This window comes from Pseudomonas sp. B21-015 (genome assembly GCF_024749285.1).
Taxonomy (GTDB): Bacteria; Pseudomonadota; Gammaproteobacteria; order Pseudomonadales; family Pseudomonadaceae; genus Aquipseudomonas.
Map to the genome: position 1 here is coordinate 6,354,513 of NZ_CP087196.1, position 114,324 is coordinate 6,468,836.

111 protein-coding genes and 22 pseudogenes (2 of these 133 running past the window's edge) are annotated in these 114,324 nt (G+C 56.1%); 89 read left to right on the plus strand and 44 right to left on the minus strand.

Annotated features, from left to right (window positions below; all coding sequences use genetic code 11):
• The 22 genes from LOY38_RS28980 to tagH form a co-directional block, all read right to left on the minus strand.
• On the minus strand, positions 1-305 hold the 5' portion of the coding sequence (locus LOY38_RS28980) for a hypothetical protein (protein WP_258700811.1). Its footprint begins 25 nt before the window's first position; 305 of the gene's 330 nt are visible here — the first part of the coding sequence; its start codon is at positions 303-305; its stop codon lies off the left edge, out of view.
• Positions 305-700, minus strand: a complete 396-nt coding sequence (locus LOY38_RS28985; protein WP_258698153.1) for a hypothetical protein — start codon at positions 698-700, stop codon at positions 305-307. The genes LOY38_RS28980 and LOY38_RS28985 overlap by 1 nt, the downstream gene beginning before the upstream one ends.
• Complete coding sequence (locus LOY38_RS28990; protein ID WP_258698154.1) at positions 693-1,070, minus strand: hypothetical protein; 378 nt, start codon at positions 1,068-1,070, stop codon at positions 693-695. Before LOY38_RS28990 ends, LOY38_RS28985 begins: the two co-directional genes overlap by 8 nt.
• Positions 1,071-1,185: 115 nt before the next feature.
• Entirely contained in the window at positions 1,186-1,596 is a 411-nt protein-coding gene (locus tag LOY38_RS28995) for a hypothetical protein (RefSeq protein ID WP_258698155.1), read from the minus strand.
• Positions 1,597-1,860: 264 nt separating this feature from the next.
• On the minus strand, positions 1,861-2,667 hold the full coding sequence (locus LOY38_RS29000) for a hypothetical protein (protein ID WP_258698156.1): 807 nt from the start codon (positions 2,665-2,667) through the stop codon (positions 1,861-1,863).
• Positions 2,664-3,176, minus strand: a complete 513-nt coding sequence (locus LOY38_RS29005; RefSeq protein ID WP_258698157.1) for a PAAR domain-containing protein — start codon at positions 3,174-3,176, stop codon at positions 2,664-2,666. The genes LOY38_RS29000 and LOY38_RS29005 overlap by 4 nt, the downstream gene beginning before the upstream one ends.
• Positions 3,177-3,186: 10 nt before the next feature.
• The gene (gene tssE / locus LOY38_RS29010) at positions 3,187-3,594 is read right to left on the minus strand and encodes a type VI secretion system baseplate subunit TssE (protein WP_007934529.1); all 408 of its coding nucleotides are present in this window, start codon (positions 3,592-3,594) and stop codon (positions 3,187-3,189) included.
• A 14-nt stretch (positions 3,595-3,608) separates the two neighbouring features.
• Positions 3,609-5,084 (minus strand): type VI secretion system contractile sheath large subunit, encoded by a 1,476-nt coding sequence (gene tssC / locus LOY38_RS29015; RefSeq protein ID WP_019580436.1) that lies wholly within the window; start codon positions 5,082-5,084, stop codon positions 3,609-3,611.
• Between the two features lie 25 nt (positions 5,085-5,109).
• A complete protein-coding gene (gene tssB / locus LOY38_RS29020; protein WP_253546010.1) occupies positions 5,110-5,613 on the minus strand; it encodes a type VI secretion system contractile sheath small subunit in 504 nt (167 codons plus the stop codon).
• A gap of 32 nt (positions 5,614-5,645) precedes the next feature.
• Entirely contained in the window at positions 5,646-7,202 is a 1,557-nt protein-coding gene (tssA, locus tag LOY38_RS29025) for a type VI secretion system protein TssA (protein ID WP_258698158.1), read from the minus strand.
• A gap of 715 nt (positions 7,203-7,917) precedes the next feature.
• Positions 7,918-8,847 carry a type VI secretion system-associated lipoprotein TagQ gene (tagQ, locus tag LOY38_RS29030; RefSeq protein WP_258698159.1) on the minus strand — a complete coding sequence of 310 codons (930 nt, stop codon included), beginning with the start codon at positions 8,845-8,847 and terminating at the stop codon, positions 7,918-7,920.
• 84 nt (positions 8,848-8,931) lie between these two features.
• A complete protein-coding gene (locus tag LOY38_RS29035; RefSeq protein WP_408980548.1) occupies positions 8,932-10,659 on the minus strand; it encodes a formylglycine-generating enzyme family protein in 1,728 nt (575 codons plus the stop codon).
• Positions 10,652-11,848: an ABC transporter permease gene (locus tag LOY38_RS29040; protein WP_258698160.1), complete on the minus strand. Its 1,197-nt coding sequence runs from the start codon at positions 11,846-11,848 to the stop codon at positions 10,652-10,654. Before LOY38_RS29040 ends, LOY38_RS29035 begins: the two co-directional genes overlap by 8 nt.
• Entirely contained in the window at positions 11,841-12,563 is a 723-nt protein-coding gene (locus LOY38_RS29045; RefSeq protein ID WP_258700813.1) for an ABC transporter ATP-binding protein, read from the minus strand. The genes LOY38_RS29040 and LOY38_RS29045 overlap by 8 nt, the downstream gene beginning before the upstream one ends.
• Complete coding sequence (locus LOY38_RS29050) at positions 12,563-15,604, minus strand: serine/threonine-protein kinase (RefSeq protein ID WP_309475863.1); 3,042 nt, start codon at positions 15,602-15,604, stop codon at positions 12,563-12,565. The genes LOY38_RS29045 and LOY38_RS29050 overlap by 1 nt, the downstream gene beginning before the upstream one ends.
• Positions 15,601-16,332: a PP2C family serine/threonine-protein phosphatase gene (locus tag LOY38_RS29055; RefSeq protein ID WP_258698161.1), complete on the minus strand. Its 732-nt coding sequence runs from the start codon at positions 16,330-16,332 to the stop codon at positions 15,601-15,603. Before LOY38_RS29055 ends, LOY38_RS29050 begins: the two co-directional genes overlap by 4 nt.
• Positions 16,333-16,983: a type VI secretion system-associated protein TagF gene (tagF, locus tag LOY38_RS29060; RefSeq protein ID WP_258698162.1), complete on the minus strand. Its 651-nt coding sequence runs from the start codon at positions 16,981-16,983 to the stop codon at positions 16,333-16,335.
• Positions 16,980-20,480: a type VI secretion system membrane subunit TssM gene (gene tssM, locus LOY38_RS29065; RefSeq protein ID WP_258698163.1), complete on the minus strand. Its 3,501-nt coding sequence runs from the start codon at positions 20,478-20,480 to the stop codon at positions 16,980-16,982. Before tssM ends, tagF begins: the two co-directional genes overlap by 4 nt.
• Positions 20,477-21,775: a DotU family type VI secretion system protein gene (locus LOY38_RS29070; RefSeq protein ID WP_258698164.1), complete on the minus strand. Its 1,299-nt coding sequence runs from the start codon at positions 21,773-21,775 to the stop codon at positions 20,477-20,479. The genes tssM and LOY38_RS29070 overlap by 4 nt, the downstream gene beginning before the upstream one ends.
• 6 nt (positions 21,776-21,781) lie before the next feature.
• The gene (tssK, locus tag LOY38_RS29075) at positions 21,782-23,116 is read right to left on the minus strand and encodes a type VI secretion system baseplate subunit TssK (protein ID WP_258698165.1); all 1,335 of its coding nucleotides are present in this window, start codon (positions 23,114-23,116) and stop codon (positions 21,782-21,784) included.
• A gap of 16 nt (positions 23,117-23,132) precedes the next feature.
• Positions 23,133-23,645 carry a type VI secretion system lipoprotein TssJ gene (gene tssJ / locus LOY38_RS29080; RefSeq protein WP_258698166.1) on the minus strand — a complete coding sequence of 171 codons (513 nt, stop codon included), beginning with the start codon at positions 23,643-23,645 and terminating at the stop codon, positions 23,133-23,135.
• 75 nt (positions 23,646-23,720) lie between these two features.
• Positions 23,721-25,118, minus strand: coding sequence for a type VI secretion system-associated FHA domain protein TagH (gene tagH / locus LOY38_RS29085; RefSeq protein WP_258698167.1), 1,398 nt, complete (start codon positions 25,116-25,118; stop codon positions 23,721-23,723).
• Positions 25,119-25,523: 405 nt separating this feature from the next.
• Between tagH and tssA (LOY38_RS29090) the strand changes: the two genes are divergently transcribed.
• From tssA (LOY38_RS29090) to tssH, 11 genes are all read left to right on the plus strand, one after another.
• The gene (tssA, locus tag LOY38_RS29090) at positions 25,524-26,546 is read left to right on the plus strand and encodes a type VI secretion system protein TssA (RefSeq protein WP_258698168.1); all 1,023 of its coding nucleotides are present in this window, start codon (positions 25,524-25,526) and stop codon (positions 26,544-26,546) included.
• 80 nt (positions 26,547-26,626) lie between these two features.
• Complete coding sequence (gene tssB / locus LOY38_RS29095) at positions 26,627-27,136, plus strand: type VI secretion system contractile sheath small subunit (protein WP_007894500.1); 510 nt, start codon at positions 26,627-26,629, stop codon at positions 27,134-27,136.
• 15 nt (positions 27,137-27,151) lie between these two features.
• Positions 27,152-28,645: a type VI secretion system contractile sheath large subunit gene (gene tssC, locus LOY38_RS29100; RefSeq protein ID WP_008007702.1), complete on the plus strand. Its 1,494-nt coding sequence runs from the start codon at positions 27,152-27,154 to the stop codon at positions 28,643-28,645.
• A gap of 158 nt (positions 28,646-28,803) precedes the next feature.
• Positions 28,804-29,292, plus strand: a complete 489-nt coding sequence (locus LOY38_RS29105) for a type VI secretion system tube protein Hcp (RefSeq protein ID WP_258698169.1) — start codon at positions 28,804-28,806, stop codon at positions 29,290-29,292.
• Between the two features lie 82 nt (positions 29,293-29,374).
• On the plus strand, positions 29,375-29,833 hold the full coding sequence (locus LOY38_RS29110; protein WP_258698170.1) for a type VI secretion system amidase effector protein Tae4: 459 nt from the start codon (positions 29,375-29,377) through the stop codon (positions 29,831-29,833).
• On the plus strand, positions 29,830-30,270 hold the full coding sequence (locus LOY38_RS29115; RefSeq protein WP_258698171.1) for a hypothetical protein: 441 nt from the start codon (positions 29,830-29,832) through the stop codon (positions 30,268-30,270). Before LOY38_RS29110 ends, LOY38_RS29115 begins: the two co-directional genes overlap by 4 nt.
• A gap of 68 nt (positions 30,271-30,338) precedes the next feature.
• Positions 30,339-30,776: a hypothetical protein gene (locus LOY38_RS29120; RefSeq protein WP_258698172.1), complete on the plus strand. Its 438-nt coding sequence runs from the start codon at positions 30,339-30,341 to the stop codon at positions 30,774-30,776.
• On the plus strand, positions 30,770-31,282 hold the full coding sequence (gene tssE, locus LOY38_RS29125; protein WP_258698173.1) for a type VI secretion system baseplate subunit TssE: 513 nt from the start codon (positions 30,770-30,772) through the stop codon (positions 31,280-31,282). The genes LOY38_RS29120 and tssE (LOY38_RS29125) overlap by 7 nt, the downstream gene beginning before the upstream one ends.
• A complete protein-coding gene (tssF, locus tag LOY38_RS29130) occupies positions 31,279-33,135 on the plus strand; it encodes a type VI secretion system baseplate subunit TssF (protein ID WP_258698174.1) in 1,857 nt (618 codons plus the stop codon). Before tssE (LOY38_RS29125) ends, tssF begins: the two co-directional genes overlap by 4 nt.
• Positions 33,099-34,151, plus strand: a complete 1,053-nt coding sequence (tssG, locus tag LOY38_RS29135) for a type VI secretion system baseplate subunit TssG (RefSeq protein ID WP_258698175.1) — start codon at positions 33,099-33,101, stop codon at positions 34,149-34,151. Before tssF ends, tssG begins: the two co-directional genes overlap by 37 nt.
• Positions 34,144-36,822: a type VI secretion system ATPase TssH gene (gene tssH, locus LOY38_RS29140; protein ID WP_258698176.1), complete on the plus strand. Its 2,679-nt coding sequence runs from the start codon at positions 34,144-34,146 to the stop codon at positions 36,820-36,822. The genes tssG and tssH overlap by 8 nt, the downstream gene beginning before the upstream one ends.
• 152 nt (positions 36,823-36,974) lie before the next feature.
• On the opposite strand, the gene LOY38_RS29145 is transcribed toward tssH, so the two are convergent.
• The 3 genes and pseudogenes from LOY38_RS29145 to LOY38_RS29155 all read right to left on the minus strand — a co-directional run.
• Complete coding sequence (locus LOY38_RS29145) at positions 36,975-37,238, minus strand: hypothetical protein (protein ID WP_258698177.1); 264 nt, start codon at positions 37,236-37,238, stop codon at positions 36,975-36,977.
• 88 nt (positions 37,239-37,326) lie between these two features.
• A complete protein-coding gene (locus LOY38_RS29150; protein WP_258698178.1) occupies positions 37,327-37,860 on the minus strand; it encodes a hypothetical protein in 534 nt (177 codons plus the stop codon).
• Positions 37,861-38,217: 357 nt separating this feature from the next.
• Positions 38,218-38,295 (minus strand): annotated as a pseudogene (locus tag LOY38_RS29155) (hypothetical protein); the annotation flags it as partial.
• 248 nt (positions 38,296-38,543) lie between these two features.
• On the opposite strand from LOY38_RS29155, the gene LOY38_RS29160 reads away from it, so the two are divergent.
• Entirely contained in the window at positions 38,544-40,490 is a 1,947-nt protein-coding gene (locus LOY38_RS29160; RefSeq protein WP_258698179.1) for a type VI secretion system tip protein VgrG, read from the plus strand.
• Between the two features lie 15 nt (positions 40,491-40,505).
• On the opposite strand, the gene LOY38_RS29165 is transcribed toward LOY38_RS29160, so the two are convergent.
• The 6 genes and pseudogenes from LOY38_RS29165 to LOY38_RS29185 all read right to left on the minus strand — a co-directional run bounded on the left by LOY38_RS29165 (position 40,506) and on the right by LOY38_RS29185 (position 43,660).
• Positions 40,506-41,039 (minus strand): hypothetical protein, encoded by a 534-nt coding sequence (locus LOY38_RS29165; protein ID WP_258698180.1) that lies wholly within the window; start codon positions 41,037-41,039, stop codon positions 40,506-40,508.
• Positions 41,036-41,227, minus strand: a complete 192-nt coding sequence (locus LOY38_RS29170) for a hypothetical protein (protein ID WP_258698181.1) — start codon at positions 41,225-41,227, stop codon at positions 41,036-41,038. Before LOY38_RS29170 ends, LOY38_RS29165 begins: the two co-directional genes overlap by 4 nt.
• 286 nt (positions 41,228-41,513) lie before the next feature.
• Positions 41,514-41,609: pseudogene (locus LOY38_RS30490) on the minus strand (hypothetical protein); the annotation flags it as partial.
• A 12-nt stretch (positions 41,610-41,621) separates the two neighbouring features.
• Positions 41,622-41,936 (minus strand): hypothetical protein, encoded by a 315-nt coding sequence (locus LOY38_RS29175; RefSeq protein ID WP_258698182.1) that lies wholly within the window; start codon positions 41,934-41,936, stop codon positions 41,622-41,624.
• A complete protein-coding gene (locus LOY38_RS30225; RefSeq protein ID WP_309475864.1) occupies positions 41,936-43,171 on the minus strand; it encodes a PAAR domain-containing protein in 1,236 nt (411 codons plus the stop codon). Before LOY38_RS30225 ends, LOY38_RS29175 begins: the two co-directional genes overlap by 1 nt.
• Before the next feature lie 54 nt (positions 43,172-43,225).
• On the minus strand, positions 43,226-43,660 hold the full coding sequence (locus tag LOY38_RS29185) for a DUF1795 domain-containing protein (protein WP_258698183.1): 435 nt from the start codon (positions 43,658-43,660) through the stop codon (positions 43,226-43,228).
• Between the two features lie 248 nt (positions 43,661-43,908).
• Here LOY38_RS29185 and LOY38_RS29190 point away from each other — a divergent pair, with 248 nt between their 5' ends.
• The 6 genes and pseudogenes from LOY38_RS29190 to LOY38_RS29220 all read left to right on the plus strand — a co-directional run bounded on the left by LOY38_RS29190 (position 43,909) and on the right by LOY38_RS29220 (position 53,827).
• On the plus strand, positions 43,909-45,846 hold the full coding sequence (locus tag LOY38_RS29190; protein WP_258698184.1) for a type VI secretion system Vgr family protein: 1,938 nt from the start codon (positions 43,909-43,911) through the stop codon (positions 45,844-45,846).
• 18 nt (positions 45,847-45,864) lie between these two features.
• Positions 45,865-46,299, plus strand: coding sequence for a DUF1795 domain-containing protein (locus LOY38_RS29195; RefSeq protein WP_258698185.1), 435 nt, complete (start codon positions 45,865-45,867; stop codon positions 46,297-46,299).
• A gap of 12 nt (positions 46,300-46,311) precedes the next feature.
• Positions 46,312-50,709 carry an RHS repeat-associated core domain-containing protein gene (locus tag LOY38_RS29200; protein ID WP_258698186.1) on the plus strand — a complete coding sequence of 1,466 codons (4,398 nt, stop codon included), beginning with the start codon at positions 46,312-46,314 and terminating at the stop codon, positions 50,707-50,709.
• Positions 50,706-51,470: a pentapeptide repeat-containing protein gene (locus tag LOY38_RS29205; RefSeq protein WP_258698187.1), complete on the plus strand. Its 765-nt coding sequence runs from the start codon at positions 50,706-50,708 to the stop codon at positions 51,468-51,470. Before LOY38_RS29200 ends, LOY38_RS29205 begins: the two co-directional genes overlap by 4 nt.
• Positions 51,471-51,849: 379 nt before the next feature.
• Positions 51,850-53,403: pseudogene (locus tag LOY38_RS29210) on the plus strand (RHS repeat-associated core domain-containing protein); the annotation flags it as partial.
• A 16-nt stretch (positions 53,404-53,419) separates the two neighbouring features.
• Positions 53,420-53,827 carry a hypothetical protein gene (locus LOY38_RS29220; RefSeq protein WP_258698188.1) on the plus strand — a complete coding sequence of 136 codons (408 nt, stop codon included), beginning with the start codon at positions 53,420-53,422 and terminating at the stop codon, positions 53,825-53,827.
• Between the two features lie 203 nt (positions 53,828-54,030).
• Here LOY38_RS29220 and LOY38_RS29225 read toward each other — a convergent pair.
• A pseudogene (locus tag LOY38_RS29225) lies at positions 54,031-54,252 on the minus strand (HU family DNA-binding protein); the annotation flags it as partial.
• An 11-nt stretch (positions 54,253-54,263) separates the two neighbouring features.
• Here LOY38_RS29225 and LOY38_RS29230 point away from each other — a divergent pair.
• From LOY38_RS29230 to LOY38_RS29475, 52 genes and pseudogenes are all read left to right on the plus strand, one after another.
• A pseudogene (locus LOY38_RS29230) lies at positions 54,264-55,106 on the plus strand (RHS repeat-associated core domain-containing protein); the annotation flags it as partial.
• An 8-nt stretch (positions 55,107-55,114) separates the two neighbouring features.
• Positions 55,115-55,984 (plus strand): tetratricopeptide repeat protein, encoded by an 870-nt coding sequence (locus LOY38_RS29235; protein ID WP_258698189.1) that lies wholly within the window; start codon positions 55,115-55,117, stop codon positions 55,982-55,984.
• A 44-nt stretch (positions 55,985-56,028) separates the two neighbouring features.
• A pseudogene (locus LOY38_RS29240) lies at positions 56,029-56,584 on the plus strand (RHS repeat-associated core domain-containing protein); the annotation flags it as partial.
• Between the two features lie 60 nt (positions 56,585-56,644).
• A pseudogene (locus tag LOY38_RS30495) lies at positions 56,645-56,881 on the plus strand (hypothetical protein); the annotation flags it as partial.
• Positions 56,882-56,892: 11 nt separating this feature from the next.
• Positions 56,893-57,300, plus strand: a complete 408-nt coding sequence (locus LOY38_RS29245) for a hypothetical protein (RefSeq protein WP_258698190.1) — start codon at positions 56,893-56,895, stop codon at positions 57,298-57,300.
• Between the two features lie 305 nt (positions 57,301-57,605).
• A pseudogene (locus LOY38_RS29250) lies at positions 57,606-58,406 on the plus strand (RHS repeat-associated core domain-containing protein); the annotation flags it as partial.
• Positions 58,407-59,168: 762 nt separating this feature from the next.
• Entirely contained in the window at positions 59,169-60,179 is a 1,011-nt protein-coding gene (locus LOY38_RS29255) for a hypothetical protein (RefSeq protein ID WP_258698191.1), read from the plus strand.
• Between the two features lie 78 nt (positions 60,180-60,257).
• Complete coding sequence (locus LOY38_RS29260; protein WP_258698192.1) at positions 60,258-60,539, plus strand: hypothetical protein; 282 nt, start codon at positions 60,258-60,260, stop codon at positions 60,537-60,539.
• A 95-nt stretch (positions 60,540-60,634) separates the two neighbouring features.
• Positions 60,635-60,775 (plus strand): hypothetical protein, encoded by a 141-nt coding sequence (locus LOY38_RS29265; protein ID WP_258698193.1) that lies wholly within the window; start codon positions 60,635-60,637, stop codon positions 60,773-60,775.
• A gap of 12 nt (positions 60,776-60,787) precedes the next feature.
• Complete coding sequence (locus LOY38_RS29270) at positions 60,788-61,261, plus strand: SMI1/KNR4 family protein (protein WP_054594730.1); 474 nt, start codon at positions 60,788-60,790, stop codon at positions 61,259-61,261.
• 155 nt (positions 61,262-61,416) lie between these two features.
• Positions 61,417-61,824, plus strand: a complete 408-nt coding sequence (locus LOY38_RS29275; protein ID WP_258698194.1) for an SMI1/KNR4 family protein — start codon at positions 61,417-61,419, stop codon at positions 61,822-61,824.
• A gap of 251 nt (positions 61,825-62,075) precedes the next feature.
• Positions 62,076-62,741 (plus strand): hypothetical protein, encoded by a 666-nt coding sequence (locus LOY38_RS29280; RefSeq protein ID WP_258698195.1) that lies wholly within the window; start codon positions 62,076-62,078, stop codon positions 62,739-62,741.
• A gap of 233 nt (positions 62,742-62,974) precedes the next feature.
• Positions 62,975-64,172, plus strand: a pseudogene (locus tag LOY38_RS29285) (RHS repeat-associated core domain-containing protein); the annotation flags it as partial.
• A gap of 397 nt (positions 64,173-64,569) precedes the next feature.
• Positions 64,570-65,718: an ankyrin repeat domain-containing protein gene (locus LOY38_RS29290; protein WP_258698196.1), complete on the plus strand. Its 1,149-nt coding sequence runs from the start codon at positions 64,570-64,572 to the stop codon at positions 65,716-65,718.
• 178 nt (positions 65,719-65,896) lie between these two features.
• Positions 65,897-66,064 (plus strand): hypothetical protein, encoded by a 168-nt coding sequence (locus LOY38_RS29295; protein ID WP_258698197.1) that lies wholly within the window; start codon positions 65,897-65,899, stop codon positions 66,062-66,064.
• A gap of 5 nt (positions 66,065-66,069) precedes the next feature.
• Positions 66,070-66,699, plus strand: coding sequence for a hypothetical protein (locus tag LOY38_RS29300; RefSeq protein ID WP_258698198.1), 630 nt, complete (start codon positions 66,070-66,072; stop codon positions 66,697-66,699).
• 124 nt (positions 66,700-66,823) lie between these two features.
• Positions 66,824-67,540: pseudogene (locus LOY38_RS29305) on the plus strand (RHS repeat-associated core domain-containing protein); the annotation flags it as partial.
• Between the two features lie 385 nt (positions 67,541-67,925).
• Positions 67,926-68,639 carry a hypothetical protein gene (locus LOY38_RS29310; protein ID WP_258698199.1) on the plus strand — a complete coding sequence of 238 codons (714 nt, stop codon included), beginning with the start codon at positions 67,926-67,928 and terminating at the stop codon, positions 68,637-68,639.
• Positions 68,640-69,042: 403 nt separating this feature from the next.
• A pseudogene (locus LOY38_RS29315) lies at positions 69,043-69,756 on the plus strand (RHS repeat-associated core domain-containing protein); the annotation flags it as partial.
• Between the two features lie 11 nt (positions 69,757-69,767).
• Positions 69,768-70,379: an imm11 family protein gene (locus tag LOY38_RS29320; RefSeq protein WP_258698200.1), complete on the plus strand. Its 612-nt coding sequence runs from the start codon at positions 69,768-69,770 to the stop codon at positions 70,377-70,379.
• A gap of 412 nt (positions 70,380-70,791) precedes the next feature.
• Positions 70,792-71,368, plus strand: a pseudogene (locus tag LOY38_RS29325) (RHS repeat-associated core domain-containing protein); the annotation flags it as partial.
• Positions 71,369-71,383: 15 nt separating this feature from the next.
• Entirely contained in the window at positions 71,384-71,737 is a 354-nt protein-coding gene (locus LOY38_RS29330) for a hypothetical protein (RefSeq protein WP_258700832.1), read from the plus strand.
• A gap of 13 nt (positions 71,738-71,750) precedes the next feature.
• Positions 71,751-72,413: a hypothetical protein gene (locus LOY38_RS29335; RefSeq protein ID WP_258698201.1), complete on the plus strand. Its 663-nt coding sequence runs from the start codon at positions 71,751-71,753 to the stop codon at positions 72,411-72,413.
• A 291-nt stretch (positions 72,414-72,704) separates the two neighbouring features.
• Positions 72,705-73,037 (plus strand): annotated as a pseudogene (locus tag LOY38_RS30500) (hypothetical protein); the annotation flags it as partial.
• Positions 73,038-73,040: 3 nt separating this feature from the next.
• Positions 73,041-73,298, plus strand: a pseudogene (locus LOY38_RS30505) (RHS repeat-associated core domain-containing protein); the annotation flags it as partial.
• Between the two features lie 365 nt (positions 73,299-73,663).
• Complete coding sequence (locus LOY38_RS29345) at positions 73,664-74,149, plus strand: contact-dependent growth inhibition system immunity protein (RefSeq protein WP_258698202.1); 486 nt, start codon at positions 73,664-73,666, stop codon at positions 74,147-74,149.
• A gap of 252 nt (positions 74,150-74,401) precedes the next feature.
• Positions 74,402-74,646: pseudogene (locus LOY38_RS29350) on the plus strand (RHS repeat-associated core domain-containing protein); the annotation flags it as partial.
• 397 nt (positions 74,647-75,043) lie between these two features.
• Positions 75,044-75,400, plus strand: a complete 357-nt coding sequence (locus LOY38_RS29360) for a hypothetical protein (RefSeq protein WP_258698203.1) — start codon at positions 75,044-75,046, stop codon at positions 75,398-75,400.
• Positions 75,401-75,539: 139 nt separating this feature from the next.
• Positions 75,540-75,866, plus strand: coding sequence for a hypothetical protein (locus LOY38_RS29365; RefSeq protein ID WP_258698204.1), 327 nt, complete (start codon positions 75,540-75,542; stop codon positions 75,864-75,866).
• Positions 75,833-76,029 (plus strand): annotated as a pseudogene (locus LOY38_RS29370) (RHS repeat-associated core domain-containing protein); the annotation flags it as partial. The gene LOY38_RS29365 and the pseudogene LOY38_RS29370, both read left to right, overlap by 34 nt.
• 34 nt (positions 76,030-76,063) lie before the next feature.
• Positions 76,064-76,579: an SMI1/KNR4 family protein gene (locus LOY38_RS29375; protein WP_258698205.1), complete on the plus strand. Its 516-nt coding sequence runs from the start codon at positions 76,064-76,066 to the stop codon at positions 76,577-76,579.
• Positions 76,580-76,622: 43 nt separating this feature from the next.
• Positions 76,623-77,780: an ankyrin repeat domain-containing protein gene (locus tag LOY38_RS29380; protein WP_258698206.1), complete on the plus strand. Its 1,158-nt coding sequence runs from the start codon at positions 76,623-76,625 to the stop codon at positions 77,778-77,780.
• Between the two features lie 105 nt (positions 77,781-77,885).
• Positions 77,886-78,257: a hypothetical protein gene (locus LOY38_RS29385; RefSeq protein ID WP_258698207.1), complete on the plus strand. Its 372-nt coding sequence runs from the start codon at positions 77,886-77,888 to the stop codon at positions 78,255-78,257.
• A gap of 24 nt (positions 78,258-78,281) precedes the next feature.
• Positions 78,282-78,885: pseudogene (locus LOY38_RS29390) on the plus strand (RHS repeat domain-containing protein); the annotation flags it as partial.
• Positions 78,886-79,053: 168 nt separating this feature from the next.
• On the plus strand, positions 79,054-79,242 hold the full coding sequence (locus tag LOY38_RS30510) for a ribonuclease domain-containing protein (protein ID WP_408980650.1): 189 nt from the start codon (positions 79,054-79,056) through the stop codon (positions 79,240-79,242).
• Positions 79,242-79,574, plus strand: a complete 333-nt coding sequence (locus LOY38_RS29395; RefSeq protein ID WP_258698208.1) for a barstar family protein — start codon at positions 79,242-79,244, stop codon at positions 79,572-79,574. The genes LOY38_RS30510 and LOY38_RS29395 overlap by 1 nt, the downstream gene beginning before the upstream one ends.
• Positions 79,575-80,245: 671 nt before the next feature.
• A pseudogene (locus LOY38_RS29400) lies at positions 80,246-80,599 on the plus strand (RHS repeat-associated core domain-containing protein); the annotation flags it as partial.
• A gap of 234 nt (positions 80,600-80,833) precedes the next feature.
• Positions 80,834-81,298 (plus strand): annotated as a pseudogene (locus LOY38_RS29405) (HNH endonuclease); the annotation flags it as partial.
• Positions 81,299-81,545: 247 nt separating this feature from the next.
• Positions 81,546-82,190 carry a hypothetical protein gene (locus LOY38_RS29410; protein WP_258698209.1) on the plus strand — a complete coding sequence of 215 codons (645 nt, stop codon included), beginning with the start codon at positions 81,546-81,548 and terminating at the stop codon, positions 82,188-82,190.
• A gap of 262 nt (positions 82,191-82,452) precedes the next feature.
• Positions 82,453-82,923, plus strand: a complete 471-nt coding sequence (locus tag LOY38_RS29415; protein WP_258698210.1) for a hypothetical protein — start codon at positions 82,453-82,455, stop codon at positions 82,921-82,923.
• Between the two features lie 10 nt (positions 82,924-82,933).
• On the plus strand, positions 82,934-83,278 hold the full coding sequence (locus tag LOY38_RS29420) for a hypothetical protein (RefSeq protein ID WP_258698211.1): 345 nt from the start codon (positions 82,934-82,936) through the stop codon (positions 83,276-83,278).
• A gap of 89 nt (positions 83,279-83,367) precedes the next feature.
• Entirely contained in the window at positions 83,368-84,015 is a 648-nt protein-coding gene (locus LOY38_RS29425) for a hypothetical protein (protein WP_258698212.1), read from the plus strand.
• 182 nt (positions 84,016-84,197) lie between these two features.
• Positions 84,198-85,034, plus strand: a complete 837-nt coding sequence (locus LOY38_RS29430; protein WP_258698213.1) for an SEL1-like repeat protein — start codon at positions 84,198-84,200, stop codon at positions 85,032-85,034.
• A gap of 75 nt (positions 85,035-85,109) precedes the next feature.
• Complete coding sequence (locus LOY38_RS29435) at positions 85,110-85,529, plus strand: hypothetical protein (protein WP_258698214.1); 420 nt, start codon at positions 85,110-85,112, stop codon at positions 85,527-85,529.
• A gap of 180 nt (positions 85,530-85,709) precedes the next feature.
• Positions 85,710-85,994 (plus strand): RES family NAD+ phosphorylase, encoded by a 285-nt coding sequence (locus LOY38_RS29440; protein WP_258698215.1) that lies wholly within the window; start codon positions 85,710-85,712, stop codon positions 85,992-85,994.
• A 1-nt stretch (position 85,995) separates the two neighbouring features.
• On the plus strand, positions 85,996-86,274 hold the full coding sequence (locus LOY38_RS29445) for a hypothetical protein (RefSeq protein ID WP_258698216.1): 279 nt from the start codon (positions 85,996-85,998) through the stop codon (positions 86,272-86,274).
• Positions 86,275-86,361: 87 nt separating this feature from the next.
• Positions 86,362-87,084 (plus strand): annotated as a pseudogene (locus LOY38_RS29450) (PAAR domain-containing protein); the annotation flags it as partial.
• 108 nt (positions 87,085-87,192) lie between these two features.
• Positions 87,193-87,426, plus strand: coding sequence for a hypothetical protein (locus LOY38_RS29455; RefSeq protein ID WP_258698217.1), 234 nt, complete (start codon positions 87,193-87,195; stop codon positions 87,424-87,426).
• Positions 87,380-87,805: an Imm43 family immunity protein gene (locus LOY38_RS29460; RefSeq protein WP_258698218.1), complete on the plus strand. Its 426-nt coding sequence runs from the start codon at positions 87,380-87,382 to the stop codon at positions 87,803-87,805. Before LOY38_RS29455 ends, LOY38_RS29460 begins: the two co-directional genes overlap by 47 nt.
• Before the next feature lie 215 nt (positions 87,806-88,020).
• On the plus strand, positions 88,021-88,308 hold the full coding sequence (locus LOY38_RS29465; RefSeq protein WP_258698219.1) for a hypothetical protein: 288 nt from the start codon (positions 88,021-88,023) through the stop codon (positions 88,306-88,308).
• 89 nt (positions 88,309-88,397) lie between these two features.
• Positions 88,398-88,877 carry a competence protein ComJ gene (comJ, locus tag LOY38_RS29470; protein WP_258698220.1) on the plus strand — a complete coding sequence of 160 codons (480 nt, stop codon included), beginning with the start codon at positions 88,398-88,400 and terminating at the stop codon, positions 88,875-88,877.
• A 72-nt stretch (positions 88,878-88,949) separates the two neighbouring features.
• Positions 88,950-89,327: an HNH endonuclease signature motif containing protein gene (locus LOY38_RS29475; protein ID WP_258698221.1), complete on the plus strand. Its 378-nt coding sequence runs from the start codon at positions 88,950-88,952 to the stop codon at positions 89,325-89,327.
• Here the strand turns inward: LOY38_RS29475 and LOY38_RS29480 are convergent.
• Entirely contained in the window at positions 89,320-89,508 is a 189-nt protein-coding gene (locus LOY38_RS29480; RefSeq protein WP_258698222.1) for a hypothetical protein, read from the minus strand. The two genes, LOY38_RS29475 and LOY38_RS29480, sit on opposite strands and share 8 nt — an antisense overlap.
• A gap of 39 nt (positions 89,509-89,547) precedes the next feature.
• On the opposite strand from LOY38_RS29480, the gene LOY38_RS29485 reads away from it, so the two are divergent.
• The 14 genes and pseudogenes from LOY38_RS29485 (at position 89,548) to LOY38_RS29545 (ending at position 97,340) form a co-directional block, all read left to right on the plus strand.
• Positions 89,548-89,790 (plus strand): hypothetical protein, encoded by a 243-nt coding sequence (locus LOY38_RS29485; RefSeq protein ID WP_258698223.1) that lies wholly within the window; start codon positions 89,548-89,550, stop codon positions 89,788-89,790.
• Between the two features lie 29 nt (positions 89,791-89,819).
• Positions 89,820-89,982: pseudogene (locus tag LOY38_RS30515) on the plus strand (RHS repeat-associated core domain-containing protein); the annotation flags it as partial.
• Positions 89,983-90,193: 211 nt separating this feature from the next.
• On the plus strand, positions 90,194-90,784 hold the full coding sequence (locus tag LOY38_RS29490; protein WP_258698224.1) for a hypothetical protein: 591 nt from the start codon (positions 90,194-90,196) through the stop codon (positions 90,782-90,784).
• Positions 90,785-91,244: 460 nt separating this feature from the next.
• Entirely contained in the window at positions 91,245-91,844 is a 600-nt protein-coding gene (locus LOY38_RS29495) for a hypothetical protein (protein ID WP_258698225.1), read from the plus strand.
• A gap of 41 nt (positions 91,845-91,885) precedes the next feature.
• Entirely contained in the window at positions 91,886-92,167 is a 282-nt protein-coding gene (locus LOY38_RS29500) for a hypothetical protein (RefSeq protein WP_258698226.1), read from the plus strand.
• A gap of 96 nt (positions 92,168-92,263) precedes the next feature.
• Positions 92,264-92,635 (plus strand): annotated as a pseudogene (locus LOY38_RS29505) (hypothetical protein); the annotation flags it as partial.
• A gap of 22 nt (positions 92,636-92,657) precedes the next feature.
• Positions 92,658-93,038: a hypothetical protein gene (locus LOY38_RS29510; protein ID WP_258698228.1), complete on the plus strand. Its 381-nt coding sequence runs from the start codon at positions 92,658-92,660 to the stop codon at positions 93,036-93,038.
• A gap of 165 nt (positions 93,039-93,203) precedes the next feature.
• Positions 93,204-93,815, plus strand: a complete 612-nt coding sequence (locus tag LOY38_RS29515) for an imm11 family protein (RefSeq protein ID WP_258698229.1) — start codon at positions 93,204-93,206, stop codon at positions 93,813-93,815.
• Between the two features lie 96 nt (positions 93,816-93,911).
• On the plus strand, positions 93,912-94,385 hold the full coding sequence (locus LOY38_RS29520) for an SMI1/KNR4 family protein (RefSeq protein ID WP_258698230.1): 474 nt from the start codon (positions 93,912-93,914) through the stop codon (positions 94,383-94,385).
• A 416-nt stretch (positions 94,386-94,801) separates the two neighbouring features.
• Positions 94,802-95,248 (plus strand): hypothetical protein, encoded by a 447-nt coding sequence (locus tag LOY38_RS29525; RefSeq protein ID WP_258698231.1) that lies wholly within the window; start codon positions 94,802-94,804, stop codon positions 95,246-95,248.
• A 75-nt stretch (positions 95,249-95,323) separates the two neighbouring features.
• Positions 95,324-95,758, plus strand: a complete 435-nt coding sequence (locus tag LOY38_RS29530) for a hypothetical protein (RefSeq protein ID WP_258698232.1) — start codon at positions 95,324-95,326, stop codon at positions 95,756-95,758.
• Positions 95,759-95,846: 88 nt separating this feature from the next.
• Entirely contained in the window at positions 95,847-96,146 is a 300-nt protein-coding gene (comJ, locus tag LOY38_RS29535; RefSeq protein WP_258700818.1) for a competence protein ComJ, read from the plus strand.
• Complete coding sequence (locus LOY38_RS29540; protein WP_258698233.1) at positions 96,094-96,333, plus strand: hypothetical protein; 240 nt, start codon at positions 96,094-96,096, stop codon at positions 96,331-96,333. The genes comJ (LOY38_RS29535) and LOY38_RS29540 overlap by 53 nt, the downstream gene beginning before the upstream one ends.
• Before the next feature lie 611 nt (positions 96,334-96,944).
• A complete protein-coding gene (locus LOY38_RS29545; protein ID WP_258698234.1) occupies positions 96,945-97,340 on the plus strand; it encodes a DUF6124 family protein in 396 nt (131 codons plus the stop codon).
• A gap of 455 nt (positions 97,341-97,795) precedes the next feature.
• Here the strand turns inward: LOY38_RS29545 and LOY38_RS29550 are convergent, their stop codons facing one another.
• From LOY38_RS29550 to LOY38_RS29565, 4 genes are all read right to left on the minus strand, one after another.
• Positions 97,796-99,070: a glycoside hydrolase family 68 protein gene (locus LOY38_RS29550; RefSeq protein WP_258698235.1), complete on the minus strand. Its 1,275-nt coding sequence runs from the start codon at positions 99,068-99,070 to the stop codon at positions 97,796-97,798.
• 425 nt (positions 99,071-99,495) lie between these two features.
• Positions 99,496-99,771: an HU family DNA-binding protein gene (locus LOY38_RS29555; RefSeq protein ID WP_003213368.1), complete on the minus strand. Its 276-nt coding sequence runs from the start codon at positions 99,769-99,771 to the stop codon at positions 99,496-99,498.
• A gap of 192 nt (positions 99,772-99,963) precedes the next feature.
• A complete protein-coding gene (locus tag LOY38_RS29560) occupies positions 99,964-101,112 on the minus strand; it encodes an NAD(P)/FAD-dependent oxidoreductase (protein WP_258698236.1) in 1,149 nt (382 codons plus the stop codon).
• Positions 101,113-101,133: 21 nt separating this feature from the next.
• Complete coding sequence (locus LOY38_RS29565; protein ID WP_237885215.1) at positions 101,134-101,301, minus strand: rubredoxin; 168 nt, start codon at positions 101,299-101,301, stop codon at positions 101,134-101,136.
• 199 nt (positions 101,302-101,500) lie between these two features.
• Here LOY38_RS29565 and LOY38_RS29570 point away from each other — a divergent pair, with 199 nt between their 5' ends.
• Positions 101,501-102,064, plus strand: a complete 564-nt coding sequence (locus LOY38_RS29570) for a chorismate lyase (protein WP_258698237.1) — start codon at positions 101,501-101,503, stop codon at positions 102,062-102,064.
• Entirely contained in the window at positions 102,064-102,954 is an 891-nt protein-coding gene (ubiA, locus tag LOY38_RS29575) for a 4-hydroxybenzoate octaprenyltransferase (protein ID WP_258698238.1), read from the plus strand. The genes LOY38_RS29570 and ubiA overlap by 1 nt, the downstream gene beginning before the upstream one ends.
• Positions 102,955-103,069: 115 nt before the next feature.
• Here the strand turns inward: ubiA and LOY38_RS29580 are convergent, their stop codons facing one another.
• Positions 103,070-103,447, minus strand: a complete 378-nt coding sequence (locus LOY38_RS29580) for a hypothetical protein (protein ID WP_258698239.1) — start codon at positions 103,445-103,447, stop codon at positions 103,070-103,072.
• A gap of 153 nt (positions 103,448-103,600) precedes the next feature.
• Here LOY38_RS29580 and phoB point away from each other — a divergent pair, with 153 nt between their 5' ends.
• The 3 genes from phoB (at position 103,601) to LOY38_RS29595 (ending at position 107,116) form a co-directional block, all read left to right on the plus strand.
• Positions 103,601-104,290 (plus strand): phosphate regulon transcriptional regulator PhoB, encoded by a 690-nt coding sequence (phoB, locus tag LOY38_RS29585; RefSeq protein ID WP_007896474.1) that lies wholly within the window; start codon positions 103,601-103,603, stop codon positions 104,288-104,290.
• A gap of 75 nt (positions 104,291-104,365) precedes the next feature.
• Positions 104,366-105,652, plus strand: a complete 1,287-nt coding sequence (phoR, locus tag LOY38_RS29590) for a phosphate regulon sensor histidine kinase PhoR (RefSeq protein ID WP_258700819.1) — start codon at positions 104,366-104,368, stop codon at positions 105,650-105,652.
• Positions 105,653-105,775: 123 nt separating this feature from the next.
• Complete coding sequence (locus tag LOY38_RS29595; RefSeq protein WP_258698240.1) at positions 105,776-107,116, plus strand: hemolysin family protein; 1,341 nt, start codon at positions 105,776-105,778, stop codon at positions 107,114-107,116.
• 114 nt (positions 107,117-107,230) lie between these two features.
• Here LOY38_RS29595 and LOY38_RS29600 read toward each other — a convergent pair whose 3' ends face one another.
• The 6 genes from LOY38_RS29600 to LOY38_RS29625 form a co-directional block, all read right to left on the minus strand.
• On the minus strand, positions 107,231-108,127 hold the full coding sequence (locus LOY38_RS29600) for a peptidoglycan DD-metalloendopeptidase family protein (RefSeq protein ID WP_258698241.1): 897 nt from the start codon (positions 108,125-108,127) through the stop codon (positions 107,231-107,233).
• A 206-nt stretch (positions 108,128-108,333) separates the two neighbouring features.
• Positions 108,334-109,287, minus strand: a complete 954-nt coding sequence (locus tag LOY38_RS29605) for a response regulator (RefSeq protein WP_258698242.1) — start codon at positions 109,285-109,287, stop codon at positions 108,334-108,336.
• Between the two features lie 195 nt (positions 109,288-109,482).
• Positions 109,483-110,244, minus strand: a complete 762-nt coding sequence (phoU, locus tag LOY38_RS29610) for a phosphate signaling complex protein PhoU (protein ID WP_007896483.1) — start codon at positions 110,242-110,244, stop codon at positions 109,483-109,485.
• Positions 110,245-110,315: 71 nt separating this feature from the next.
• A complete protein-coding gene (gene pstB / locus LOY38_RS29615) occupies positions 110,316-111,149 on the minus strand; it encodes a phosphate ABC transporter ATP-binding protein PstB (protein WP_007934504.1) in 834 nt (277 codons plus the stop codon).
• 146 nt (positions 111,150-111,295) lie between these two features.
• A complete protein-coding gene (gene pstA / locus LOY38_RS29620) occupies positions 111,296-112,966 on the minus strand; it encodes a phosphate ABC transporter permease PstA (protein WP_258698243.1) in 1,671 nt (556 codons plus the stop codon).
• Between the two features lie 15 nt (positions 112,967-112,981).
• A protein-coding gene (locus LOY38_RS29625; protein ID WP_258700820.1) for an ABC transporter permease subunit crosses the window boundary here: on the minus strand, positions 112,982-114,324 show its 3' portion. Its footprint extends 691 nt past the window's final position; only the last 1,343 of its 2,034 coding nucleotides appear in the window; the start codon falls outside the window, past its right edge; it ends in the stop codon at positions 112,982-112,984.

Here is a 114,324-nt window from a genome sequence, read left to right on the forward strand (position 1 = left end):
TCGCGCTTGTCGAAGCCCGCGCACTGATTGCTTTTGGCGATCACTCTGTAAGCGTTTTCGGGGGTGTAGGCAAAGTAGTAATAGTTGACCCGGTCCTCACCATAGAGCCAGTAAGACGAAGAGCCCTGGTTGATTTCGTAAGGCTCGAAAACCCTGATCGACGACTCTGCCGGGATGAAGTTGGCGCGGTCCATGAGCAACATCAAGGCGTTGGAAATCACCGGCGTGGCAAAGAGCACGAGCACGGCCGCGCCGATCAGGGACGCAATCAACGCAACGGGCGATATTGTTCGACGGTTGCGCATCACGACTGGGCCGCTCCCTGTTTCCCGCGCAAGCGGACAAAGGCTGCGTTCATGACATGGCTCAGCACAATCGCCAACATCGTCAAACCACCCGCCAACGCGCAATACGCCATAGCGCGAACGGGGTATTGCGGTAGCAGGTAAAACAGGATCGCCAGCATCATGAAGACCGTCACGCCAAACTTGATGGCCAGGCGATTGATTAAGACCAGAGCAACATTGAGGAAAACAAAAAAGTAAAAAACCAGGTACATGCCCATGCCGATGGCCACGCCACGTGAGGTCAGGCCGCCGACGAGCTGTTTGTAGATAGGCACTGCAAAGTTATTGAGCACGATGTAGAGCACGCAGGCCAGCGCATGCACGATCAGACTGATGACTCGACGGCTATTCATGCTCAGCCCCGGTCATGGCTCTATCGGCACTCAGAATCTGGCGTTGCTGAAGATAGATAACGCCCTCGCCGGCGAAGAACATCACGTTATCGACAGTGAATGGCTCAGTGTTTTCTTCTCCAGATTTCAGCCAACCTTGATCCCACAATGATCCATCATCATTTCTGATCTGAACGAAATAATAGGGCCGTTCAGATTTGGTGATTTCGACGAACTGGCCACCCTCAGCACCACCACGCCATTTCGCATTCGGGTACTCGCTCAACACGCGAGGCTGATCTTTCGAAAAGTCCATGTAGGAAACGATCACCACGAGCGCCACGCAGGCAAGCGCACCCATCGCCATGAGGGAGCGCTGTAGCCAGATCATTTCGACACAGTCCGGGCGAACGGATGCAATATTGGGGACAGTCCCCTTTTTTTTTCGATACAACCGACGAAAGATCGCTTAACCCACATTGGCGGTATCAGACTTGAAATCGACATTAATTGTCCATTATCTCGTAAGGGGTATTGCTAATAAAAAAATCCAGCCAGTGCCTTCTGGGATTGGAAAGTGCGAGCGTGAATTTTTTGCTCGCTTTATCAAGTTCTATGAATACAACGCCCACTGTTTGCGCATCTTCCTTTGCACGCATGTCCAGCGACAGCTCAGAGAACAACGGAGTGCGGTAAACCTGATCGGGATGGTCACGATCAGTGAAGCGCAAATACACGGCATCTCGAGGAGTCAGAAGCGAACTGGCAGGAACCGACTCGATAAGATACTGTCCAGACGGACTTTTCTTCGACACGTCAGAGCTGCGGGTCAAAACTCCATTTACGACAATAGCTATTGCAACAGCCAAGCTAACAACCAATGCAACAGCAAATATCATGTGTTTTTTCGTAATCAAACCGGCACTCCGTGTTTATCCATCTCAGCTTTGAGGAACAGTCCAACCTCCTCACTCGCCCTTAAATTCCTGAGCTCATCATGTAGTAAACGCCAATCACGAACATCACCGGCACAGCCATTACACATAAGAAATTCATTAGCCGGTGAAGCTTGTTCTCCCGAATTTTTGGGAACAACCCCAAAACCCCAACGACAAAACAAATAAGAGCCAAGTCACCAAAATAGTTATCATCGATCAAATCAAGAAAGTACCTTTCCATACTTACTCCTTGTTGAATTCCAGAAAATTCCAGCGATACAGTTCAAAAACGGCCAAATAGTCTTCTCTCTCCGCTCCCGTTCCTGGATTACGGTACGTCCAAGTTTCGCCTTTTTTCTCAAAATAGCCTTTTTCCACAGGCACTCCGGCATAAGCGATGCTCTGTGGATCGGCCATGTTCATACCAAAGGCAGATACAATCCAAGTACAGGGGCGAATGATAGGCAAGTCCGCGTTCCCTTGCCGGATATCGATCCTTTCGTTATCAACATCCACCGCCAACTGAATATGGTGTGCTATTCCTTTGTCCGTATCTCGCGCTTGAGCCAGAATATCGCCAGGATTCAATTCCGCTGGCGAAGCAACCACAATAGTATTCACGTCGACTTTTTGCATATCACGGGCGCCGTAGCTCTTCATGACCATTTCGGCAAATCCATAGTGATCCGACTTGTAACTTGAATGGTGAGCGGGGCTATATTTTTCCATATTCCTATAAGTTCTTACCCCGGTAGTTAGCTTTACCGGCAACCCATATTTACGGGCAAACTCGGCCAACACCCTGATAGCAAAGTCTTCACAAGTGAACTCGTTATCCTTGCTCTCGCCCGCCTCGTTTTTATATTGAGGACTCAATAATTGTTCAGCAATCGACGGCACTTCTTCGTGATAGCTGGCAATGTATGTTTCGTCCCAATGATCAGTTGTGGCCCAAAAAACTTTGAGAACGACTTCCTTTCCCGCTTGGTCCGCCTTTGGAGTAAGCGCCACCGATCTCATGGTCAGCATCGAAAGTACTTCTGCGCTCATTTTGAAAGCTCCTTGACTGCAGGATGAAAATCGAAACTTTCACCTTCCTTGCCACCCACCATTTGGCTTTTGCCCATTGCGTCGGTTCTGCCAGAAATAACTTCGCCTTTAGCGTTCCTGATGCAATAGGGAATGCCTTGCAGCGGATTACCGTCCTGGTCCTTCATCACCACATGCTGGCAATGAGAAAAAAGCATTAGTGGAGTCGGCGGAATAAACGGCACCGGCGTATGCGAATTCCCAATAATCACCGTCGAAGACCCAGCCGTAACCTTATTGCCGTGAGTACCGACGGAACCCACCGTTGCCGCCGACTTACCATTGATCAAAACGGTAGTCGCAAGGTCACCAACCAACGCACCACCACACGCCGAGGCATCGCCTTGGCTGGCGGCCGCGAGGCCGTCGAAGAACACGTCGCCGGAACCGGCGGCGATCGGATTGGTGCCGTGGCCGGGGAGCGGGCAAGCGGTGGGGTCGGTGACGCGTGCTGCTGGTTTGCCGGACATCGGAGTCTCCTTAGTTGACCTTCACTTGACCGCTGCCATCCAGGCGCGCGGCGAAACTGACCTGACGCTTGAAACCATCAACTTCCAGCAAGCCTTCGATGCTGAAGGACAGGCGAAGCTGATCGTTGTCACGCGGCAGGGAGATGACACGCACGTTGCTCAGGCGCGGTTCGTAGGCTTCGATGAAGCTTTCGATGGCCAGGCGGGCCTGACTCAGGGAGTCGTGCAGGCTCAGGCGCATGTCATTGAGATCGGGTAGCCCGTAATCGGACAGCGTTTGCACGCTGCCCGCACGGGTGCTGAGCATCTTGGCCAGATGGGCAGCCACCGACGCCATGGCGGAAACCTCGCGGCTCCAGCCGACGCGTTTGTCCGCGTCGCCACCCAGGCGTTCGAAAAGGCTGCCGTATCCAGTCATGAGTTAGGCTCCGCTTACTCTTTATCCAGCTTGCCAACCAGCGACAGGGTGAAATCGGCACCCATGTACTTGAAGTGCGGGCGCACGTTCAGGCTGACGCGGTACCAGCCCGGCTCGCCTTCAACATCGCTGACGATGATTTGGGCTGCGCGCAGTGGACGACGGCCACGGACTTCGGCGCTCGGGTTTTCCTGGTCGGCCACGTACTGGCGGATCCACTTGTTGAGTTCCAGCTCGAGGTCGGTACGTTCTTTCCACGAACCAAGTTGCTCGCGCTGCAGCACTTTCAAGTAGTGAGCCAGGCGGTTGACGATCATCATGTACGGCAGTTGGGTGCCGAGCTTGTAGTTCAGCTCTGCGGCCTTGCCTTCAGCGCTGATGCCGAAGAACTTCGGCTTCTGCACCGAGCTTGCGGAGAAGAACGCCGCGTTGTCGGAGCCTTTACGCATGGTCAGGGAGATGAAACCTTCCTCGGCCAGTTCGTATTCACGACGGTCGCTGACCAGTACTTCGGTCGGGATCTTGGTTTCGATTTCGCCCATGCTTTCGAAGTGGTGCAACGGCAGGTCTTCAACCGCGCCACCGCTTTGCGGGCCGATGATGTTCGGGCACCAGCGGAATTTGGCGAAGCTGTCGGTCAGCTTGGTGCCGAACGCGTAGGCAGTGTTGCCCCACAGGTAGTGTTCGTGGCTGTTGGCGACGGTTTCTTTGTACACGAACGACTTGACCGGGTTTTCTTCCGGGTCGTACGGGTTACGCAGCAGGAAACGCGGCACGGTCAGGCCAACGTAACGGGAGTCTTCCGACTGACGGAAGCTCTGCCATTTGGCGAATTGCGGGCCTTCGAAGTGATCTTTCAGATCTTTCAGGTCCGGCAGACCGGTGAAGCTTTCCAGGCCGAAGAATTTCGGGCCAGCCGCAGCAATGAACGGCGCGTGAGACATGCAGGCTACGCTGGACACGTACTGCATCAGTTTCACGTCCGGCGAGCTTGGGGACATGTAGTAGTTGGCGATGATCGCGCCAACCGGCTGACCACCGAACTGACCGTATTCAGCGGTGTAGATGTGCTTGTACAGGCCCGACTGCATCACTTCCGGCGAATCTTCGAAGTCGTCCAGCAGGTCGTCCTTGGAGACGTTGAGGATTTCGATCTTGATGTTTTCGCGGAAGTTGGTGCGGTCGACCAGCAACTGCAGGCCACGCCACGACGATTCCAGGGACTGGAAGTCCGGGTGGTGCAGGATTTCGTCCATCTGACGGCTGAGCTTGGCATCGATCTCGGCGATCATGCGGTCGACCATGGCCTTTTTGACCGGCTCGCCGTTGTTCTGCGGCTTGAGCAGCTCTTCGATGAACGCCGACACACCGCGTTTGGCGATGTCGTAGGCTTCGTCGTCCGGGGTCAGGCGGGTTTCGGCGATGATGCTGTCGAGAATGCTGTATTCGCCGTTCTCGTTGCTCTTTTGCTGTGCTGCGCTAGTGCTCATTGTGGCTTCCTTGGCTGATAGGGGCTCAGGCGTCCTGGGCTGCGGCGTTCAAGCCCAGCTCACCCAGTACGCGACCGCGGGATTCGTCGTCGGCGAGCACGCCTTCGATGGCTTTGCGGAACGCAGGCGCGTTACCCAGCGGGCCTTTGAGGGCCACCAGCGCGTCGCGCAGTTCCATCAGTTTTTTCAGCTCAGGCACTTGCTCGACCAGCGAGGCCGGGTTGAAGTCCTTCATCGAGTTGACGCGCAGTTGCACGGCCAGCTCTTCAGTGTCGCCTTCTTCCTGAAGACGGTTCGGCACGCTCAGCGTCAGGCTCAGCTCTTGCTTGGCCAGCACTTCGTCGAAGGTCATTTTGTCAATGCTGATCGGCTTGCGATCTTCGACTTTGCGTTCGTCCTTGCGGTGGGTGTAGTCACCGATTGCCAGTAGCTTCAGCGGCAGTTCAATCTCTTCCTGAGCACCGCCGGTGGCGGGTTTGAAGGTGACGTTGATGCGTTCCTTGGGGGCTACCGAGCCTTCTTTGGCCATGGCTTTTCTCCTTGCGGTTGTGGCCCTGGGGCCTATTCGAGTACCACTTCGAGATCGAGGTGGCACAGCCTGCGATAAATCTCTTCCTTGCGTTCACGCACTGCATGGTTCTGCGGTAACAACTCGCAGCAGCTATGCAGCAAATGCAGTACTTCCAGCGCAAGATCGGGCTCCCAGGCGTGCAGGCCTGAGTCCTGTAATGTTTGGTCGAGGGTCTCGAGTTGGGTCTTGGCCAGTTCGTATTTCTTGGCCATGAAGCACAACCGCGCGAGGGCGAACTGCCAGAAGAATCGAACCCGCCCGCCGTGGGCGCTTTGCAGGCCCTGCTTGAGGATTTGCACGGCGGCCTTGAGGCCGTCCTTGCGCAGAATCGGCATGACTTCTTCCAGGGCCACTTCCCAGGCCGGCTGGGTATCGGCGACTTCGACCTTGCGCGGCGCACTGGCGCTTTGCAGGTGCGGCATGACGTGGGCGCCGATCCAGGCGCGTGTGGCCGGATCGGCGAACGGCGCGCCGTCGTGGAAACGCAATTCGATGATGCCGGGCAGGCGCTGAACCAAAAGCGCGAAGTGGATTTCCACTTCGCGCATTGCCATCTCGGCGTTCAGCCCCTGGAGGCATTCCCAGACCATTCGCTGGCCATCGAACCAGAACGGCGCCTTCGCCAGGCTCGCCTCCAGCTCTACCAGCAGATCAGCGTATTTCCCCTGGTCGTAGCGGTCCTGATAGGCCTTGAGTTTGTCCGCCGGCACGCCACGCAGAGCGGTGATCTGTTCGGCGTTGCGCTCGGGCACCGCGTCGATGGGCAACCACAGCAACGTGCGATTGAGGCGCAGGGCGCGCAGGTCGGTGGCTTTCTGTTTGAGCCACCAGGCACACAGCGGACGGGCGTTTTCCTGCTGGGCGCGCAGGGCCTTGTGGGCTTCTTTCTCGTTGTCGATCGGCGCGCCGGGGGTGAGCAGCTGGGTCGCGGCCTGCTTGACCTGGGCCACCGCGGCGCCCACCACACCGGGCTCCGGCTGGTTGTCGGCGGCGCGTTGAACCATGTTTTTCAAGCGACGGGAAATCGGCAGCAGCAACGGCGCGTCGTCGCCCAAATGCTCGGTGCACGCGGCGTCGAGGCCTTCCAGATGCTCGACCAGACGGCGGAACATCGGCAGTTGCTCTTTGATCGCGACGTTTTCGTTCAGCACCTGCTCAAGACGCGGCACCAACCAGCTGATGGCAGCGGAGCGAGTGCGGGCCTTGTTCGGGTGAACCTCGGCCCAGTGGTTTTCACAGAGGTGGTGCAACAAACCGAGGCCGGCCAGCAGCCCCTGGAAGGATTCGCGCTGGTACAGCGCCCAGGTCAGCCACGCTCCGACACGCAAATCCTTGGATTGAGTGCGCAGCAGGTTTTCACTGTTTTCGCGGATTTTCAGCCAGTCGATCTGACCGCTTTCGTGCATGGACGAGGCTTTGCCCAGCTCGCTTTCCAACGCCTCATATTCGCTCGAAAAGCGAACGTCCTCGCCCGCGAAATTCTCTTTGGAAACAGAGGCTTTTGCGAGTTCAAGGTAATGGGCGGAAAGTTTGCTTGAGTAGGACATCCATGGCCTTTAATTAGGATTACGGTCATACGGCTCATTGGAGTTGAAATGGAGCCGGACAGTATCAAAGAGCTGCGATGAATCTCATCCAATTGAGTTCATGCTCTTTCAAGGCGCGCATCCTAATCACAATGATGGCCATTAGCAAGCAACCAATAAAACAATAGAACTACGTCTTCGTTATTGCTGTAGGAGATCACCCTATATGCCACAGGGGATCCCCTGACGCCGGCTTTGACCTCCCCAGCTTCGACGCATCGCCCCCGCAACCATTGAGCCAGAGCGGTTCATCAACCCCACCAATCATCACAGGACATTCACGCCCTGAAACGGAACCCAGCATGACAAAAATAAAACATGAAAAATGTAGGAGCTTTCCGAAAAGTTACAGTCATCCATGGACAAGGCGATGACTGAAAATAAGCATAAAAAGTGCCATCATAATGATGGCACTTTTATATTTCAGCAAACTCTACATACATGGAGTTACATAGACCAGCCCATTACCGTGGGCTATTAAGAATCATCTGCCATCCGTTGAGTCACAAAATGCCGGTTCTAGATTAAGTAGTACGAATTAAATCCAAAACACGCAGGCCATCCAGTTTCCACGCATTCGCTTGCTCCGATCAAAGTCAGCCAGTACAGATCGTTCCCATGCTCTGCGTTCCGACTACGCAGAGCGTGAGAATGATCAAGACCTACAGAAACTCAATCAAGCATTCGGGCAAGGCACCGGCGCCCAGTCGCCCAGGTCCGGGTTCTTGCACATGCTGTTGACCTGAGTGGTGCCTGCGCTGGCGACTTGCTTGCTTTCCGCCTGTTTGGCTTGTGCGGTCTGCAAGGTTTTCTCGGTGGTGACCGCTTCTTTCGGCACGGTTGGCAGCACCGGTTTCTTCGCCGGTTTCACCGCTTTTTTGCTCTTGGTCGGCGTCACGACCGGGGTGGTTTCTGCGGACGCCACGGTGACCACGTCGGTGCGCTGCACGCCTACTTGCTGCAGGTCTTTTTCGTAGGCCTGGGTGTAGTTGTTCAGGTCTTCGCTGGCTTTACCGTTAACCGCGACGATCAGGTCGTTGGACTCTTTGAGGCCCGCGACGATTTCTGCCAGACGCTTGCGGCCCTCGGTGTCGTTGACGGTCTTGGCCTTGCGGTCGGTGACCAGTTCGGTAAACGCATTCTGGTAGCACTGCTGCGAAGCCTTGGCGTACGCGGTGCTGCGGTCGATGTCGGCGGAACTTTTGTTGACGTCGGAGGCGTAGGACGCGATGCGCTGGTTGTCATCGGCGATCTGCTTCTGACGCTCGTTGTAATAACCGACCGCGCCGCCTGCCAGGGCACCGCCCGCTGCACCGATGGCGGCGTTGCGGCCACGGTTCTCGGAATCGACCAAGGCACCCAGCAGTGCACCGCCGACAGCGCCGACGGCCGCGCCGGTGACAACTGACTTGGTCATGTTCGAATCGGTGGCACGCAGGTGCTGTACCGGCTCGTAGCAGTTGGGGTAGTACTCGACCTTGGTGCTCGAGGCGACCTTGGAGGTCGGCGACGTGGCGCAACCGGTCAGTACGGTGCTGAAGCCGACGGCCATCAGCAACAAGTGACGCTTGGAAAGCGAAGCAAAAGATTTACGGGAGGAAAGCATAGTTGTGTTCTCTTTTAAGTTTGACCAGCTCAGCACGACCCACCGCCGCCTGAGTCCCTTCCAAGCTCGCTATACAACGAACGATCATGACCGCTGGGCGTTCGATGCGAGCAATTCCTTCAATATCGCCGCCGGATCGGCTCGTCGTTGCTGACGATAGTCACCGACATGGCGAACGAACAACGTTGCGCGCGTGACCAGGCTCTTGCCCAGTACCGGCTTGCGCTCCAACTCTTCCTTGATGCGTTGAAACTGCGCCTGGATCACGGCATCGGTGTAGCGCGTGCCGGTCGCCAGGTTGTCGATGTAGATCGCCACCGCGCCGTCCAGCGCGCTGCGGCCATTGTCGATGGCGGTAGCGAACAGCTTGGCGCTGACCTCGTCCTTGGCGTCCACGGCCTGCTGGCGACTCTTCTGCAAATTGGTCAGGCGAATGTTGTAGTTGTTGACGGTCTCGGCCACCAGGGCCGCCGACTGGATCAGGTTGCCGGCCGCTTCCTCGCGCTGCTGGGCGATGAGCGAGACGTTGCGCTTGAGCTCTTCGTTGACCAGCCCCAGCTCGGCTTGCAAGCGCGGATCGACGCTGGCAGCAATGATGCTGTCCAGGCGTTTGGTCGGGTCCTGGGCGCCGTCGATCGCATCGGTCAGCGAAGCCAGCCGACCTTCTTTCTGCCATTGGGCAAACAGTTCCTTGTAGCGCGAACGTGGCGCCGACAACGCGCCAATCGCGACCCGGAACCCGGTGGTTTCGTTGTTTTGCTCGGTGCCGTCGGCGGCGAACAGCGGGTACTCGCGGCGCATCCCGGTGAACAAGGTGCCCTCGCCTTCCAGGTAATTGCCGCCCTTGACCACAAAGCCCCCGTAGGTGCCCTGGCGGCGTCCGGCGTGCACGAGCTGGAAGGACTCCTGGACCATCTCGGCGGCATTGCCGATCACGTCGAACAGGCCGATGGGGTTTGCCAGCTTGGTACCGATCGGCATCAGCCGCGCGGCCTGGCCGGTGCCGCCGGCGACCTGATTGAAGACTGCCCAGTCCGCCAGTGGCCCATCGCTTTCGCTGCCCTCCAGACGCCGGGGAAACAGGCGCCCTTCCAGGTCCTGACGGCTGACGGCCTGCCCGCCACGGGCAGCAAATTCCCATTCGACCTCGGTCGGCAAACGCACAAAACCCAGCCCGCCCTCTTCCGCCGAGGTGCCGCGACCGCTCACCGGTAGCAGGTCCTTGTGGTATTTCATCAGCCAGGCGCTGTACACCGCCGAGAAGCGTTCGGCCTCGAATCGCGACAACTTCACCTTGGGCAAACGCCCGGCCATGCCTTGCGGCGCCTCGGCTTGCAATGCCTCGCAGGCCGGCGCCGGCTCGCCGCTGCCCAACGATTGAGCCTGGGCCATGACCTGGGCGTATTGGCGGGCGGTAACTTCGTATTTGCCGATGAAATAGAGCATCGGTTTGAGTGGTGTCTTGGTGTCTGTCTTGGGCATCAACGGCGTGATGGTCTTGCCCCAATCCTTGGGCAGATCCTTGAGGGTGAACTGGCCATTGATGAAGTCCCGGCGATAACCTGAAATGAACGACTGTTGATAACCGGCCTCGCCTTCGCTGAACGGGTAACCGAGGCTGATCTCGCGGTCGTCCAGAGCGCCCTGGGCCAGGATGTAGACGTAACGGAACACCATCTGCCCTTCGCACGGCAGCGGCAGGCTGACGTCGTCGGGCAACGGCTTGGGGTTGTCCAGTTTGTCGGTGCTTTCATCAGCCCAGACCATGCCGGCCAGGCTCAGCGCCACGGCGGCGCCCAGTAACTTATACATCTCGGATTCCTTCAAACGCCTGGATACGCGCCACTCGCCAGCCACCACAGACCGCCGCCACGGCGCTGACGCCGAGCACGGCCACCAGGGCCAACGCGTAGTGACGCGCCAGCAGATGACTGGCGTACTCGCCCGGCATCTGCGCAAATAAATGGTTCAGACCTGATTGCGCCAGGCCATACAGCCCGGCACTCAACAGGGCGGCAAGGCAGGCGCTGTACAGCGCCTGCACCACCACAAACAAAAGCAACGCCGCCGTGGAAAACCCCAGCAGGCGCAACACCGACAACGCTCGACGCTTGCGCTCGACCGCCGCCAGCGCGCCGGCAAAAATCGCCGCGAACGCTCCCGCCACGGCCAATCCGGCAATGATCCAGAACACGATGGACAGGTTGCGGCTCAGTGATTGCACCTGGGCGATGGTCTGGGCCTGGGTCGAGACCAGCAGATTCTGCGCAGCGAAGTACTGACGCAGTGGCTCGACATCCTTGAGGCTGCGGGCGTAAAGACGAAACGCCGGATACACCCGTTGCTCCGTCACGCCCACCGCATCACCTGGCCAACCGAACGCCGGCACGGCGCGGCCGTCCCGGTAATCTTCAGCCGCTTCCAGTAACGTCAATGAGGCGAACAATCCGTCCCGGGCGAAGGCCTCCAGCGGCAGAACGTGCAGCACCTGGACGCGAGTGCGCTGCGCCTCGCCGCGACCGGCCACCTGCCGGCCGAAACTGGCCTGCAGCCAATCACCGGCCTTGGCCCCGAGTTTTTCGGCGGCGGTCTGGCTGAGCAGCACCTGATCCAGCCCTGGGGGCACCGGCAGATTGCCGAGCAAGGGGTCGTTGGCGGCGGTGGGGATCATTTCGACGGTCACCGTCGAAGCGCCAGCGGTCAGATCCGTCGTCGCGGCAATCTGCCGGGTGCGCGGCAAAGCGAAAGCCACGTCGCTGCGCCGGCTCAATTGTTCGATAAACGCGGCACTGAATCGGCCGCCGCCCAAGGGAATGATTTCCCGGGTGGCCGGGTCGTTTTCCAGGCGCTCGGTCAAACTGCTGACCAGGCCGAATTTCAAGCCGAACAGCACCAGCAGCGGTGCGACCACCGCCACCAGCGCCAGTACCGAACAGGCCGACAGCCATGCATCGTTGCGGTAATCCTGCCAGGCCAGGGAAATCACCAGAGCGTTACGCATCAGCAGCCTCCCCGAGGGTGGCGGTGACACCGCCATCGACGTCGCGATGACAACTGATGCGCCGCACCTGCAAACCGCTGGCGCGGGCCAGTGACTCGTCGTGAGTGGCGACGACGCAGCACACGCCGTGTTCGCGGGCCTGGGTCACCAGTAACTGCATCACGCGCTCCGCGTTCAGCGGATCGAGGGCGGCGGTCGGTTCATCGGCCAACAGCAGACGCGGCCCATGGGCCAGGGCCCGGGCGCAACTCACCCGTTGTCGTTGGCCGACAGACAAGTCGCCCGGCCTTTTGCCCAGTTGATCAGCGATATCCAGTGCCCCGGCCAGGCGATCCACGCTACCGTCGTCTTTCAAGCCAAGCAGTTTTCGCGACAGGTCAATGTTGCCGCGCACGTCCAGAAAATCCAGCAGGCCACCGGTTTGCAGCACGTAGCCCAAGTGCCGGCTGCGCAAGTCCGCCAAGGCACTTTGCGCATCTGCGCGCCACAGCCCGGTAATGTCTGTCCTGGTTTGGCCGGGCGCAAAATCAAACTGTCCGGCCTGATCCGGAGCCAGCACCAGCGCCAGCAAATCCAGCAACGTGCTTTTGCCACAGCCACTGGGACCGACCACCGCCAATTGTTCACCGGCACGCAGTTGCAGCCGTGGAATCACCAGGCTGTAGCGCTGGCTGCCGGCGCCTCGGCTTTTGTGCACTGCGCTCATGTTCAGCATCACGGCAGCGTCGACAATGGAACGCGGTACAAGGCATCACCCGGTTCGGCGTCGCCGAAACGCACCCAGTTAGCCAGGTCGTTGTGGAAGGTTTCGTAGAGGCGGATCTTCGAGTCCAGCTCGTCGATAAAGTCCTCCTGCTCGGCCACGCTCAGCGAAAGCCACAAGTCCTGAGTCATGTTCAGCGACTTGCTGCGATAGGGCAGCCCTTCCAGGTACTCACCCAGAACCCCGCCATCGGCCAGATTGCCGCCCTTGCGCAAGGCCGAAGGGTCGCGGCTCATGTAGGCACTGGCGCTGGCGATTTCCTGGAAGAAATTCTTCGGCGAGGTCTGGGTCTTGCGGGCGGCATCGACGATCAGCTTCAGCGATTGCTGCAAGTCGTTGAGCTGCAACTTGGTCAACATCACGCACACCTGGAACGCCGGCAGTGTCGGGTTGGTCAGGTCGCGGTCGGCGGTCCAGGCGCTGACCAGTTGCGGCGCCTGGCTGGCGGCTTTACGCCCCAGGAAGTCCATGTGCATCGCGTAGCCGACAGCCGCCGACTTGTCGGTCAGGCTCGGTGCGGCGCTCAGCAGCGGCACGGTTTGCGGCTTGCCGCTGCGCACCTGATGCACCAGGTCGGCAAACACCGAACCGATCTCATCCACCCGCTCACCGAACTTGCGCACATCGGCGCCCGGCACCGGAATGTACAGGTCGCCGATCTGCGGGTTGGCGTCGGCGGTCAGGGTGCGGTACTGGCTTTGCGCACCGTCATGGGTTTTCTTGCCGGCATCGCTAAGCAAGTGCAAGGCGTAGATCTTGATCTGCTTGCCCAGCGCGGCCTGGCGCACTTCGGCCTCGTTCATTTGCGTGGCGGCATATGGGTCGTTCTTGCGCAAGGCACCGGCATCGGTGACCAACAGAATCAGGCGCCCGCCATAGCCGGACCAGTCCATGCCCTCGACCGCTTCCATCACGCCGGCAAACGCATCTTCGTTGAACGAATGGCTCGAGACCGTGGACGCCTTGACCTGCCGCGCCAGGTCCATGAAGCGCTGCGGGTCGCGGCCCTGTTCCAGGGTGATCAAGGTTTTGGCGACGTATTCCAGGCCCGGGGTTTTCTGGATGCTGCTGCGAAACCCCACCAGGCCAAAGCTGACACTGTCCAGCTCGCCCCGCTCGGCGATGCGGGTTTGCAGTTGGTGTACGACGTCGCGGACCTGATCGATGTAGGGCTGCATGGACACGGTGGTGTCAACGACCAACACCACGGCGGTGCGGAACGCGTCGGCGTTAGCAGTAGTGATTGGTGTGTTGTTGGCAGCGGCCTTCGGAGCATTACCGGGGTCGATGGACGCCACGTTCAGCAACTGCACCGGCTGGCCGTTTTCGTCGAAACTCTCGCGCGAATCGAAGATCGGCAACAGGTAAAACTGATTCTGCGGCACCGCACTGGCGGCCGGTTCCAGGGCCAGCACCCGCTGGTTGTCTTCGCTATTCTGCTGGGCCTTGAGCAACAGGTTTTTGGCGGACGACGGATCGGCCAGCAGCTTCTCCACTTCGCCGGGCTGACGCAGGAACATCACCGGCGCACGGCCGGAGCGTTCGGTGAACTTGAGCACCAGGCTTTGCTTCCAGTCGCTGACTTGTGCGGCCGGCAACCAGCCGTCACTGCGCCCGTCGGTGGCGACGCCAACACGCAGCCACGGGTTGCCATCAACCTCTTTGCGCTCATAGACGTAAAGCACGGAAAACGCCGGCAAGGCCTTGCCAGGTGTGGCCCCCGGGTCGCTGGCGTATTTCGCCCCCGGCTTGCTGAGTACCCGCTGGAACAAGGTTTTTTTGCCGGCCATCAACAGCGGACGCTGACCGCCATCGACCTCCGTCGCCACCGGGGGATTGACGGGTGGCGCCACGGCCGGCGGCGGACTGACCGGCGGCGCTGAAACCACCGGCACCTTGGCGTCGGTTTCGACGTCACCGGACAGCCACCAATAACCCGCGCCGCCCAAGGCCAGCGCCACGACCACCGCGACGGCGGCGAGTGCGAACACCGGCCCCTTGCGCTGCTCCGAGACCATGGACGGCGGCGGCTGCACAGTCGGCGGAACAGGCTTGGGTCGAGGTTGTGGCTGCGCGGGGCCGGTCGGTATATCGATGGACACCGGCGTCAGCCCCGCCAGGTCATTGCTCACCGCAATCGGCAATACCGGTATTGGCAATGGCCGGATCGTGGTCGCTTCAACCGATTCCCGAGGCAGATTATCCAGCGCCTGCAACAGCGCCGCTGCATTCGGGAAACGGTCGGCCGGATCCTTGGCCAGCAGCTTGCGCAGCACCTCTTGATAGCGGCCGTGGTGCACCGGCAGCTCCGGCAACGGTTCGGTCAAATGCGCCAGGGCCGTGGAGAGCGCGTCGTTGCCGGTATACGGCAGTTTGCCGACGAGGATTTCGTAGAGCACCACGCCCAAGGCATAAAGATCGGCCCGGCCGTCAATATCCTGGCCACGCGCCTGTTCCGGGCTCATGTAGCTGGGGGTACCGACGGCGAAACCGGCCTGGGTGAACTGGGTGCGGTCGTCCATGGACTTGGCGATACCGAAGTCCGAGAGCACCGCCGTGCCATCGGCACGGAACAGAATGTTCGCCGGTTTGACGTCGCGATGAACCAGCCCCAGCCCATGGGCATAGCCCAGGGCCGAAGCGATCTGGCGGATGTAGATCAGGCCCTGTTCTGGCGTCAGGCCGGCGGCGATGCGCTCCTTGAGCGTGCCGTTGGGCAGGTATTCCATGGCCATGTAATACAGCTCACCGACATGGCCGATGTCATGGATGGTGACCGTATGCGGGTGCGACAGGCGCGCCAGGGTTTTGCCTTCGCGCAGGAAGCGCTCGCAGAAACTCGGGTCGGCCGCCAGCGCGGCGGCCATGACCTTCAGCGCCACCTTGCGCTCCAGCGAGCGCTGGGTCGCCAGGTAAACGCTGGCCATGGCGCCTTCGCCGATCTCGCCGTCGATGTCGTAGCCGGGGATCAGAATGTTCAGGGTGGAATTCATGACGGCACCTTCACGACGATGACGGTGATGTTGTCCGGAGCGCCGCGCATCAGGCCCAGAGACACCAGGCTGCTGGCGATTTCCCCGGGCTCGTCGTGGCTCAGCACCTCGCGGATCTCATGATCTTCAACCGTTTTGTTCAGCCCGTCGCTGCACAACAGGTAACTGTCGCCGGGCCTCAATAGCAGCTCGACCATCGCCAGCTCCAGTTGTGCCTCGACCCCGATGGCGCGGGTGACAATATTGGCCCGTGGATGCACCCGGGCTTCAGCTTCGCTGAGCAGGCCGCTGTCCTGCAGATCCTGAACGTAACTGTGGTCCCGCGAGATGCGTTTGAGCCGGCCGTCACGCAGGCGATACAAGCGACTGTCACCCGCCCACAGGCATACCCCGCGCAAGTCACGCGCCGCCATCACCACCACAGTGCTGCCCATCATGGTCACGCCGCGGTTGGCGGTCTCTTCACGCACAGCGGCGTTGACCCGCAGCAGGTCGGTTTTCAGCGCGGCGGCGTATTCATCCAGCGAGCGGCCCACGGCAATGCTACGCAGACTGTCGACGATCAGACTGCTGACGTAGTCGCCCGCCGCGTGCCCGCCCATGCCATCGGCGACCACCCACAGGCCGTTTTCCGGCCGGTCCAGGCAAGCATCTTCGTTAACCTGGCGGACCATACCGACATGGCTCTTGCTTGCAGATTTGAACGTCTTTCCAACGCTTGAACACATCTACACAACACCTTCTTGGCCGAGCAAAAATTGCGCAAAATCAGCGGCGGCCGGCAGGCCCTGGCACCGTAATAAAGCGGGAGCGATACGCTCCGAACCCTGGCCCCACCACAGGCTTGCGCCTTCGCAGGCCAGTTCGGCTAGCGCGGTCATTCGCGCCTTCGGGTTAGTGGCATCAAAGCAATGCAGGCCGGCAAAACGGCTGCTTGGCGCGCGACGCAGATACGCCGGGCTGCCCAGCGCTTCCAGTCCTGCACCGAAAGCTTCGAAGCTCGCCTCCACGCTCAACGTGCTCAACATCAATTGCTCAACCTGCTCAAACCAGGCATCCGAGCCGCCCACCACCGATGCCGGATCAGCGTCGTGATCCAGCAGCACCGCGACGGTCAGCGGAAAATACCGGCCAACCCGATCGATGCTCGGCATCACCACCCCAACGGCGGCCTGCGGCCCACATACACCGGGCCCGACCATAAAGCGCCACAGCGGACTGACCAGATAGGCGTCCAGCCAACGGTCCCCGAGGCTCTGGCTGGCGAGCAGGCCCGCCGCCAGCCACGAATCCCAGGGGCCGATAAAACTCTGCGGCAAGCCACGGCTGACAAAGTCCCCGCGACTGGCCAGTTTTCCATAGAAGCCCGGCGTGCTCATAAACGCTCCGGCAGGCTGAAACCGCTGAGCACACGGCTCTTGAACGGGTTGAAGGCGCTGTTGGCCCGCAACTCATAAGAGACGCTGGCGCCGTCGACCCGCAGCCGCAGGTTGAAGCGATCCGGCGAGTTGCCGGCGGTCAGGTCCGATTGCTCCAGCAGGCGGAACCAGGCCCAGGGCCCGTCCAGGGTGATGCCCGAACGACCGCTGGCTGAAGGCGGCATGATCGAGATCCGCACCACGCCGATGCTGCCGGGGTTGGGCCATTGCATGGAGGTGGGGCGGCTCGGGCCGTGGTCGTAGCTCAACTGCTGGCCATCGAGGTCGAGCAAAAACTGGGTAATGGTGGCGTCCATCGCCACTGGCTTGAGTTCGAAGCGCACCATCGGCTGGGTGCCGCCGGAACGGAAAAACGCATCCCGGATGGTCGCTGCCCGCTGGAAGGTTTGCAGTACGCCAGGGGCAATGCCGAGCTTCTGTGCGGCGCCCGGTTGCCAGCGCCAGGCCTGGGTCGAGGTATCCACGTACGGCTGCAGGTATTTGCGGAAGTAGTTGTCCATCACCCCGCCCACGCCGAAGAACTGGCCGAAGTCGTCCAGGGTTGCGTCTCGCGCACTGCCCGGCGACATCGGATAACGCCCGGCCAGGGACTGGCGATAGATGTTCACCACTTCGCTGGTCCAGGCCGCGTTCAGTTGATTGCGTACCCCGCCCATCATGCTGTTAGTGGTGGAGTTGACCACCGACTTGACCAGCCCCTGCACCAGCGGCGGCTGACGTTCGGCGTTGAGGCTGACCCGTGTCGCGGCCGCTGCGGCCTGGTTCTTGGCTTCGCCGAGCAAGGCCTCGCCGCTGGCGCCGACCATGGCGCTGACCTGCACATACAGGGCGTTCATGTCGGCCAGCAGGCCGTCGATGACCGCCGGCTCGCCTTCGTTTTTGCTGACGATGCTGTTGAGTTCGGCAAAATGCGCGGTGACTGGATCGTCACTGGCATCCGGTGTGTTTTGCGTCGCCTGCTCCTGGCCGAGCAAGGTGCCCAAGCGCTCCTTGAGCTTGTCGACCCCACCCTCGACCGGAGCGCCCTTGGCGGCCAGCAGGCGTTCTTCCTGTTGCAGATCGGTTTCCTTCGCCACGGCCACCAGCAGTTTTTTCAACGGCGAGGTCGGGCCGGAAATCACCCGCAGCACATCGGCGGCCTGGGCCACGCTGGTGATCGGCACGAAGTCGATATCAGCCAGCAAGGCGTCCCACTGGCGCTGGTAATCCTGGAAATACAGGCGGCGCACGTCGGCGGCCAGGCTGACGACGTTCTGTTGTTCTGCCTGGTCGCGACCGAGCACCCACTGCTCCTCGGCCAGGGTGCCGGTCTGGTTCAGGCTGGTCAGCAAAAACCCTTGGCGGTAACCCTTGGCCGTGAAGAAGCCGCTCAAGGGTTCGCCCAGGGGCTTGCCGCTCTTGCGGCTGAACACCAGCGCGGCATCACGCCCGGCCGCTTCGTTGATACGAAAGTCCGGGATGCCGTCCGGCAGTTTCTGCCGCTTGACCCGGTCATAGACACGCTGGGCCACCGGCAGTTGCTGCAACTGCCGACGCAGGTCGTCGATCAGGCGCGGGTCCAGACGTGCGGTGGGCGGATGGCGTTCGAACAGTGCCAGCAAGTGCTCCTCCAGGGCCAGACGCTGCTCGGCCGGCAGGTCACGCGGCAGGCTGCGATCCCAGTCCAGGGCGATCCACGCCTTGATGAAGTCGGCATCGTAATGCTCGCTGTCGGCGAGCATCAGGTAGGCCTTCAAGCCTTCGTAAAGGAAGTCCGAATTGCCGCCGCCGTGCAGTTGCTCTTCGATGCGCGTGAGCAAGCGTGGCGCGAAGACCGCGATCAACAGCTTGCGATAGACGCTGCCAGACTCGGCTTCAAGCATGTTGCCCTGATACAGGCCCAGGCCTTCGGCCCAGCTCGGCGCATCGTCGGCCAAGTGCTTGACCGCGTTGAGCAAAGGCAACACCGCGAGCACGTCCCGTTGTGCCGGGCTGAGGTTCTGCACGGCCTGGCCCAGGGGCGCGACTTTCTGATCGACTTGCGCGATATACGCCTGGTTGGCGCGGTAGCTGACCCACCACAAGGTCCCGACCACCAGCACCAGGGCCACGGTCGAGGCCAGAACACCCCGGGCGATCCACTTGCGCCGACGTTCGACTTTCGGGTTGACCCCCACCAGCCCACGCTCGGCAAAAGCCACGGCGCTGAAGAGTTTTTCGATGAAGTAACTGCGCCCGGTGCCGTTCTGGCGCGCAAGGTGCTGGCGGTCCAGGTTCATGCTCTGGGCCATGGAGCCAATCAGCCGGTCAATCGGGCTGCCTTCCTGGGTGCCGCTGGTGAAATACACCCCGCGCAACAGCACCCGCTCTTCAAAGGCGTTGGGTTTGAATACGCCCTCAAGGAAGCTTTGCAGGCAATCTTTCAACGCGCCGAACTGTTGCGGGAAGCCGTAGATCAGATCGCGCCGCGCCGGGTCGCGTTCCTGTTGCAAACGCTCCACCAAACGATCGTTGAGGCGCTGTTCCAGGCCGGCGAATTCGCTTTGCAGATGGGCCAGCGGGCTGTCATTGTTTTTACCGTCGTCCAGGGCAAAGGTCATACCCCAGACCTGAGCCCGTTCTTCCTTGCTCAGGGTATCGAAATACTCCATGAACCCTGGCACCAGATCGAGTTTGGTCAACATCAGGTAGATCGGAAAGCGCACGCCGAGTTGCGCGTACAACTCCTGGATACGCTGGCGGATCGCGGCGGCATGGGCAGCGCGCTCGGCGTCACTGCTCAGAAGCAGGTCGGAGAGGCTGATGGCGATAAACGCACCGTCGATCGGACGCCGGGCCCGCTGTTTTTTCAACAGGCCGAGAAAACCCAGCCACGCGGCTTTATCGACTGTCGCATGGCTGTCCTGGGTGGTGTAGCGCCCGGCGGTGTCGAGCAGCACGGCCTGATCGGTAAACCACCAATCGCAATTGCGCGTGCCACCGACGCCGCGTACCGCTCCGGCGCCCAATTGCGCCGCCAATGGAAAATGCAGCCCGGAATTGACCAGCGCCGTGGTCTTGCCCGAACCTGGCGGGCCGATGATCACGTACCACGGCAACTCGTAGAGATTGCGCCGCTCGTCACCGCCCAGCTTGGCTTTCTTCAACAGTGCCAAGGCTTCGTCCATGCGCTGGCGCAGGGTTTCGAGTTCCTCAAAGGTGGCGACGCTGGTCGGGTCCGGCGGGGTTTGCGCCGCCAGGCTGCGCATCACTTCGGCGGCCTGACGGCGCGCCTGGATGATGCGAAACAGCCGATAGGCGATCCACACCGCGAACACCAGAATGATCAGCGTCCAGCGCCGGCCTTCGGGCACCAGGAATTCGAGCAGCGGCCCGACAAACCAGATGATCAGGCTCAGGGCGATCAGCCCCAGCAACGGAATGACCCAGCGGATGATAAAACTGAAAAACGCCTTCACTCGACCCCCTCCGCCAACACTGTGATTTCGACCCGACGATTACGCGCGCGGCCCTCTGTTGTAGCGTTCGAGACCAACGGTTCGGTGTCGCTGCGGCCTTCGGCGCTGAAGCGCTCGGGCTGGCCGGTTTTGGCCGAGAGGATTTGCAGCACCGAAGTGGCACGCGCCTCGGACAAGGCCCAGTTCGATGGAAACCGCAGGGTGGCAATCGGGCGATTGTCGCTGTGGCCGGTCACCCGGACCTGACCCTTGACCTTGCGAATGGCATCGGCGATGCGCAGCATCAGCGGCTGGAAATTGTCGACGATGCTGGCGCTGCCCGAAGCGAATAGCTCATCGCCACGGATGGTCACCACTGAACGGTCAACGGCATCTTCCACGGCCACCCGGCCGGCCTTGATTTCATCGGCGAGGAAGCCCGCCAGGCGGGGACGTTCGATCAGTTTCGGTTGCACCACCGGACGGTCGATGGCCTGCACCGGGATCTCACCCAGTGCATGGATATTTTTAAACACCGGCTCGGCATCGGCGGCCAGTTTCAAGCGCAGGCCGAACAGCAGTGCCAACAGCAACGCCACGCCGATGGCCACGGCGATCCATGGCGGCATGAATTGCGCCAGCCGGTCGCGGGCCACGGTGACGCCGCGCCAATGGGGCGACAGTTCACGCTCATATTCACCACGGGCGCTGCGGATGACCGCACTGGTGCGTTCACGCAAGGCTTCCAGTTGGCTGCGACCGTCGTTGATGACCCGATAGCGCCCTTCGAAACCCAGGCACATGCACAGGTACAACAGCTCCAGCAGATACAAACGTTCGCGGGGGCTTTGCAGGCAATGTTCCAAGAGCAGGAACACCTTCTCGCCGCCCCAGGCTTCGTTGTGCACGGTGATCAGCAGGCTCTGTTTGCCCCAGTCGCTGGCGCCACCCCACGGCGTACTCAACACCGCTTCATCCAGGGCGGTGCACAAGGCGTAACGGGCCAGCAACACATCGTTGCGCACCACACCGGCAGCCTCGGCGCGCTCCTCGAACTGGCGCAGGTAGGCCAGTAATTGCGCCCGTAGGCTCGCCGGCGCCGGGTGGGCAATGGTGTTACGCAAGCGGGTCAGCAAAGCCAGCAACGGGCCAGCGGCGCTCTCCAGAGGGTTGAGACCTTCGGCTTTGCCGATCAAAAGCGGCGCGGCCGGCATCGAAAGCGGCGCGGCCTGGGCGCGACCGGCATCCGGGCGGGCCGGATCGGCGCCACGGCCACCGGGTGTCGGCATGAATTGGGTACGATCGTCGTTGCTCATTGCGGTTTATCCTCGGATCGCCCAGAAAGCCAGGTTCAGCCCCGGGAATTGCCCCGCGATGTAGAACGCAAAACCGCCGGAGTTGGCCAGTTGCTGCCAATGCTCGCTGCCCCGGTCCAGTTCGTAATAGGTGGAGCCGGCGTGATACGGGATTTGCCGTGGCGCCACCGGCAGCGGCAGCAGGCCGATGCCCGGTAATTGCAGGTTGACCAGGTTGCGGATGTGCTCCACCGAGCCGACCTTGCTCTGTTGGCCAAAGTGGCTGCGCAGGGTTTCGGCGGGCACGTCGGCGCGCACCACCAGGATGAAGCTGGCGCTGTCGAGCAGGGCCTTGTCAGCCAGCATCGCCACATGGACGCCGTAGGCTTTTTCGACGATCGGAATCGGCGTGGCCTTGCTGTCGATCAGCATCGACAGCGCCTCTCGCAGGGCTTGCATCACCGGCGCGAAACTCAGCGCCAAGTCATCGTGCTGGTACTGCGGGTATTCCTGGGGGCGCCGACCGGACGCGGTAAAGGTCGAGAACTCCCCGGCCAGGCTCACCAGCTCGCTGTAGAACCGCTCGGGGTGCAACGGGCTCAACTGGCTCAAGTGCTGGATCAGCGGCTGGGCACGGTTGACCAGTTGCAGCAGCATGAAATCGGCAATTTCCGAGGCACCGCCGGCACCGGACGCCACCACCCGCCCGGCGAGGGCTTCGCCGCGTTGATGAAGCAGGCCCAGCAATTCGCTGCGAAACGCGGCCAGGGGGTTGGAGGCGACCACATCCAGCAACGGCGGGATGTAGGTGTCGTCGAGTACCAAGGCGCGGTCGGCGCGTTTCTCCTTGATTCGTACCAGGCCGATGGCGGCGTAGTCGCTGATGCCATCCTGGGCTACCAACAATCGCAGCGCCCTCGACCCCACGGCCACCGGGGCCTGGTTTTCGAACGGTGCGTTGTCGTCCCGTACTTCGCGCACCTGGCTCACGTAGCGCGCAGCGCCCAGGGCTTCGCCTTCGTCGACCGTATCACGCGCACCGGCGCGCTTGAGCGGCAAGGCCAGGTACACCAAGCCATCGCGCAGGTTGTCATCGACATTCAGCGGGCTCGGTGCCAGGTCATCCTGGGGAATGTTGAATGGCGTGCCGTCCGGCAACAGGCCCCGCGCCGAGATGATCGCCAGTTTGCCCTGGGCCAGCAGGCCCTGGTCGATCAGCAATTCGGAGAAACCCCAGGCGCCGGCCGACAACGGGCGGCTCCGGGCGTCGATGAGGTTCTCCAGGTAACGGTCATGCTGCTGGAAGTGCTGCGTTCCAATGAACATGCCTTCCGACCAGACCACACGATTGTTCCAGGACATGGGGAGCTCCGATTGCTTATTGGGCAGGGCTGGATGGGGAAACCACGACGGCGCTGCGCACGGCGCGCACGTCGAGGCTGATCTGGTATTCGGTGTATTGGCGCGGCGGGACATTCATTACCGTGCGCCACAACGACTGATCCAGCTCGCGATACCCCACCAGTACGCCGATATGGCGGGTGGCCGGGTCGAGGTCGCGCTGCAGGCTCAACTGCTGGCCGGGCTGGATCAGCACTTCGTCCTGGTCGATCAGATCTGCGCCGAGCGTCGCCTGGGCCCGTTCGGCCAATGCGAAATAATCGGAACGGCCGAAGGTGGCAGCATTTTTCAATTCGAAAATGCGCACTCGAACCGGAGCTGGCTGGCCAGTGGCGCCGGGGTTGAGCCCGGCAATGGCGTGAAAGTGCAACTCGACCGCGGCAGTGTCGGCCTCGGCCTCGGCCTCAACGGCCTCGGGTTTGGCCGTGTCCTTGGCACATGCGCTCAGCAGAAGCGCGGTGGCTACTGCGAGTAAAAACCTGGGAATCATCCTGCGTCCTCAATGACGTTTCAGCTATCCGTTGTTCCGTTCTTTGCTATGCATGACGTTATGCGACGGCGACGCTCAGTGGCGGCGCTGCCTTGTGCTGTGCTCTTCGTAGGCGCGGCTGAATTCCCGACCGAACAGGTCCTGGAAATCCTCTTGGGCCTCGCGGGAAATATTGCTGTAGAGCTCGGTGAACTGGTGCCAGTACTGGGCCTGTCGCGAGCCAGTGAAAATGCCCGACAGACCACCGGGCTTGCCCATGCGCTCTTCCAGTTGCGCCGGCTCGAAGCGCGTCAGCAGGTGTTTGATCGCAGCTTCTACACCGGCCATCACCGCCAATTGGTGGGCACGCAAGTCGTCGAAACTGTCGCGCACAGCCTGGTCCGGCGCCATGAACGCCTGATTGCTGTGGCGCAACAACAACAGCAATGCTTCATCGACGTTGGGAGCGAATTTCAGCGGGTTGTTTTCCACCGGTTGAATCATTGTCTGTTGTATGCGGAACTCGCCCTTGAGGCTGCTGCGGGCGCGCAAGACATCGATCAGGCCTTCGACCATCAGCCGATAACTGCGCCCGATGCTTTCCATTTGCGCCTCGGCCTGAGCCTTGTCCAGGCGCACTTGATCCAGACCGGCGCCGCGCAGGAAGGCTTGCAACAGGTCGGGTTGAGCATTGTCGGCCGGGCCGACCGGGCGTTCGACGATGGCCACGGGTGGTTCACGCAGTGGCACAGGCTCGATCGGTACGCTGATTTGCGGTACGGGTGGCGGCGTAACCTCTGCAACAGGCAAGGGGACGATAGCCACCGGCGCAGGCTTGTCGCTGAACAGGTCCCAATCTTCCGGAATCACCTGGGCCGACACCAGCGGTGCAGGTCCGGCCACGGGTGTTGGGTGGGGGATCGGGGTCGGCGGGCGGAAGTCGTGCTGCTCGGCCGGGACATGGTCGGGCTGGGTAGCCGGCGGGACGCTGGTCGGTGTCAGAAAATCGAACAGGTCCGGCATCGTGTCCATGGCCGATACGCCCTGAAAATGTGCAGGTGGCGTCACGGGCAACGATGTCGGCGTATTCACGACGGCGCCCTGACGCCCCATCAGGGCCTCGAAGCTGCTGGACGAATCGGCGAAAGGGTTGTTGTCGGTCGCCGGCAGACTGAAACTGATTCGTGCCTGGATTTCATAATCACCAATACGGATTACTTCTCCATCTTGCAACGGCTCGCTGTTTCCTTTGCGCAGACGAATGCCGGCCTTGACCAATTCCACACCGTTAGTGCTGTTATCGGTTAAGTAATACCGGCCATCTTTATATTGAATAACGCAATGTTTGCCGGAAACCAGACGCTCAGGGTCGGGCAATACCCAGTCATTATCAGAGTTGCGGCCTATTGCCAGCACGCCCTGATCCATGGATTTTTCAGGGCATTGGCCAGGGGTAATTTTGTGATAACTAGTGATAGTCAAACACAGCGACATCTTGCCTCCTTGCTGAACACTTTGCGCGCGGGCGAATCGGGATTCACTCCCGCCAGACTCGGTCCGACAACCTTGCAAACAACCTCGAAAACCGCTTTTTGCCAGCATGATTGCTGATCTTAACCGGCTAGCGTGACAAAAAACCTGCATCAGTGCCCGCCTCGACCAAGCGGTCGCGCGGGTTGACAAGCACCTCACATCTGTCACACAAGGGAAATAGCTTACCTTGACAAGCCATAAGTACTACACCAAAAATGCATAACTTCTTGAATATAAATGATGGCACTTTAAGATCATCGCGCATCCAAAGATGCCAATACACGCAAGGAAACATGTGAAGTTCCACCTGGAACTAACGTGTGAAATGCCCGACTCTGTCAGCGGGCGATAGGGAGATCAAATTCAGTGGAAGTGCCTTTGCTGCTCGCCGCCGTTTCCGCGACTTCGCCTTGCGGTGAAGATCTGGAATATGACGCGGATTTTTTGCGCCTGGAACGCGATTCCCTGGGCCAGCCCGAGCGCAGCATGGGCGATTCGATATTGCCTGCCTCCCCCCCTGAATGGCGCAGCATCCAGCAGCAAAGCCTGGATTTGTTGCAACGCAGCAAAGACCTGCGCATCACCCATTTCCTTTTGCAAAGTTCCCTTGCCCTCGAAGGCGTCACCGGCCTGGCCCGTGTCCTGACGCTGATCAGCGAACTGCTCAAGCAATACTGGGCCGACCTGCATCCGCGCCTGGATGCCGAAGACGACAACGACCCCACCGTGCGCATCAATGCCCTCGCCGGCCTGACGTCCGATGCCACCATTCGCCTGCTGCGTGAAAGCATCTTGGCCCGTTCGCGAACCTTTGGCGCTGTCAGCCTGCGCGCCGCCGCCAATGCCAGCGGCCTGCAAAGCTTCCCTGACGAAAGCCTCGGCGCCGAGCAGCTCGCCGGGGCGTTCCTCGACAGCGATCCCGAACAGTTGGAAATCACCCGCGCAGCTTTGCACGAGGCCCGCAGCGTCGCCGAGGCCATCGAGCAACAGATCAGCGAGCAAGTCGGTTCCGCCCAGGGCGTTGACCTTGGCCCGTTGAAGCAACCGCTAAAAATGGCCTTGCAGATTCTCGGCCAGTTCGCCCCGCAGAGCGGCGACAACCCCCTTCCCGACTCCGTCAGCGACGACAGTGCCGCGCCAGTTGAATACCTGCCCACCGCACCGAGCGCACCGCGCAGCACTGGCGAAATCAACAACCGTGACGACGTACTGCGCAGCCTGGACCGGATTCTTGCGTATTACACCCGACATGAGCCCTCCAGCCCACTGCCGGTGCTGTTGAACCGGGCGAAGAATCTGGTGCATGCCGACTTTGCGGCCATCGTGCGCAACCTGATTCCCGACGGCATGAGCCAATTTGAAAACCTGCGCGGACCAGACAGCGAATAAAAGCGAACGGATCACGCAGTCACGTCACCGGTACCACCGATGACGCCAACACCGTCGCTTGAGCGACCAGGAGCAGCAACGTGGCGAAGCAAAGTTCTCAGAAATTCATCGCGCGCAACCGTGCGCCTCGAGTGCAGATCGAGTACGACGTCGAGCTCTACGGCGCCGAGAAAAAGGTCCAGTTGCCCTTCGTCATGGGCGTCATGGCGGACCTCGCCGGCAAGCCCGCCGAGCCTCTGGCACCTGTGGCCGATCGCAAGTTCCTCGAGGTGGATGTCGACAACTTCGACTCGCGCCTCAAGGCCATGCAGCCACGCGTCGCGTTCCACGTGCCCAACGAGCTGACCGGCGAAGGCAACCTGAGCCTGGACATCACCTTTGAAAGCATGGACGACTTCAGCCCGGCCGCCGTGGCGCGCAAGGTCGATTCGCTGAACAAGCTGCTCGAAGCGCGGACCCAACTGGCCAACCTGCTGACCTACATGGACGGCAAGACCGGTGCCGAAGAAATCATCATGAAGGCCATCAAGGATCCGGCGCTGCTCCAGGCGCTCGCCAGTGCGCCGAAGCCAGCCGAGCCTCAGGCTTAATCAGGACGAATGATCATGACCGATTCAGTACGTGCAGACGCCCAGACACTGGGCACCACCGAAGAAGCCAGCGAGTTCGCCTCCCTGCTGCTGCAAGAATTCAAACCCAAGACCGACCGCGCCCGCGAAGCCGTCGAGACCGCCGTGCGCACCCTGGCCGAACAGGCCCTGGCGCAGACCGACCTGGTGTCCAACGACGCCATCAAGTCGATCGAATCAATCATCGCCGCCATCGACGCCAAGCTCACTGCCCAGGTCAATCAGGTCATCCACCACCCCGATTTCCAGCAACTGGAAAGCGCCTGGCGTGGCCTGCATTATCTGGTCAACAACACCGAGAGCGATGAGCAGCTGAAGATTCGCGTGCTCAACATCTCCAAGACCGACCTGCACAAGACCCTGAAGAAATTCAAGGGCACCGCGTGGGACCAAAGCCCGATCTTCAAGAAGATGTACGAAGAAGAATACGGCCAGTTCGGCGGCGAACCTTACGGTTGCCTGGTGGGCGATTACTACTTCGACCAGTCGCCGCCGGATGTCGAGTTGCTGGGCGAGTTGTCGAAAGTCTGCGCCGCCATGCACTCGCCGTTCATCGCAGCCGCATCGCCGACCGTGATGGGCATGGGCTCGTGGCAGGAACTGTCGAACCCACGCGATCTGACCAAGATCTTCACCACCCCGGAATACGCCGGCTGGCGCTCGCTACGCGAATCGGAAGACTCGCGCTACATCGGCTTGACCATGCCGCGCTTCCTCGCGCGTCTGCCGTATGGCGCCAAGACCGATCCGGTGGAAGCCTTCGCCTTCGAAGAAAACACCGATGGCGCCGACAGTTCCAAGTACACGTGGGCCAACGCCGCTTACGCGATGGCGGTGAACATCAACCGCTCGTTCAAGCACTTCGGCTGGTGCTCGCGCATTCGTGGCGTGGAGTCTGGCGGTGAAGTGGAAAACCTGCCGGCGCACACCTTCCCGACTGACGATGGCGGCGTGGACATGAAGTGCCCGACCGAAATCGCCATTTCGGATCGCCGTGAAGCGGAACTGGCGAAGAACGGTTTCATGCCGTTGCTGCACAAGAAAAACACCGACTTCGCCGCGTTCATCGGCGCCCAGTCGTTGCAGAAACCGGCCGAATACGACGACCCGGACGCCACCGCCAACGCCAACCTGGCCGCGCGCCTGCCGTACCTGTTCGCCACCTGCCGTTTCGCCCATTACTTGAAGTGCATCGTGCGCGACAAGATCGGCTCCTTCAAAGAGAAGGACGAAATGCAGCGTTGGTTGCAGGACTGGATCCTCAACTACGTCGACGGTGACCCGGCGCACTCCACCGAAACCACCAAGGCCCAGCACCCATTGGCTGCGGCCGAAGTGATCGTCGAGGACGTGGAAGGCAACCCGGGGTACTACAACTCCAGGTTCTACCTGCGCCCGCACTATCAGCTCGAAGGTCTGACCGTGTCGCTGCGACTGGTATCCAAGCTGCCTTCGGCCAAAGGCGCGTAACACCGACCTTGATGTGATCGTTCCCACGCTCTGCGTGGGAATGCCGCCCGGGACGCTCCGCGTCCCAGTGACGCGGAGCGTCCCCAGATGCGTTACCACGCAGAGCGTGGGAACGATCAACAAAACACAATGTGGTAGAGACCACACAGGGAGAAAACATGGCTGTTGATATTTTCATCAAGATCGGCGACATCAAGGGCGAGTCCATGGACAAGGCCCACAAGGACGAAATCGACGTCTTGAACTGGAGCTGGGGCATGTCTCAGTCCGGCAACATGCACGTGGGCAGCGGTGGTGGTGCAGGCAAGGTGAACATCCAGGACCTGTCGCTGACCAAGTACGTCGACAAGGCCACACCGAACCTGATGATGCACTGCGCCAGCGGCAAGCACATCGACAAGGTCAAGCTGACCGTGCGCAAGGCCGGCGGCGAAAGCCAGGTCGAGTACATGATCATCAACCTGGAAGAAGTGCTGGTCACTTCCCTGAGCACCGGCGGCTCGGGCAGTGATGATCGCCTGACCGAAAACCTGACCCTGAACTTCGCCAAGGTGCTGGTGGACTACCAGCCGCAAAAAGCCGATGGCACCAAGGAAGGCGGGCCGGTCAAGTTCGGCTGGAACATCCGTCAGAACGTCAAGGTGTAATCGAAGATGCCCCCGGCGTTATACGCCGGGGGTGTTTTGGTGCTTGCTCGAATCCAATCCTTTCCCATCCGGTGTCTGAGTCATGGCCAAGCCTTCGTTTATCAATTTGTGGAAAGCCTATTCCGATCTCCTGGTTAAGTACCCTGACGCAAAGCCCTGTGAAGGGCCTTGGGAAAATCAGTGTGCTATCCGCATGAGCATGACGCTCAATGCAGAGCTGACCATCAAGGTCAACAAATCCACCTATACCGAACCCAAATGTGCACATGAGCATGCCAGGGGTGCCGAGTCGCTGGCGAACTGGTTGTGGAAGCATCATCTGGGGCGGCCACTGATTCTCGGTGGAAGTGCCGAAGAACGCCGCAAGTTGCAAGACAAGACCGGGCTCATCTTTTTCAAGGATTGTTTCCAGCAGTCAGGGGAGTCTGCTGACAATCGCACCGGCGATCATATCGACCTATGGAATCGTGGCTTGACCATTGGCCGCTACAACGACCCTGCCTACCGATCAAAAGCCATCTGGTTCTGGGAGCTGACATGATCAGATCCAGCCGAAACCTGGCGGCCCTGTGCTGCGTGCTGTCGAGCCTGTGGGCGTGCGCCGGCCAACAGGCTGCCCCTGCTTCCGAGGATCAGGTTGTCACCCTGGGCGAGCAACGACTGACGCTGGGGAACGATCAGCAGCAATGCGTGTTGCGTAAACCGGATCAGAGCGTGCTGCCACTCGAGATGCCATGGCCGTGCCAGTTTGCGGTCGACCGGCAGGGCAAACCTCACGTCGAATACTTCAACAACGTACCGATCGTGATCGTGCTGCATATGAGCGTTGATCCTGCGAACAGTCGCGAATGCCGGTCCGAGTACCGTGCCGTACGCCAGGTCAAAGGCCAGCTCGAACCTTCGGTGGTCGCGCGCAGTGCCAGTTGCCTGCGAGGCGCAGGCGATCAGAAAGATTACACAGCTCTTTTCCTTTGGTAACCGACCTCATATGCGATCGTCCACGACTCTGCGCATCGCTCAAGACAGATTGGGCTTTGAAGGTTGAAATGATTAAACGAATCCTGTTGATACTGCTGTCGGGCGGCCTGCCGAGCCTCAATGCCTGGGCCGAACAGCAACCATCCGCTGCACCCGGCAATCAGGTAGTTGTCGCCGGACAAACACTGACCCTGGAAAGCCACGATCAGCAATGCGCCTTGCGCAAACAGGACCAAAGCCTCTTGAAACTGGACATGCCGTGGCCTTGTTTCCTGAGTGTCGACCGAAAAGGTCAACCACGGGTCGAGACCTTCAACAACGCCCAAATCATTATCGTGGAGCACTCCACGCCCGAGCCCCCTCCGAGCCGTGATTGTGACGCTCGGTATCAGGCCATCCGCCAAATCAAAGGCCAGCCCATGGAAGTGTCGAAGGTCGCCCATAGTGCTGGCTGCATGACCGGCGTCATGGACCAGAAAAATTTCGTGGCGCATTTCTCGTGGTAACCGAAATCGCCACCCGCGATCGCCTGCAACCGTCCCTGCTGGACCGGTTGACCGACGACGACCCGAGCAACGTCAAGGAAAGCGCCGACAAGCGCGTGCTATCCCTGAGCCAACTCAAAGCCTCCGTACTGCGTGACCTGGCGTGGTTGCTCAACACCACTTCATTGCTCAGCGCCGATGCGACGTTGCACACCCCGGCCGGCACGTCGGTGGTCAACTTCGGGCTGCCAGCCCTGGCCGGCAACAGTGCGTCGAACGTCGATATCGCAGCGCTTGAAGCGCTGATCCACCAGGCCATCGCCACGTTCGAACCGCGGATTCTGCGTAACACCCTGCGCGTGCGGGCCCGGGCGTCCGCCGAGATGAACCACAACGCCCTGAGCTTCGAGATCGAAGGCGATCTCTGGGCCCAGCCGGTGCCACTGCGCCTGATGCTGCAAACCGACCTGGACCTGGAATCCGGCCATGTGCGAGTGATCAACGCCGACCAGCGGAGACGCTCATGAATCCGCGCCTGCTGGAACTGTACAACCAGGAATTGCACCACGTGCGCGAAAGCGCGGCGGAGTTCGCTCAGGAATACCCGAAAATCGCCAGTCGGCTGACGTTGTCCGGCATGGACTGCGCCGACCCGTATGTCGAGCGCTTGCTGGAAGGGTTCGCTTACCTGACGGCGCGGGTACAGCTCAAGCTCGATGCCGAATATCCGACTTTCACTCATAACCTGCTGGAAATCGCTTATCCCCATTACCTGGCGCCGACACCGTCGATGACTGTGGTGCAATTGCAGGCCGACCCCGATGAAGGCTCGCTGAGCAGCGGCTTCCCCCTGCCCCGGGACACGGTCCTGCGCGCCGCCCTGGGCCGCGAAACCCAAACCTGCTGTGAGTACCGCACCGCCCACGCGGTGATGTTATGGCCATTGCAGGTCAGCCAGGCCGAGTACTTCGGCAACCCGTCCGCCATGCTCGGGCGCTTGGCCGCCAGTGAACCCAAGGCCAAGGCCGGCCTGCGCCTGACCCTGCGCACGGGCGCCGAACTGCCATTCAGCAGTCTGGCTCTGGACAACCTGCCGTTGTACCTCAGTGGCGCAGACGAGCAGCCCTTCCGCCTCTATGAACAGCTGCTGGGCAATGTCTGCGCCGTGTTCGCCCGTCAGCCCGGCGGCGCTTGGGTGGAACGCCTGCCGCAGGACGCACTGCGTTCCCAGGGATTCGACGATACCGACGCCGCGCTGCCCGTGGTCCCGCGGGCCTTCCAGGGCTATCGCCTGTTGCAGGAATACTTCGCCCTGCCCCACCGTTTTCTGTTTGTCGACTTCACACAGTTGAGCCGGGCGGTCAAACGCTGCGACGGCCAGGAACTGGAATTGATCGTGCTGTTCGACCGTCACGATCCGAGCCTGGAAGGCATCGGAGCCGCGCAGTTCCTGCCGTTCTGCACCCCGGCCATCAACTTGTTTCCCAAGCGCCTGGACCGCATCCACTTGTCGGAACGGGTCAATGAACACCATGTGATCGCCGACCGCACCCGGCCAATGGATTTCGAGATTCATTCCCTGACCGCCCTCACCGGCCACGGCACCGGGTCGGAGCAGCCTTTTTTGCCGTTCTATGCGGTACGCGATCCGTCTCGTTACGGCCGCGATCAGGCCTGGTACACGGTGCGGCGCGAACCTCGCATGCTGTCCAGCGGCCAGCGGCGTAACGGCCCGCGCTCGACTTACATCGGCAGCGAAACCTTCGTCAGCCTGGTGGACAGCCAGCAGGCGCCTTATCGCCACGACCTGCGCCAACTGGGCGTAACGGCGTTGTGCACCAACCGCGACCTGCCGCTGTTCATGAGCGTGGGCAATAGCAAGACCGACTTCACCCTGGCCGACAGCGCACCTGTAGCGGCGGTGCGCTGCGTGGCAGGCCCGAGCCGCCCACGCGCCAGCCATGCCCACGACGCCAAGGCCTGGCGGTTGATCAGCCAGCTTTCGCTGAATTACTTGTCCCTCAGCGAGCAAGGCCAGGGCGCCGCCGCCCTGCGCGAATTGCTGCGCCTGTACGGCGACAGCAACGATGCGGCGTTGCAATTGCAGATCGAAGGCCTGCGCGAAGTCAGCAGCAAGGCCTGCACCCGACGCTTGCCGATGCCGGGCCCGATCGTGTTTGGTCGTGGCCTGGAGATCACCCTGGAATTCGATGAAAACGCGTTTCGCGGCACTGGAGTCTTCTTGCTCGGTGCAGTGTTCGAGCGCTTCCTGGCACGCTACGTGTCGATCAACAGTTTTACCGAGACGGTGATCCGTACCACCGAACGCGGCGAGATCATGCGATGGAAAGCCAAGCCCGGACGCCGTCCGACCCTGTGAGTACCCTGGACGCGATGCACCAGGAGCCCTGGGAATATGACTTCTTCCAGGCGTTGCGCCGCATCGAGTGCGAATCGCCTGAACTGCCGCGCCTGGGCCATTCGTTGCGCCTGGCCGATGATCCGTTGCGCCTTGGGCAACAGGCCGATTGCACCTTCGCCCCGTCGACCCTGGCTTCGGTACAGCCGGGCGTCGACGGTTCGCCGGCGCGCCTGGAGCAGTTCTTTTTCGGCCTCGGCGGCCCCAACGGTCCATTGCCGCTGCACATCACCGAATATGTGCGCGAACGCCAGCGCAACAACGCCGACAGCACCAGTAAACGCTTCCTGGATGTGTTCCATCACCGCCTGCTGAGCCTGTTTTACCGGGCCTGGGCCGAAGCGCGGCCGACGGTCAGCCATGATCGCCCGGACGATGACTACTGGTCGGCACGCCTGGCTGCACTGAGCGGTCGGGGCATGCCGAGCCTGCTCAAACAAGGGCTGATCCCCGACACGGCGAAGCTGCATTACAGCGGTCATCTGTCGGCACAAACCCGCTACCCGGACGGCTTGAAGGCCATTCTCAGCGAGTACTTCGGCCTGCCGGTGGAGATCGAAGAGTACGTCGGCCAATGGCTGGAGCTGCCGGAGCGCAGCCGCGTGGGCGCCAGCGCCCATCAATTGGGCGTGGATTTTTGCCTGGGCCGTTACGTCTGGGATCGCCAGCACAAATTCCGCATTCGCCTGGGGCCACTCAAGCTGGATGACTACATGGGCATGCTGCCCGGTAGCCAACCCTTCAATGAACTGGTGGCCTGGGTGGCCGAATACCTGGGCCATGAACTGGACTGGGATCTGAACCTGGTTCTGAAACAGCCCGAAGTACCGGCACTGCAACTCAATCGCCGCTTCCGTCTGGGGTTCAATACCTGGCTGGGCCGGCCCGAAAAAGATGCCAAGGATTTAATACTGGCCCGGCACTACGCCGAGCAGGCCAACACCTCACAGATCTCAAGGAGCCATGAGCATGGGTGAAATCAGTCGCGCCGCGTTGTTCGGCAAACTCAACAGCGTCGCCTACAAAGCCATCGAAGCCGCCACCGTGTTCTGCAAGTTGCGCGGTAACCCTTACGTGGAACTGGTCCACTGGTTTCATCAGTTGCTGCAATTGCAGGACTCGGACCTGCACCGCATCATCCGTCAGTTCAATATCGAGCCGGCGCGCCTGGCCCGGGACCTGACCGAAGCCCTGGACCGTTTGCCACGGGGCTCGACTTCAATCACTGACTTGTCTTCCCATGTGGAAGAAGCCGTGGAACGTGGCTGGGTCTATGGCAGCCTGATGTTCGGCGAAAGCCAGGTGCGTACCGGTTACCTGGTGTTGGGCATCCTCAAGACTCCGAGCCTGCGCCATGGGCTACTGGGGCTATCGGCAGAGTTTGACAAGATCAAGGTCGAGGCCCTGAGCGAGCGTTTTGACGAATACGTCGGTGACTCGCCGGAAAATGCGCTCAGCGCCAGCGATGGTTTCAACGCAGGCAGCGTGCCCGGTGAAGCCAGCGGTGCCATGGCCCCAAGCGCCATGGGCAAGCAGGAAGCGCTCAAGCGTTTTACCGTCGACCTCACCGAGCAGGCCCGCAGCGGCAAGCTAGATCCGATTGTCGGGCGTGACGAAGAAATCCGCCAACTGGTGGATATCCTCATGCGCCGTCGGCAGAACAACCCGATTCTGACCGGTGAAGCCGGCGTCGGTAAAACCGCCGTGGTCGAAGGTTTTGCCCTGCGCATCGTCGCCGGTGACGTGCCGCCGGCGCTCAAGGACGTGGAACTGCGCAGCCTCGACGTCGGCCTGTTGCAGGCCGGCGCGAGCATGAAAGGTGAATTCGAACAGCGCCTGCGCCAGGTCATCGAAGACGTCCAGGCCTCGCCAAAACCGATCATCCTGTTTATCGACGAAGCCCACACGCTGGTAGGTGCCGGTGGCGCCGCCGGCACCGGGGACGCGGCCAACCTGCTCAAACCGGCCCTGGCCCGGGGCACCCTGCGCACCGTGGCCGCCACGACCTGGGCCGAGTACAAGAAGCATATCGAGAAAGACCCGGCCCTGACCCGCCGCTTCCAGGTGGTGCAAGTCGCCGAGCCGTCCGAAGACAAGGCGCTGCTGATGATGCGCGGCGTGGCCTCGACCATGGAGAAACACCACCAGGTGCAGATCCTCGACGAAGCCCTGGAAGCCTCGGTCAAGCTGTCCCATCGCTACATCCCGGCGCGCCAGTTGCCGGACAAATCCGTGAGCCTGCTGGATACCGCCTGCGCCCGCGTCGCCATCAGCCTGCACGCCGTGCCGGCGGAAGTGGACGACAGCCGTCGTCGCATCGAGGCGCTGGAAACCGAACTGCAAATCATCGCCCGCGAGCATGCCATCGGCATCGTCATCGGCGCCCGCCAGAGCAACAGTGAAAACCTGCTGGCCGCCGAGCGCGAACGCCTGGCCGAACTCGAAAGCCGCTGGGCTGAAGAGAAAACCCTGGTGGACGAACTGCTCGCCACCCGCGCCACCCTGCGCGAAAGCGTCGGTGTGGTAGACAGCGACGTTGGCAGTGAAGACAGCCACGCCCTGCGCGAGAAACTGGTGGACCTGCAACAGCGTCTCAGTGCGCTACAAGGGGAAACCCCGCTGATTCTGCCGACGGTCGATTACCAGGCCGTGGCCTCGGTGGTCGCCGACTGGACCGGCATTCCGGTAGGCCGCATGGCCCGTAACGAACTGGAAACCGTGCTCAACCTCGACCAGCACCTGAAGAAACGCATCATCGGCCAGGACCACGCCTTGCAGATGATCGCCAAACGCATCCAGACCTCCCGCGCGGGCCTCGACAACCCGAGCAAGCCGATTGGCGTGTTCATGCTCGCGGGCACCTCCGGCGTGGGCAAGACCGAAACGGCCCTGGCCCTGGCCGAAGCCATGTACGGCGGTGAGCAGAACGTCATCACCATCAACATGAGCGAATTCCAGGAAGCTCACACCGTGTCCACCCTCAAGGGCGCGCCACCGGGCTACATCGGCTATGGCGAAGGCGGCGTGCTGACCGAAGCCGTGCGGCGCAAACCCTACAGCGTGGTGCTGCTGGACGAAGTGGAAAAAGCCCACCCGGACGTGCATGAGATCTTCTTCCAGGTCTTCGACAAAGGCGTGATGGAGGACGGCGAAGGACGGGTGATCGACTTCAAGAACACCTTGATCCTGCTGACCACCAACGCTGGCACCGAGTTGATTGCCCGTGTCTGCAAAGACCCGCAAAACGTGCCTGAGCCCGAAGAGATCGCCAAGGCCCTGCGCCAGCCGCTGCTGGAGATTTTCCCGCCGGCATTGCTGGGCCGCCTGGTGACCATTCCGTACTACCCGCTCAGCGACGAGATGCTCAAGGCCATTACCCGTCTGCAACTCAACCGCATCAAGAAGCGCGTGCAGAACACCCATAAAGTGGCGTTCGATTACGACGACGCGGTGATCGACCTGATCGTCTCCCGCTGCACCGAAACCGAAAGCGGTGGGCGGATGATCGACACCATCCTGACCAACAGCCTGCTACCGGACATGAGCCGCGAGTTCCTCACCCGCATGCTCGAAGGCAAAGCGCTGGCAGGCGTGCGGATCAGCGCCCGGGATAACGAATTGCACTACGACTTCAGCGACGCAGCCTGACCTGACCAGAACACGGTTAGTGTGGGAGCGGGCTTGCTCGCGAAGGCGTTGTGTCAGCCAACATCAATGTCGCTGACAGATTGCATTCGCGAGCAAGCCTGCTCCCACACTTGATCCGGTTCCGGCAGGTGAAAAATGGCGCGTGCCCATCATCAGATGGCGGTGCCACGGTTGGTACCCGGCTGGACAATCAACAGTTCGTCCAGTTCACGCTTCCTGCAACGCATAACAAACCGCAGTGCAGCATCCGGGTCGCGCTTAAAAAGATCAAAGGTCGCGCGATCAACTTCATAGTATTCCTCGTAGTCGACCATGCCGTTGCTGACCGGTATAGATACGTAAAATCGGCCCGAGTCTTGTTCGAAGCCCACGGAGAACATGTGTTCACGACTTACCAAAATATCTTGAAATTTCACGGTCATCTCTAAAACGCTAATACCGTTCAACTGAGGTCGTTTAGTGAAATGCTTCCGGCATCGATTACATCCAGCGATCTATAACTCATCAGATATTGGCAGGCACGTAGTCCGGCCCTCCAAGTTTGTCCCTGACGTTCAGGGCGGTACGCATCAACGGCTCCCATAAACCGTTCTCGCTGTTCCAACTGCCACCAGCCCAACGTGTATCCAGGATAAGCGCTGCCTTATTGATCTCAAGCTGCCTTCGAAGGGCTAAGGCCACGGACCCCATGTCGATTTCGAACAGCTCGGCATAGAGCCCCTCGGGCTCCTCGCGCTTTTGGTTCAGGCAATATCGGTAATACCTAAGCCAGCCCGCTGCGGCATAGATCGCCCGATTACGATCGGGGTAGGTCGCGAGAAGCTTGAGAAAAGCCGCCACGAAGCGTGCGGGGAAGTTGGCGTCGCGGGTCTGCAGCCAGTAACGCAACACCAGCAAATCGAAGGCCACGACGATATTCTGCGGTTCATCGTAGTCGTTTTTGGCTTCTTGAAAGTAGAACGGCTCGCCTACGAGGAATTTATCCAATTCGTCATAGGCCAGGGCAAGCAGCAATACATTGTCTAGATTGGTACTCATTGAAAACTCTCCCCTTGTTGCCATGGCTCAAGCGTCCGCAAGAAGGTATTGGCCGGGCTGCGTCCACGAGACTCTCAAATACTTACCGCTCAGCAAACCCATGTCCCGAAAGTATTCAAAGACTTCAGACGGACACCATTCCTTACCCGCCGAAAAGGCCACTCCCAGTAAACGTAGAGCATCCAATACCTTGGCCTTCTGCGTGCCGTCCGGGACATCCAAAAAATAAACATCATTCTCTGCCGTCTTCGAAAACCCGATTGCACGCAAAGCGGAGTCCAGCGTGCGATCAATAATTCGAACGCGAATTGAGTCAGCGTCTGCTTTTTCCACGTACGCCCTTAGCGCTTCACCAGGCTCAAAAATATTGATGCTCTGGTCCTGCCAGGTATCGGGGATTTCAAGATCGGCTTCTTGAATGCGGTAAGAGGTCACAGTAATCGCCTTCCATGGACGTGAGGTGACGCGCGGAGGAGCAGATATTCAGGTAATGCCTGGCAACAATCAAGAACCTGGTTCCTCTCCCTCAACTAACGAACTACATTATGCCTTCAGCGTAACCGCCCCAGGCGATCACGCTCCTCTGTACGAGCTGCCGAAGGCTGCGATCTCTTGATATTTAAAGTCAAAAGGCTGCAATCTTGCGCAGCGTCAAAAGGATTGCGGCAGCGATAAGGACAACCATGTTATTCAACCAAGCCTCACGCCTGGCAAAGATCACCAGCCCTCTGGGACCTGAGGTGCTGTTGCTCAAGGATATGGGCGGCGGCGAAGAGTTGGGGCGGCTGTTCAACTATGAGCTGCAGCTGCACTCGCTGGACAATGCCATCGACCTCAACCAGTTGCTCGGCAAACCCATGTGCCTGAGCCTGCAACTGGACGACGGTGGCGAGCGCCATTTCCATGGCATCGTTGCCCGTTGCAGCCAGAACGTCGATCAGGGCCAGTTCGCCAGCTACCAGGCCACGCTGCGGCCCTGGCTTTGGCTGCTGACCCGCACCTCCGATTGCCGGATTTTCCAGAACCTGACCATCCCGCAGATCATCAAGCAGGTGTTTCGCGACCTGGGTTTTTCCGATTTCGAAGATGCCCTGAGCCGGCCCTATCGCGAGTGGGAATACTGCGTGCAGTATCGCGAAACCAGTTTCGATTTCGTCAGCCGCCTGATGGAGCAGGAAGGGATCTACTACTTCTTCCGCCATGAACAGGGTCGTCATGTGCTGGTGCTGGCCGATGCCTACGGCGCCCACACCAGCGCGCCCGGCTACGCTTCAGTGCCGTATTACCCCAAGAATGAACAACAGCGCGAACGCGATCACATCCACGATTGGCACCTGGCCCAGGAAGTCCAGCCGGGCTCGCTGGAACTCAACGACTATGACTTCCAGCGCCCCAGCGCGCGAATTGACGTGCGCTCGGCCATGCCCCGTCCGCACACCGCCAGCGACTATCCGCTGTACGACTACCCCGGCACCTATGTGCAAAGCGCAGACGGCGAACATTACGCCCGTACCCGCATCGAAGCCTTGCAGACCCTGCACGAACAGGTCGAGCTCTCAGGCAACGCCCGGGGCTTGGGCTCGGGTCATTTGTTCAGCCTCACCGGCTTCAGCCGCCAGGACCAGAACCGCGAATACCTGATCGTCGGCACCCGCTACTCCATTTCCCAGGAAAGCGGGGAAACCGGCATTGGCGCCGCCTCGGCGCAGTTCGAAAGCAGCCTGACCTGCATCGACGCACAACAAAGCTACCGGCCCCTTCCCAATACCCACCGCCCCATCGTCAAAGGCCCGCAGACGGCATTGGTGGTCGGCCCCAAGGGCGAGGAAATCTGGACCGACCAGTTCGGTCGGGTGAAGGTGCATTTCTATTGGGACCGCCACGACCAGTCCAACGAAAACAGTTCGTGCTGGATTCGCGTGTCGCAATCCTGGGCCGGTAAAAACTGGGGCTCGATGCAGATCCCACGGATCGGCCAAGAAGTGATCGTCAGCTTCCTCGAAGGCGACCCAGACCGACCGATCATCACCGGTCGCGTCTACAATGCCGAACAGACCGTGCCCTACGACTTGCCGGAAAACGCCACCCAGAGCGGCATGAAAAGCCGTTCGAGCAAGGGCGGCTCACCGGCGAACTTCAACGAAATCCGCATGGAAGACAAGAAAGGCGCCGAGCAGTTGTACATCCATGCCGAGCGCAATCAGGACATCGTGGTGGAAGTGGATGAAAGCCACTCGGTGGGTCACGACCGCAACAAGAGCATTGGGCATAACGAGACGGTGCGCATCGGTGAAGACCGCCTGCGGGCGGTGCAGTGCAACGATGCCTTGCATGTCGGAGGAACCAAGAGCGACAGCGTCAGCACCCAATACCTCATGGAGGCGGGATCGCAAATTCGACTGGTCTGTGGCCAAAGCGTGTTGGAGTTCAACGCCAGTGGCGAGATCAACATCTCGGGCACGGCGTTCAATATCTACGCCAGTGGCAATGGCAATGGCAATATCGATACCGGTGGCCGCCTGGACCTCAACGCCGGTAATGCAGGCGCTGTGGACCCCAAAGGCAAGGGCATCAAGGGTGTTATTGATGCGGCGGTGAAAGCGTTGTTTCCGGTAAGGGCCAAGGGCTGATTGAAGTCTCGAACTTCAGGGATTGGCAGGCACGAAGTCCGGTCCTCCAAGCTTGTCCCTGACGTCCAGGGCGATGCGCATCAACGGCTCCCATAAACCGTCCTCGCTGTTCCAAGTGCCACCCGCCCAACGTGTATCCAGGATCAGCGCTGCCTTATTGATCTCAAGCTGCCTTCGAAGGGCCAAGGCCACGGACCCCATGTCGATTTCGAACAGCTCGCCATAGAGCCCCTCGGGCTCTTCGCGCTTTTGGCTCAGGCAAAATCGGTAATTCCAAACCCAGCCCGCTGCGGCATAGATCGCCCGATTACGATCGGGGTAGGTCGCGAGAACCTTGAGAAAAGCCGCCACGAAGCGTGCGGGGAAGTTGGCGTCGCGGGTCTGCTGCCAGTAACGCAACACCAGCAAATCGAAGGCCTCGTCGATATTCTGCGGTTCCTCGTAGTCGTTTTTGGCTTCTTGAAAGTAGAACGGCTCGCCTACGAGGAATTTATCCAATTCGTCATAGGCCAGGGCAAGCAGCAATACATTGTCTAGATGGGTACTCATTGAATTCTCACTACATCAGGGTTCGCGAGCAGAAAATTGATATCGTTGTGGTGTGGAATTTCCACCTTATCCAATACCGTCTCGCGCATGCCCCCCGGATGGGTCAGGCCGCCAGGACGCCATAACGAGTTCGCTCCCCGCTCGTTGCCGCTTGGCATGACCACCTTGGGATTGTCCAGGTCCATCATGTAAATTTCCTTGCCGGTAAGAGTGCCCGGGTCAGAGCCTAGGGCAGACTCCAAAAGTGAAAGATCGCCGGGCCAACGTCAACACTGGAGCCGTACTGGGTGATGGTCTGATTACGGTGGCTAGGGCCGGCCTCGTTGCTGTCAACTTGCTCGGCGCAGGCGATGTTGACATCTCGACCGGCGCTGATCATGGTGTCGGCGCCGCTTTCAGCACGCCACCGGTGCTGTTGATATCGCGTCCGGCGTTGTTCATCAGGTACTTGAACATGCTGTCATCAGAGGTCTAGCCGTCGAGAAAGCGCTGGCCGGTGCGGGCGATCACCGCCTGTTGGATCATCCGCTGTTCGTAGAAACCGTCACCCAGGCGCTTGGCGGTGAGGTCCGTTTATTCCACTTACCTAAACCGTTCTATCAAGTCAGCCTCTATCTGCTCCAGTAAAGCCTGTTCATTTACTCCATCCTCTCTGACAAAATAATTCCCGATTTGACTATCGTGATAAATGGCTATTGACACACCCCCACTCCTTAGTAACCAACGACGAGAATACACATTGTCGTCCTTTTGAATGGGGACGGCGTGCCAGTATTTCTCTAAATACTTAACAAGAGAATCAAAACCCTCCCAATCAGAAGCGAAGCCGATGTGATACTCAACTTGCCCCTTTTCATTTTTTCGTCTCGTTACTGCCGGCAAAGAATTGTTCATCATTATTCCACTCCTAGGCGCTTATTGACTTCCACTCTCGTTCTTTGTGAGCTTTCCAGAATACTCTGGTAGATCTCATCACCCGACAAGCCTTGGCTTTTCCGATAATCAATCATTTGCGGCCACGTCATATTCGGTTCTTCACGTGTCAGGCGATCCGCGCTAATACGATCTGACATAAATTCTCTAGCTTGGGTACGGTTTGCATTTCGCATTTCAAACGCTTGCCGCGCCTGAACTTCAAGAGGCGCAAATGTATCAATGCGATTTAGAATTTTAGCATCTTCAGCCAAATACCACTGACGAGCTTCAAGGTTTGACTTTGTTCCCCTTAATGGATTGTCTCCATAGAGGCGGTAAAACTCCGCACTTCTTAGGTTAACAACGTCCGGGTTTGCGGCTGCTCCTTCGAGAGTCGGCGTTCCGCCAGAAAACGGAAGGGATTTGTTCGGAGCAACACTCTCGGGCGCAGCACCGATTTTTGCTATTTTCGGTCCCAGGCCCAAAAGCACCAACCCAGCGACACCCTGCAGCAGATCCCGATAACCGGGCCCCAAGCGATCACCCATATCTCCTAGCAACGCCATGCCAGCCATCATCGTGCCGCCAATCACCACGAAACCGGCTAACGCGGCAAGGCCCGCCATGGCCGCGAGTATTGCAGCCCCCCCCATGGCCAGCAATCCCAGTGCTTCCAACCCGGTATGCATCCATCCCTCAATATCCAGGACAAACGCCACCGAAACCGTCGGGCCGCCGATAAACGTATTGGGGCTGCCGCTCTTGATATGAGCACCGCAAACCATTTTGCTGTGCAAGCGTGCTGCCGGTTTGCCATTGATGAACACCGTGGCGCTGCCTTCAGCGATCAGCACTGGAAAGGGCCATATCGGATGATTCATCGGCAGCCCGGAGCAGCTAGAAGCGACGTCCTCTCCCGCCCTCATGGCATTGAAGCCGTTGATATAGACATTGAAACTGCCCATCTGCAATTTGCCCGTGGTGGGCTCGGGCAAATTGAAGATGGTAGAAAGCCCCTTGACGATCTGGAACATCGACAAGCCGCCGGCCGCGATCGAGCCCGCAAAAATGGCCACCGCCACCCCGCCGGTGGCTACGGTCGCAGCGATGGCCGCAGCACCGATCAAGGCGCCGGCTACGGCACCGGCGACCATCGCTGCGACCCCAAATCCATGGGCTATTTCGTCACCCAGACGTGCTGCAGCCTGTGCATCCATTGCGGGCATCTACCTTGCTGATTCGTATTACTGCACCGTCACGCGCACGATGGGTCAGACGATCGAGGTCTGTGGCTTGAGCGAATGCATGACCCGTTTCCAGGCCTGCTCGTGATGGGCAAGATCGCTCGGTGTTGTGGTCAAGGTAGTGATCAGCACAGAAGGCTTACGCTCAATGAAAACCTGACGCAACATCAACTCGCGCCCCTCACGTTGCCAGGTGTAATCCAGCAGTGTGGCAGTGTGACCATGGAGCACCATGTCCCAACGCTGAACCAGTTTGAAGCTCGGCAATTGCTGCTCTGCACTTTTCAGTTGTCGGTCGACGTACTCCGCGAATGTAGAGTCGCCTTGGGTGGCGTCGCGACTGATCACGAAACTGGCTTCTTTAGCTTTACCTACTGCGGGCAACTTAAAAATATTGATGCTCTGGTCCTGCCAGGTATCGGGGATGTCAAGATCAGCTTCTTGAATGCGGTAAGAGGTCACAGTAATCGCTTTCCATGGACATGAAGTGACGCGGAGGGGCGCAGATATTCAAGTAATGCCTGGCAACAATCAAGAACCTGGTTCCTCTCCCCCAAGTAACGAACTACATTATGCCTTCAGCGTAACCGCCCCAGGCGATCACGCTCCTCTGTACGAGCTGCCGAAGGCTGCGATCTCTTGATATTTAAAGTCAAAAGGCTGCAATCTTGCGCAGCGTCAAAAGGATTGCGGCAGCGATAAGGACAACCATGTTATTCAACCAAGCCTCACGCCTGGCAAAGATCACCAGCCCTCTGGGACCTGAGGTGCTGTTGCTCAAGGATATGGGCGGCGGCGAAGAGTTGGGGCGGCTGTTCAACTATGAGCTGCAGCTGCACTCGCTGGACAATGCCATCGACCTCAACCAGTTGCTCGGCAAACCCATGTGCCTGAGCCTGCAACTGGACGACGGTGGCGAGCGCCATTTCCATGGCATCGTTGCCCGTTGCAGCCAGAACGTCGATCAGGGCCAGTTCGCCAGCTACCAGGCCACGCTGCGGCCCTGGCTTTGGCTGCTGACCCGCACCTCCGATTGCCGGATTTTCCAGAACCTGACCATCCCGCAGATCATCAAGCAGGTGTTTCGCGACCTGGGTTTTTCCGATTTCGAAGATGCCCTGAGCCGGCCCTATCGCGAGTGGGAATACTGCGTGCAGTATCGCGAAACCAGTTTCGATTTCGTCAGCCGCCTGATGGAGCAGGAAGGGATCTACTACTTCTTCCGCCATGAACAGGGTCGTCATGTGCTGGTGCTGGCCGATGCCTACGGCGCCCACACCAGCGCGCCCGGCTACGCTTCAGTGCCGTATTACCCCAAGAATGAACAACAGCGCGAACGCGATCACATCCACGATTGGCACCTGGCCCAGGAAGTCCAGCCAGGCTCGCTGGAACTCAACGACTATGACTTCCAGCGCCCCAGCGCGCGAATTGACGTGCGCTCGGCCATGCCCCGTCCGCACACCGCCGGCGATTATCCGCTGTACGACTACCCCGGCACCTATGTGCAAAGCGCAGACGGTGAACATTACGCCCGTACCCGCATCGAAGCCTTGCAGACCCTGCACGAACAGGTCGAGCTCTCAGGCAACGCCCGGGGCTTGGGCTCGGGTCATTTGTTCAGCCTCACCGGCTTCAGCCGCCAGGACCAGAACCGCGAGTACCTGATCGTCGGCACCCGCTACTCCATTTCCCAGGAAAGCGGGGAAACCGGCATTGGCGCCGCCTCGGCGCAGTTCGAAAGCAGCCTGACCTGCATCGACGCACAACAAAGCTACCGGCCCCTTCCCAACACCCACCGCCCCATCGTCAAAGGCCCGCAGACGGCATTGGTGGTCGGCCCCAAGGGCGAGGAAATCTGGACCGACCAGTTCGGTCGGGTGAAGGTGCATTTCTATTGGGACCGCCACGACCAGTCCAACGAAAACAGTTCGTGCTGGATTCGCGTGTCGCAATCCTGGGCCGGTAAAAACTGGGGCTCGATGCAGACCCCACGGATCGGCCAGGAAGTGATCGTCAGCTTCCTCGAAGGCGACCCGGACCGACCGATCATCACCGGTCGCGTCTACAACGCCGAACAGACCGTGCCCTACGACTTGCCGGAAAACGCCACCCAGAGTGGCATGAAAAGCCGTTCGAGCAAGGGCGGCTCACCGGCCAATTTCAACGAAATCCGCATGGAAGACAAGAAAGGCGCGGAGCAGTTGTACATCCATGCCGAGCGCAATCAGGACATCGTGGTGGAAGTGGATGAAAGCCACTCGGTGGGCCACGACCGTAACAAGAGCATCGGGCATAACGAGACGGTGACCATCGGCAACAACCGCCTGCGTATCGTCAAACAGGAAGACATTCTGTCGGTGGGCCAGCGCAAGACCGACAGCATCAGCCAGAGCTACGTCATTGAAGTGGGTGAGAACCTGCGGCTGGTCTGTGGTGAAAGCATCCTGGAGCTCAATGCCAGCGGCCAGATCAACCTGACCGGCGTGCAAATCAGCTTCTATGCCAGCGGCGATGCCGAGATCAACACCGGCGGCGTGCTGCACCTGAACAACGGCGGCGGCCCTGGCGCCACGCCTGACGGCCAGGGCGTCAAGGCCAGCATCGACGCCAACATCAATGCCGCGTTCCCCAAGCCCAAGGGCTAATCACGAGATCTGTGTTCCATGACTTACCGAATCAATGAATTCCAGTTCCAACTGCCAGCAGGCGAACTGCAAGACGCGTCGATCAACATCCTCAAGTTCCCTGAACTGGGCACTTCGCTGATTGTCAGCCGCAGCTTGCTGGCCGAGGGCGAAACCCTGCAAAGCAACTTCGACGACCAGCTCAAGCGCCTGGAAAAACAAGTGCAAGACTTGCGTTTTCAACCGGGCGTCGCCGTGCGCCTGGGCGCCAGCCAGGAAGTCGAAGGCATCGAATTGCGCAGCCAGTTCAACAAGGGCAACGACAAAGTCTTCCAGTATCAGTTGGCGCTGGTATTGCCCGGCACCCGCAAAATGCTCGCCCTGAGCTACGTGAAGGCCGAAAAACTCGGCGATGCCGAAGCCGCGCATTGGGCGACCATCAAGAATTCACTGTTGTTCGACGTTCCGGCCTGATGAGCACCCTGCATGTCTGACGCGCTCTGGGCCGCCCGGCTGGGCGATGCACTCAACCACACCTCGATGATGGCCGACATCCTCGGCGGTGTGCTCGAGGTCGCGGCCAACATCGCGATTACTGCGCTGGCGACGGCTGCCGTGGTGGCGGCCACGGGCATCACCGTCGCCACCGGCGGGCTCGGGTGTTTCCTGCTTGGCGCGGTGGTGGGCACGATCGTCGGCCTTGCCATGAGCAAGACCGGCGCCGACAAGGGTTTAAGCAACCTGTGCGAGAGTTTCAGCAACGCGCTGTTTCCACCCACGGTGCAGGCGAACATTCTCACCGGTTCCACCAACACCCTGATCAACAGCATTCCCGCCGCCCGCGCCGCCGGGGCGATTCCGTCCCATGTCGCGCCGGCCGGCACTGAGCTGGAGGCACCCGAGCCCGAAGCCGAGCCCAGCTATCTGGACATGGCCGAGAGCTTCTTCTCCCAGATGTGGCGCCCCACCGTCGCCACCCCGGCACCCGGCGCCGTACCCAAGCCGCTGGACCTGCTCGTCTGCATGAAGCATCCGCCGATGCCGCCGCAGTTCATGGCCGAGGGTTCGGACAAGGTCACCATCAACGGCCAGCCCGCCGTGCGCAGTGGCGACCGCAGCACCTGCGATGCCAAGGTAGTGGGTTCCGGGCTGATCTCATCAAACGTGACCATCGGTGGCGGTTCGGTGGTGGTGCGCGAGATCCGCAGCGGCAAAACCCCGGGCGTGGGGCTGGCGGTCACCGCGCTGCTGATGCTCAAGGGCGGCAAGGGCAAATTCTTCAGCAAATTGCCGTGCATGCTGATCGGTGGCGCGACGTCGATGGCCGTCAGCAGCGCGATGGGCGCCATGGCCAACGCCGCCATGGGCTCCTCGAACCCGGTGCATGCCGCCACCGGGGCCAAGGTGCTGGGGGGCGATGAAGAGCTGGATTTCGTGTTGCCCGGGGTCTTGCCGATGGATTGGCAGCGCTTCTACAACAGCCGTGACGAGCGTCGCGACGGGTTGTTTGGCGCGGGTTGGAGTGTGTCCTATGAGGTGCGGGTTGAAATCCTGCCTCACCCGGAGGGCGGCGAAACGTTGGTCTACACCGATGAACAGGGCCGGCGCATCGACATGGGTTCGATCCCCTTGGGCGGCGCGGTGTTCAGCCCGGGTGAAGGGCTTAGTGTTCGACGTCACGTTGATGGGCAGTTGTTGATTGAAAGCGATGACGGGCTGTACCGGCTATTTGACGTCACACCCGGCAACCCGTCTTTGTTGCGTCTGAATCAGCTCGGTGATCGCAACGACAACCGCATTTACCTCGACTACGACGACGCCGGACGGTTGGCGCGCCTGCGCGACACCTTCGATCTGGTGCAGGTCGAGCTGATTCGCGAACGCGACCGCGTGACCCACATCGAACGCCTGTACCCCGATCTACGTCGCGAAGCCCTCGTCAGTTATGGCTACGACGCAGCCGGCAACCTGACCGAAGTGCGCGACGCCACCGGCCAGGTGCAACGGCGTTTCACCTACGACGCCGGACAGCGGATGGTCGAGCACCAGTTGCCCACGGGGCTGCGGTGTTTCTATGAATGGGCGTTGATCGAAGACCGTGAATGGCGCGTGGTCCGACACTGGACCGACGAAGGCGATGCTTACCAGTTCGACTATGACCTCATCGCCGGTGTCACGCGCATCACCGATGGCTTGCAGCGCGTCAGCACACGGCGCTGGAACACCCAGCACCAGATCACCCAGTACACCGACAACCTCGGCCACACCTGGCAGTTCGAGTGGAACGACGAACGCCAATTGCTCAACGCCACCGACCCGCAGGGCGGGCACTACGAATACAGCTACGACGACGCCGGCAACCTGATCGGCGAAACCGACCCGCTGGGCCGCAGCGACTCGACCTTGTGGCTGGAGCTTTGGGCCTTGCCGCTGGTGGAAACCGACGCCGCCGGCAACAGCTGGCAATATCGCTACGATCAGCGCGGCAACTGCATCGCCGAAACCGATCCGTTGGGCCACATCACCCGTTACCGCTACGACACTCACGGCCAGGTCGTCGAGATCATCGACGCCACCGGCAAAAGCAAAAAACTGCGCTGGAACCCGTTCGGCCAACTGGTCGAACACATCGATTGCTCGGGTTATCCGACGCGGTTCAGCTATGACAACCGGGGCTATCTGCAAACCATCACCGATGCCCTCGGTGAGCGTACCCAGTTCAGCTACGACGCCCAGGGGCGATTGCTCAGCAGCCAATTGCCGGACGGGCGCACTGAGCACTATCAGCGCGACGTCAGCGGCCAGTTGACCGGTTATACCGACCCGGCCGGGCACACCACGCTCTATCAACACAACCGGCGCGGCCAGGTGCGTCAGCGCACCGACGCCCAGGGCCGGCAGGTGCAGTTCGGCTATGACAGCTACGGGCGGCTGCAAGCGCTGACCAACGAGAACGGCGAAAGCTACCGGTTTGCCTGGGATGCTGGCGATCGGTTGACCGAGCAACAAGACCTGGATGGCAGCGCCAAGCGCTACGACTACGACCGCCTCGACAACGTCGCGGCGGTGACGGCGATGCCTGCGCCGTACGGCACGGGCCTGGCGCTCATTCCCGAAACACCGCCGGCACCCATCGTCCATCGCCTGGAACGCGACGCCGTGGGCCGGCTGATCGCCAAAGTCACCGACGATGGCCGCACCGACTACACCTACGACCCGCTGGACCAACTCACCGCCGTCACCTTCACCGACCTGCAGGGCAACGCCCAGACCCTGAGCTTCGCCTACGATGCCACCGGCCAGTTGCTCGCCGAAAACAGCGCCGCCGGCAACCTGCAACACCACTACGACGAACTCGGCAACCTGATCCAGACCCAACTGCCCGACGGCCGCTGGCTCAATCGTCTGTACTACGGCAGCGGCCACCTGCACCAGATCAACCTCGACGGCCAGGTCATCAGCGACTTCGAACGCGACCGCCTGCACCGCGAAGTGCTGCGCACCCAAGGCCAGATCAGCACCCGTAGCGACTACGACCGCAGCGGCCGCCTGCGCTCACGCCAACGCCGACACACCAGCCAGCCCTCGCTGATGCCGGCCGCCGTGCAAAAGCATTTCGAGTACGACCCCGCCGACAACCTGATCGGCAAACTCGACCAGCAACCCGCCACGCAACACCGCCAACTGCTGCACTACGACGCCACCGGCCGCATCATCGCCAGCCAGGACAGCCTGCACGGCCAGCGCGAAACCTTCGCCTACGACGCCGCCGCCAACCTGTTGGACGGCCCACAACCCGGCGCCGGGCTGGTGGTGCACAACAAACTGCTGACCTATCAGGACAAGCGTTATCGCTACGACGCGTTTGGCCGGATGATCGAAAAGCGCAGCGCTAAACGGGGGCTGCAACGCTTCGGTTACGACGCCGAAAGTCGGTTAGTTGAAGTGCGCAGTGAAAACGGCAGCGTGCTCAAGATGACCTACGACCCATTGGGCCGACGCATCGCCAAGACCGAACACGACAGCAAGGGTTATCCACTGGGAGAAACCCGCTTCACCTGGGACGGCCTGCGCCTGTCGCAGGAGCATCGCCATCAGCAGACCAGCCTCTACCTCTACGAAGACGAAGGTTACGAACCCCTGGCCCGGGTGGACGGCACCGGCCCGCTGCAAAAAATCCGCTACTACCACAACGACCTCAACGGCCTGCCCGAGCAACTCACCGAAGCCGACGGCCACAACGTCTGGCAGGCGACTTATCGGGTGTGGGGCAACACGCTAGAAGAGGTGCGCGAACCGTACTACATCGAAGAGCAGAACCTGCGGTTTCAGGGGCAGTATCTGGACCGGGAGACGGGGCTGCACTTCAATACGTTCAGGTTTTATGATCCCGATGTGGGGCGGTTTACTACGCCGGATCCGATTGGGTTGGCGGGTGGAGCGAACCTCTATCAATATGCCCCTAACCCATTGGGATGGATCGATCCATGGGGATGGGCACCATGCGGCTCAACGACTAAAAAGCTACAGGCTCACGCCAACGCAGCGAAAAAAGCCGTGTACCGTAACCCTCAACGCTCATTGACTTTAAAACAACGAGCGGCGGTCAAACGCGCCTATGACAGAGGCGACTTCGGACAGGCACGCTCTCGCTACCGTCGCTATGTAGGTCAAAGGATCGATGCCGAATTCAAACGTAGGGTGTTGGCAGATCCGTCGCTTGCACATCTGAATGTCGCGAAATCAGGACAACGCCTGCCCGATGTGTATGATCCGAAAAGCAAGTCCTGGTGGGACCTGACGACGAAGGCTGATTGGAAAAAAGGCACCCATCAACGGCGTTATGGCGATTGGGGCAATGGTTATGAAGGAGTATTGTGGTGAGTGACAGAATCCCATCAAAAACATTATCTGGCATTGAGCAGGACGGCCTCGTCCTGCCTGAGAAAACGCTTTTCAAAAATGAGTTCATTGGTGCCACCAAATTAAAGAACTCAACACTTTCCTACCCGATTTTTGACAGCTGTCTTTTGGAAAATTGCGAATTCGAGAAAACCGACTTCTCCAACTCAAGATTTTTCAACACAACAACCGTAGTCCAATGCACATTCAGCAATGTCGACTTTCGGGCAACAGGTCTAAGTGACAGCAGATTTGAAAACTGCACCTTCCTGAAGTGCGATTTTCGACAAACCGCACTGGTCGATTGCCACTTCAGCAACTGCACATTCAGCCAATGCAAAATCATTGACAACTCGCTCAACGCAAAAAAAATGACCCATGTTAAGTTCGCTGGAAAGCTCCAAGAAGTGAGCTTCATATCCGACCAGCCGAACACCCCACTGCTTGTCGATTTTGAGCTTTGCAAACTGGATTACGTCACCTTTCAAAACTGCGACCTTGAGAGCATCGTCCCACCTACTGATGCCCAACACATTTTCTTCAAGGACGTGTCAGCACGTGCGCAAAAGGCGCTCGATCACCTATCGTCTCAACCAGACAGCCCGATCAATAAGCTACTGAAGCGACGCTTGCAAAAGCTCACAACACAACGAGGGGCCCTCTTCAATATCAAAAATCTGGAAAGCTATGAAGGCTTGGAGTTTTCATCGCTTTTTATCTCCTTTCTCAAGGGCTCTGAATAGCGCTCGCGACGTTTCAGACTCCCCATTGGTCAGGCTAATGTCCTGGAAGTTCTTACCCACGAGCCCGTGAAGCGATTGCCTCACGAGGCTCGCTCAGGCCTACGTTGAGTATGGGAGTTCACGAGGACGTTACGAACCCACAGCCATCAAAAAGATGCCGGCCGAGGTGCTCGTTGGAAAATCGAGCATTGGGAGCGAAGAAACGCGAATCCCGTGGCGAGGGAGCTTGCTCCCGCTGGGCGGCGAAGCCGCCCCAAAACAGGCTGACGCATTCTCCAGATAAACCGCATCAGCCGGCTTACGACGGCTGCGCCCCCGAGCGGGAGCAAGCTCCCTCCCACGGATCGCCTACACCTCAAAAGCAGGCATGTAACCCGCCTTCACCGACCTGCAAGGCAACGCCCAGACCCTGAGCTTCGCCTACGATGCCCTCGGCCAGTTGCTCGAAGAACAAAGCGCGGCCGGCAGCCTGCACCACCACTACGACGAACTCGGCAACCTGATCCAGACCCAACTGCCCGACGGCCGCTGGCTCAATCGCCTGTACTACGGCAGCGGCCACCTGCACCAGATCAACCTCGACGGCCAGGTCATCAGCGACTTCGAACGCGACCGCCTGCACCGCGAAGTGCTGCGCACCCAAGGCCAGATCAGCACCCGCAGCGAATACGACCGCAGCGGGCGCCTGCGCTCACGCCAACGCCGACACACCAGCCAGCCCTCGCTGATGCCGGCCGCCGTGCAGAAACATTTCGAGTACGACCCCGCCGACAACCTGATCGGCAAACTCGACCAGCAACCCGCCACGCAACACCGCCAACTGCTGCACTACGACGCCACCGGCCGCATCATCGCCAGCCAGGACAGCCTGCACGGCCAGCGCGAAACCTTCGCCTACGACGCCGCCGCCAACCTGCTGGACGGCCCGCAACCCGGCGCCGGGCTGGTGGTGCACAACAAGCTGCTGACCTACCAGGACAAGCGTTACCGCTACGACGCATTTGGCCGGATGATCGAAAAACGCAGCGCTAAACGGGGCCTGCAGCGCTTCGGTTACGACGCCGAAAGTCGGTTAGTTGAAGTGCGCAGTGAAAACGGCAGCGTGCTCAGGATGACCTACGACCCGCTGGGTCGGCGCATCGAAAAAACCGAGCACGACGGCAAGGGTTATCCACTGGGAGAAACTCACTTCACCTGGGACGGCCTGCGCCTGTTGCAGGAACATCGCCATCAGCAGACCAGCCTCTACCTCTACGAAGACGAAGGTTACGAACCCCTGGCCCGGGTCGACGGCACCGGGCCGCTGCAAAAAATCCGCTACTACCACAACGACCTCAACGGCCTGCCGGAACAACTCACCGAGACGGACGGCCACAACGTCTGGCAGGCGACTTATCGGGTGTGGGGTAATGCGTTAGAAGAGGTGCGCGAGCCGTACTACATTGAAGAGCAGAACCTGAGGTTTCAGGGGCAGTACCTGGATCGGGAGACCGGGCTGCATTTCAATACGTTCAGGTTTTATGATCCGGATGTGGGACGGTTTACGACGCCGGATCCGATTGGGCTGGAAGGCGGTTTAAATATCTACCAATACGCCTCAAACCCAATATCCTGGATTGACCCATGGGGCCTGGCGCCCGAGCTGTACTATTTAATTGCGACTAAAAATGGCCTCTATGATGAGATGGCGTGGGGTCATAAAAAACCAGTGAGGCAGGTATACCTATATAAAGGCGATGTCTGGAAAGTTGGCGAAACTATTAATCCAAACAGACGCTACACAGCGAAGTGGTTAAGGTCCAAAAACCTGGCCTACAAGCGCGTCATGGCGTCACCTACCAAAGGCAACATGCAAATTTGGGAGAGACTCAAAATCGGAAAGTATTTCAGACGCCGAGGAAAGCTTCCCCCCGGAAACAAATGCAGACATTAAACATGAGGTAGCCTCTATGCTAATAGGTACAACAACGGATTCTCCGAGCTGGACGAAAGTCAACGAAATAAGTGACGAACTGACAGCTCTAAGTGCAGTTGTAGAAAAAAAATACCCGTCACTCGATTGGGAGCTCGTGGTATGTTTACGCTGCCTCCCGAGCGATGTAGAAAGAAAATCTTTCTGCCGTTACTACACCAAAGAAAAAATGTTCATTTTAGATATATCTATAAATGAAGAGCTTTTCACTCCTCATAAAAAGAACAAAAATGCCCAACGCGAAATTATTGGCAAGGCCTTTTTTGAGTTTTTTGAAGCCAGCATTAAAAAGTACGAAAAAAAACTACCAAATCTTTTAGACACCTCTGAAAAATTTATTTCTGATGTGCGGCAATGGTGCATTGATAACAAATGGATTAATTAGATCCGATACCTGTTCGAGGCGGACCCGCGCGCGAGCCGTGCCTGGAAAATTGCATCCCTGCTGAGAAGTTCAAGGTCGAGCTTGGCCTTGAAAAAACAGGACAATAATTCAGTTACCGGAAAAGCAAAAAAATGGGCACCCGATTCAATCGACATGCCCATTTTCAATACGGTTCTCCCCGTTTTTCAGGGAGTTCGCCGCAACTATGGATTAACGCTGTCCTTCAACGACTTGCCCGGCTTGAAAGCAACAGTGTTGCTGGCTTTGATTTTGACTGGCTCACCGGTCTACGGTTTTTTGCCCGTACGGGCACCGCGATGGCGTTGCAGGAAGGTCCCGAAGCCCACCAGCGTGACGCTATCCTTGCGATGCAGAGCGCCGGTGATTTCTTCGAGAACGGCGTTGAGAACGCGGTTGGCCTGCTGATCGAAAAACGCACGACACCAACGGCTACCCTCTCGGTGAAACCCGCTTCACCTGGGACGGCCTGCGCCTGTTGCAGGAACATCGCCATCAGCAGACCAGCCTCTACCTCTACGAAGACGAAGGTTACGAACCCCTGGCCCGGGTCGACGGCACCGGGCCGCTGCAAAAAATCCGCTACTACCACAACGACCTCAACGGCCTGCCCGAGCAACTCACCGAAGCCGACGGCCACAACGTCTGGCAGGCGACTTATCGGGTGTGGGGCAACACGTTAGAAGAGGTCCGCGAGCCGTACTACATTGAACAGCAGAACCTGCGGTTTCAGGGGCAGTACCTGGACCGGGAGACGGGGCTGCATTTTAATACGTTCAGGTTTTATGATCCGGATGTGGGGCGGTTTACTACGCCGGATCCGATTGGGTTGGATGGGGAGCTCAACCTATACCAATACGCGCCGAACCCGATTGCTTGGGTGGATCCATGGGGATGGAAAACCTGTGGGGCAGCAAACGGAAACTCTAGGCAAAATAACAAAGCGAACCACGTCTACATCATCCGGAACAAAAAAACTGGTCAGGTTTACAAGTACGGCATCAGCGGTGGGAAAATTTCAAAAAAAGGGAAGTCCTACCGAGCTGAATCTCAGGTACGCAAACTTAACAAGCAACCCGGCTCTGATAAATACGAGTCCGCCATCATAAGAAAAAATGTAACGAGATCCAAGGCACTAAAAGTTGAGCAAGGTAGAGTCAATAGTTACTCGGTAGCCGCTCAAAGGGCCGGTCAAACGCCTTCGTTTCCAAAGGTTGGTATTAATCCAGTGGGCAACTCACTGCCAAACGCGACGAGATAGAAATTCTGATGAGTAAATATTTATCGACACTTGAAATCGACTCCCCTACGGAGCGCCTCCAGGCTCACAGCATTCGAGAGGCAGCCGTACTCTACGTTTATCTCCTTGCTACTAAGTGCAAGCTACCTGCTGGCGGTATTTCCAAAATAGTTCTTCAGCAAGCTCCAGTCGAAGCAGAGAAAACGCTTCTAGATGTTTGCACCTACTCTCATCCGTTCAAGCACCTCGATAAGCTACCAGCGAACGCTACTGACAGCGCCATTCGCCAGTCGTTAATCGAGGACATTAACGATGCGCTTTTGTCGCTGGCAGCGCTCAAAGGGTGGGATACCGACCCGATACATAAGCTCCAAGCAGAAATCATCAAACGTGACTATCGATTCTCAGGCACCTCGGGACGCTCACTAAAAAACCCGTCCAAAACGCTCACTGCAACGGCTGCTTGGCGCACGGATCAATACATCAACATCGGCGTCCTGGTGCAGGGTTCAAAAAACACGCCTGAAGCATTTTTCACAGCCACGCGAATCAGCGTCGCGCTGGGTCTTTTTGAGTCGTTACTAGGGCCTGTTGAATGGGTGGACGATCAAACCGTTCGGCTATTTCAGGTAAACAAGCGCGATTATTGGGAGATTGATACAACATCCCAAACGGTGGAATTTCACTTTCCCCGAGCCGAATCCGGTGATGCCCACGGTCAATATGACTTGGCGAAAATGTACATTGATGGATGGATAGTCGAGCAGGACTTTGAACAAGCCAGGCGGTGGCTGGAGCGCTCAGTCGCTCAAGGTTTTTCGCGTGCAGTTAAGCTTTTGCAGCGAATGAATGATGGCGATGAAAACCTCGCCGATCCGGTGATGAACAGCAAGAAATAATCCAGAGGGCGTTGCTTCAAGCGCCCTCTGCTGCTCCTGACTGGATTGAAGTGCGCAATGAAAACGGCAGCGTGGTCAGGATGACCTACGACCCGTTGGGCCGGCGCATTGAAAGACCGAGCACGACACCAACGGCTACCCACTCGGCGAAACCCGTTTCACCTGGGCCTGCGCCTGTTGCAGGAACATCGCCATCAGCAGACCAGCCTCTACCTCTACGAAGAGGAAGGTTACGAACCCCTGGCCCGCGTCGACGGCACCGGCCCGCTGCAAAAAGTCCGCTATTACCACAACGACCTCAACGGCCTGCCGGAACAGCTCACCGAGGCGGACGGCCACAACGTCAGGCAGGCGACTTATCGGGTGTGGGGCAACACGCTAGAGGAGGTGCGCAAGCCGTACTACATCGAAGAGCAGAACCTGCGGTTTCAGGGGCAGTACCTGGACCGGGAGACGGGGCTGCACTTCAATACGTTCAGGTTTTATGATCCGGATGTGGGGCGGTTTACTACGCCGGATCCGATTGGTCTTGCTGGCGGCTTCAATACCTATCAATACGCTCCGAATCCCATCTCCTGGATTGACCCATGGGGGCTCGCGCCTGAACTGTATTATCTGCTGGCGACACAGGACGGTTTCTATGACGAAATGGAGTGGGGCAAGCGTAATCCTGTTGGGAAGGTCTTTCTGAAAGAAGGGGAAGTCTGGAAAGTAGGTGAGACGATTCATCCTAAAAGGCGTTATACCTTCAAATGGCTGAAATCGAAAAACCTTGAGTACAAGAAGGTCATGGCCGCGCCTACCAAGGTCAATATGCAGCTTTGGGAAAAGCTGAAGATAGGCAAATACCTTAAACGTCGAGGTAAGTTACCCCCGGGTAACAAATGTAGACACTAGGAGAAAAAAACATGTTGATCGGTATCACAACAGATTCGCCAGGCTGGAGCAAGGTCAGTGAAATCAGCAAAGAGCTACGGGACCTTGGCACCTTGTTAAAAGAAAAATATCCTTCTCTTGATTGGGAGTTGGTGGTCTGCCTGCGATGCCTGCCGAAGGACTTGCAGAGAAAAACATTTTGCCGTTATTACGCCAAAGACAAAATGTTCGGTCTGGACATTGCCATGGACGAGGAAGATTTCGTTCCATTAAAAAAAGACAAGGCCGCTCAACGCAAATTAATCGGTGCCGCCTTTATCACTTTTTTTGTAGAGAGCATTAAAAAATACGAAAAAAAACTTCCCAATCTTGAACCCGTTTCCGCAGAGCTTATTGCGGATGTGCAGCAATGGTGCGCCGAAAAAGAATGGACCGCCTGAAACTCCACGTTGCTATTACGACCACCTGGGATTTTATAACTCATGAAAACAGGCAATCGACCGAGTCGGCGCGCCTGTTTTTTCCGTCTATTTATATCGCTTGAACCGGCAGTTTATTCAGCATCTTCCGTATCGGCTTCTACGTTCTTTATCAGTCTCTTGAGCATTCAGTTCATATGCAAGTAGCGCTGCTCAATGACCTCCATGCGAGACTTGTCAGTCGGTGCTTCGGAGGACGCCGGCTTGATATACGCGTCGTGTTCAAGACCGTAAGGTTTAGCGTTAACCTTCATCTGGGCTTCTACAGCGTCCAGGGCCAGAACGAGACCTTCGCCTACGACGGCGCCAACCTGCTCTACAGCCCGCCACCCGGCGCCGGGCTGGTGGTGCGCAACAAACTGCTGACCTATCAGGACAAGCGTTACCGCTATGACACGTTTGGTCGGATGATCGAAAAGCGCAGCGCTAAACGGGGCCTGCAACGCTTCGGTTACGACGCCGAAAGTCGGTTAGTTGAAGTGCGCAGTGAAAACGGCAGCGTGCTCAAGATGACCTACGACCCATTGGGCCGACGCATCGCCAAGACCGAACACGACAGCAAGGGTTATCCACTGGGAGAAACCCGTTTCACCTGGGACGGCCTGCGCCTGTTGCAGGAGCATCGCCATCAGCAGACCAGCCTCTACCTCTACGAAGACGAAGGTTACGAACCCTTGGCCCGCGTCGACGGCACCGGCCCGCTGCAGAAGATCCGCTACTACCACAACGACCTCAACGGCCTGCCGGAGCAGCTCACCGAAGCCGACGGCCACAACGTCTGGCAGGCGACTTATCGGGTGTGGGGCAACACGCTGGAAGAGGTGCGCGAACCGTATTACATTGAAGAGCAGAACCTGAGGTTTCAGGGGCAGTACCTGGACCGGGAAACCGGGCTGCATTTCAATACGTTCAGGTTTTATGATCCGGACGTGGGGCGGTTTACTACACCGGATCCGATTGGGTTGGTGGGGGGATTTAATCTCTATGTTTACGCACCTAACCCCTTTACTTGGATAGACCCGTTGGGGCTAGCCTGTGGTCCAGCTACCAGGCAGAACTCAAAAGGGAGATGGATCGATGCCAAGGGCAAATTTGCGAATAAACCTAATGTCTCCAAACTTCCGTCGCTGAAAGGAAAATCCGTGCCGCAGGTGGAGAAAATCTCTCCGACAAAACGGCTACACCAGAACAAATCCTGCAAACACAAGGAACCAGCGCTGGGTACACTCTGATGGTTCAGAAGTCCAGATTCATGCCTATGGGAATACGAACCCCACACCATTCAAAGGATCGAACAATGCTCACAGTCACAAATCATTGGGTAAACATGGGAACCCAGGCACCGCTGAATTAGCTAATGACGGAAAAACAGCCGTCAGTACTCATTCCGCGGAAGCGCACATCGGAATGAAAAACCCGCCAGATTACCCAACGGTATCGGGCAGACCTCACGGAAGCTAGGAGCTAACAATAATGTCAGCGGAATTCATATTGTCTTTTAAGGATACGAACTGGTACCCGATTAATCTCAAAGAGATAGTGCGAAAAATCACAAGCCTTAGAACTTTTTCTAAGGGCTTTCAGGAAAAGGAATTCCGATTGATAGGCACCGAGCCCAGGAGCCCAGGAGATTGGGACTATGACGTACGTCTTTTTCTAGAAAATGAACGTATTTTTTTGGAGATTAGTGCTCACCCATCCAGCATAGAAAATGATCTGTCTGCTTTTTTCGAGTGGATCAGATCCCATACTGAAATTACTATTGATGATGAGGATGGAGTGCCATCAAACTGGTAGTAGATCAGGAGAAATAGTAGGTAAAAACCAACATGGACATATTCAAACTCTTTTCATACAAGCTGGAAAATCTCCTGAACATCCGTCCATGCCCGAAAGAGCTGGGCGCTGTTTTTTACCAAGAAGACGAGCCTTCACTGCTGTCTGTCGCTGCCAGAAAACACAACGGTTCGACCTTCTACATAAGCCGCTGGCATGATTTGTTTTCCATAAGCGCCTTCGAAAAAGCCATGTCAAAAAACGGTTTCACGGAGTCGGACTGCTATGCCCTTCTCTTGGTCCTGTCCCGCTTTGGCTATCTGCTTGAAATCGACAACCGTCAACGAACAAACAAAGATTATTTTATTTTCTTCTACCTGATTCAACTAATCAGCTTGAAGAACTGTCCTCTCGACGCGGATGCACAGCTCAGAAACTACATGCTCAGGTTCCTGCTTTTCGAATTGAGTATCGACGACGAAGCGTATCGACGGTTCAGCATCAAGGATAATCAGCTGATAATGGCTACCGACTCTCTGGGGCCTATAGCTTTTTTGGATGTTATCGACTTTGTTTACAAAGCGATCAAGTTTGATAGCAGAAAAGAACATGAACTGCTAAGCACACTGAAGAACTATCAAACAAATATCGTCACATTACTGACCGAGCCCGACGACACAAATTACCGTTTCAGGCTAAATGATCGCCATAGCGAATACATGTATCCCGATGTATTTTTGCAGGCATACGCTAAAAACAAGAGACAGATATTTCATATTTTGATCGACACGATCAACCCCCTTCAATCAACGGAAAACCTGTTTGTCTCCAATATTATTTTAATGAATTACTCCTTTCACATTCTGAAAAGCAAGCCTCGCGAAATTCTAAAACTGAAAAAATACGTCAATGATGAGATGCTGTTCAGAAAACTGCTGGAGGCAATAATCACTCGTCGAATGGCAATCAGTAAATCATTATTCGAAAAGATATCCATCGACCAGGATCTATCCTTGACAAAAGACAATCCAACCTCGTTCTACAATATTTTGTATAGTCTATAGGCGTCCTCACAGACAGCCCCCCAAACCGTGCAGTGAAGCTCATTTGCAGCGAATGAATGCGAGCGATAAGAACTGAAGATGGAACAACTGGAAGACGAATACTCCGGCGATGCCGATTGGCAGGATTTCGTGGATTTGTATAACAACGTCTATCTCGACGACGACGCCCGCACGCTGGCGAAAGCCTTGGATGGCAACCTCGATATGGCGGTCGTCCTCAACGGTAAAAGAGGGCTTGAGGAAGGGTTGTGGTGGATCGAACAGCAAGTGCCTGCCCTGGATAACATACGGCCAGCCGATTGCCTCAAGAATCCCAAGCTGATCAAACGCTTGAGGACTGCGCTAATGCGCATGCCGTAACGACAAGGATAGAAGTGCAATGGAAGGCATCGAATTGCGCCACAAGCGCAACGATTACGCAGCCGTCAGACGCTTACGTCGGATGACCATCCCGCATGTCTGACGCACTTTGGGCCGCCCGACTGGGCGACGCACTCAACCATACCTCGATGATGGCCGACATTCTTGGCGGCGTGCTGGAGGTGGCGGCCAACAAGATTCCCAACACCAAAGTCAAACCTGGGCGCTGCTCATGATTGGAGATTTCGATGCTTGAAAACAAATTCTCAGATTACGAAAAGGCCATTACCCCAGCGAATCTGGACCAGCTGGAGTCCGTCATCGGCAAGAAGCTACCGGCTCCCTTTCGAAACCATTACCTCAAGTACAACGGCGGCATGCCGGAACGAGCTTATTGGGTCAGCGAAGACTTTTTCGACCCCATCGAAGTCGCCTCTTTCAGGCCGATTACCTATGGTGAACCCACGCTGCTGTCCACCTATCAGTTGATGCTGAAGAAACAAGTTCTTCCTGCACATCTCCTTCCTTTCGCAGACGACCTGGGCGGCAATTTCTTTTGCTTGAACCTTGATTCGGGAGCCATCAGTTATTTCACGACTGACACGTTTGATAGTGACCTTAGCCCGGAAGAGAACCAGGCTGAATCCGAGAAGCCTATTTGCTCGAACTTCCTCCGCTTCGTTCAAGGACTGATCGATGAGGATGATGTGGACGAGGAATAAATGAGCGAACGCCACAGGGCTTGCTTCGAAACGCAAATCCTGTGGCGAGGGAACTTGCTCCCGCTGGGCGGCGAAGCCGCCCCAAAAGGAACGTCATATTGAAGGCTTGGCGAAAAGTCAGAACACTTCAATAGCTGAAAAAAAGGAGCATCCAAATGCGGTTGACCCTCGAAGGATCCGAACGCGCCCTCTCTGTGCAAGAACTGAATGAGTTCCAAGAAAAATTCAATGTGGAATTACCGACAGTCTTTAGAGAATTTTATCTAAAGCACAACGGCGGCGATTTGTCTGAGAGCAGTAGCGAGAATGATTTTTTGCTGGGCGGATTCACTCCGATCAAATACGGACAAGCCTCTATCGAAACGGTCTATCGCGACTCGGACGACGTTCCGTCGCTAAAACAGATGATCCCCTTTGCGTACGATCACGGTGGTAATTCCTTCCTCTTATCCGTTAAGGAAGCTGACTTCGGGAATATTTACCTGTACTTGATGGATGAAGAGGATCTGGCGTTCGTATGCGAATCATTTGAAGAATTCCTCGCTGAACTCACAGGCCAATAGAGCCATGCGTCATCGCTGGACAGGCTTACCATGCTGTCTGAAAATAACCTACCCACGAGCCTGTGAAGCGATTGCCTCACGAGGCTCGCTCAGGTCTACGTATGAGTATTGGATTTCAAGAGGACGTTACGAATCCAGAGTCATCAAAAAAGAGCCGGCCGGCCCAGTTGCTCGTTGGAAAGTCGAGATTTTGAGCGAAGAAACGCGAATCGACGCAGGCGGGAACTAGACCCAGCGAGGCATTCAAGACCATGAGCTTAAAAGAAATCTACCTGTACCCCGACCTGGGCGAATTCAGCGACGAAATTATTCATCCGTTTCGCGACCAAAGCCGATCGATTTGCAATTTTCTTGAGCGCCGCCTGGGTGCAGAAAAATTCGAAACGCCGAACTTCAAGAAAATCTGCTTTGTCGGCACCCGCAAAGCCGTCGATGAGTCCTATGTAAACTCCAGCGGCGCGCTCATCGTCAATGTCAGTCTGGATACCGAACAGTATAAAAAATGCACATCGGTCAACGAGTTCAATGAGTTCTTTATACAACTGTTGCTGGAAGGCCTGGAAAAATGCCGCCCACATATGACCTTGCCTGACGATCTGCTGAAAAACGCAATGGATGAGTTCCGCCGCAACCACTATAAAAACGAGTGGACCTTCAAGCAGAAAAAAATAAAGGGGTCGGACTATGTCTGCGCCCTTGAGTGCCAGTTAACCATCGACTGCTTCCTCATGAACCTTAAGGTCTTGAGGAAAAACACACCGGTACTCGACAAAGAAATTCTGCGGACCGTGCCAGACGAAATAGCGTTCGGTCCGTACCTCAAAGACCTCAAGGAAGAAGGCGGCAGAATAAAGGTCATCGACAAGTCGGGCGTGGTCTTCTACACCACCACGGTGTCTAGCCTGGACAAGTTTTGACAGCTTTCCAAAGGGCGAAATGCCGATCGAGCCAACACCATAGGGCCTGATCCGAAACACAAATCCCGTGGCGAGGGAGCTTGCTCCCGCTGGGCGGCGAAGCCGCCCCAAAACAGGCTGACGCATTCTCCAGATAAATCGCATCAGCCGGCTTACGACGGCTGCGCCCACGAGCGGGAGCAAGCTCCCTCCCACGGATCGCCTACACCTCAAAAGCAGGCATGTAACCCGCCTTCACCGACCTGCAAGGCAACGCCCAGACCCTGAGCTTCGCCTACGATGCCACCGGCCAGTTGCTCGCCGAAAACAGCGCCGCCGGCAGCCTGCAACACCACTACGACGAACTCGGCAACCTGATCCAGAGCCAACTGTCCGACGGCCGCTGGCTCAATCGCCTGTACTACGGCAGCGGCCACCTGCACCAGATCAACCTCGACGGCCATGTCATCAGCGACTTCGAACGCGACCGCCTGCACCGCGAAGTGCTGCGCACCCAAGGCCAGATCAGCACCCGCAGCGAATACGACCGCAGCGGGCGCCTGCGCTCACGCCAACGCCGACACACCAGCCAGCCCTCGCTGATGCCGGCCGCCGTGCAGAAACATTTCGAGTACGACCCCGCCGACAACCTGATCGGCAAACTCGACCAGCAACCCGCCGCGCAACACCGCCAACTGCTGCACTACGACGCCACCGGCCGCATCATCGCCAGCCAGGACAGCCTGCACGGCCAGCGCGAAACCTTCGCCTACGACGCCGCCGCCAACCTGCTGGACGGTCCGCAACCCGGCGCCGGGCTGGTGGTGCACAACAAACTGCTGACCTATCAGGACAAGCGTTACCGCTATGACGCGTTTGGCCGGATGATCGAAAAGCGCAGCGCTAAACGGGGGCTGCAACGCTTCGCCTATGACGCCGAAAGCCGATTGATTGAAGTGCACAACGCAAACGGCAGTGTGGTCAGGATGACCTACGACCCACTGGGCCAGCGCATCGAAAAAACCGAACACGACAGCAATGGTTACCCGCTTGGGGGAAACCCGCTTCACTTGGGATGGCCTGCGCCTGTTGCAGGAACACCGCCACCAGCAAACCAGCCTGTACCTCTATGAAGACCCTGGCCCGCGCGACGGCAGCGGCCCACTGCAAAAGATCCGCTACTACCACAACGACCTCAACGGCCTGCCGGAACAACTCACCGAAGTCGACGGGCGCAACGTTTGGCAGGCCACGTATCGGGTGTGGGGTAACACGCTGGAGGAAGTGCGCGAGCCGTATTACATCGAGGAGCAGAATTTGCGGTTTCAGGGGCAGTACCTGGACCGGGAGACGGGGCTGCATTTCAATACGTTCAGGTTTTATGATCCGGATGTGGGGCGGTTTACTACGCCGGATCCGATTGGGTTGGCCAGGGGAATAAATTTTTATCAGTAATCGCCAAACCCCATCGGATGGACCGATCCGTTGGGCTGGGAAACATGCAGACTGTCTAAAGCAGATAAAAAAGCAATGGGGACAAACCCACTACTGACGTCATGACGAGCCCGCATCGCCATCATACTGTGCGCAAAAAAGGAACCCAAGAATTGGACAGACAGCAATCGTCGATATGTGGCCCATGTACAGGGTGTCCTGAAGAGATTTGGTATCGGCTTGAATGACAGCCCTCATAACTTCGTATGGGCACCCAATGGCAGTGGGAATCACACAATCGCTAGAGCCCGCAAAGTGTCACGAACACTTGCAGAGGCCCGAAAAGGCGGAAAAAGCAAAGTGATTGAGGCGCTGAATGCGATGGGCGAGAAAATGAGAAATGGTGAGTTTTTAGATGACTAGCCTGGAAAAAACATACGGAACAAATGCCCCTCTTGTCCGAGAACTTTATGCTCATATAGAGACGGGGAATGTTGAGTTTTTACGTGCCCAGCTAGACGCTCATCCAGAGCTGCTGGTCCCCCCTCGTTATGATCTTTTGAGCTATCCAGGACTTCTGCATCATGCCGCAGAGAGAAACCAGGTTGCAGTGTGTACATTGCTAGTTGATTTGGGCATTGACCTCGACCAACCCACTGCTGGCTCTGGCAATACTACGGCGCTTGCACTGGCAGCAAAAAATGGACATTTAGAAACAGTGCGCTGGCTTCTGGAGGCAGGAGCTGATGTTAATGGCTCTCCTCTCTCGGTTGCATCTCCGCTGATAACCGCCGTCACTTTCGGGCAAAAAGAAACAGTCGAATTTCTGCTCAAGTACCATCCGGACGTCAATAGGTTACATGCCAAGCTCAATCGGACGGCCCTCGATTTAGCTCAGAGCTGGAGCTTCCCTGAAATTTTCAACTGCTTGAAAGCACAAGGCGCTATCTCGGCCGTTGAAAAGGCGCCTGATGAAGAAACACTGCCTGGAGCAGGGATTATCGATTTTGTGTGTAGGACCGCTGGCTGGGTATTACCTAAAGAACTAATCCCTCAATCCGGATCATTGGAAGTAAATTTCAGAGTCAGCTGCATCGCGAACAAAAACGACTTTAAACTCTTGTTTACAGTCGGTCTTTTTGTTGAAAAACCACGCACAGAACTTTTTATCTGTCTTCCCGGAAGCTGGCGCCTACCCAAAAAAGGCTTTGCCATCGATAGCCCCTGGATGTTCCCTCAGGCGGTACTGACTGTGTTGTCTGAAAACACCCTCAAAGACTCGCCTTTAACCGAGGGTCAGGTGATTTTACGAACGGATAAAGCCTTTAGTCAGCTGGGCTGGCCAGCGGATATTGAGGCGCTCATTGTCGTGGATAAAATTTGGAACACTACCGGCGATGCAGAAATTGAAGATCATGAGGATTCGGTAAAACTCTACGTTCTGACTCCTCTAAAACTGACAAAAAAGGGCCCCCCTGAAGGCGATGCCTTAGCCTCGCTCTTGGAGAAAAAACGTAAGGCAAGCTGGAAGAGCGTCGCTCTGACTTCACCTCTGCAAAATTGACGACACTCTCAACAGGATCTGAAGACAGCGCCAAGCGCTACGCCTATGACCTGTTGGATAACGTCTCGGCGGTCACGGCTGTTCCGGCGCCTTATGGCAGCGGCCTGGCCGTCGTCCCCGAGACGCCCCTGGCACCGGGAAGTTGCCCCCCAACCAAACCGACTCCAAAGTCTTCGACATGACTAAGCCGGCCAACACCTCACAACATCTGGGAGGGGGTACGATAAAACCTTCAGCCGGCACGCAGGGTACATTCAAGGTTGATACCAAAGGAAAGCCGGGGGTGCCGCTGGGTGGGAAAGGCGCACAGCACAATGCAACCTTCAATCTTTTAATCTACAAGTGAATATAATGAGCATAGAAATTCGTAAAAGTTTGGAAGCGGAATTACTGGCGGCGCTAAAGAAGACAACGTCATCCCACTTGGACCTGAAAGCAAGCAAAAACAAACTTGGCCTACTTATCTCCAAGGAAAAGCTTGGGGAAATTTATATACAACACTTGACCAAGGCCGATGGCTACTATGCGGGCCTGGAGGTTTATACATGCGAGGCATTTAGCTTCTGCATAAACCAATCACCGCCCTATCAGAGCCGACTGTTGAACTCAACTTTTTTGTCGAAAAGTTCATTATCGGAAGAGACAAAACAGTTTGGTGACGAGCTGGGCGGTATTATTAGAACCCCATCGCCTGATGAAATAAGCGCAACAGGCAAAAAAATAAACGAACGACTGATAAAATTTTACTTGTCTAAGGCAGAGGACTGCATCCTTGGCACGCCCTCATTAATTGAAGACGTATTGACCGAACCTGACAACTATGCGTACCCCTTTCTAACCGCATTATTTGCAGCACAAAAAAATGACCTGAGCCTGGACTCAGACGTCTTCAAAAAAGTCCTCGCAACCAAATCAATATTCGGAAACAAACAATTTGATTTGGCTTTGGCAAATAAAATTCTGGGGGTAGGTAATAAGTAGGCCCCCAAAGGACTGTTCACCGAGATCGACGGTACCTGTCGGACGGTCCTTGGCAGGGTGAAAAAGCTGCTGGGCTGCGCCGCCGAGCGGGAGCAAACTCCCTCGCCACGAACTGCAGGGCAGCCCGAAGCATGGCGCCGGGCTGGTGGTGCACAACAAACTGCTGACCTACCAGAACAAGCGTTACCGCTACGGCGCGTTTGGCCGGATGATCGAAAAACGCAGCGCTAAACGGGGCTTGCAACGCTTTGCCTACGACGCCGAAAGCCGATTGATTGAAGTGCGCAACGAAAACGGTGCACGGGAAACGGCTGTGCGCATAACCTACGATCCGTTGGGGCGGCGTATCGGCAAGACCTGGCACGACACCAACGGCTACCCGCTGCGCGAAACCCGCTTCACCTGGGATGGCCTGCGCCTGTTGCAGGAACATCGCCATCAGCAAACCAGCCCCTACCTCTACGAAGACCAAGGTTATGACCCCCTCGCCCGCGTCGACGGCACCGGCCCGCTACAAAAAACCCGCTATTACCACAACGACCTCAACGGCCTGCCGGAACAGCTCACAGAGGACGACGGACATAGCGTCTGGCAGGCGACTTATCGGGTGTGGGGCAACACGTTAGAAGAGGTGCGCGAGCCGTATTACATCGAAGAGCAGAACCTGCGGTTTCAGGGGCAGTATCTGGATCGGGAGACGGGGCTGCACTTCAATACGTTCAGGTTTTATGATCCGGATGTGGGGCGGTTTACGACGCCGGATCCGATTGGGTTGGCGGGTGGATTAAACCTTTACGCCTACGCTAAAAACCCGCTCACATGGATAGATCCACTAGGGCTTGCGGGTTGCCCGACCTCTAAAATCATCAGCAATGCAAAAAATGGAAAAGTCCGAAGAGGAAAGGACTATCACGGGCGGTTGGGCAACGACATGGAACAGTGGATACTCAGTAGCCCTCAGGGGGTTTATCAGGCAAAAAATGGAAACTTAATATTCCATAAAGAGGGCAATATAGTGGTCACTCATGGCAAAGGTGGAGCACAAGGCAATGTCATCACAAGTTACGGACATAGCGGCCCTCGGGGTGAAAGCGGCGCTGCTATTTATGGTGGAAAGCTGAGCGACCCTGGATTACCCATTACGCCCGACATGATCTCTAACGGAAGCATCCCTAGACCCAATGGAGGCTTTATACCTCCCGCAACAAGACTAGAGGGATTCTAAGATGTTTATTCTTCACAATGTCGAATTGATAGAAACAGCAGAAATGCAGTATCAGGACGCTTCTATCACTTGGTCTTTTGGTGGTAACTCATCGCTTATTTCATTGACCATCAACAACAAAAGAAACACAAACTCTGAACCTTGGATCACAGAGCCCTCGGACTTTTTTTCGTTCAACGATGAAGGGAAGCTCACTTATTTAGGTCTGTCAGTTCCAGGCAGAAACAACGAGCTAGCCATTGAAGCCCCAGTTACAATGTTTGGCAAACTCAAGCTTCACAACAAATTGCACACAGTAGAACCTACAATCACTAGAGCATTCGACCCCCGCAATAGAACACTTACCTGTATCAATAAGCAATTCACAAACGAGCATAAATATTCATTCATAAAACTCAAGGATGATATCAACATAATTCTGGCAGACAGCCATTATGTTGGTTATGTATTGAGCAACCCTCTAAACTACCTGACTGACAATACAAATGATTCGATCGACTCATCCTGCCCAGCTGATGACGACGAGTACAGTTTGATGAAGCTTTTTTTTGAAATAATGTCGGACAATAGGGTTGAAGAGCTGAATGACGACATGGCGCTGGTCACCATTGAACTAAGTAATGCGATACTGCCAAACATTCATTTGATTAGAAGCTCCTTCAGGAAAAAAATCATAAAATCTTCTGTCGAAGAGTTACTGGATTTTTACTCGTGATGCCCCGGGCCTTGTCCAAGTCGCCAGACAGATAGCGTAACGACTTGTGGTACTTCGCCACTCGCACCAGATCTTTTTCCTGAAGCGTGCCAGCCGGGTTAGATCAAGGTTGCCCTTGATGTTCTCTATCTTGACCTTTCTCGCCAACTCATCCGGATGGATTCGGGCGATGAAATCCTCATATGCCTCGCCGGGACATTTCGAGAGGCAGTCGATCGCCTTTATCGCACGCTCGGAGATGCCCAACGCCCTCAGATCGTCGAGGGTGACGTCACTGTCTTCGACCACATCGTGAAGCACGCTGACGACCTGCTCGTCCAGATCATCGAACTTCAGACGACGCCGCCAATCTCCTTAACGGTCCGCAACAAGGCGCCGGACTGGTGGTGCACAACATGCTGCTGACCTACCAGGACAAGCGTTACCGCTACGGCTCACCGAGGCGGACGGCCACAACGTCTGGCAGGCAACTTACCGGGTGTGGGGTAACACGTTAGAAGAGGTGCGCGAGCCGTACTACATTGAGCAGCAGAATCTGAGGTTTCAGGGCCAGTACCTGGACCGGGAGACGGGGCTGCATTTCAATACGTTCAGGTTTTATGATCCGGATGTGGGGCGGTTTATGACGCCGAATCCGATTGGGTTGGCGGGGGGAATCAATCTATATCTGTATGCGGCCAACCCACTCGAGTGGGTGGGCCCGTTGGGATGGAGTTGCTCGTCATCCATTAACAAACGAATCATCAAGCTGAAGAAGCAGGGCTATCAGGACCATCACATACTGAGCGACAAACACATCAGCACGAAAAATCACCCGCTGCTCAAATTGGCAGGGTTCGACCTGCAAAACCGGCAGAACAAAATATTCCCGCTCAATAAAACCAAAGCTTTGACTGATGGGCGTCGATCGATCCACCAAGGACGCCATGCGGCTAGAGTCAACCGAAACCTCGGAAGAAAAATGGACCAGGTGGAAATAATCGGCAAACGAGACAACTGGAATCAGGCCCAATACCGCAAAGCGTTGGATAAAATAGTGTCCAACGAGCGCAAATTACTCCGTTCAGGCGAAAGGCAATTGAATAAAAATGCACACCCTGGCGCTCATTACAATTAGGAGATCCAGAAATGATCTTAAGCTGGCAGGCCCCTATCTATTACAACGATAAATTGACCGGTTCATACGATGCGGAGGGCGGCTCCTATGAAACGGCAGGATCGAACTTTGACTATCTGTCACTCCTGACGGGTGAGCCTTACCCTGCCGACATGGATAAACCCAAAATATTTTTTCCATGCAAAAAGAAAAAATTGCTGACTTACGACTGCTTATGGTTATTAGGCGACATTCCTTTGGTGAGCCAGCGGTTAGCGGATTTCCTCGTACAGAACGCCGGTCACTCTATTGAGCTCTTGCCACCCACGAGTATTGCTGCGGACGGGGAGCAAGTGAGCGAAGTCTATTACATTGTCAATGCTGCCCAGGCGATAAGCGCGGTTGATCACAGCAGGTCGGTAGCAGAGCTCTCTGACAATGGCTCAATAATCTACTTCAATGAAATTTGGTTTCATGATAACGCCGCGGAAATGGGCGCAATTGCACGCGAGCGTGATTCGGGAGACCTTTTGATTTCCCAAGAGTTGGCTGACGCCATGATCGAACAGAAATTCAAAGGCGACAAAGGGCTAGGCTTCTACACCGCTGAGCGCTCATTCACCCCCTATAAAAACCAAGCGTGATCTACTAGTGGAAGGCATTCGTTAAAAGCGTCAATCAACGCCCACAAAAAATGGGCACCCGAGCCAGTCGGTGTGCCCATTTCTCACGCTCAACATGTGCGCAGCACGTACGACGTAACTTAGAAGACGTTTCTTCAAAGTACAATGCCTCCGCCGGTCTACGAAGACTGTACCGCCGAGCGAGAGCAAGCTCCCTCACCATGGATTGCAGTGCAACAATTGCCGTCTGGGCACTCCCGTTACACCATCCGATAACCTCACCACTAGGACGAAACGCCACCCAGAGCATTGCGTAACGGGGTCGCGTCGATGCTGCGCCCGGCACCGGACCAGAGGCCAGCGCCGTTCGCAGCGCTGGTCAGCAACGTCTGGGCAGATTGCGCAGCGCGACCCCCATCATTTACCGGAGCGCGATGCCGTTGGCCGGCTGATCGCCAAAGTCACCGACGATGGCCGCACCGACTACACCTACGACCCGCGGGGCCGACGCATCGCCAAGACCGAACACGACAGCAAAGGTTATCCACTGGGAGAAACCCGCTTTACCTGGGACGGCCTGCGCCTGTTGCAGGAGCATCGCCATCAACAGACCAGCCTCTACCTCTACGAAGACCAAGGTTACGAACCCCTGGTCCGCGTCGACGGCACCGGCCCGCTGCAAAAAATCCGCTACTACCACAACGACCTCAACGGCCCGCCCGAGCAACTCACCGAAGCCGACGGCCACAACGTCTGGCAGGCGACTTATCGGGTGTGGGGCAACACGTTAGAAGAGGTGCGCGAGCCGTACTACATTGAAGAGCAGAACCTGAGGTTTCAGGGGCAGTATCTGGACCGGGAAACGGGGCTGCATTTCAATACGTTCAGGTTTTATGATCCCGATGTGGGGCGGTTTACTACGCCGGATCCGATTGGGCTCGCGGGGGGGGGGGTACAATCTCTACCAGTACGCTCCCAACTCCACCGGGTGGATTGACCCACTTGGGCTGCTAAAAGAAGGTGAGGTGGCCGGTTACGGTGCCAAAGCCCACAAGAATGATGGGCTGGAAGCACACGAGATTGTTCGTAATAAGTTTCTGGAAGAAAAAGGTATCGCAAAGGGCCGGCGCTATAAAGGTAACCCTTCCATTGCGCTATCGCCCGAACATCACGACATGGTGCATGCCGAGGAAAATCGTTTGCGCCGTGCTCGCGGGCTGGGACCTAATCAAATGCTCAAGCGCGGGAAGCTGGAAATTCGCCTCATGTCTCAAGCTATTCACAACTCATTGGTCAGAACCGGCATCATCACCCAACAACAGGCACGAACAGCAAGGCGTTTATCCACATCATTCGCCAAAAGAAAAGGCTGCGTCTAAAGGATCACGGACTATGGGCATCAATCAAATCATCCTCTCCGAAAAAGACCATAACCTTGGACAAATAGGCGGGGGCGCTCGACTCACCGATATTGACCTGTGGCCAAAGGATCCAACCACCGGTCATTTGATGCTACCAGTGCTCATGATGACATCGGATTTCCTCAGCACTTCTTTTATACCGTCGGGTATGGCTCTGACAGTGTTCGTTTCCGTGGAGCGTGAAGGCGATACGTACAAACGGTCATCGTTACGCCAATTGACTGTCCACCAACAGAGCGAGATGGAAAAGCTGGTACAGGGACATAGTAAAGTTCTGCTTCATACGCTGGCGCCTTTCGAGCTTATGCCACCGACCCTGGAGGATCCGATTCCGCGAAGCTACATTGCCCAGCAACCCCTCACGGACGAACAGATGACCGAAGAGCTGGAGGATCCGGACTGCGGCGCCAGTATCAGCAAAATATTAGGTCGCCCTGGCTGGTTGCAAGATCCGTTGTATGAAAGCCCTCGCTATTATTTTCTAGCCCAGATATTGGACGCCGACATCGCAAAAATCAGTTCTCGCCACGAAGGATTGTTCGGCGGCGGCATCGGCTACGTTTTTGCCGACAACCGGGCGAAAAAGATGAAGGAAGGCGACGAAGCTGGATATTTCCTCGTTCAATTTACCTGAGCTGTACCCGTCATCGAGCTCACCAACGCCGTCTTTTTCAAAGGTATCGATCAGCCGGTTACGACGGCTGCGCCGCCGATAGGGAGCAAACTTCCCACGCCACGAACCGCATACGCCTTCGGGCCATGGCTCAAGTCCTGACCCCCGCACCTCCGCCAATTTTATTCGGAGAACGAACATGAGCGCGTTAGAAAAGGCATTGATAAAGCTGCGTGGTATCCACAAAAAATTCCAGTTGGAAGGCAACTTCGAAAAGAATGGCCAGGTCAACACCACATGGCCACAAACGCTCGCTACGATCAGCACGGCAACTGTATCGCCGAAACCGATCCGCTGGGCCATGTCACCCGCTACCGCTACGACACCCAAGGCCAGGTCGTCGAGATCATCGACGCCACCGGCAAAAGCAAAAGACTGCGCTGGAACCCGTTCGGCCAGTTGGTGGAACACATCGATTGCTCGGGTTATCCGACGCGGTTCAGCTACGACAACCGTGGCTATCTGCAAACCATCACCGATGCCCTCGGCGAGCGCACCCAGTTCAGCTACGACGCCCAAGGGCGGTTGCTCAGCAGCCAATTGCCGGCCGGGCACACCACGCTCTATCAACACCACCGTCGCGGCCACGGCCACAACGTCTGGCAGGCGACTTATCGGGTGTGAGGTAATACGTTAGAAGAGGTACGCGAGCCGTACTACATTGAAGAGCAGAACCTGCGGTTTCAAGGGCAGTACCTGTACCGGGAGACGGGGCTGCATTTCAATACGTTCCGGTTCTATGATCCGGATGTGGGGAGGTTCACCACTCCAGATCCGACTGGGTTGGGTTCAATCTCTACCAATATGCACCCAACCCGTTTGGGTGGCTGGATCCGTGGGGATGGTGTGTAAGGACCAATGCAAAAGCCGGGAAAACATGGGAAACCACCGTGACCGGAAGAGCAAAAACGAAGTATGGCGCCAACAATGTAGAAGAGCAGGCGTTGATAAGGCCTTTTGATGCAAGTGGTAAGCCTGTGAACTATCGTGTAAGAGTCGATAATATGGTAAGCAGACAAACTCACCACCGAGGCTAATTGTTGCCAAAGCCTCCACAACAGCTGGTTATACTAAGAACCAGAAAAGGGCTATCCGCTGATACTCAAACACGGTGGGACGATAGAAAGTGGTTCGCTCAAAGGCACCGCCATCAAGGCTTCTACCGTCGAACGTATCGACCCACAAACAATCTCCAACTTGTGAGCCCCTGCATGCAGAAACACGACGCGATAATTTTCGAATGCAACGATAGCTACTATATTATCCAACGATCAAAGCAAGCCCCCGATGCAGCTATTAGCGCAAGCGAAAACGTCGCACTGACAAAAAAACTGAATAGGGCGACTACGGATGAAGAGATCGGTTCAGCTGTTATTGAAGCTATCAATAACTATGGGCAAATCGCACCAGAGTTCTCGCCTTGGCAGCTCAAGGAGCTACGTGCCCAGTTATGTGAATGGACAGAATCCAAAACTTACCCTGCCCTGATGAGAAACAGCCGCCTGATTTCCGTTGAAAAGGACTTCCAGCACGAATCAGTTTCTGTTATCCCCTTCGACAACTTCAATATTAATGCATGGGAAACGCTGCTGGAGGCCAAAGCTATAACACTGCCCATGACTCCTACAAATACTGAGGTCGGAGAAGCTGTCAGGAAGGCTTTTGAAATAGCGACCTACCACCCTCAAAAAAAATAATAAATCACTTACGCCCTGATAAATAAAAACCAACAATGATTGAAAACGTATTCTCGAAAAGACGAAGCCGCGATTAGCCCAGTAGATATCGACAATCTTGAGTCGACGTTTGGAAAGAAGCTACCGCCCTCCTTTCGAGATCACTCCCTCAAGTACAGCGGTGGAATTCCAGGGCGAACCTATTGGCTTGGCGGAGCTTTTGACGAGCCTCTGGAGGTTGCCGCCTTCAAGCCCTTGGGATTGACCCTTGGGGCCTACTACCGGCTCTGGGGTATACCGTTAAAGAGGTCCGCGAGCCGTACTACATCGAAGAGCAGAACCTGAGGTTTCAGGGCCAATACCTGGACCGGGAGACGGGGCTGCAGTTCAATACATTCAGGTTTTATGATCCGGATGTGGGGCGGTTTACTACTCCTGATCCCATTGGTCTGGCCGGGGGGCTCAACTTCTATCAGTATGGGCCGAACCCGGTTTCTTGGATCGACCCCTTGGGATGGGCGAGCTCCAATCCAGGCGTTTATAACGTATCGTTCGAAGCACATATCAACAAAGAAATTTGGCGCTCAAAAGATTCTGTCCATTTCGCCGAATCCAACAGTCAACTTCATTATGCGATGAAGAATGACCCCGCGTTGAAGCCAGCTGTTGAAGCAAAACACCCGGGTATCTCAAATTGGGTAGCTCCGAAGAAAAATGGCAAATTCAGAATAACAGCAATGAAAGGCTCGACGTGGCATCACCATCCTGTGGTGGCCGGCAATCTCCAGCTGGTGAGCCACGAAGATCACAAAAACCGTCATGGTGACTGCCACCCGAAAGGCCGCAATGAAAAACGAGTCGGCAGCAGGAAGACATGGGGCGGCGGGTCATCTTGTAGAAAATAAGGAATCAATGATGAAAAAGATGAAAGGCATCACCGACCTATTCAGCACGATCAATTCCGTTACCGATAATGACTGGATCTATACAAATTTGGACGAATGGGAGCAGCAACCAGAAAATGCGGTTTTCTATCTCATTACCGAAGATGAAATTGATGATCTAGAAGAGGATGACAAGACCGTAGAAAACAGCGCCGGAGAAACCATTCCTAAGTCGCTGGAAAAAGAAAATGTAGAGACCTGGGTTGACGTGCAAACCCTTCAAGCCATATCGCAGATAATTCATAAAAAAATAAAGACCCCTGATAGCGCCATTTTGATCCAGGCAATCAATCACTATCGAGAATACGACGACTTCATGGAGGCTTGATTTTTCCAACAAAAGCGGGCATTTGAACCAGTTGGAGCGTCTGCTTTTAAGGAAATACAGGGGCTGACCTCGTTTTAACCCCGGAAGCAAACCCGGCTGCGGTAAATCTGCGTTAAATAATTTCCCGTGGGAGAAGAACATGAGCGCCCTCGACAAAGCATTTAAAGAACTACGCCGCGGCTACAAAAACTTGATATCGAAGGCAGCTTCGAAAAGAACAGCCAAGCCAATGCAAAGTGCCCGCAGACGTTGGCGCGGTCAGGTCGGCTATAAATGGACTGGGGAATCGAACAAGACCCAGCTGAACGGAAATTGGCCGGCCCATTTTCTAGTGTCCATGGATGATATCTGTGGTGGTAAACCTGTTATCGCAGTCACCGATACCCTTGGCACGCGCAGCACCTGGCATGGGGCCAGAGCCTCAAGGAGTTATGCGAGTCCTACTTCATCGAAAAACAAAACTTAAGGTTTCAGGGCCAGTATCTGGATCGGGAAACCGGTCTGCATTACAACACCTTTCGCTTCTACGGCCCGGATATCGGGCGCTATACCCCCCTGACCCAATCGGTCTGGCGGGAGGGCTGAACCTTTACAGCTATGAGCCAAATCCTGTCGGGTGGCTCGATCCGTCCAACTATCCTGCCTTTAACAAGGAGTGCAACCATGCCTTTTTTATATAAACCCGGCCTGTCAGATGCGGACATACAGGGATTTGAGCAGCGTTTGCAAAAAAAACTGCCTTCGGATTACAAGGATTTCCTGAAAAAAAGAAACGGCTTTTATGCAACAGCTCCCGATTATGTAAGTCTGGCACTCGATAAGATCGATGAAGGCAGCATCGCCTTCGACCGCCTTTTCGGCCTTATACCCGACGAAGAAAGCAATGATCTGCTGGCGTTCAACGAAGAGTTTATCGACGAGCTTTCCTTCCTGGACAACAGCATCGCTATCGGTGAAGACGGTGGCGGAAATCCATTTGTATGGGTCGTAGAAGCTGGCAAGGAAGGCCTATACTACTGGGACAGGACTCACTTGCACGAAAGTGACGACAAAAATGATTTTGATATCGCTGAGCGCGACGGCTGTGGAAATCTGTTTTTCCTGGCGCCTGATTTCACGTCGTTCCTTGACCTGATCCTCTCTACGCTTATCAGCCCGCCCGACTTCGTCGAGGAGTGATTCAGGCTCGCGCTACCAGAAAAGAGAAAAATGGATTTTTTAAATGAACAACCCAGAAGAAATTTATGAAAAGAACATCAAAACTTTATTAGCCATTCACGCAGACATCGCGTCGGGAAATGCAGCCTCACTAAAAAAGCGCCTAGAGAAAAATTCCGTTCTATTGCACCTGCCCATGTATGGCCTTATTGGTCATGAGACCCTGCTGCACATGGCTGCCGAACGGGGTCAAACCGAAATTTGCCGCTTATTGGTGTCTTTAGGTATTGCGCTGGACCAGCCTGCCGTCAGCTCCGGCAATAGCACGCCACTTGCCGCAGCCGCTGGAAATGGACATCTACAAACATGCCAATGGTTTCTTGAGGCCGGTGCTTTGGTGGATGGATGGCCTAACAGCATAACCACCCCGCTGATTGACGCGATTACCTTTGGGCATCAGGACGTCGTCAATCTTCTTATAGAACACCATGCCAACATCAATCGACTGCACACCAGGCTGAATACCGCGCCATTGGACATCGCCAATACCTGGGGATTTACAGGGATTGCGTCCACCTTAAGAAAATCGGGGGCGGTCAGTATCATGGACATTGTTGAAAGCCGGCCCGAGGAATTTGGTGGTTCTATAGTCACTTTCGTGCACAACACCGCTGGCTGGGTTTTACCCGCACAACAGAGTCCCTTCACTAATGAAGAGGGTCTGGAGCTGCGTATCAGCTGTATTGATGGCAAAAACAAGTTCAAGTTACTCTTCACCATCGGACTTTTTGCCAAAAGTCCTCATACCGAATTATTCGTATGCTTGCCTGGCGACTGGCCTCTCACGCAGCAAGGTTTTACCCCCCACAGTCCTTGGGTTTTTCCGGTTGAGTTGCTGTCTCTGCTCGCTCGCCACACGGTCGATGATGGCCCCTTGTCGGAAGGCTTCTTGATTCGTCGTTCCGAGGCCATGTATGCCAACCTGGCTTGGCCAGACGAAGTGGATGCTTTCGTGGCCGTGGATAAAGCCTGGGATACGAGAACTGAAAAAGAGATGATCCCCGACGATGAAAAGGTAACGCTTTATGTTTTGGTACCTGTCAAATTCACGAAAAAGGGCGAGCCTGACGCAGCAGCATTGCGTGCTCTGACACAACGCAAACGTACAGCCAGTTGGGCGAGTGTGGTCATTCCCGCTCCGGATCCAGGGATAACACAGTAGAAAAGTGGAGCGGTTTCTGTGCCGCCTTCCTCGCCCTAGGCAACATCGAGGAACAGGACCAAGGGTCATAACATCCAGCATCCCAATAAAATAGTTGAGGCCGTCATGAAATACAAAGCATGCGAGAATTGCTATGCAAATTACGACCCTAAACTTAATAGATGCCCTGATTGCAACACCTCACAAGGACGGCTCGACGACGGAATAATTGTTTTTACCGAAGCCACCCGAGAAGAAATATCAAACCTCGGCGGGATAATCTGGAACATAATATCTATCGACTCTAAACAGCATATCTTGCCCTGCGAGTGGGGGGTAATTTATTTTCACAGTGAAACTGGCAGACACTGGAGCTACCTATGCGGCATTGTTGATAAAGTTACTGTCAACCAATATATAGAAGTAGCTCATGGGAGCATTAAAGATTTTCTGGAAATCACTAGCGGAAAACTTATAAAAAGAGAGTCAGGTTCATAAACATGACGCCCCCACGAATCCGATGATGCTAATGGCCGAATCATCACTAGCCAGGATAACCTGCACGGCCAGAGCGAAACCCTCACCTACGACGCCGCCGCCAACCTGCTGGACGGCCCACCACCCGCTGGCGCCGGCCGACTGATCGAACGCAGCGCTAAACGGGACTTGCAGCACTTCGGTTACGACGCTGAGAGCCGGTTGATTGAGGTGCGCAGTGGAAACGGCAGCGTGCTCAGGATGACCTACGACCCACTGGGCCGGCGCATTGAAAAACCGAGCACGCCCCCCACGGCTACCCACTCGGCGAAACCCGTTTGACCTAGGACGGCCTGCCCGAGCAACTCACCGAAGCCGACGGCCACAACGTCTGGCAGGCGACTTATCGGGTGTGGGGCAACACGTTAGAAGAGGTGCGCGAGCCGTACTACATTGAAGAGCAGAACCTGAGGTTTCAGGGGCAGTACCTGGACCGGGAGACGGGACTGCACTTCAGTACGTTCAGGTTTTATGATCCGGATGTGGGGCGGTTTAAGACGCCGGATCCGATTGGGTTGGCGGGGGACTAAATGCTTACGGTTATGCCTCCGATCCGCACAGTTATATCGACCCACTGGGTTTAAAATGCTCTCATTTTGCTAAAAGCCCTAAGCAAGCCCATGCTGCGATCAAAAGCAAATGGGGGCACAGCATGTCAAAACAGGAAATGAGAGAGCTGCAAAGCACCATTAACCGAACTAAATTAAGGTAGCCTCGCTACTCCAACGACGGCACGCCTTTCAGTAACACCCACACAATCGGCAACCCCAACAGCCAAAGACTGAACACAGGAAGCGGGCCCTATCACGAATGGACGGTTAAAACGCCTAATGTAGGAACCAATGGCGCTCGGCGCATCGTCGTCGACAAAAAAACAGGCCAAGCTTATTACCCTCACGATCACTATGATTCATTCATAGAAATAAACCTTGGAGGATGGAAATAATGAACATAAAAGCAACGATTGAGCTGGATTTTTCTGAAATAAAAGATACCGAGCAACTGTATGAAGCCCTAGCAGAAAAATTCGGCTTCCCTGATAGTTATGGCAAGAATGTCGATGCCGTAATTGACTGTTTATTTGGCTTGCGGTATCCAGAAGAAGGAATGACCAAAGTAAGAGTAGATCCTTCTGAAAAAATAATTATCCTAACGAAAAACATTACCTCCGCCCAACAAAATTTACGAGAGACGCTTATCTTCATTGTTGAATTTGTTAACTACAAGTGCAAATTTAAAGAAACACCCTCCTCAATCCTTTTGCTCCTTGAGCGCTAGCCCTGAAAATAAACAGAATCATTACACCAGAAAATATCCATATTCGTCGGTCTCATGACGCAACGGTGCGACTTCAAATTCAATCGCTCCCTTGGGATTAGTGATGCTTGAAACACATTCTCAGATGACGGGCACCAGGTTATTAGGCAAACTGAATAGCACCATCACATCGTTTCGTGTCGAGAAAAATGTGCGAAAGGCAAGTGGAAAACCTTAAAAAATGGACATATTCAATCTACTTTCATACAAGCTTGAAAATTTCCTGAACATCCGGCCGTACCCAACGAAGCTGGGCGCTGTTTTTTACGAAGAAGACGAGCTCGCCTTCTCGTCCTAAAAATTAGGTACCCCTATGCCACTCGATTTTATGGCTTCAGAAAGTCAAAAAAACATCAATGAAAAAACCTCCGTATTTTCTCTGAGTGAAAACGCACACGATATTCTGCTGAGCATCGCAAAACCCAAAAAAGACTTCCCGAAAATACATAAATTTTCCGATTACTACTCCGACACCAGCATTCTTTTTGGCGAAATAAAATCTCTAATAGTTGAAATTGAAAAAATAATGAAAACTGGCAAACCAAATTCAATCGAGCTGAATGACTTTATAAAATTCCTAAATAATACCTACGATGAAAATTTGAATTTGTACATTTATTGCGATTAAACCCATTTTTCTATACGAGGACGAAGGCTACGAACCCCGGCCCCGTGTCGACGGCACCCGCATCAGCGGCCTCCCGGAACAACTCACCGAAGCGGAGGGCCACAACGTCTGGCAGGCGAGTTATCGGGTGTGGGGCAACATGCTAGAAGAGGTGCGCGAGCCGTATTACATTGAAGAGCAAAACCTGAGGTTTCAGGGGCAGTACCTGGACCGGGAGATGGGGCTGCATTTCAATATGTTCAGGTTTTATGATCCGGATGTGGGGCGGTTTACCACGCCGGATCCGATTGGGTTGGCGGGAGGGCTGAATTTTTACAGTTATGCCCCACCCACCCTGACCTGGATAGATCCGCTTGGGCTATACAATGGTGAAGGATCTCGCGACCTAGGGAAATATCATGTGTTCCATGAGCACTCACTGAACGCGTCCGAATACAAAATGACTGACGCAGAGCACTTTAGCCGCGCAAATGAATCTGTTTACAAACGAATGCAAACAGATCCGGACTTTAAACGTCAAATGCAGACTAAATACCCTGGCGCTGTAGAGCTTGTGCAGCCACGGCCGAATGGGACGTTCAGAGGAACATCCCCAGCCAATATGACTTGGCATCATGGAAACAAACCAGGCTCATTACAGCTAGCCGACTTCAATGATCATAAAACGTATCATAAAATCTACCACCCTGATGGTAAAGGCGGTCGAAATAAATGGGGCGGCGGTACGAAATATCGAAAACAAGGAGTACTTATGATAACCATTAATGGCTTTGACGAACTTCTGCAAAAACGTAATGACCTACCCAATGCCGGCTGGTTATATGTGGATACTGATTTTGATTTGGAGTCAGAAAACGACATCCTAAATAGAAAATATTACCTTGCAGAAAATGACGACGAAGAAATGGAGTTCGATGACGAATACGGAACATTCCTTGAGTCTCCGATACTCAAAGCGATCATTGAAAATAAAATAGAACATCATCCGAACTCCAGCAAAGAAGAACTACTGAAAGCAGTTACTTATTATTTGGAAAACGATGACTTTCTAGACTAGATTAGAAAAAGAGCCGGAAGAGCTAAACAACGTCCGGCTCTACTTTTTAGCGAAAACCATAACATGCATGTTTGGATAAAAAACGGGAATAAGTTTTTCTACCGAGAGACCGGGCTGCACTACAACACGTTCCGGCTTTATGATCCGGGGGCGAACACAAAATCTGGATTCGAGTCGGGTTTAAATAAATTCAACTTGGAGCTCAACGGCGGAAAGGTTTTCCCATTAGCAAAGTAGGAGATGCCCCATGAAGGACTTTTTACACGCACGACTCAACGAATATAAGGATAAATATTCAGAGCTTATATCGTCTGTGGAGAAAAACTACAAAACGACAATCTGGGGCATGGGGATCATGCCTTCCTATTCGCCGGCCCCCTATATGTCGGAACTCCAGGGATGTAAGCCTGGGCATTTTTTTAAAAAAAAATCTGAGCCAGCCAAAAACAGACAACGTTATTTCTTAAATGAGGATAACAAAATAATAGGCGAGTTAAAATTTGCGAAATACGTAACAATTAAAAAACAATGGATTGTTTATAGACGGTTTTTTTTGCATGAGGCCGATCAAACCCTTGAACTTACATTCGGCAGTGAGCTAAACGGCAACCTAGAGGCCAACCTTGACTCGGTTTCCCTTATTAAGTTTCTGAATGACAAACCTATAGGGCATTACTGTTTGAACAATACAGGAGAATACTTCGAAACTCTTTATAAATACAATGCCGATAAAATCACTTCGATTACTGAAAAAATATGGCGAAGCACCTTCACGGAAAGATTTTATGAGATCAATCACGCAGATGATTCCCTAACCATTTTTGAAATACTTACGGACAATAGCAAACTGAAAATTTATCCTGAGGAATGTTTGACGAGATCAAACTCTTGACGAGCAAGCACTTACCCACACTTGAATACTCAGAGCATTCGAGAGGCGGTCGTACTCTACGAGTATTTATTACCGTCCAAGATTACGGTTCCATCCAGCCCAACATTCACGAAAACGATTATTGGACAGTGTACAAAGCCAATAAATCTGGAGAAAATATTGTATTTGGCAGAATTGGACATGGCGACTTCAAAAATTACGACCTAATAAAAGACTCTCCAGTCTATGTTAATGGCACGTTAATGAATGGTGGAACTTAAATATGATTGACTTTGCAGCAGACATCAAATCCAAGCACTCAGCAGCAAACGTACTATTAGGGGAAAACATTTCCAGCCATATCGATGAGTTATATAGAAAACATAACGTAAAAATAAAAAATTATAATCTACCAGACGGGAAAACAAGGATGGCCTATGTGGTAAACGACACCATCACCATAGCAACCCTTTCTGACGGAGAAATATACTCAATCGGCTGTAATGTACATTACCAAGGACTTTACAGAGGTGTGCTTTCTACAGGGATGTCTTTTGGCCAAGTAAAAAAACTTACAAAGCGTCAACGCATTTTTAATGGCTCAATAATTATCGATGATGACTTCGGATTTTCCTATGTATTACCCACCCCTTATGACGAGATAGCCGATAGCATTGAGGATATACCTCTAGAACTGATTTTAAATGAAATTTATATTTCTGACTTCTCCTCCTGGCTTAGTAGCTCGTGTTAATCGAACCAGTATGAAAAACAACTATCGACTGGAAAAACTCAAAGTGCTTGAATTGGCTCCGAATGAAAGCAGAGAAGCTATCTATTCAATGATGTTACAACCAACGCTTTCAGGGGATTACATTCAAGCACTCGACTCACTTAGAGATCTAAGGCCTCACATGACTTCAGATTACTATTATGTGGCACACAAACTGATCGCTTACAAAGGTAAAAAAATAATTTTCAAGGGAAAATTATATAAGGCAGAAAGAAACGATCTCTTGAGTTTTCTTGACGGCGCCGTGACTTCAGGCGATCTGCGCGAGTTATTAATCTCTCCAGTTCAGGCACATCCAAGCAGAAAAATAATATAAATTTCAGAAGATGCAATTCATTTGTATGCGGCAGAATAATACTAAGTACCAGCTAGTTTTTTAAAGCGAACACAGCAATGAATCTGAATATGTTCACCCTACAAGAAAGCGACTCGGCCATTTTGCCAGAGAATGTCCGTATTCGTTGGTTAAGCCACCCCATTACGCAGATATTTATGGCGTTGCTGCCAAAGATAGACATCAACGGAAGCAGTAAAATAGTCGTGAAATTGGGTCCGAGGGGCGAGGAGGATTTATTTGATAATGTGCTAGGCGTGACTAATATTTTTATTGAAGATTTCGATTTCAAAGGTTTTTTGTCACTAGACCGCTTCACTCAGAATACCAAGCTGTTAGACGAGTTAGGCAACGCGCTTATTACCATCGCCACAAAAAAAGTCGAAAATAAAGAAGTCATCAGTGTAATAAATTCCACTCGCAACGCGGTGAAAAAGACTCAATTTCAATTAACAACTCAAATTAAAAAACTCTCGAAAATCAGTAAAGACAAAAAACAAAAAATCAATGTTTTTAGACTTTTAAGCCCTGAAGTTGGCGAGAGCTGGTATTGCGAAACAACTAACTCACAGAATTCGACGGAGAAGAAAATTTGGATGAACGACATCCCAAGCTTTATTGACAGGAGTGATTATTTTAAAAGCGCAGAAATAAAAGACAATATTTATTTTGTTAAGAACCGTTTAGGCAAGATTGTTTTCGAAATGCCGTTGTCGTGATCAAATGGACAGAAGGGTAAATTCTTCTGAAAATACGAATAAACCATTCTGGCAGGGTCAATTCGCGCACGAAAGCTGCGTATTCAGTGAATAATGCGCAGCGCGAACGTCGTTACTGAAGTTGAAGATTCGATCTCCGACTGGAGGGTTCGCAACGTCATTCGACCTAGGCAGAGATCCTGATGAGCAAATATTTATCGGCACTCGAAATCGACTCCCCTACGGAGCGCCTCCAGGCTCACAGCGTTCGGGAGGCAGCCGTACTCTACGTTTATCTCCTTGCTACTAAGTGCAAGCTACCTGCTGGCGGCATTTCCAAAGTAGTTCTTCAGCCAGCTCCAGTCGAAGCAGAGAAAACGCTTCTGGATGTTTGCACCTACTCTCATCCGTTCAAGCACCTCGATAAGCTACCTGCGGACGCTACGGACAGCGCCATTCGCCAGTCGCTAATCGAGGACATTAACGAAGCGCTTTTGTCGCTGGCGGCGCTCAAAGGGTGGGATAACGACCCGATACATAGGCTCCAAGCTGAGATCATCAAACGTGACTATCGGTTCTCAGGCACCTCGGGACGCTCACTAAAAAACCCGTCCAAAACGCTCAAAGCAACGGTTGCTTGGCGCACGGATCAATACATCAAAATCGGCGTCCTGGTGCAGGGTTCAAAAAACACGCCTGAAGCATTTTTCACAGCCACGCGAATCAGCGTCGCGCGGGGTCTTTTTGAGTCGTTGCTAGGTCCTGTTGAATGGGTGAACGATCAAACCGTTCGGCTATTCCAGGTAAACAAACGCGATTATTGGGAGATTGATACCACATCCAAAACGGTGGAATTTCACTTTGCCCGAGCCGAATCCGGTGATGCCCACGGTCAATATGACATGGCGAAAATGTACCTTGATGGATGGATAGTCGAGCAGGACTTTGAACGAGCCAGGCGGTGGCGACCACCAATCCGATTACTGGAAGGTATACAGGAATGGCGAGGTTCAGGGTCGTATAGGAGCCAAGCGTGTTGAAAAGTACGAGAAAATTGTGAACAGCCCTGTTTTCGTAGACAGCGTCTTAATGAATGCACCAAAGTAGAGTTAGCAATGGATATCACCAAGATAATAGTGCCAAAAAAGTCCATCGGCGGAATATGCATAGGCGAAAATGTAGAGAAGATTGAAGCACGTATCTCAGGTCGATATAAGATCCACAAGGAAGTTAACTCACTCACAATAGACGATGGGCTTATCGGAGCCTATCACGGTACTGACGGAATTATTTCTTCCATTTCCTGCAATCGATCTTTTACCGGAAATTACCAGAATAAGCTTTGGGCTGGAATGACGGTAGCCGACGTTCTTAGGCACTCCAAAGAGCAAGTAGCATGGTCCGGCTTCGTGCAAATAGATAAAATCAGCGGCATTGGCCTTTCATTGCCCGAAGAACATGATGATTTCGAGTCCTTAGCTGATTATCTTGGACTTGACTTCGTATTCGATGAACTCTGGGTATATAATTTCTAGTGTTTACTCAGAGCAACTCAACTTAGTTAGAAATTTTAGACTGCTGATAAACGCCACCTAATACCAGGCTCACACTAACCACACTATTCTTGAGTAGTTTGAAAATTATTTACAATGAATATAAAATCCAAAATGTGACCATTCAACGTAAGACCGCCAAGGGACTGGGAGGCCTATGGCGTGAACTCACGCAAGACCGCACTAGGAGAGGTCAATCACTGGGGGGTTGATCTGTCCAAACGGGTACTGGTCAGCAAAAAATTGCAGCTCAACAACGTCCTGGATTTGACCCGAGCCGATGTGCGCAAACAATTAGGCGCCTCCCTTAAAAGCATTACCGGCGATAAATGCACCCAAACCCATCAGATTGGCGTCTGGTCGAAAGCCAATGGTTATGATGGAATTCGGGCGCCGTCGACGCGAAACCCGACCGGTAGTAACTTAATATCATTTGCAGGTTTTTAGAATGGGACTGGAAGACGAATACACCGGCGATGCCGATTGGCAGGATTTCGTGGATTTGTATAACAAAGTCTATCTCGACGACGACGCCTGCATGCTGGCGAAAGCCTTGGATGGCAACCTCGATATGGCGGTCGTCCTCAACGGTAAAAGAGGGCTTGAGGAAGGGTTGTGGTGGATCGAACAGAAAGTGCCCGCCCTCGGTAACAAACGACCGGCCGATTGCCTCAAGAATCCGAAGCTGATCAAACGCCTGAGAATGGCGCTGATGAGTATGCCGTAACCGACAAGGAGAAAGGTGCAATGGAAGGCATACAATTGCGCAACGATTGCGCGGCGGTCAGACGCTTGCGTCGGATAAACATCCCGCATGTCTGACGCGCTCTGGGCCGCCCGACTGGGTGATGCACTCAACCATACCTCGATGATGGCCGACATTCTTGGCGGCGTGCTAGAGGTGGCGGCCAACATCGCGATCACCTTCGTCACCGGGGGGTTGGGTTGCTTCGTGCTCGGCTTGGTGGTGGGCACGATCGTGGGCCTCGCCATGAGCAAGAGCGGGGTCGACAAGGGCTTGAGTAACCTGTGCGAGAGTTTCAGCAACGCGCTGTTTCCGCCCACGGTGCAGGCGAACATTCTCACCGGCTCCACCAACACCCTCACCAACAACATCCCTGCTGCCCGCGCCGCCGGGGCGATCCCGTCCCATGTCGCGCCGGCCGGTACCGAACTGGAAATACCCGAGCCGGAAGCCGAGCCCACTTACCTGGACATGGCCGAAAGCTTCTTCTCCCAGATGTGGCGCCCTACTGTCGCCACCCCGGCGCCCGGCGCCGTGCCCAAGCCGCTGGACCTGCTCGTCTGCATGAAGCATCCGCCGATGCCGCCGCAGTTCATGGCCGAGGGCTCGGACAAGGTCACCATCAACGGTCAGCCCGCCGTGCGCAGCGGCGAGCGCAGCACCTGCGACGCCAAGGTGGTGGGCTCCGGGCTGATCTCCTCCAACGTGACCATTGGCGGCGGTTCGGTGGTGGTGCGCGAGATCCGCACCGGCAAGACCCCGGGCGTGGGGCTGGCGGTCCCGGCGTTGCTGGCACAGCAACAGGTTTCATCACTACAAAGCAGCCCTCGCAAGAAGACTGTTTCAGGAAGAATACGAACCAAATCCAGTACCGGTCGACTTTGCTGACAAGAGGCTTTCATGTTCTATACCCTTGCATTCAAGAAAGACAAAGACTGCCCCACCTTCATTGATGGCGTTATTCATGAGTCGTACAGCCCTGGCGCCTATGACGATGCGATGGATGCCGACTGGCACGACGCGGGCCCCGACGAAGCTCTCGCTCCCCTCCCGAAAAAACTGGTGCTGATTACCAAGGACAAGCGCTATGACTTTGACTTTCGCACAGCCTTTGAGTGGGCATATTGTCAGTGAGCGCTTCCTGAAAGCCTTCCAGCCCCTCAAGACTTCCCGATGGGAGATCGCAGAACTGGAGATCGTCAACCCGAAGGGCGTTTCGGTCGCACAGCGCCAATATTTTTTCATGCGCCAGCAACGAATAGACAAGGAGCCTGTGGACGTGATCGATCAGACACTGTCGAAGATTAATTTTCGAGCGAGCGGCGAAATCAAAAATATCATCAGCCTGACAATCAAAGAAAATATCAGTACAGATTTTTTTAGTATCGATGAAATTACTTTACTTGGATTCGTATTTCTTTCGCCTCACGCCGCCACTGCACTTAAAGAACTAAATCTGGTAGGTGCAGAAGTGGTCGATACGGAGAAGGTCGGCTCAATCGATAGAGCCTAGGTCCCACTCAGCATGCAGGTGATTACCCTTTTCAAGATCCAGCTAACCGAAACCGAACCAATCGATTTACTCAAGGGTAACTGAATTGATCCCCTATGAAAAAGTGGATCAGAACGGTGACGGTTCTATTAAAGCTGAGATTAATGATGATCGAGAATACATTTTCGAATAACGAGGCGGCCACAATGGTCCGTATCGACATCACAGGTTAGAACATGAATAAACTCATAGATGCACTCAACACCGGTAAACGGCGAGGCTACGAGGAAAGTCGCTTGATCGAGAGGGGGGCGTTTCTATTCCAGTACGCCATAAAAAAACAAGACAATATTTATTACACATATTATTTTTCAATCGACGAATCTCGCATGGACTTACTTGAAGATGATGAAAATGAAGAAATCGAAGAATTTTCAACTTTAGACGCCGCCTTGGACTATTTGAGAGATAAAGGTGCTGCGTTAGAAAAATTCGCAGCAATAAAAAACTCCTTGCCCTTCTAAAAACAAGCAAAGGCTAGCCTGACCAAGGCCGAGGGCTCTAGAGCCGACGCATCGTAGAAACCGAGCAGGATGTCGATCGAGGTTTATAGATGAAAAAGATAGCTCAAACCGTGGACCTATTAATCTCCCACAGCCAGATTCAATTCCGCTCACGGGACTTCGACGAAATCTCATGCCAGTGGGGCAGGGTTAACCTGGAGCAGGGTGCGATCATTCATAGCGACTATGTTGTGTTTGACCCTCTACCCGAAGACGCTTTCGGGGCAAACGTGCACCTGAAACTGGAAGACCGCTTCAACCTCGACCCCACCGCCCAGCGCTGCATCGTCGTGCCGTTTCATGTCTCGGACCCCGGTCGTGTGGAAATTGCATCCGCTGCTGAAAAATTCAAGGTCGAGCTTGATCTAGAGAAACGCGACTATGCGTTGTACTTCGAGGTTTGTGAGGGTGAAGAAATATTTTACAAAATCACTCTGGTCCCATCAGACAGCAAAGTTCCAGCCAAGTACCTGCTGGACGATCCTTGGGGCGGCGAGAAAGACAGGGTACTGGTAGGGGGACTTCGTTAGAAGTTCATCTCTGCGTCCAACAAAAATGGGCACCTGATCCAGTCGGTGTGCCCATTTTTCCAGCTCGCGCTCATGTTCCCTCGCCATCCGATCAGTCGAATCCATCGCGTCTTTACCTATGACACCCGCGGTCAGTTGCTCGCCGAACAAAGCGCGACCGGCACCCTGCCCTCCCACTACGACGAACTCGTCAACCTGATCCAGACCCAACTGCCCGACGGCTGCTGGCTCAATCGCCTGTACTACGAAAGCTATGATCAGGCTGGCGCGGACAGAATGAAGAAAGGCCTGGTTACTGATGGCTTTGATATACATCATAAAAAGCCGATTTTCAGGGGAGGCAACAATCGTCAAAGCCATCTTGTTCCCATGGACAAGGCCTACCATAAAACCAATAGCAAGACCCTACATTGGTATCCTGAAGGGGAAAATCCATATGGACTCAATTAAAAGTACACAGTGCCAAGTCTGCAAGGAAATCTTTGAACTGAATGCGCAGCAGCAAAGTTTCGTCTTGCCCCTGGTCGAAAATGGTCAACGTTTCATAATGATAGAGTGCCCCTGCTGCGGCTCCTCTACGCAATGCGTCAAGACTGCGGATAGTGCTCAGAATCAGAATCAAGACATACATTATCGATGCCCTATTACTCAATGCGCAGGATGGGTAGATTTGATTGACACCCATTCGCCGCCATTCTGGGGATGCGGTGAATGCGGCAGCGTTTGGTATGAAGAGAGTAATTTCCAAAAAGAAATTACCGAAATTATCGCCCGTCATCCTTACAGAGGAGGTAGCTATGAGAAAATCAATGGCAAATGGCTGCCTGCCACCTTAAGCTCAGAGCCTGTAAATTACGAAGAACTCGTCAAGAAAGAACCGCCTGATGAAAACGATGAGTTGGTACGAGACTGATTGACTAGTCGATGGTCGTAAAAGAGTAGGACCTGAAGTTTCAGAGGCAGTACCTGGACCGGGAGACTGGGCTGCCTTTCAATACGTGATCCGGATGTGGGATGGTTTACAAAGTCGGATCCTATTGGGTTGATGGGAGGATTAAACCTCTATCAATATGGACATAACCGATGGGTGGACCCATGGGGTTGGGGTTGGGGTTGTGTCCAGTTCAAAACGCTGGAAAAAGGCGACGCTAACGGTGCAAAGCTCCTGCATGAGACGTAGTGAGATCAAGGTATTGGAAGAGTCGACACGAAGCCTCGAAAACTTCAGGCGGCGTGAACGACCCCCGAAACTTACGGGAAGTCACACGAGAACAACATGCCGAACTTGATAATTTCAGACATCTAGGAGCTAAGTAATGACTGCTATAGAAATTGTGAAGCAATTTGTCGAAGCATCCATTTCGCCAAAAGAATTCGAAGCGGAAATTTATGCCAACTCATCAATTGAAGAGTTACTAAGAATCGAGAAAAATTTACCAGCTTACGTGGCAGAGTCAGACCTATACACATACGCCATCAGTCAAAACTATGAAAACCTTGAATCCATATATAACACCCAAACTCTTCTATCTGACTTTCTAAACAAGAAAAACATACCCCACAAGATCAAAAAAAAATATAAAGAGCTATTTAACCTAACGCTGAAAGTTCAGCCAAAATGGTTGTCCCTACCATCAGATTATCTATCCAGCCTCATTGAAGACAAAAAATCACTTAGCACCAAAGAGCTGCAGCTATGGTTAAAGGGAAAAATAAAAAGTGATTTTCGTTCTCTGAAGACACCACCTAAATGGCTCCAAAACCCCGAATGGCCTATACAAGATGGAAAACCAATGTTTTTTTTGGGGCAACTCGATATTAGTGGTTTAAGCCATGATAACTCGCAGGCTTATTTGTTTTTTGATGAAAACAAGAAAACTTTTCATACGGTCACGCAATCTTGCTGATCAGCATTGATATTGAAAAATGTCGAGCTAGACCATCCTTGGCGCCGTGCTGGCGGCGTAATTTCACATTAAGTACCCTTGGGATTAGTGATGATTGAAAACACATTCTCAGATGACGAAGCGGCCATTACCTCAGTGGATCTGGACCATCTGGAGTCCGCTATCGGAAGGAAGCCTACTTTTCGCGAACGACTGGGGCGGCAACTTCTTTTGCCCGAATCTTGATTCGGGGTCCATCAGTGATTTCACGACTGATAGCTTTGATAGCGATCTTAGCCCTGAAGAGAATCAGGCCCAATCTGAAAAACATGTCTGCTCTAATTTCATCCGGCTTGTTCAAGGACTGACTAATGAACAATATATATATGAAGAGTAAGCGTCTGAATGGCATTTGGATCGATCTCGTGCTGGACGACAGCAAAGTTCTGCTCGGGGGTTTTGCGGGGGGCGAAAAATGAACATGAGCACGTTACAAAAGGCATTGATAGAGCTGCACCGTATCCATAAGAAATTCCTGTTGGACGGCAAATTCGAAAAGAATGGCCAAGTCAACGCCACATGGCCGCAAACGCTTGAGCGCTCTGTCGAAACTGATTTTTTCTATGACAACTACGAGCCTGTGGGTGTAGAGATGGAGACAGGTTTGACTCCGATACGTTTTTTTGACCTGAACACCATTGAAGATGACCAAGCGGGCTACAAATGGGATGGCAATTCAAACAAGTCGCAGCTCAACCCACGCTGGCCAGCCAGTTTTGTAGTATTTATGGATGATATCGGAGGCGGTAAACCTGTCATCGCCGTTACCGACACTGAGGGTACGCCTGTATTTGCCAGCTATGACGTGGCTTTGCCTTTCAAAATTGCCGACTCATTGGCTGATTTCTTTTTTGCTTTTGCCAAATTGATTGAGGTTGTCCACGGCGAATTCGAAATTTTTGAGATCTATAACGATGATGACGAACTTTCCAGCAAGTTCGTAGAATTACTCACAAGGGAAGTCAGCCCCCTACTTGGGGAAGAAAACTTCGAACGGTTTTTTGATTATTTTTATGGTTAATCTTCAGGTCATGGATCTGACCCGGCCAGTGAGCGCGGAAGATGGAACAACTGGAAGACGAATACCTCGGCGATGCCGACTGGCAAGTGCTTGTGCGGTTATTCGAAGAGGACTATCTCGACGACAACGCCCGCACCCTGGCGAAACAACTGGATGGCAACCTCGACATGGCGGTCATCCTCTACGGTAAAAGAGGGCTCAAGGAAGGATTGTGGTGGATCGAACAACAAGTGCCCGCCCTGGATAGCATACGGCCGGCCGATTGCCTCAAGGATCCGAAGCTGATCAAACGCCTTAGAGCCGCGCTGATGCGCATGCCGTAACCAACAAGGAGAACAGTGCAATGGAAGGCATCGAATTGCGCAACAAACGCAACGATTGCGCGGTGGCCAGACGCTTGCGGCGGATGAACACCCTGCATGTCTGACACGCTCTGGGCCGCCCGGCTGGGCGACGCACTCAACCACACCTCGATGATGGCCGACATTCTTGGCGGCGTGCTGGAGGCGGCGGCCAATATTGCGATCACCGTGGTGGCGACAACTGCAGCGGTCGCGGCCATGGGCATCACCGTCGTCACCGGCGGGCTCGGTTGCTTCCTGCCCGGCGTGGTGGTCGGTACCATCGTCGGCCTCGCCATGAGCAAGACCGGGGCCGGCAAGGGCTTGAGTAACCGGTGCGAGAGTTTCAGCAACGCCCTCTTCCCGCCCACGGTGCAGGGCGCACATTCTCACCTCACCAATAACATTCCCGCCGCACGAGCCGCCGGAGCGATCCCGTCCCATGTCGCGCATTCAAAATTAAAGGTTGTTCATGATGCACAGAGATAATTTTGTCGATGGGATGGTTTTCCAAGATGATGATGACCTGGTTGAAACGGTTATTTTCAACATGCGTAGTTGGGTCGAAGTCATCCGAGGAATTATTGTTCACTATGCCAACAGGACCGAAGCGGAAGCCGATTCGCTTATGGCTGCTGCGCCTGTAATAAACAAGCCTGTCAGTAACTACATGGCTGTCATTTCAAGGAGCCACGAACTGGAGTACCACTGGGCCATGTTGATAGCCTATGGAAAACAATATTGGTCCACCCAGGGAATCAGCCAAGAACCTCCCGAAGACTACCTTGAATGGGAAACCAATTACCGGACCGAACATAATCTGGCACAAGAAAGCTTTGTATTCAGTGAGTAGTGAGCGCACGGGGACCTTACCGCAGTGGTCGCTTACCTACGCGACAATGCCAAACACACTAGACGGCCCTCGATAACGCCGGCCGCCTTGCAAAGGCATTTCGAGTACGACCCCACCGCCAACCTGCTGGACGGCCGGTGCCTATTACGACTAGGAAATTCAAACATGATCTTAGGTTGGAAAGCCCCTACTTACTACAGCGAACAGCTGATCGGCTCGTATGACATCGAAAGCGGTTCCTATGAAACCGCCGACTCCAACTTTGACTACCTGTCATTGTTGGCGGGAAAACCCTACCCATTGAATATGGACAAGCCAAAGGTTTATTTTTCGTGTAAGAAAAATAAACTGCTTGCGTATGACTGCCTATGGCTACTAGGGGGAGTTCCACTAGTCACTGAGCGACTGGCAGATTTTCTCACCCATCGATCTGCTCAGGACATCCAGCTCATTCAGCCTGCTGTCGTCATTGCAGACGGGGAAGAGGTCGACGAAACTTTTTTCATTGTGAATGCCATCAATACCGTCAACGCGATCGACAAAGGGCAATCTGTCGCCGAACGGGACGATGATGGATCGATTATGTATTTCACTAAAACCTGGTTCCTGGACAATGCTGCAGGAATGTGCGGGATTGCTCGTGAGCCACAGTCGGGAGACCTGCTGATCTCTCAGCAGTTGGCCGATTCTATGATCGAGAAAAAATTCGAAAGCTACAAAGGCTTGGGTTTCTATATCGCCAACCGCACGTTTGTCCCTTATAAAAATCAAGCCTAGGCTTCTGGCCCCCATGATGGTCGACATTTTTGGGGCATGCTGGAAGTGGCGGCCAACGTCGCCCTACAAACTGATACCGCCCCCTTGAGATGAGTCATGATCGAAAACACATTCTCAGATGACGAAGCAACCATTACTCCAGTGGATCTGGACCATCTGGAGTCCGCTATCGGAAAGAAACTACCGCCCCCTTTTCGAGACCATTACCTCAAGTACAACGGCGGTATGCCGGAACGGACATATTGGCTCAGCGAAGATTTTGACGAGCCACTGGAAGTGGCCGCCTTCAAGCCGATTGCCCATGGCTCCCCCTCGCTGCTGTCCACTTACCAATCCATGCTGAAGAAACAGGTTATTCCTGCGCACCTCCTACCTTTCGCGAACGACTGGGGCGGCAATTTCTTTTGCCTGAATCTTGAATCGGGCTCCATCAGTTATTTCACGACTGATAGCTTTGATAGCGATCTGAGCCCTGAAGAGAATCAGAGCCGATCTGAAAAACATGTTTGCTCAAATTTTATCCGATTTGTTCAAGGACTGATTAATGAGGAGGATATAGACGAGGAGTAAGCGAACCAGTGTGGATAACATACGTCCAGTCGATGCCTCAAGTATCCGAAGCAGATCAAACGCCTGAAGGTTGCGCTGATGCGCGTACCGTAATCAACAGGGAGAAAGGGGGCAATGGAAGGCGTCGAAATACGCAACCGGCGCAACGATTGCGTCGCATCCAGCCCCTTGCGGCGGATGAACCCCGCGCACGTCTGACGCGCTCTGGGCCGCCCGGCTGGACGATGCACTCAACCACTCCTCAATGATGGTCGACATCCTCGGCGGCGTGCTGGAGGTGGCAGCCAATATCGCGAAGGGCGGCAACTTCTATATCTGAGTCTTGATTCGGGTCCATCAATCGCCATACGGGCGGGACTTGGTGAAAGTTATAAAAACTACCGGGCAATGGTAAAGCAGGCTTCACAGGAGAAAACATGAGCGGGTTGACGGATTTTCACGTTTTCTGGGGTGCTGCGATGGAGATTGCAGAAAAGCAATCCGCGTCGATGGAGGCCGAAGGTGCAGAAGATTTTGCACGGGGCCTTTACGACGAATACGTTAAGCAAGGCGCCCCCAAAAATAAAAAGAAATGGCTAACAGAACGTCTGGAAAATGAGTTCCTGTATTTGAAGGAAAAACCTGTATGGGTGGGAGGACCAACCTGGTTGTATCATCAGGGCCGACCCATGGTTTTCTTACATCAATTTTTAATTTCACCTTCGGCACAGCACATAAAAGAAAAAATTTCACTTGGCGACACCATCTACGTGTTTGGTTCAAAACATATTCTTAAAAGATCGCCAGAGGATAGTTGGACGGTCATTTATCGAACGGCCGTTCAAGCCTTAGAAGGGGAAACTGCAGTAGAATTCCTAGAGTAGGCTGTTAGTAATCTGACGCCACTTATAGCGATCAAAGTGTCAAAAGGACGCCTACCATAAATGCAGAGTTATCATATGAAAGACTTAGCCGATGAAAATCCCGAACTGGCAGACGAGATAATGGCCATTATGGCCTCGGGCAATGAGCTCGATGAGCAAAACAAAAAAAATGAAGGCCAGGCCTTGTACCAAAAAGCATGGGACTTGCTTCCTGAACCAAAACTTGAATGGACACCTTTGTCGTCATGGGTCACAGGTTCTTTTTTCAACCTGCACTTCGACAACGGTGACTTCGAGGCCGCTAAAGACTGGGCACAAAAGACCCTGGATGGCCGAGAGTCAGATATCGATACAGGTCCGTTGATCAACTTGGGAATGGTCTACTTTGAACTGGAAGATTATTCACAGGCTTATAAATACTTTGACGATGTTTATAGCTTCGGTAAGGCGCGAGCCTTTCAAGAAAGACCAAAAAAATATCTGAAGTTCTATTTAGAGAAAAAAGCCTGAGCAAGGCCGGGGACTCTAGGATCAACGTGTCGGAGAAACCAAGCAGGATACCGATCGAGGTTTATGGATGAAAAAGACAGCTCAAGTTATGGACCTATTAATCTCCCACAGCCAGATTCAATTCCGCTCACGGCCCTTCGACGAAGCCTCAAGCCAATGGGGCGAGGTTAATTTGGAGCAGGGTGCGATCATTCATAGCGATTACGTTGTGTTTGCCCCCCTACCCGAAGACGCTTTCGGTGCAAACATGCACCTGAAACTGGAAGACAGCTTCCACCTCGACCCCAGCACCCAGCACCCAGCACCCAGCACCCAGCACCCAGCGCTGCATCGTCGTGCCGTTTCATGTCACAGATCCCAGTCATGTGGAAATTGCATCCGTTGCTGAAAACTTCAAGGTCGAGCTTGATCTAGAGAAACGCGACTATGCGTTGTACTTCGAGGTTTGCGAGGGTGAAGAAATCTCTTACAAAACCACTCTGGTCCCATCAGACAGCAGAGTTCTAGCCAAGTACCTGCTGGACGATCCTTGGGGTGGCGAGAAAGACAAGGTACTGGTAGAGGGACTTTGTTAGACGTTCATCTCTGCGTCCAACAAAAATGGGCACCTGATCCAGTCGGTGTGCTCATTTTTCCAGCTCGCGCTCATCATGTTCCCTCGCCATCCGGTCAGTCGAGTCCATCGCTTCTTTATCTACGACGCCCTCGGTCAGTTGCTGCCGAACACAGTGCGGCCAGCAGCCTGCACCACCATTACGACGAACTCGGCAACCTGATTCAGCCCCCCCAATCCTGATCAAAAATGGTTTTCCAATCGATCCCACGCCAATGCCTGACAGTGCTTGTTTAAAAGCCTTGTAGGTAACGCCGTGAAAGCTACAACACCTTGCGTCGTTGCCTACGGCTACGCCAGAATCCGCCGGCTTGTGCGCTTTGGGGTCGGTCGGTAACTTGACTCGTGTCACTGATCGTCAGTGGTCGGGTTTAGTCGCCCGCTGGTAATTGAAGTTGTACAAGCGTCCGTCAGACAGGTACTTGCTACCTGCATTTTGATGGTGGCTGTGCGTAGGGCACCTTTGGGTGCGCCGGCTTCTTCAATTCCCCGGTCCGACTAACCTGCGTACAGCTGCCACCCCTTCGTTTAGTCGGCGAAGTGGTGTCAGCATCACTCAAGGAATTGAAGGTCATGTTCAAGGTCACACCTAACCCACCGGACACCGATCCGGTCTCCCCATACGAAAGCCCCGATTCAAAAAAACTCAACGACGCCGCCGAACGCGCCCTCGACCATCACTTCCCGCCAGCCGAACCAAAGCCACCGAAACGCAAAGGCCAACTCTTCAGCGTCTGCCCGGGCATCAACACTGAAGCCCTCCTCGCCAATGCCTCGGAAGATATCTTGTCCATCAGCGCCATCGCCGCCGACCTCGCCGACGACGTGGACGGTTCACGCCGCTCCGTAGCCCTGTCGCTCAGCCGCCTGGCCGACGGGGTGCATTTGTTGGTGGAGCGAGCGCTGGATCACCTGAATGAGCCGGAAATAGCAGCGATTCTCGCCAGGAAACAAAGCCGAGTCAGTTGATCCACCAGGAAAGAAAGTACTCCGCCCCCCATAAAAAATGGTTCTTCCCGGAAAACCGTGAAGAACCTTTTTATTGGTGCGCCAGGCATGGCGAATAGCGCCGTCACTGGCGCTGTTTGGCTCACTGTGGTGGTGAGTTGGATGACTTGGAGGTAGAAGCCCTTTACACACCCGGCAAGAGGAGGTGTTAGCCAGAGGCAAGGGTGTCGCGGGTGACTGCGAATCTGAAGGAAACGCGAGACAAAATGCTGGCCTGACGAACAGGAGGCGGTAGCGGAGGGAAGATACCCGTTACTGGCTGCATCCTTGCAGCCAGTAACGAAGGGCTGTTACTACACATTATTCAATGGGGCTTGCGATCAACGTCGCAGTGAATCAGGCGGGATATCTCGATCATATCCACAACGGTTTTTTCATCGACCTCAAACCCGCTGCCTGAAAGCCCTGTATCGCTATTATTTGAGCGTGACGTCTAGCATCGGCGGGATATAGCCGTAGTCGTACTCGGCCACCACGAACGTCTGCTGCCCTTTTATCTTCATGCCCACCGTCGGTGCCTCAGTGCCGCCGATACGAATCTGCGTGCCGGTTGCGTCGGTCGGTACGCTGTCGATAAAGGAGGTCACCAGGCCGTTGGGCATCACATAGTGCGAGTAGGTCTGGAACGGCTGAGAGGACGGGTTGCCCAGCACCAGGCCGGAACCGTTCAACGGCACGTAAGGGCCGAACAGCGAATCCGCGACAAAACCGTACACCCCATCCGGCCCGGTCACACCGTCAGCATAGGTGAACGTATGGCTGATGGTGAACAGGTAGTACTTGCCGTCCTGGAACACGAAGTGCGGGCGTTCCGTCTGGTCGTTGACCCCCACGGCGGTCAGCAGCGGCGGTAGCATTTCCCAGTCGTCGCCGTCCGCGTCACGGGCCACGGCGATGCCGACACAGGCAGTCTGAAAACGCGAGTTGCCGACGTTCTCATAACCCGGCGGCACATCGCCAATTTCCGCTTCGCCCACCTTGTGCGAGCCGCGCTCGCCGGCCACGTTGCCCTCGAACAGCATATACAGCTTGCCGTCCTTCGGGTCGCGGAATGGCCATGGATCACGGAAGCCCCAAAAGGAGTTCTGTGCTTCGGTCTGGTACATCTTGCCGTCGGCCTCGAACAGCGGCTTGACCTTCTCGAAGCCGACCATGCTGACGCCATGTTCGGTGGTCACCACCCGGCCCCGCACCTTGACGATGCTCGCGCCCGGGGTGACAGCGGTGTAATACAGGTCCACCTCACCCTGGTCGTTCAACAGGATCGGCGTACCGGCCCATTCGCGAGCGGTCGGCGAAACCCCTTCAGCCATCACACGGCCACCGAGTTTCCAGTCCTTGCCGGTACGAGAAAACCAGTAGTACATCTTTGCCCGACCGTGGCGGTCGTTCCAGTCGCGGATGACGTTGTAGTTGCCGTTCTCGTCGATGTACTCCGGGTCGTTTGGATGACGATCGGCAGTCAGGGTGAAGATCACCGACCAGCCATCGACGGACGTCACGTTACCGTCCAAGTCGCGCAGCGGCATGGTGTCCCAGATGAACACTTCGTTGCTCAATACCGGGAAATCCGCGCTGACCAGCGGCTGAGTGGTGGTGGGATCGTCCGCACGGACTTTCAACGCATCAGCGCGGGTCCAGAGGCTGGATTGATGGGGCGTTTTGCCGAATTTTTCAGTGTTGCTTTTCATAGGGTGATACCTCGTCCATGAATGAATTCGAATAAATATTCGATCAAAAAAAATACTGTATATACATACAGCAAATTAACCTTAAGGGACTCGATCTTGCGGGTCAAGAAAAAATGCATTTGTGCATAATTTGATATTTTTCTGAAGCTGATACGTTTCAGCTTGCGAGGTTTCTAGAAGTTTATTCTCGACCAGTTCGGCGACGTTACTTGCAAAAGAAGTGCTTTGAACCGCTGGTCGGTCGAGGGTGCGCGTCATTGATGCAACGGGCGGAAGCAGGCCTGGGTGGATCAGTCAACTGAGTCGGCGCATCCTGCGCAAAGCCCAGCACAAGGCCGTGAAGAACCAAAAAAAATGGGCACCCAACCTCGTTGGCGTGCCCATTTTTGATCTCGCTCACCCGCCAGGCGGGTAGTCGGTGCGTGTTACGGATTAACGCTGTCTTTCAACGACTTGCCTGGCTTGAAGGCGACGGTGTTGCTGGCCTTGATTTTGACTGGCTCACCGGTTTGCGGGTTCTTGCCGGTACGGGCACCGCGATGGCGTTGCAGGAAGGTCCCGAAGCCCACCAGCGTGACGCTATCCTTGCGATGCAGAGCGCCGGTGATTTCTTCGAGAACGGCGTTGAGAACGCGGTTGGCCTGTTCTTTGGTGAGATCTGCTTTTTCCGCGATTGCAGCGGCGAGTTCTGGTTTACGCATTAGTGAAGCCCCTTTGACGGTTTTTTGTTGTTATGTCCGTGCTGTTCTCGTTGGAACAGCGCCCAAGGCGCCGCAGGTGCTCTACTCTGCGGCAGACGGGAATGAGGATGGCATGCGCGCAGGAGCGGCGCCAGTCTCCCCGCGACCTTTGTAGGGGCAAAAACGGGGTGATTCCGACAGAACGACCGCTATTTAGGCCAACAGGGCCGGAAGCTCTTTGTTCAGGGCGAGTTTTTCCATCACCGCCGCGCCTGTCAGGGCGTAGCCCAGCAATTTGCCGGCGCTGTCACGGCACAGCACCTTGATGTCCGTGCCTTGCCCTTCGACCGTCCACACGCCTTCCGCACCCCGTGGCGGCGGCGAAACCACCAATGGGCAAATCGGGGTTTTCACGGTGATCGGCATCGGGCCATAGCTCACCGTCGTAGGGTTTCCGACGAGGGTCTGAGCCAGCGCTCTCGCACAACTCATGAGGGGCATGACGTACAACAGATTCAGCCCATCGACCTCGGCGCAGTCGCCCAGGGCGTAGATGTTGGCGTGAGAGGTTTTCAGCTGACGGTCGACCACCACGCCGCGATTGACCTGCACACCGGCAGCAGCGGCCAGGTCGATGCGCGGACGCAGACCGATGGCCGACACCACTACATCGCACGGGATGACTTGGCCGTCGGACAGATGCGCTTCCAGGCCGTCAGCCACTCGCTGCAAGCGATTGAGCACCGGCCCGAGGTGGAAGCGCGCCCCCAGGCTTTCCAGGCCGGCCTGGACCGCAGCGGCCGCCGCCGGGTGGAGCAAGGTCGGCATGACCTGTTCGCAGGGGGCAACCAGTTGCACCTCGTAGCCACCGAGAATCAGGTCGTTGGCGAATTCGCAGCCGATCAAACCGGCGCCCAGCAGCAATACCCGACGCTTGCCGGCCGCGGCCGCGCGAAAGCGTGCGTAGTCTTCAAGGTCGTTGATCGGGAAAACGGCGTCCGCCGCATCACCTTCGATCGGCACTCGCACGGTTTCCGCGCCCCAAGCCAGGATCAGGTCACGGTAGATCACCGATTCTTCGCCGATCCACAGGCGCTTGTGGCCTGGGTCGATGCCGCTTATGCGCGTGTGGGTGCGCACTTCAGCCTTCAATTGCTCGGCCATGGCACCCGGTTCGGCCATGCTCAGGCCATCGGCGTCTTTATTCTTGCCGAAGCCGGCGGAGAGCATCGGCTTGGAGTAGGAGCGTCCGTCATCTGCGGTAATCAACAGCAGCGGGGTTTCGCCATCGAGTTTGCGAAACTCCCGGGCCAGGTTGTAGCCAGCCAGCCCAGTGCCGACGATCACGACAGGTGCGTTCATTCCTTGTTGCTCCTTTGATTCTTAGTTGATTTCAATCATTTCGAAATCCATTTTGCCCACGCCGCAGTCCGGGCACAGCCAGTCTTCCGGCACGTCCTGCCACAGCGTACCCGGCGCAATGCCTTCATCGGGCCAACCGTCGGCTTCGTTATAGATCAGGCCGCAGACCACACATTGCCACTTTTTCATTCAGGTACTTCCTCAGATTCAGGCTTTTGCCGGCGCGAACGGTCGATGAGTGAAGCGCTGCCGTCCGGCTCAGGGCGTTTTGTACTGATCGGGGCCGGCAGATGCAAGCCTGTTCGGCGCAACGGCAGGCCGGATCAATCAAAATCGCCGTCTGACATGGTAAGCTCGCCGCCTCATTTGCTGCCAATAATGACTCACTGTGCCGCACTCAAAAGCCCCCTCCCCGACGCCGCTCTGGCTTCCACAAAGCCAACTGACGCCCCTCCCCGACACGTCTACGCTCGATTGGCTGTTCGATGAAGGGTCGCTGACCCGGCGCTTGATCCGCCTGTCGAATGACGGTTTCAGCGTCACGCCGCTGTTCGAAGGCTGGCAACCGCTGCGCGCCGACGAATGTGCCGCACTGGAGCTGGCCGAGGGCAGCGAAGGCTGGGTGCGCGAGGTGTATTTGCGCGGTAACGGCGACGCCTGGGTATTCGCCCGCAGCGTGGCGGCGCGTAGCGCGTTGCAAGGCGACGGCTTGCATATGGACGAGCTGGGCAGCCGCTCCCTGGGTGAATTGCTGTTTTGCGATCAGGCGTTTCAGCGCCGGGCCATCGAGGTTTGTCACTATCCTCAAGCATGGTTGCCGGTGGAGGCTCAGGCGCCTGAACTGTGGGGCCGGCGCTCGCGTTTCGACCGTGGCGCGTTAAGCGTGCTGGTGGCCGAGATCTTCCTGCCGACCTTGTGGCACGCCACCCGCGCCCATCCGGAGAACTGCTGATGTACCAGAGCCTGCTCAAGTCCCTGAACCGCTTGAATCCACGGGCCTGGGATTTCATTCAGCTGACCCGCATGGACAAGCCGATCGGCATTTATCTGCTGCTATGGCCGACGTTGTGGGCATTGTGGATTGCCGGTGAAGGTTCGCCGTCATTGGCCAATATTGTGATTTTCGTGCTCGGCGTGGTGCTGACCCGTGCTGGCGGTTGCGTGATCAACGATTGGGCGGACCGCAAGGTCGATGGCCATGTAAAACGCACCGAGCAACGGCCACTGGTGAGCGGCAAGATCAGTTCAAAAGAAGCCCTGGTGTTCTTCGCGGTGCTGATGGGCGTGAGTTTCTTGCTGGTGCTGTGCACCAACGCGGCGACTGTCTGGCTGTCGCTGGGTGGTTTGGCCTTGGCTTTCACTTACCCGTTCATGAAGCGCTACACCTATTACCCGCAAGTGGTGTTGGGCGCGGCGTTCTCCTGGGGTATGCCAATGGCGTTCACTGCCGAGACCGGTGAGCTTCCAGCCTCAGCGTGGTTGCTGTGGATCGCCAATTTGTTGTGGACGGTTGGCTACGACACCTATTACGCGATGACTGATCGCGACGACGACTTGAAAATCGGGGTGAAATCCACCGCGATTCTGTTTGGCGATGCCGACAGGGCGATCATCGTGACCCTGCAAGGCCTGGCGTTGGGTTGCCTGCTGCTGGCGGGTTCGAAATTCCATCTCGGCGGCTGGTTCCACCTTGGGTTGCTGGTGGCGGCGGGCTGTTTTGCGTGGGAGTTCTGGTACACCCGCAGCAAGGACCGGATGCGCTGCTTCCAGGCGTTTTTGCATAACCATTGGGCGGGGTTGGCGATTTTCGTGGGGATTGTGCTGGATTACGCGTTGCGCTGACTGCGATTGAACTATAGCAGCTGCCGCAGGCTGCGTTCGGCTGCGCAGCCGAACGCAGGCTTCGCCAGCTGCTACAGGCTCCCCGTGACCAAGTCCGAGGAGCGGATTACACGGGTCAGTGCTTCGGCATGTGCCACATATCTTTGTAACCTTCGCCGTTCTTATCGCCAGGCTTCATGTCCATTTTGTAGGTGTACATCGGCTTGCCGTCATAAGCCCACTGCATCATGCCGTCATCACGCTTGATGATCGTCCATTCACCTTCGGCCTTGGCACCCGCTGGAGCCATCATCGGTGGCCACATCTTGGCGCAATCGGCATTACACATCGACTTACCGCCAGTGTCCTTGTCGAACGTGTAAACGGTCATACCCTTGTGGTCGACCATCACGCCGTCTTTCATCATGGCCGGTTCGGCGGCAAAGGCCACGGACGGCAACGTTAGCGCAGCCGTGACCAGCAGGGCCTTCCAGGATTGAGCAATGTGATTCATGGAAACCTTCCTCTTGTGGTTGTCAGGATTCGGACTTGAGAGCTTAGTTCAGGATCGCGACAATCGCAGGGCGGCTAAAATACTGTCACACGACTGCAATAATTCCGTTATCTAATGCGGCGCAAGACAGTTAAATGACAAGAGGATTAAGGCATGGTTGGCAGGAGCATTCTGATCGTCGACGACGAAGCGCCCATTCGCGAAATGATCGCTGTTGCGTTGGAGATGGCCGGCTACGACTGCCTGGAGGCGGAGAACTCGCAGCAGGCCCATGCCATTATCGTCGACCGTAAACCGGACCTGATTTTGCTCGACTGGATGCTGCCCGGCACCTCCGGCATCGAGCTGGCCCGCCGCCTCAAGCGCGATGAACTGACCGGTGATATCCCGATCATCATGCTTACCGCCAAGGGCGAAGAGGACAACAAGATCCAGGGCCTGGAAGTCGGCGCTGACGACTACATCACCAAACCGTTTTCCCCCCGTGAGCTGGTTGCGCGCCTCAAAGCCGTGCTGCGACGCGCTGGCCCGACCGATGGCGAAGCGCCGATCGAAGTCGGCGGCCTGTTGCTGGACCCGATCAGCCACCGCGTGACCATTGACGGCAAACCCGCCGAGATGGGCCCGACCGAGTACCGTCTGTTGCAGTTTTTCATGACCCACCAGGAGCGCGCGTACACCCGTGGCCAATTGCTGGATCAGGTCTGGGGCGGCAATGTCTACGTTGAAGAGCGCACCGTCGACGTGCACATCCGTCGCCTGCGCAAAGCCCTCGGCGATGCTTACGAAAACCTGGTACAAACCGTGCGCGGCACCGGCTACCGGTTCTCCACCAAGGCCTGAGCCGACCGCCAGACTTGCTGACAAGGATGCATATTTTTCGTGAACCAAAACTGGCATGGCACCCTGATTCGCCACATGCTGTTGCTGGTCACCGCCTGCCTGGTGATCGGCCTGATTTCCGGCTATTACGGCTGGAGCCTCGCCGTGGGCCTGGGCCTTTACCTGGCCTGGACCCTCAAGCAACTGCTGCGTCTGCACGAATGGCTGCGCCTGCACCAACCCGATGAAGCACCGCCCGACGGCTACGGCCTGTGGGGTGAAGTATTCGACAGCATTTACCACCTGCAACGCCGTGACCAACGGGTACGCGGGCGCTTGCAAGCGGTGATCGACCGGGTCCAGGAATCCACCGCCGCGCTGAAAGACGCGGTGATCATGCTCGACAGCGACGGCAACCTGGAATGGTGGAATCGCGCTGCCGAAACCCTGCTGGGCCTCAAGACCCCTCAAGACAGCGGCCAGCCCGTGACCAACCTGGTGCGTCATCCGCGCTTCAAGGAATACTTCGAGCAGAACAGCTACGCCGAGCCGTTGGAAATTCCTTCGCCGATCAATGATCGCCTGCGCATTCAGCTGTACATCACCCGCTATGGCAACAACGAACATTTGATGCTGGTGCGCGACGTGACGCGAATTCATCAGCTGGAACAGATGCGCAAAGACTTCATCGCCAACGTGTCCCACGAGCTGCGCACGCCGCTGACGGTGATCTGCGGCTACCTGGAAACTCTGCTCGACAATGTCGAGGAAGTGAACCCGCGCTGGAGCCGTGCCCTGCAGCAGATGCAGCAGCAAGGCGGGCGCATGCAGACCTTGCTCAACGATTTGCTGCTGCTGGCCAAACTGGAAGCCACCGATTACCCGTCGGACAACCAGCCAGTGTCCATCGACAGCCTGTTGCAATCGATCAAGAGCGACGCTCAGCAGCTGTCCGGTCAACGCAATCAGCGCATCACCCTGGAAGCCGACCCGACAATTCTGCTCAAGGGCAGTGAAGCCGAACTACGCAGCGCGTTTTCCAACCTGGTGTTCAACGCAGTGAAATACACCCCCGCCGAAGGCAATATCCGCATTCGCTGGTGGGGCGACGATCAAGGCGCACACCTGAGCGTGCAGGATTCGGGGATCGGCATCGACAGCAAACACTTGCCGCGCCTGACGGAACGCTTCTACCGCGTCGACTCCAGCCGCAACTCCAACACCGGCGGCACCGGGCTGGGGCTGGCCATCGTCAAACACGTGTTGCTGCGCCACCGGGCACGCATGGAAATCAGCAGTGTGCCGGGGCACGGCAGCACGTTTACCTGTCATTTTGCGCCGGCCCAGGTCACCAAATCCCGCGTCATCAGCGCCGCCGACTGATACCGGCCAGCACTCGCCACTAGTCAATCATCCGGTCAGCCGCTACATTGGCTGACTTGTGCCTGCCCTTCAGGCGCACTTTTTTCTTTCCTTTCGAATACACGGAACCTGCAAAACTCCATCATGGACCCTTCCCCTGGCTTGACCCTCGCAACAATATTCGCCGACTTCGGCATGATTCTTTTTGCTCTGATCCTGGTTTTGCTCAACGGCTTTTTCGTTGCGGCAGAGTTTGCCATGGTCAAACTGCGCTCGACCCGGGTCGAAGCCATCGCTGAACAGCACGGCTGGCGCGGACACATCCTGCGCACCGTGCACAGTCAGCTCGATGCTTACCTCTCGGCCTGCCAATTGGGTATCACCCTCGCCTCCCTCGGCCTGGGCTGGGTCGGCGAACCGGCGTTCGCACACCTCCTGGAACCCGTGCTGAGTGCCGTGGGCGTAGATTCCGCTGAAGTGGTCAAGGCGGTTTCGTTCTTCACGGCGTTCTTCATCATTTCGTACCTGCACATCGTGGTCGGCGAACTGGCCCCGAAATCCTGGGCCATCCGCAAACCCGAGCTGCTGTCGCTCTGGACCGCCGTGCCGCTGTACCTGTTCTACTGGGCCATGTACCCGGCCATTTACCTGCTCAACGCCAGCGCCAACCAGATCCTGCGCATCGCAGGGCAAGGTGAACCCGGCCCGCACCACGAGCACCATTACAGCCGTGAAGAACTGAAACTGATCCTGCACTCCAGCCGCGGCCAGGACCCAAGCGATCAAGGCATGCGCGTACTGGCCTCGGCGGTGGAAATGGGCGAGCTGGAAGTGGTCGACTGGGCCAACTCCCGGGAAGATCTGGTCACCCTTGAGTTCAACGCACCGCTCAAGGAAATCCTGGCGTTGTTCCGTCGCCACAAGTTCAGCCGTTATCCGGTGTACGACAGCGAGCGTCAGGAGTTCGTCGGCCTGCTGCACATCAAGGATCTGCTGCTGGAACTGGCCGCCCTGGACCACATTCCCGAGTCGTTCAACCTCGCCGAACTGACCCGGCCGCTGGAACGCGTGTCGCGGCACATGCCACTGTCGCAACTGCTGGAACAATTTCGCAAGGGCGGCTCGCATTTCGCCGTGGTCGAGGAAGCCGACGGCAACATCATTGGCTACCTGACCATGGAAGACGTGCTGGAAGTGCTGGTGGGCGACATTCAGGACGAACACCGCAAGGCCGAACGCGGGATCCTCGCGTATCAGCCAGGCAAGCTGCTGGTGCGGGGCGATACGCCGCTGTTCAAGGTGGAGCGTCTGCTGGGTATCGACCTGGACCACATCGAAGCCGAAACCCTCGCCGGGCTGGTCTACGAAACCCTGAAACGGGTGCCGGAAGAGGAAGAAGTGCTGGAAGTCGAAGGTTTGCGGATCATCATCAAGAAGATGAAAGGGCCGAAGATTGTTTTGGCCAAGGTGTTGATGCTGGATTAATGCCCTGATCCAGATCCGCGTCGACCCCTTCGCGGGCAAGCCCGCTCCCACAAGGATTTGCACAGGACCTGTGGGAGCGGGCTTGCCCGCGATGGCGTTGGGTCAGGCAACTCCTTACTGCTTGCCCAACGCAAAGTTGGGCAACGCGCCTACCGGTTGATTGAACTGGTACGGAATCGACACCAGCCCCAACCCGGTATTGCGCTGCACCACGAAGTGCAGGTGGGGGCCGCTGCTGTTGCCAGTGTTGCCCGACAGCGCCAGCGCACTGCCTACCGTCACCCGCTGACCTTCCCGCACGCTGACCGAACCCTTCTTGAGGTGCAGGTACACGCCCATGGTCCCGTCATCGTGCAGCACCCGCACGAAATTGCCCGACGGGTCGTTGCCGCGTCCGGTCTGGCCATTCTCGGTTTTCACCACCACCCCGCCGCGCGCCGCGATGATCGGCGTGCCTTCGGGCATGGCGATGTCCATCGCATAACGGTTCTTCGGCCCGTAGTGGCTGTATTGGCCATTAGGGCCCTGGCTCAGCCGAAACGGCCCGCCACGCCAAGGCAGTGGATATCGATAGGCCATGGTGGCCCCTGAGGGGTCGCCCAGGGAATACTCGAACCTTGGGGTGTAGACCAGCGGCCTTCCGGCGTTCGTCGCCTTGAGCAGTGCCAGACGTAGGTTACTGCGCGCCGGCATAACCCGACGGATCGGCCGGCTCGGCGCACCGCTGACGTTCTTCAGCCCGTCGAAACTCAGCTCGATCTCGACCGGCGCATACAGGTCGTTACGCACGAACACACTGTCCATGCCCCCCTGCTTCTTGATGTCGAGGTACACCTGCCGCTCAAGGCGCTCGACCATCCGGTCCCGGAAAACGAACACCTTCGCGCCCTTGGTGGGGCGGTCGCTGTAAGAGACCACGCCACTGGCGTCGGTGGACCTGTAGATCGTCATGGCCACAGCCGAGGTGGAGGCCATGAACAGACCACAGAAAAACAGCAGGCGCGCGAGCATGGGCAAGATTCTGTCGAGTAAGGCCTGGGAAGGAGCCTAGCAGCTGAAATGGACCTGCGTAGTCGACAGATGTTTCAAAATGGGCGGATCAGGGGATGTGTGGTGAATGTGATGGCCCCTTCGCGAGCAAGCCCGCTCCCACAGTGGAATGCATTCCACTGTGGGAGCGGACTTGCTCGCGAAGACGGACTGTCAGGCGGCGAAGATTACGCGCCAGGAACGAAATGCTTCTGCGCAGTACCACGGGCGATCAGGCGGGAGATGTAGTCAAGCTTCTGCGCATCCTGATCGACAAAGCGGAAGGTCAGTTGCAGCCACTCGCTGTCGGGCTTCGGCTCGTGGGCGACGATGGCGTGCAGGTAGCCGTTGAGACGGGCAATTTCGGCGTTGTCGCCCTGCTCCAGGTCGAGTACGGCGCTGTCGAGGACTTGCGGCAAGGTGTCGCTGCGCTTCACCACCAGCAGCGCTTCCTTGATGCTCAAGGCCTTGATCACACATTGCTGAGTGCCGCTCGGCAAGCGCAGTTGGCCTTGGCCACGACCGCCAGCTGAGGCGGCGACAGAGGCGGCAGGTGCCTTGACCGGCGGGCTGTTGAGCAAGCCACGGGCAGGCGCGGCCGCCGGGGCTGGCGCAGCGGCGGCAGGTTTGGCGAACGGGTTGACCGGCGCAGCCGAGGGTGCGACCACCGCCGCTTTGCCGCCAGTCAACGCGCTCAGGGAATCGTTACCGAACGCCGAGTTCATTTTGGTTGGCGCGCTGTTCATCAAGGTGTCGAGCTTGCCGACCTTGTTCAGCGCCTGCTTGACCTTGGTCAGTAGCTGCTCGTTGGTGAACGGCTTGCTGACATAGCCGGAAACCCCGGCCTGGATCGCCTGGACCACGTTCTCTTTGTCGCCACGGCTGGTCACCATCACGAACGGCATGCTCTTGAGGTTGTCCTGCTCGCGGCACCAGGTCAGCAGCTCCAGGCCGGACATTTCCGGCATTTCCCAGTCGCACAGAACCAGGTCGAACGCTTCCTTGGCCAGCATGGCCTGGGCCTTTTTGCCGTTGACTGCATCTTCGGTCCGGATCCCCGGGAAGTAGTTACGCAGGCACTTCTTTACCAGGTCACGAATGAACGACGCATCGTCCACGACCAACACACTGATCTTGCTCATCCAACACCCCTTTAAAAATCCCGGCAAGCATAACGCTGGCTGATGGCACTTTGCCAAAACTCTTCAGTCACGCCGGGACTTTTCGTTCGCGGGTGCTGCTTTTCTATTCGGTTTTTCAATTCGGCTTTTCAATTCGAGAGCCTCACGCAAACAAAAACGCCCGGCCAAAGGGCCGGGCGCTTTTCTTGGGCAATCTTACTTATCGTCAGCTTTGCCCGGAACATTAGCGGTTTCGGCACTTGTGCCTTCAACTTCTTCTTTCATGCGCTTGAGGCCCAGGTGACGCACGTCAGTGCCGCGCACCAAGTAAATCACCAGTTCCGAGATATTGCGCGCATGGTCGCCGATCCGCTCCAGGGAACGCAGCACCCAGATAATGCTCAAGACCCGTGAGATAGAGCGCGGGTCTTCCATCATGTAGGTGGCAAGTTCACGCAGCGCGGTCTTGTATTCGCGGTCGATGATCTTGTCGTATTGCGCCACCGACAACGCCAGGTCGGCGTCGAAGCGGGCAAACGCGTCCAGGGCATCGCGAACCATGTTGCGCACCTGGTCGCCGATGTGGCGAACCTCGACGTAACCGCGCGGCGCTTCACCTTCTTCGCACAACTGGATGGCACGACGGGCGATCTTGGTGGCTTCGTCGCCGATGCGCTCCAGGTCGATCACCGACTTGGAGATGCTGATGATCAGACGCAAGTCCGACGCCGCCGGCTGACGACGGGCCAGAATGCGCAGGCATTCTTCGTCGATGTTGCGTTCCATCTGGTTGATCTGGTCGTCGATCTCGCGCACTTGCTGGGCCAGGCCAGAGTCGGCCTCGATCAGCGCGGTCACCGCGTCGTTGACCTGCTTTTCCACCAGCCCGCCCATGGCCAGGAGGTGGCTGCGCACTTCCTCGAGCTCAGCGTTGAACTGCGCGGAGATGTGATGGGTAAGGCCTTCTTTACTAATCATGTTGGCGTCCTTGGAGCGTCCGGTAAGGTGCGGTGGACCGCAGCGTCAGTTCAGTGAGCAACAACAGCTTCCTAGCCGTAACGACCGGTAATGTAGTCTTCGGTCTGCTTCTTCGCCGGATTGGTGAACAGGGTATCGGTGTCGCCGAATTCCACCAGTTTGCCCATGTACATGAACGCCGTGTAGTCGGAAACCCGCGCGGCCTGTTGCATGTTGTGGGTCACGATAACAATGGTGAACTTGGATTTCAGTTCGTAGATCAGCTCTTCGACTTTCAGCGTGGAGATCGGGTCGAGTGCCGAGCACGGTTCGTCGAGCAGCAGTACTTCCGGCTCCACGGCGATGGTGCGGGCAATCACCAGACGTTGCTGCTGACCACCGGACAGGCCAAGTGCCGACTCGTGCAGACGGTCTTTGACCTCATCCCACAGCGCCGCGCCTTTCAACGCCCACTCGACGGCTTCGTCGAGGATGCGTTTCTTGTTGATGCCCTGGATGCGAAGACCGTAAACCACGTTTTCGTAGATGGTTTTCGGGAAAGGGTTCGGCTTCTGGAACACCATGCCGACCCGACGACGCAACTCGGCCACGTCCTCGCCCTTGCGGTAGATGTTGTTGCCGTAGAGGTTGATCGCGCCTTCGACGCGACAGCCGTCCACCAGGTCGTTCATGCGGTTGAAGGTGCGCAGCAGCGTGGACTTGCCGCAGCCGGACGGGCCGATGAAGGCGGTCACGCGCTGTTTCGGGATGTTCATGCTGACGTCGTACAGCGCTTGTTTCTCGCCATAGAACAGGCTCAGGCCCGGCACTTCGATGGCCACGGTTTCCTGCTCAAGGCTCAGGCTCTGTTTGTCGCGGCCCAGGGCCGACATGTTGATGCCGTGAGTGTGTGCTTCGTGCTGCATGGGAGGCTCCCTGTGCTAACAAATTCGGTTCATTTTTTGTGGGAGCGAGCCTGCTCGCGATTCAGGCAATGCGGTTTAACTCTGAAACCGCGGTGATGCCATCGCGAGCAGGCTCGCTCCCACATAGAAATCAGTGCTGCTTCAAATCAGCTATCCAGCGCTTTGTACTTTTCGCGCAGGTGGTTTCGAATGTATACGGCCGACAGGTTCAACGTGGCGATCACCAGCACCAGCAGCAGCGCCGTGGCGTACACCAGCGGCCGCGCGGCTTCGACGTTCGGGCTCTGGAAGCCGACATCATAAATATGGAAGCCCAAGTGCATGATCTTCTGGTCCAGGTGCAAGTACGGGTAGTTGCCATCCACCGGCAGCGACGGCGCCAGTTTCACCACACCCACCAGCATCAGCGGCGCCACCTCACCGGCGGCACGGGCCACGGCGAGGATCATGCCGGTCATCATCGCCGGGCTGGCCATTGGCAGCACGATCTTCCACAAGGTCTCGGCCTTGGTCGCGCCGAGGGCCAACGAGCCTTCACGCACGGTGCGAGGAATCCGCGCCAGGCCTTCTTCGGTGGCCACGATCACCACCGGCACCGCCAGCAGCGCCAGGGTCAGGGAAGCCCAAAGCAGGCCCGGCGTACCGAAGGTCGGTGCCGGCAGTGCTTCCGGGAAGAACAGGCGGTCGACCGAGCCACCCAGCACATAGACGAAGAAGCCCAGACCGAACACGCCGTAAACGATCGCAGGCACACCCGCCAGGTTGTTCACCGCGATGCGGATCAAGCGAGTCATGGTGTTCTGCCGCGCATATTCACGCAGGTAAACCGCTGCCAGCACGCCGAAGGGCGTCACGATCATCGCCATGATCAGAGTCATCATCACGGTGCCGAAAATCGCCGGGAAAATCCCGCCTTCGGTGTTGGCTTCACGCGGGTCATCACTGAGGAATTCCCAGACCTTGCTGAAGTAGAAACCGATCTTGGTGAAGGTGCCCATCGCGTTCGGCTGGTAGGCGTGAACCACTTTGCCGATGCCGATTTCGATCTCTTTACCGTTCGCGTCGCGAGCGGTCAGGCTGTCACGGTTGAACTGCGTGTGCAGATCGTTCAGACGCGCTTCGATTTCCTGATAACGGGCATTCAACTCGGCGCGCTCGGACTCCAGGTCCGCTTGTGCGGCAGCGTCGAGATGGCCGGCCAGTTCCAGTTTGCGACCGTGCAGACGCACACGTTCGAGACCGGCGTTGATCGCGCCGATGTCGGTTTTTTCCAGGCTCTTGAGCTGCACAGCGAGCTGGTTGACGCGCTCGACACGGGCCTGCAACTCAGGCCATGCGGCCTCGCCTTCAGCGATGACCTTGCCGTCCTGTTTGACGTTGACCAGGTAGCCATAGAAGTTGCCCCACTCGCGACGCTCGATGGCCATCAGCTCAGGTGGGGTTTTCTGGCTGGTCAGCCACTCGCCGACAATCCAGGTGAAGTCGGTGCCGTTCAGATCGCGGTTGCCGACCTTGATCAACTCGCGAGTCATGAACTCCGGACCCTGATCGGGCACCGGCAGGCCAGCGCTTTTCAGGCGCTCGCGTGGCACTTCTTCCTTCTGCACCACTTCGCCGATGACGAGGTGATTGGCTTGGCCCGGCACGTCGTAGCTGGCGTGGATCAGGTCCGCCGGCCAGAAGTGACCCAGACCGCGCACGGCAATCACAGCCAGCAGGCCAATGGTCATGATGACCGCAATGGACACCGCGCCACCGCTGATCCAGACGCCGGGGGCGCCGCTCTTGAACCATCCATTCAGGGAGTTCTGTTTCACAGACTTCTACCTTTGTTAAAGCGACGAGTATTTCTTGCGCAGACGCTGACGAATCAGTTCCGCGAGGGTGTTCATGACGAAGGTGAACAACAGCAACACCAGCGCCGAGAGGAACAGCACGCGGTAGTGGCTGCCGCCGACTTCCGATTCGGGCATTTCCACCGCGACGTTGGCTGCCAATGTGCGCAGGCCTTCGAACAGGTTCATTTCCATGACCGGGGTGTTACCGGTGGCCATCAGCACGATCATGGTTTCACCGACCGCACGGCCCATGCCGATCATCAGTGCCGAGAAGATGCCCGGGCTGGCGGTGAGGATCACCACGCGGGTCATGGTCTGCCACGGTGTGGCACCGAGGGCCAGGGAGCCCAGGGTCAGGCCGCGAGGCACGCTGAACACGGCGTCTTCGGCGATGGAGTAGATGTTCGGAATCACCGCGAAGCCCATGGCCAGACCGACTACCAGAGCGTTGCGCTGGTCGTAGGTAATCCCTAAGTCGTGGGAGATCCACATGCGCATGTCGCCGCCGAAGAACCAGGTTTCCATGTACGGGCTCATGTACAGCGACAACCAGCCCACAAACAGAATCACCGGGATCAGGATCGCGCTTTCCCAGCCGTCCGGCACTTTCAGGCGGATGGACTCAGGCAGGCGACTGAAGACGAAACCCGCCACCAGAATGCCGATCGGCAGGAGCATCAGCAGGCTGAAGATGCCGGGCAAATGCCCTTCCACATACGGCGCCAGGAACAGGCCGGCGAAGAAGCCGAGGATCACCGTCGGCATCGCTTCCATCAGCTCGATCACCGGCTTGACCTTGCGACGCATGCCCGGAGCCATGAAGTACGCGGTGTAGATCGCCGCGGCGACGGCCAGCGGCGCGGCCAGCAGCATGGCGTAGAACGCGGCTTTCAGAGTACCGAAGGTCAGCGGCGAGAGGCTCAGCTTGGGTTCGAAGTCGGTGTTGGCGGCGGTCGATTGCCAGACGTATTTAGGCTCGTCGTAGTTCTCGTACCAGACCTTGCTCCACAACGCGCTCCACGAGACTTCCGGGTGCGGGTTGTCGAGCAGCAACGGCTGCAGCTTGCCGCCCTGCTCCACGATCACGCGGTTGGCCCGTGGCGACAGGCCAAACAGGCCTTGGCCGTCGACCACCTGGTCCACCAGCAAGGTGCGGTGAGCGGTGCTGTGGAACACGCCGAGCTTGCCGGACGCGTCGAGGGCAACGAAACCTTTACGACGTTCTTCGGCGGTGATTTCAACGATCGGCGCAGTGCCCATCTGGAAGGTACGAATCTGCTTCAGGCGCAGCTCGCCATCCGGGTCGCGGGCCATGAACCACTGGGCGAGGCCACCCT

What these genes read in the sequence shown, in the direction of transcription:
- LOY38_RS28985 (WP_258698153.1), bottom strand. Translation starts at nt 700, where the DNA reads ATGAATAGCCGTCGAGTCATCAGTCTGATCGTGCATGCGCTGGCCTGC.
- LOY38_RS28990 (WP_258698154.1), bottom strand. Translation starts at nt 1,070, where the DNA reads ATGATCTGGCTACAGCGCTCCCTCATGGCGATGGGTGCGCTTGCCTGC.
- LOY38_RS29000 (WP_258698156.1), bottom strand. Translation starts at nt 2,667, where the DNA reads ATGAGCGCAGAAGTACTTTCGATGCTGACCATGAGATCGGTGGCGCTT.
- LOY38_RS29005 (WP_258698157.1), bottom strand. Translation starts at nt 3,176, where the DNA reads ATGTCCGGCAAACCAGCAGCACGCGTCACCGACCCCACCGCTTGCCCG.
- tssE (WP_007934529.1), bottom strand. Translation starts at nt 3,594, where the DNA reads ATGACTGGATACGGCAGCCTTTTCGAACGCCTGGGTGGCGACGCGGAC.
- tssC (WP_019580436.1), bottom strand. Translation starts at nt 5,084, where the DNA reads ATGAGCACTAGCGCAGCACAGCAAAAGAGCAACGAGAACGGCGAATAC.
- tssB (WP_253546010.1), bottom strand. Translation starts at nt 5,613, where the DNA reads ATGGCCAAAGAAGGCTCGGTAGCCCCCAAGGAACGCATCAACGTCACC.
- tssA (WP_258698158.1), bottom strand. Translation starts at nt 7,202, where the DNA reads ATGTCCTACTCAAGCAAACTTTCCGCCCATTACCTTGAACTCGCAAAA.
- tagQ (WP_258698159.1), bottom strand. Translation starts at nt 8,847, where the DNA reads ATGCTTTCCTCCCGTAAATCTTTTGCTTCGCTTTCCAAGCGTCACTTG.
- LOY38_RS29035 (WP_408980548.1), bottom strand. Translation starts at nt 10,659, where the DNA reads ATGTATAAGTTACTGGGCGCCGCCGTGGCGCTGAGCCTGGCCGGCATG.
- LOY38_RS29040 (WP_258698160.1), bottom strand. Translation starts at nt 11,848, where the DNA reads ATGCGTAACGCTCTGGTGATTTCCCTGGCCTGGCAGGATTACCGCAAC.
- LOY38_RS29045 (WP_258700813.1), bottom strand. Translation starts at nt 12,563, where the DNA reads ATGCTGAACATGAGCGCAGTGCACAAAAGCCGAGGCGCCGGCAGCCAG.
- LOY38_RS29050 (WP_309475863.1), bottom strand. Translation starts at nt 15,604, where the DNA reads ATGAATTCCACCCTGAACATTCTGATCCCCGGCTACGACATCGACGGC.
- LOY38_RS29055 (WP_258698161.1), bottom strand. Translation starts at nt 16,332, where the DNA reads ATGTGTTCAAGCGTTGGAAAGACGTTCAAATCTGCAAGCAAGAGCCAT.
- tagF (WP_258698162.1), bottom strand. Translation starts at nt 16,983, where the DNA reads ATGAGCACGCCGGGCTTCTATGGAAAACTGGCCAGTCGCGGGGACTTT.
- LOY38_RS29070 (WP_258698164.1), bottom strand. Translation starts at nt 21,775, where the DNA reads ATGAGCAACGACGATCGTACCCAATTCATGCCGACACCCGGTGGCCGT.
- tssK (WP_258698165.1), bottom strand. Translation starts at nt 23,116, where the DNA reads ATGTCCTGGAACAATCGTGTGGTCTGGTCGGAAGGCATGTTCATTGGA.
- tssJ (WP_258698166.1), bottom strand. Translation starts at nt 23,645, where the DNA reads ATGATTCCCAGGTTTTTACTCGCAGTAGCCACCGCGCTTCTGCTGAGC.
- tagH (WP_258698167.1), bottom strand. Translation starts at nt 25,118, where the DNA reads ATGTCGCTGTGTTTGACTATCACTAGTTATCACAAAATTACCCCTGGC.
- tssC (WP_008007702.1), top strand. Translation starts at nt 27,152, where the DNA reads ATGACCGATTCAGTACGTGCAGACGCCCAGACACTGGGCACCACCGAA.
- LOY38_RS29105 (WP_258698169.1), top strand. Translation starts at nt 28,804, where the DNA reads ATGGCTGTTGATATTTTCATCAAGATCGGCGACATCAAGGGCGAGTCC.
- LOY38_RS29110 (WP_258698170.1), top strand. Translation starts at nt 29,375, where the DNA reads ATGGCCAAGCCTTCGTTTATCAATTTGTGGAAAGCCTATTCCGATCTC.
- LOY38_RS29115 (WP_258698171.1), top strand. Translation starts at nt 29,830, where the DNA reads ATGATCAGATCCAGCCGAAACCTGGCGGCCCTGTGCTGCGTGCTGTCG.
- LOY38_RS29120 (WP_258698172.1), top strand. Translation starts at nt 30,339, where the DNA reads ATGATTAAACGAATCCTGTTGATACTGCTGTCGGGCGGCCTGCCGAGC.
- tssF (WP_258698174.1), top strand. Translation starts at nt 31,279, where the DNA reads ATGAATCCGCGCCTGCTGGAACTGTACAACCAGGAATTGCACCACGTG.
- tssG (WP_258698175.1), top strand. Translation starts at nt 33,099, where the DNA reads ATGGAAAGCCAAGCCCGGACGCCGTCCGACCCTGTGAGTACCCTGGAC.
- tssH (WP_258698176.1), top strand. Translation starts at nt 34,144, where the DNA reads ATGGGTGAAATCAGTCGCGCCGCGTTGTTCGGCAAACTCAACAGCGTC.
- LOY38_RS29150 (WP_258698178.1), bottom strand. Translation starts at nt 37,860, where the DNA reads ATGAGTACCAATCTAGACAATGTATTGCTGCTTGCCCTGGCCTATGAC.
- LOY38_RS29160 (WP_258698179.1), top strand. Translation starts at nt 38,544, where the DNA reads ATGTTATTCAACCAAGCCTCACGCCTGGCAAAGATCACCAGCCCTCTG.
- LOY38_RS29165 (WP_258698180.1), bottom strand. Translation starts at nt 41,039, where the DNA reads ATGAGTACCCATCTAGACAATGTATTGCTGCTTGCCCTGGCCTATGAC.
- LOY38_RS29170 (WP_258698181.1), bottom strand. Translation starts at nt 41,227, where the DNA reads ATGATGGACCTGGACAATCCCAAGGTGGTCATGCCAAGCGGCAACGAG.
- LOY38_RS29175 (WP_258698182.1), bottom strand. Translation starts at nt 41,936, where the DNA reads ATGATGAACAATTCTTTGCCGGCAGTAACGAGACGAAAAAATGAAAAG.
- LOY38_RS30225 (WP_309475864.1), bottom strand. Translation starts at nt 43,171, where the DNA reads ATGGATGCACAGGCTGCAGCACGTCTGGGTGACGAAATAGCCCATGGA.
- LOY38_RS29190 (WP_258698184.1), top strand. Translation starts at nt 43,909, where the DNA reads ATGTTATTCAACCAAGCCTCACGCCTGGCAAAGATCACCAGCCCTCTG.
- LOY38_RS29195 (WP_258698185.1), top strand. Translation starts at nt 45,865, where the DNA reads ATGACTTACCGAATCAATGAATTCCAGTTCCAACTGCCAGCAGGCGAA.
- LOY38_RS29200 (WP_258698186.1), top strand. Translation starts at nt 46,312, where the DNA reads ATGTCTGACGCGCTCTGGGCCGCCCGGCTGGGCGATGCACTCAACCAC.
- LOY38_RS29220 (WP_258698188.1), top strand. Translation starts at nt 53,420, where the DNA reads ATGCTAATAGGTACAACAACGGATTCTCCGAGCTGGACGAAAGTCAAC.
- LOY38_RS29235 (WP_258698189.1), top strand. Translation starts at nt 55,115, where the DNA reads ATGAGTAAATATTTATCGACACTTGAAATCGACTCCCCTACGGAGCGC.
- LOY38_RS29245 (WP_258698190.1), top strand. Translation starts at nt 56,893, where the DNA reads ATGTTGATCGGTATCACAACAGATTCGCCAGGCTGGAGCAAGGTCAGT.
- LOY38_RS29255 (WP_258698191.1), top strand. Translation starts at nt 59,169, where the DNA reads ATGGACATATTCAAACTCTTTTCATACAAGCTGGAAAATCTCCTGAAC.
- LOY38_RS29260 (WP_258698192.1), top strand. Translation starts at nt 60,258, where the DNA reads ATGGAACAACTGGAAGACGAATACTCCGGCGATGCCGATTGGCAGGAT.
- LOY38_RS29265 (WP_258698193.1), top strand. Translation starts at nt 60,635, where the DNA reads ATGTCTGACGCACTTTGGGCCGCCCGACTGGGCGACGCACTCAACCAT.
- LOY38_RS29270 (WP_054594730.1), top strand. Translation starts at nt 60,788, where the DNA reads ATGCTTGAAAACAAATTCTCAGATTACGAAAAGGCCATTACCCCAGCG.
- LOY38_RS29275 (WP_258698194.1), top strand. Translation starts at nt 61,417, where the DNA reads ATGCGGTTGACCCTCGAAGGATCCGAACGCGCCCTCTCTGTGCAAGAA.
- LOY38_RS29280 (WP_258698195.1), top strand. Translation starts at nt 62,076, where the DNA reads ATGAGCTTAAAAGAAATCTACCTGTACCCCGACCTGGGCGAATTCAGC.
- LOY38_RS29290 (WP_258698196.1), top strand. Translation starts at nt 64,570, where the DNA reads ATGACTAGCCTGGAAAAAACATACGGAACAAATGCCCCTCTTGTCCGA.
- LOY38_RS29295 (WP_258698197.1), top strand. Translation starts at nt 65,897, where the DNA reads ATGACTAAGCCGGCCAACACCTCACAACATCTGGGAGGGGGTACGATA.
- LOY38_RS29300 (WP_258698198.1), top strand. Translation starts at nt 66,070, where the DNA reads ATGAGCATAGAAATTCGTAAAAGTTTGGAAGCGGAATTACTGGCGGCG.
- LOY38_RS29310 (WP_258698199.1), top strand. Translation starts at nt 67,926, where the DNA reads ATGTTTATTCTTCACAATGTCGAATTGATAGAAACAGCAGAAATGCAG.
- LOY38_RS29320 (WP_258698200.1), top strand. Translation starts at nt 69,768, where the DNA reads ATGATCTTAAGCTGGCAGGCCCCTATCTATTACAACGATAAATTGACC.
- LOY38_RS29335 (WP_258698201.1), top strand. Translation starts at nt 71,751, where the DNA reads ATGGGCATCAATCAAATCATCCTCTCCGAAAAAGACCATAACCTTGGA.
- LOY38_RS29345 (WP_258698202.1), top strand. Translation starts at nt 73,664, where the DNA reads ATGCAGAAACACGACGCGATAATTTTCGAATGCAACGATAGCTACTAT.
- LOY38_RS29360 (WP_258698203.1), top strand. Translation starts at nt 75,044, where the DNA reads ATGAAAAAGATGAAAGGCATCACCGACCTATTCAGCACGATCAATTCC.
- LOY38_RS29365 (WP_258698204.1), top strand. Translation starts at nt 75,540, where the DNA reads ATGAGCGCCCTCGACAAAGCATTTAAAGAACTACGCCGCGGCTACAAA.
- LOY38_RS29375 (WP_258698205.1), top strand. Translation starts at nt 76,064, where the DNA reads ATGCCTTTTTTATATAAACCCGGCCTGTCAGATGCGGACATACAGGGA.
- LOY38_RS29380 (WP_258698206.1), top strand. Translation starts at nt 76,623, where the DNA reads ATGAACAACCCAGAAGAAATTTATGAAAAGAACATCAAAACTTTATTA.
- LOY38_RS29385 (WP_258698207.1), top strand. Translation starts at nt 77,886, where the DNA reads ATGAAATACAAAGCATGCGAGAATTGCTATGCAAATTACGACCCTAAA.
- LOY38_RS29395 (WP_258698208.1), top strand. Translation starts at nt 79,242, where the DNA reads ATGAACATAAAAGCAACGATTGAGCTGGATTTTTCTGAAATAAAAGAT.
- LOY38_RS29410 (WP_258698209.1), top strand. Translation starts at nt 81,546, where the DNA reads ATGAAGGACTTTTTACACGCACGACTCAACGAATATAAGGATAAATAT.
- LOY38_RS29415 (WP_258698210.1), top strand. Translation starts at nt 82,453, where the DNA reads ATGATTGACTTTGCAGCAGACATCAAATCCAAGCACTCAGCAGCAAAC.
- LOY38_RS29420 (WP_258698211.1), top strand. Translation starts at nt 82,934, where the DNA reads ATGAAAAACAACTATCGACTGGAAAAACTCAAAGTGCTTGAATTGGCT.
- LOY38_RS29425 (WP_258698212.1), top strand. Translation starts at nt 83,368, where the DNA reads ATGTTCACCCTACAAGAAAGCGACTCGGCCATTTTGCCAGAGAATGTC.
- LOY38_RS29430 (WP_258698213.1), top strand. Translation starts at nt 84,198, where the DNA reads ATGAGCAAATATTTATCGGCACTCGAAATCGACTCCCCTACGGAGCGC.
- LOY38_RS29435 (WP_258698214.1), top strand. Translation starts at nt 85,110, where the DNA reads ATGGATATCACCAAGATAATAGTGCCAAAAAAGTCCATCGGCGGAATA.
- LOY38_RS29445 (WP_258698216.1), top strand. Translation starts at nt 85,996, where the DNA reads ATGGGACTGGAAGACGAATACACCGGCGATGCCGATTGGCAGGATTTC.
- LOY38_RS29455 (WP_258698217.1), top strand. Translation starts at nt 87,193, where the DNA reads ATGTTCTATACCCTTGCATTCAAGAAAGACAAAGACTGCCCCACCTTC.
- LOY38_RS29460 (WP_258698218.1), top strand. Translation starts at nt 87,380, where the DNA reads ATGACTTTGACTTTCGCACAGCCTTTGAGTGGGCATATTGTCAGTGAG.
- LOY38_RS29465 (WP_258698219.1), top strand. Translation starts at nt 88,021, where the DNA reads ATGAATAAACTCATAGATGCACTCAACACCGGTAAACGGCGAGGCTAC.
- comJ (WP_258698220.1), top strand. Translation starts at nt 88,398, where the DNA reads ATGAAAAAGATAGCTCAAACCGTGGACCTATTAATCTCCCACAGCCAG.
- LOY38_RS29475 (WP_258698221.1), top strand. Translation starts at nt 88,950, where the DNA reads ATGTTCCCTCGCCATCCGATCAGTCGAATCCATCGCGTCTTTACCTAT.
- LOY38_RS29480 (WP_258698222.1), bottom strand. Translation starts at nt 89,508, where the DNA reads ATGTATGTCTTGATTCTGATTCTGAGCACTATCCGCAGTCTTGACGCA.
- LOY38_RS29490 (WP_258698224.1), top strand. Translation starts at nt 90,194, where the DNA reads ATGACTGCTATAGAAATTGTGAAGCAATTTGTCGAAGCATCCATTTCG.
- LOY38_RS29495 (WP_258698225.1), top strand. Translation starts at nt 91,245, where the DNA reads ATGAGCACGTTACAAAAGGCATTGATAGAGCTGCACCGTATCCATAAG.
- LOY38_RS29500 (WP_258698226.1), top strand. Translation starts at nt 91,886, where the DNA reads ATGGAACAACTGGAAGACGAATACCTCGGCGATGCCGACTGGCAAGTG.
- LOY38_RS29510 (WP_258698228.1), top strand. Translation starts at nt 92,658, where the DNA reads ATGATGCACAGAGATAATTTTGTCGATGGGATGGTTTTCCAAGATGAT.
- LOY38_RS29515 (WP_258698229.1), top strand. Translation starts at nt 93,204, where the DNA reads ATGATCTTAGGTTGGAAAGCCCCTACTTACTACAGCGAACAGCTGATC.
- LOY38_RS29520 (WP_258698230.1), top strand. Translation starts at nt 93,912, where the DNA reads ATGATCGAAAACACATTCTCAGATGACGAAGCAACCATTACTCCAGTG.
- LOY38_RS29525 (WP_258698231.1), top strand. Translation starts at nt 94,802, where the DNA reads ATGAGCGGGTTGACGGATTTTCACGTTTTCTGGGGTGCTGCGATGGAG.
- LOY38_RS29530 (WP_258698232.1), top strand. Translation starts at nt 95,324, where the DNA reads ATGAAAGACTTAGCCGATGAAAATCCCGAACTGGCAGACGAGATAATG.
- comJ (WP_258700818.1), top strand. Translation starts at nt 95,847, where the DNA reads ATGGACCTATTAATCTCCCACAGCCAGATTCAATTCCGCTCACGGCCC.
- LOY38_RS29545 (WP_258698234.1), top strand. Translation starts at nt 96,945, where the DNA reads ATGTTCAAGGTCACACCTAACCCACCGGACACCGATCCGGTCTCCCCA.
- LOY38_RS29550 (WP_258698235.1), bottom strand. Translation starts at nt 99,070, where the DNA reads ATGAAAAGCAACACTGAAAAATTCGGCAAAACGCCCCATCAATCCAGC.
- LOY38_RS29555 (WP_003213368.1), bottom strand. Translation starts at nt 99,771, where the DNA reads ATGCGTAAACCAGAACTCGCCGCTGCAATCGCGGAAAAAGCAGATCTC.
- LOY38_RS29560 (WP_258698236.1), bottom strand. Translation starts at nt 101,112, where the DNA reads ATGAACGCACCTGTCGTGATCGTCGGCACTGGGCTGGCTGGCTACAAC.
- LOY38_RS29565 (WP_237885215.1), bottom strand. Translation starts at nt 101,301, where the DNA reads ATGAAAAAGTGGCAATGTGTGGTCTGCGGCCTGATCTATAACGAAGCC.
- ubiA (WP_258698238.1), top strand. Translation starts at nt 102,064, where the DNA reads ATGTACCAGAGCCTGCTCAAGTCCCTGAACCGCTTGAATCCACGGGCC.
- LOY38_RS29580 (WP_258698239.1), bottom strand. Translation starts at nt 103,447, where the DNA reads ATGAATCACATTGCTCAATCCTGGAAGGCCCTGCTGGTCACGGCTGCG.
- phoB (WP_007896474.1), top strand. Translation starts at nt 103,601, where the DNA reads ATGGTTGGCAGGAGCATTCTGATCGTCGACGACGAAGCGCCCATTCGC.
- phoR (WP_258700819.1), top strand. Translation starts at nt 104,366, where the DNA reads ATGCTGTTGCTGGTCACCGCCTGCCTGGTGATCGGCCTGATTTCCGGC.
- LOY38_RS29595 (WP_258698240.1), top strand. Translation starts at nt 105,776, where the DNA reads ATGGACCCTTCCCCTGGCTTGACCCTCGCAACAATATTCGCCGACTTC.
- LOY38_RS29600 (WP_258698241.1), bottom strand. Translation starts at nt 108,127, where the DNA reads ATGCTCGCGCGCCTGCTGTTTTTCTGTGGTCTGTTCATGGCCTCCACC.
- LOY38_RS29605 (WP_258698242.1), bottom strand. Translation starts at nt 109,287, where the DNA reads ATGAGCAAGATCAGTGTGTTGGTCGTGGACGATGCGTCGTTCATTCGT.
- phoU (WP_007896483.1), bottom strand. Translation starts at nt 110,244, where the DNA reads ATGATTAGTAAAGAAGGCCTTACCCATCACATCTCCGCGCAGTTCAAC.
- pstB (WP_007934504.1), bottom strand. Translation starts at nt 111,149, where the DNA reads ATGCAGCACGAAGCACACACTCACGGCATCAACATGTCGGCCCTGGGC.